Source organism: Gordoniibacillus kamchatkensis (genome assembly GCF_000829455.1).
Lineage (GTDB): Bacteria > Bacillota > Bacilli > Paenibacillales > NBRC-103111 > Gordoniibacillus > Gordoniibacillus kamchatkensis.
Window position 1 is genome coordinate 1 of the sequence record NZ_JXAK01000011.1, and the last position, 114,823, is coordinate 114,823.

Below are 114,823 nucleotides of genomic sequence, written 5' to 3' on the forward strand. Positions count from 1 at the left end.
CCCGCGGGGCCGGTGCCTCCTCGCGGAGCAGGCGCGCGAGCAGCGCCGCCCGCTCCGCCGGCCAGCGGCCGCGAGCCGCTGCGGCCGCCTCCTCGGGCGTGGCGTCCGCGCGCACGCCCAGCGCTGCTGCAGCAGCAGGCGCAGCTGCTGCCGCTGGTGCGCGAGCGCCGCAGCCGCGAAGCGGCGGCGCTCGTACCAGCCGGCGACGGCGAGCAGCGTCTCGTCGCCGCGCCGACGCACCCACGCCCGGGGCGTGTACACCGGGCCGAGCCGCTTGCCGCGCTGCCACAGCCAGAGCAGCAGCGCAAGCCCGAGCTGCGCGCAGGCGAAGACGAGCCACGCAGGGTACACCGCGAGCAGGCCGGGCTGCTCGCGCAAGCCGTGATGGTACTCGTCGATCCACAGCGCGCCTTGCGATGCGGTCAGCAGCGGCCGCACGAGCGCATAATGGTCGTACTGCAGCACAAGCCCGTTCGTCAGCCATTCCGGCTCGAGCACAACGGTGAAACTGCCGCGCCCGACCTTCGTACGGGCGGCCACAATGCCGCGCTCGTCGCGCAGCAGCGGCTCGATGCCGCTGCCAGGCTTGATACGCCAAGGCGGAGGTGACGACGCCTCGCAGCGCACCGCCGCCGGAGCCGCCTTCGCCGGGCACCCTGCCCATACCGACCGCGCTGCCTGCGTCAGGCACACTGCCCAAACCGACCGCACTGCCTGCGCCGGGCACGCCACTCACCATTATCGTGCTAGGCGCCCGGCCCACGGCAGACTTCACACCGGTTCCTTTCCAAGCGGACTGATCCCCTTTTCTCTCCAGCGACACCTGGTTCCACCCCGTCGGCTGGCTGTCGAACAGCAGCACCTCGCCTCCCTGCTCCATCCAGCGGGCGAGATCGGCGCGTTCTTTCTGCGTCGCCAGGCTCGGCTGAACAATAAGCAGCGCCTGCCCCGCCTGCCGGGGCAGCGCGTCCCAGCCCCGCCGCCACTCCTTGACGGAGCCGCCCCGGCGCTCCTTCAGCAGCTCGCGTACCGCTTTGACGCCGTCCGTGTCCGGCGAATCGGACAAATAAGCGGGCCGGTCGACCGCCTCCGGCTTCACGATCCACAAGCCTAGGGCAACAAACGCAGCGATGCTTAGCGCGAGTCCGACGTGCAGCTTATTCCATCGGCGCATGCGCATGGCGCTCCTCCTCCCGCTCCGCGAGCAGCCCCGTCACCAGCGCGTAAAACGCCGCGAACCGCTCGGCGCCTGCCGGCTCGTTGCCGTACCAGACCCGCTCGAATTCCGCCGCTCCGGCGCGAAAACGCTCCGCAAGCCGCGCGGCGTCGCCGCGCCTCAGCTCGTCGGCGTAATCCCGATTCGTTTTCCAGCGCTCGATGCGGATCCAGCCCTGCTGCTCGAAACCGCCCAGCAGCGCGAGAAAACCGGTGCGAACCGCTTCGCGCCACCGCTCGCCCGCCGCCAGCTCCTTCGCTTGCCGCAGCAGCGCTTCCGCCGACTGCCCGCGGCCTGCGCTTGCAGCTCGGACCAGGTACGCAGCCGCGCATTGCGCACAAGCTGGCGCGATATCCAGACGATCGCAAAGACGGCGGCAGCGAGCAGCAGCACGATCAAGCCGTATTCCACCGCCTTGCCGGCGCCCGGGGGCACGTCGACAGAAGGAAACAGCTTTTTCAGCTGCTTAACGATCCACTCGCTCAAATTGAACCGGTCGGCATCAGCCGCGCTACGGCGGTACACCGCATACTCGTCCTTGTCCAAAATCCGGCGCAGCCGCTCTACATCGTCCTGCACCGACGCCGCGCCGGCGTTACCGTTCGGAGTCGCCATCGTCAGGATCCCGCTCCTTGTACCGGTCAGCACCGCCGATATCGGCGCCGTCATTTCCTGCAGCCTCAGGCGGCGTCATGCCCGGTTCGTCCTTTGCCGCCCGAAACGCTTGTCCGCCATAGCCGCCGTAGCTGATTGCCCCGCTCGCCCCCTTCGGCTCGTCCACGCTCGCGTTATCGCCGGGCTCGCCGATCGTGCGCCGGATGAGCGCCTCCAGGCCGTACCCTTCGTTACGGGCCCGCAGGTCGAAGAAGCTGACCGCATACGGAAGCAAATACATTGGCATAACGACCATGCTGACAAGCGCTTGTACAAGCTTGCCTAATACCGTCATGCCGATGAGCCCGATAACGGCCATTTGCAGTACGAAACTGATCATATACAGAATAGCCGTCAAAATGAAGTACAGCAAAAAAAGCCGCCAAAAATTCCGCTTCGTCAGCCGCCAGCTGCGCCGGAAGCCGATCCCTTCTTCCTTCATGGCCACGAACGGAAGATAGTAACCCCAGCGGATCATCAGCCAGACGATGGCGCCGACAGCGACGACGATGAACAAAAACAGCAGGACGCCGAACACCGCCGCCACCCCCACGCCCGGTCCTGTCCCGCCGAAGCGCGGTGCTGCGCTGCCGGCGAACATTGCCGCCGTCAAACCGACAATACCGCCGATTGCAACCGCGTAGATCCCCAACACCATAAGTACAAACAAAAACGTGCTGCCTGCCATCGGCCCGAGGCGGCGCAGAGCGTTTTTCACGAGCTCCCATGCAGACGGCACTTCCTCCGCCTGCACATGGCGATGCACAAGCCCGACGACCGCCGCTAAAGCGACCGGGAACAGCACGAACGCCCCAATCGGCAACACGAGTACCAAATAAAGAATGCCGTATACGCCGTCAAGGCTGGCCGAATTGTGCAGCAAATATTGCGAGAAGTAATCTTCCGCCTTGCCGCCCTTGGCGATCGTCTGGAATAGCGACCCCGCCCCGCCTTGACCTTTGCGGCCTGTCATCAGCTCGCTGACGAGAAAGAACGGCCCGTACGTCATCAGCATGACGAGCATCAGCTTGCCGAAGTAAGATCGATACAACTGAAAGCCCCGGTCGATGATCCGGCCGACGCTCATCGGTTTCCACAGCGCATGCTGCATCCATTGTCCTCCTTGCGTATGCATCGTAATCCGTTGCTGCCTGTTATTATACACGATGATGTGCAAAGTTCGTATATAATGCATTTATCGGTGCTTGCTTGACGAATGAACAGTGGGAGAATGAAATGAAAGAGGAATTATTTGTAACGTAACGAAAGAAGAAAACAACTTATTTTTAGGGGAGGTTTTATTTTGAAGCCGCGAATTACGGTGCTGACGTTGGGAGTAGATGATTTGGAAAAATCGCTCCGTTTTTACCGGGATGGATTGGGATTGCCGACAGAGGGCATCGTTGGCAAAGAGTTCGAGCATGGAGCAGTCGCTTTTTTCGAATTGCAGGCAGGCTTAAAGCTCGCCATTTGGAATCGCAAGGATATCGCCTACGATACGAAGCTTCAACAGACGATGCCGAGTGCAACTGAATTTACTATTGGACACAACGTAGCCAGCAAAGAAGAGGTTGACGAAGTCATGGAACAGGCCAAGAAGGCCGGTGCTACGATAACAGTGCCGCCGCACGATACTTTTTGGGGTGGCTATTCGGGCTATTTCCAAGATCCCGATGGCCATTTATGGGAAGTGGTCTGGAACCCGCAGTGGGAAACCGCAGAATAAAGTCATCTGGCTTCGCGCTATAAGCCAGACATAAGGCGCCATTCGAGCGATAACAGCAAACCATGCTCATATTTTCCTATTCACGGTTCAAACTATGGGCAACACGCTGGGCATGAGCGAGGTGGACGGATGGACCCGGTTATCCCTTTTGAGCCGGTCGTTAGCGACACAATCCCTGCCGGATCTAACTGGAGATACGAAATCAAATGGGATGGCACGAGGATATTGACTTATCACGACAACGGCGGCACGCAGCTGTACAACCGCAAACGGCATAACCGTACCGCTCACTACCCCGAGCTGCTCGATTTTCGCTCTTACTGCAAGGCGGACTCGGCGGTGCTCGACGGCGAGGTGATCGCGCTGGCCGCGGACGGGAAGCCGTCTTTTCACGAGGTGATGCGGCGGGACATGATCAGGCGGCTCGAACGGGTGGACGAGATGCGGCGCAAAGTGCCTGTCACGTATATGGTATTTGACGTCCTGTACGTGAACGGCAGGTGGATTCACAATCGGCCGTTGTCGGAGCGGCTGGACATTTTACAGCAAATTGTCATGCCTCACGAGCACGTGCTTCAGGCTAGCTCCCATCCCGACGGTGAGGCGCTGTTTGCGGTAGTTCGGCAGCAGGGCATGGAAGGCATTGTGTGCAAAGACTTGACCAGCGCTTATGCCTTTAACGGCAAGGACGGCCGTTGGGTCAAAGTGAAAAACTACGGCGATATAACAGCGGTTGTCGGCGGATTCACGCTGGAGGGAGGGGTCGTCAACGCCGTGCTGCTCGGGCAATACGACGGCGACGGCAAGCTTTGGTACATCGGTCACGCAGGCACGGGCAAGCTTACAAAGTCGGATTGGCGGCATTTGACGGAATTGCTGAAGCCGGCGGTGATCCGGGACAGGCCGTTCGTCAACGAGCCCGCGCGGCATCGGGACGCATACTGGGTGGCGCCGAGGCTGACCGCGAAAGTGCAGTACAGCGAATGGCGCTGGAACGAGGGCCGCTCGCTCAGGCAGCCATCGATTCAAGCTTTTGTGGATGTGCCGCCGGAGGATTGCAAGCTTCCGTGGGTCGAATAAACAGACGCATTCCTCCCGCGCAGCTTGAAGAAATGGAGCAACCCGGCGGACCGATCGGTCTTGGCCGGGTTGCACGGTTTTCAGGACGATTACTTGATCGTATAGGGCAGCTTGAACGTCCAAAGCTCGGTGCCGTTCTCCGCCGATTTGCTGCCAACGCCAAAATCGTTGTCGTTGACAATAACGATCGTATTGCCGCCTACGAGCGACAAGCCTTCTACCTTCTCGTACGGATATTGGAAAGCGGCCACATCTACAATGGTGCGTTTGGAAGGCGGCATGATGCCGTTTGCTTTCAGCTCTTCGATGCTCATTTGCTCCAGCGTTTTCCCGGCGAACTTGTTATCGTCGAGAGTGCCGATAATGTTCGTCGCATCCGATAAGTCGATGCTGAAGATTCGCTTCAGTTGGGCTTTGTCTCCCGCATTTTTGTCGCGTTCGTCGATAAGCAGAGTGCTCTCGTTCACGGCGACCATATCGGAGATAACGATGTCGGATTGCTGCAAATCTGTGAATTGCTTGGCGTCTTCCGTGAGGTAAGCGAATTCGGCCATCGGCTGCAATGTCGCCAAATCGAATTTGATGATTCTCAGTTGGCGCGAGTTGTCGGTTTCCTTGCCGGGATTGCGCAGCGGACTCTGCATCGCCATGAACATATATTTGCCGTCCGGCGTAATGCTTACAGCTTCGGCGCCGCGGTTTTGGCGAAGCTTGTTGTATACGGCCGGCAGCGTTTCACGCGCAGGCACGAGCGGGGTCGATACTTGAGCCGCCCAGCCCTTCGGTACGATGCGCTCGATGAGCGTGCCGTCACGCTTCACATGTACGATGGACGGACCGTATTCCTCGGAGATCCAGTACGTATCGTCTTTCGGATTGTAGGCGATTCCTTCCGTATCGAGGCCATACGGATCATATGCGAGCTCATTTTCCCCTTTGGCATCGTAAGGGGCTTCGTCCCGGCCTTTGATGTTCGGCAGACCGGTAATGTTGGCATTTCCGGTAACGGGATCGACCCCGTTAACTTTCAGCGGAAATCGATCGAGGATTTTGATTTGACCGTCGGCAATTTCGATTTTGTAGATGGTCGGCGTGTAATTGGGGAGCGGGAACGTTTTGACGGACTTGCCTTTTACAGTGGCATCGCCGTTAGGGCCGCGGTCGGCCGTCGAATAAAATACGTTGTCCGGATCGCCCGGCAAGTGAATGAGCGAAGAACCGATGCCCATCTTGATCCCTTCGGCCAGGTCCGGTGCGGCGAGCTTGTACTTGCCGGATAGCGCCGGCTTGTCTGTGAGCGCAACGCTGCTGCGGAACTCGTCCCAATCCACATATTTGCCGGTTGCTTCGCCAAATGCGCGGATGGGCAAATACAGACTGCCGTCGATGTTTACCGCCGGAGAGGAGGGGGTGATGGCTTGTCCGTTATTCGTATACTTGACCGCCTCCGCGGAAGTTCCTTTCCATTCTGCAGCGGACACGATTCCTGCAGCCGCCGTAAACGCGAGCGCCGCCGAAGCGGCAATAAACCATTTTTTCTTCATTTGCTGCCCTGCTCCCTTCGCACCAACAAGTATCTGGTCATTTTTTGAAAATATATCAACCGATTGTTAGCGTGAGATGAAGGAATTTTAAAGGCATTGTAAATATTTGGGCGAGCATAAGAGGCAAAGGCGGCAAAAGCGGGCGCAAACAAAAAAAGTGGACCATCGCCGACGGGGCGTGGTCCTCAAGTGTTATATTAAAAAGGGGGTCTTGGCTATTATATTACACCCCTACTGTTATCGTTCCATAACAGAAATATTTCATTTGTGTAACAAAATTGTAAGCGCTGTACGTCAGACCGTCCGCACCTTTACACATTCGCGCCGGTGCAGCGGTCATAAATCCGGCAGCTGCCAATCGATCTCCTCGCTGCCGATGCTGCGCAGAAAGGCGTTCGTGCGCGAAAACGGGCGCGAGCCGAAAAAGCCGCGATGAGCGGACAGCGGACTCGGGTGCGGCGAGCGGATGATGTGGTGGCGGCTCGCGTCGATGAGCCCCGCCTTATCTTGGGCGTTGGCGCCCCAAAGCAGGAAAACGACCGGGCGCTCGCGTTCGTTCAAAGCGTCGATAACGCGGTCGGTGAACCGCTCCCAGCCTTTGCCCCGGTGCGAATTCGGCAGCCCTGCCCGCACGGTGAGTACGGCGTTAAGCAGCAGCACACCCTGCTCGGCCCAATGCACGAGGTGGCCGTGATTCGGGATGCGGCAGCCGAGGTCGTCGCGCAGCTCCTTGTACATGTTTTGCAGCGAAGGCGGCACGTCCACGCCGGGCTTGACCGAGAAGCTGAGGCCGTGCGCCTGTCCTGGACCATGGTAAGGGTCCTGGCCGAGAATGACCGCCTTCACGCCGTCGAAAGACGTCAAATGCAGCGCGTTGAAAATGTCATGCATGTCCGGGTAAATCGTCCGCGTCGAGTACTCCGTTTTCAAAAATTGCCGCAGCTCTTTGTAGTAAGGCTGCACGAACTCCGCCTCCAGCTGCGGCGCCCAACCTTCATGCAAAATAGCTCCCACTCTTCCGTACCCCCCTCTCGCCTTATTGTAAATGCATTTTCGGCAATTACAAGTCACAATTTGTCAGAAATAGGGCGAGCAGTTGCATCAAACGCGATTGCCGGCACGAAAAGGCGTAATTGCCGCTAATCTGTCTATTTTTTTGACGACCTCCCTATGTCGCTGGAGCCGGTTCATACGTCCCGCCACTGCACTTGATCCAATCCTGTTTCCAGAATATAGTCGATTTCCAAGCCGACATTGGATTTGATGCAATGAAAATCCCCATTGTGCTTTCAAGAAGGCATATTCAACATGAACTGATTGGACAATTTCCAATGCAAATCTCGTGAAGGCGACGCCTCCGTCCGGCCATTGCACATAATCCAATCCATGCTGCAACCGTTCCGAGAGCCGCAACCAACAAAAACGCAGCTGCAGCGGAGAAGTCGCCCTCCTCCGTGCAGCTGCGCATCGAGCCGTTCCATTGCCTGCGCGGCGTACCTCTCCTCGCATATGGCCGCGCCCAATCGGCGATGACGAATTGCATACCCGTGTTACCGTCTGACTTCATACACTCGAAAACCCGCCGCCAGCCTCGGCAGCCCCTTGCATACAGAGCTTCATTCCGGAGGCAGCAGCACGATTCGCCCGTCTTCGAGCGAGACGCGCACTTTTTTCGAATCCTTCAGCCCGACCGATTCCAAATACGCCGACGGAATTTGCAGCCGCCCGAACTGGTCCATGACCGCGTACTCGACGTGCGACTCCTCTTCCGCATCGCCGCCTTCCCGGCCCTCTCCCGCCGACGCTTCCAGCTCGGCAAGCTCCTCGGCGTACGACTTGCGGCGAATCATCTCCGACGACGTTTTGCCGTCGCGGATCGCCACGACCCGGTCCACTTTTTTCGCCAGCAGCGGGTCGTGCGTGACGATGACGACGGTAAGCCCATACGTCCGGTTCAGCTCGCGGAACAGGTCGAGAATCTGGTTCGCCATTTTCGTGTCGACAGATCCGGTCGGCTCGTCGGCGAGCAGCAGCTTCGGCCTGTTCGCCAGGGCGATGGCGATCGCCACGCGCTGCTGTTCGCCGCCGGACAGCTGCTGCAGCCGGTTGTGGGCGCGATGGGCGAGGCCGACCGCTTCGAGCAGCTCCATGGCGAGCATGCGGCGGCGCCGTCCTTTGAGCAGCATCGGCAGCTCGACGTTTTGCAGCGCGGTCAAGTAAGGAATCAGGTTGCGGGCGTTGTTTTGCCAGACGAAGCCGACGGTCTCGCGCTTATAGCGGACAAGGTCCAGCTCCGTGGCCTTCAGCATATCTTTGCCGTCGACGATCAGCTTGCCCGCGGAAGGGCGGTCGAGGCCGCCGAGCATGTTGAGCAGCGTCGACTTGCCGCTGCCGCTGTTGCCGATGATGGCCATCAGCTCGCCCTCCTCGACGTGCAGGTCGAGCCCTTGCAGGGCGACGACTTCGAGATCGGCGGTTTTGTATATTTTGACGAGGTTGTCGCATTGGATCATCGGCGGCTCAATCCTCCCCGAGCTTGACGGCTTGATGGATGCGGATGCGCGAGAGCAGGTAGCCGAGCAGCAGCAAGCCGAGCGTAATCATCGTGGCGACGACGGTGAACAGGCGCATCGTGTCGATCAGCTCGAACGTCACCCGGAACGGCGGCACCTGCGTCGACAAATCGAACGACAGCTGGAACATCGGCACGAACAGCCGGCTTGCGGCTTGCCCGGCGCCGGCGCCGATCGCCACCGCCGCGCCGGACGTGAGCGCCTGCTCCATGACGAGCATGCCGAGCAGCTGCGGGAACGAGATGCCCATCGCCCGCAAAATGCCGAACTGCAGCGTGCGGCCCGACAGCGACAGCAGCCAGTACAGCAAAAAGCCGACGAACGTAATGAGCATCGAAACGACGAAGCCGAGCGTCATGACGCCGTTGACAGCGAGCCGGAACGGCTCGTTTTTGGCCTGTATAAGCTCCTGCTTTGCATTGGTCAGCTTCGTAATGTTGAACTTTTGCGCCTCCATCGCATCGTAAAGCGGCTTCGCCGATGCGTCCGGCTTCAGCTTCAGCCATACGTCGTAAGGCTCCAGCGCCAAATTGGTCTGGATGTAAGACAGATGGCCGACGACGAGATTCGGCTTTTTCGGCTTCGCCTTGGCGTTTTTCGCCGTCGAGTCGGACGCGCGAACTGCGGATTCGGATTCCAGCCCGGCCAATAGTCGATAATGCCGAAGACGATGAACTGCGCCCCTTCAACGCCGCTCCAGCCTGCGCTAATATGGTCCCCGGCTTGACGCCGAACTGCTCGGCGACGGAACGGGAGACGAGCACGGCGCTCGGCTCGGTCGCCAGCAAGTTCAAATAGTCGTAAAACCCGTGATCGAGCAGCCCCCCTCGCATCCAGGCAACCTGTCCGAAATCGTCGGTATCGATGCCCATAAGCGTGGCGGACGCTGTATTTTTCGTGCCGACATAGGCGTTTTCCTTGATAAAAACTTTCGCGGCGTGCTCGACGCCGGGCAGCTGCGTAAACGGCTGGAACGGCGGCTCCGTATACTGCACTTTCTGCGGCCCGATCTGCGCGTTCGGATCGGTGCTCGCCGTGCCCGACGCCGCGTCGCCGCCCGCGCCTCCGCCCGAGCTGTCCGCACCCGGCGGCGGGGCGTCGTTCTCCCACTGCACCTGCAGCTGAATGTCCGACCCGCCGAGATAACGAATCTTGTCTTCGGTGTTGCGGTTGATCGTCCGCGCCGCGCTGGCGCTGAACAGGCCCGTCGCCACCGTCAAAATAAGGAACACCATAATGAACTGGTACTGCACGCTGGAGCGCCCGACCTGGATGATTGTCGCATACAGCGCCGGCGGCCACCAGCGGCGGCCGGCCCAATAGACGGCGCGCACGAGCCACGGATACAGGCGCAGCGCCAGCAGGCCGACGGCGAGCACGAACAGGGCCGGGACGAAAAACAGCAGCGGATCGACGCGAAAATCGGCAGAGTCGAGGCCGAACGCTTGCAGGTCCGACATCCGCCGCTGAAAGCTGAACCAGCCGTAAATGGCGACGGCGAGCAGCGCCGCATCGATGCCGAACCGGTGCCAGAACGAGCTCCTTTGGCCGCGGGACAGCTGCTGCTTGCGGCCGACGATCGAGACGCGTGTGGCGAGAAGCACCGGGATGAGCGTCATGACGAGCGAAGCCGCCACCGCGAGCAGGGCGTACTGGTACGCCTCCCGGCTCAGCGCGACATGGAGCGAGGCGCGCTGCACGAATTCGAGAAAGCCGTTCGAAGCGCCGAGCACCGTCGTAAGTCCCATGCCGAGAAGCGGCCCGATCATAAACGCAACGATGCCGAGCAAGACGCCTTCGATGGCGTAAGCGGTCACAATTTGCCAGCGGCTGGCGCCCCGGCTGCGCAGAACGGCGATTTCGTTTTTTTGCTTTTCCGTAATAAGGTTGGACACCATAAACAGGTAGAAGCCGAGCAATATGAGTACCGGCACGTTCAGCGACCAGAGCAGCAGCTGCAGCTTTTTGGCGCGGTCGCCGTACGATTCGAACGTATTCAGCGCTTGCATTTTGACTTCGGTGGAATTGAACCGCTCCTTGAAATACGTGTCGATGCGGTCGTAGGCTTGCAAATAAGGCTCCACCGAGCGCAGCTCGACTTTCTGGTAATCGAGCGTGTAGTACCAGTTACTGGACACGACTCTCAGCTTTTGCGCTTTCGTGAAATCGCGCTCGAACAATTCGAAATCGATAAAAAACGACGAGGAATACACGTCGACCCGATGCTGCCAATAGACGTCCCGGTCGTCGGCGGCGCGAATGACGCCTACCGGTTTAATATGGATGAGCTGGTCGGAGCCTTCGCGGTGCACGGTGAATTCGTTTCCGAGCACCAGCTTCAAGTTCGTGAGCACCCTCTCGGCGACAAGCGCTTCGTACACGCCGTTCACCGGCTCTTTGGCCGGCAGCCTGCCGTCGATAACCTTTACGTGGTCGAACAGGCCGGTTTTGGCGGCGATATCCCCGACCCGTTTGACGCTCGTATCGACTCGCGACGGATCGACCGGCTCCAGCGACATCGTTTCGGTCGAGCGCTCCTTCACGTACTGCACGGCCGGCAGCCCGAAAGCTCCCGCTTGCCGCGCCATGAAATCGTCGGCGAAGGCGAACCGCTGCTTGTTTTGCTCATCCGTCTCCTCCCCGTTGACGAAGGCGAACGCCTCGACGCTGCCCGGGTAAACGTCCTTGTCGGTTTGCAGCTTCTGCAAATCTTTCAGCAGCATGCGCTGCAAAATGGCGTTCGTATACATCGGCATCGAGCTGACGAGCGCCACCGAGATGGTCAGGCCGAACAGCAGGCTCAGCTCTAACCAGCGGTTATTGCGCATCTTTCTCATAATCATGACGATTAAAGCCATGGGCGCGCAGCCTCCGTAATTTCGTTAGTTGCTGAGAATGATTTTCTGCCCTTCTTTAAGCCCTTTGCGGATTTCCACCTCGGTCGAAGAGACGATGCCTTTCTCGACGTCGACTTCCCGGCGGCTGTCCCCTTCAAGCGTTTGCACATAGTCGCGGCCAAGGTAGCTGCGCAAGCCGCTGCGCGGGATGATGAGCACGTCGTCGCGCTTCTCGAGCGGAATCGTAATGTCGGCCGTATCGCCGATGCCGACACCCTCCGGGATGCCGTCGGCGCTAATGACAAGTCGTTTGGCGTTGCGCTCGGAAAGCTGCTTGTCGGAAGTAAAAGGGGCCGAAGACGGCGTCTGCACGACTTTGCCTTCCAGCGTTTTCCCCTTGAGCTTGACCTCGGCCTTCATCCCGACCTGCACCGGACTAATGTCGTTCGTCACCGATGCCTCGTATACGAGCTGCAGCTTCGTCGGATCGGAGACGGTGACGACAGGCCGGTACGCCGTAATTTCGTCGCCGGTTTGCAGCGAATCGATGTAGGTGACGACGCCGTCGATGCTGGAGACGAGCTTCGTTTTCTCGAACTGCTGCTGCAAAGAGTCGAGCTGGATGTGCGCCGCTTCCACGTCGAGCAGCTTCAGCTTGAGCGCGTCGGGATCGCCCATCGCCGTCGCCTTCGCTTGATCGAGCGCGATCTCGGCCTTCTGCACGTTCAGCTTTTGCAGACGGATGCGGATTTCCAGATCGCCGGCGTCGAGATGAGCGACGATGTCGCCGGCCTTCACCTTGTCGCCGAGCTTGACGTCGATCGATTTCAGCCGGCCGCCGGAATCGTTGAACACGAGCTGCTCCATGCTTGAGGAGACGAACGAGGCGACGGCGGTCAGCTGCCTGGAGATGCTGCCTTTTTTCACTTCGGCGGTTTCGAAGTTTTGCTGTACAGGCTTGACGAGCGGCGGCTTCAGCTCCTCCTCTTCCTGCGGCAGGAGCGAACAGCCGGGCAGCGCGAGCAGCAGCGCGGCGCCCAGTACAAGCGGGAGTTTATTGCGTAGATTCGACAATACGACCATCCTCCAGTGCGTACACCTGATCGACGAGCTCCATGATCGCAGGGTCGTGCGTCGTCAGGACGATTGTCATGCCGGTGTCTTTCACCAGCTCGCGAAACACTTTCATCACCTGCAGCCCCATCCGGCTGTCGAGCTCGGCCGTAGCTCGTCCGCAAGCAGCAGCGCCGGTTCGTGGGCGATGGCTCGGGCGATGGCGACGCGCTGCTGCTCGCCCCCCGACAACTCGAACGGGCGATGCTTCATGCGCGCCTTAAGCCCAACGTATTCGAGCGCCCGTTCGGCCCGGGCTCGAAACTCGCGCTGCGGCACGCCGGCGATGCGCAGGCCGAATTCGACGTTTTCCAGCGCGGACATGAGCGGCATTAAGGCGAACGATTGGAAAATAAGCCCCATGCGCCGTTTGCGCAGCTCGTTGCGGCTCCGTTCTGAAAGCGCAGTCAAATCATCGTTCTGGAATAAAATGCGGCCTTCCGTCGGCCGGTCGAGCGCTCCGAGCAAGTTGAGCAGCGTCGTCTTCCCGGAGCCCGACCGCCCGCGCAATGCGACGAGCCGGCCTGGCGCAATGGCGAGATTCGCCCCGCGCAGGGCGTGCACCGCGGTATCGCCGCGCCCGAACGTGCGCGATACGCCGATGGCCTGCAGCAGCGGCGCCGCCCCGTTTGCAGCCGGGCGGGGCGGGCCCGCAGAACGCATACCGTCCGTCATGTTCATGAGCCATCACTCCTTATTTCCCCATTATAAGTCCCCTGTCCCAACGTTTGCCAGAACAAGACTTCCAAAAAACATTAGAAGTTTCGTGCATCTTTGCGCTTGCACGCACCGGTAGCGTATAATGCCAACATAACGTGCATATGGGCCATTGGGGAAAAGGGGGACACGGCATGAGCGTGCCGGATTACGATTATCACCATCTGGAACATGTCAAGGAGCAGAGCAGGTCGCAGCGGACGCTGTGGATTACGCTGGTGCTGACGGTCTTCTTTACGGTCGTGGAAATTATCGGCGGCGTCGCCTCGAATTCGCTCGCGCTGCTGTCCGACTCGGCGCATATGATTTCCGACGTGCTTGCGCTCGGACTCAGCATGCTGGCGCTGTACCTGGCCCGGCGGCCGCCCAACAAGCGCTTCACGTTCGGCTACTTGCGGTTCGAAATTATCGCTTCGTTCTTGAACGGATTGGCGCTGGCCGTCATTGCGATCGGCATTTTCGTCGAAGGCATTCAGCGCTTCCTGCATCCGCAGCCGATCGAATTCACGACGATGATCACGATCGCCTCCATCGGCTTGGTCGTCAACATCGTGCTGACCGTCGTGCTGCACCGCAGCATGGAAGACGAGGAAAATTTGAACGTGCAGAGCGCGCTGTGGCATTTTATCGGCGACCTGATCTCGTCCATCGGCGTCATCGTCTCGGCGCTGTTCATCTATTGGACGGGCCAGCGCTGGTTCGACCCGCTCGTCTCCATCGTCATCGGCTGCATTCTCGTGACGGGCGGCTACAAAATTATTCGCGAATCGTATTTCATCCTGATGGAATCGGTACCGGACAAATTCGATCTGGACGAAATCCGCCGCGACCTGGCCGCCGTCGAAGGCGTTGAAGACGTGCACGAGACGCACCTGTGGGCGATTTCGACCGACCATTATTCGCTTACGGCGCACGTGTTCGTCGACCCTGCCATCCAGCCGTTCTGCATCATTTTGGCGATCAACGAGACGCTCAAGGAAAAGTACGGCATCACCCATTCCACGATCCAAATGGAGCACGCCGGCATTCACCCGCACGGGGCGTACGGCAAACAGTTTTTGCGCAGCCGCGACGAGGTGAAAGCGTAGCAACACCGAAAAAAGACGGCAGTCCCGAGCGAGAGATTCGGGCTGCCGTCTTTTTTGCGCTATTTAAGGTTTGAATTGCATCGATTGGAACGCCGCGTTCAGCCTGTCGACGTTTTGCTCCGTGCGCATCGCGTCGTTCAGGCGCATGACGACCGTATAAACGATTTTATTTTTCTCGAAAACGTATTCGGTGGACCGGAACGGCACCTTGTTCGCCGTATATTGCAGCTCGATTTTTTTGCCGGCGGCGCCGAACACGGTTTCGTCGCTCTCGGTGTATTTGTACTCGCTGTCGTCGGCGGCATTTTTCTTGTAGTAGGCTTCCCGGTCCTTGACCGTATCGCTCAGCTTGCCGCTCGTGTCGGCGCGAACCGAGAAGGTGCCGCCATGGAAACTGTATATCAGAATCGGCGAATCTTTCTCCTTGCTGTACTTCGTATTGACCGCATGCCACGATTCCGGTACGGTCAACGTGTATTTGTACTTGTCGCTCTTGTACATGACGGTTTTGGCCGGGTCGATCAGCTCCCGCACGTCCTGAATGAAGCCGAGCGCCGGATCGATGGCGGACGGGTCCAGCTCGATCGAGTCCACGACGCTTTTCACGAACGCCTCGTTGCCGTCCCCGTCCTGCGGATAGCCGATCTCGATCTCATACTTGTATTTATCCTTCATAAACAGAACCGACGTGGCGGAGCTCCAGGCGCCGCCCATTGTCCACGACGTTTCGATCGTTTTGGCGGGGATGCCGGCGACGGTTATGTCGTGCGCTTCGCCGGTTTTCCGGTAATCCGCCGCGTAGTCGCCCTCGAACGCCTTGACGCTGCGGTCCAGCCAGGCATCCAGCGTATCTCCCGGAGAAGCGGACGTGACCGTTACCGCCACATATCGCTTGTAGTCCTCGCTCGTGAAGTAGCTGCCCTGCTCCCGGTCTCCCGTATTCCAATCGGCGGGGAGCTCGAACGACAGGCCGTATTCGGTGAGCACTCGGCTGCCGCCGGACTTCACGACGGAAATGTCCTTCAACGAGCTGTCATTCTTGTCGAAAGAGAGCCGGAAGCTGTTCAGCAGGTCGATCAGGCTGTTCAGCTTGAACTTGTTGCTGTATGCCGCTTCGTCATGCACCGTGAGCGTCAGGACGTACACGTACCCCGCTTGCTGGTAAGCCCGCGACTCGTAAAACGAGCCGCTCTGCGACTTGGCTGTAACTTTGGCGTACGATGCCCCCCGGTGGCGGACGTACTGCTTCTCCAGCACCGTATCGGCAGCCGCGCCTTCCAGTTTGTCGAACAGCCCGGCGGTCGACAGCTCGCTGCCGCTTATATCCTTCACATGGATGTCCAGGGAATACTCTCCCTTGGAATCCTCGAACGTAACCTCTGCTCCGTCGCTGCTCTGCATATCTTTTATAAGTCCGGCGGGATATTTCATCGACCAGCCGAAGTGGCTGTCGCCGATAAGCGTCTTGCCGTGGTCGGCGTCGATGTTGGCGCTGCCGGCATCGCGCATCCATTCGCTGTGCACCGTCGTATCTTCGCCCAGCTTCACCTGCTTGCCGCTTTCGTTGCTGCCGGAGCGAATCGTCAACGTGACGGTGTCGTCAGGCAAATATTTTTTGAGCGCTTCGTGATACGCCGCAAGCGTATTGACGCGCGTTTCGCCGATCGCCAGCAGCTGGTCGCCTTCGGCAATGCCGGCTTTGGCCGCCGGCGATTCGGGATCGACATAAGCGACGCGCAGCCCGTTCTCGCTCGGCAAGCCGACGACCGCTTCCCAGCTCTCCTCGAGCTCGACGCCGAGATAAGGACGCTTCACTTTGCCGTATTTGGCGAAATGATCCAGCACATATTTGACGGTGTCGATCGGAATGGCGAAGCGAGGTTGTCGACGCCGTATTGCGCCAGCTTCATCGTATTGATGCCGACGACCTCGCCGCGCATGTTGACGAGCGCGCCGCCGCTGTTGCCCGGATTGATCGCCGCATCCGTCTGGATGAGCGGATACTCCGAGCTGACGGAGCGGTCGATGCCGCTGACGATGCCGACTGTGACGGAATTGCGCAGCGCGAACGAGATCGGCGTCCCGATCGCCGCCACCGTCTCGCCGACCTTCAGGTCGCCGGAAGCGGCGAGCGTCGCCGCGGGCAAATTGGCGGCGTCGATTTTGACGAGCGCGAGGTCGCTCTCCGCATCCAAATTCGTCGTCCGTCCCGGATACGACTTGCCGTCGGACGTGACGACGACGATGCTCGTCATGTCTTTCACAACGTGCGCATTGGTGACAATGACGCCGTCGGACTTCACGATGACGCCGGTGCCGTGCGCCAGACTGTATCTATCCTGCTTCCACTCTTCGCTTCCCGCTCCGCTCGGCTTGCCGATAATCGCAACGACCGACGGACTCGTCTTCTCGATCACTTTGGGCAGCGCCTCGTCAGCTTCCGCCTTGGCCGGCGGCGCTCCCCATGCGAGCAGCGCGCATGCAAGCACGAGCACCGCCACTGCTTTCCCCGTTGTCCGTAGCAGTATTTCTCTCCCCATAACTAGCTCCTTTTATATGTATGATAGATATGATCGCCAGACAAGTTGAATCTAGCATAATTGGGAGGGCATGGCAACAATCGTTCGCGAATTGCAGAAAGGATATGCGGCGCTGCTTGCAAATGTCCCCGAACCGTAAAGTTTCAGACTATGATCAGAATGTTGTAGACTGATATAAAAAACTATGCGGCTGACGGGATTGTCAAACGACCGCGTCCGAAATCGATTTTCGCCTTGGAGGCTCACATGAAATTAAAAACTCTTTTCTTTCACATACATTATTGCAATTTCAGGCAGCCCGACAAACCGGGGTCGCTCCCTATTAAAATCAACAGAACTCTTCAGCATCATGAACTCATTTTTATAGCCAAGGCAAAGGGCAGTTTTACAATCGATAACAAGACACATGAGCTCAAGGACGGCATGCTGCTCTATATTCGTCCCGACATGCCGCATGCGCTCGAAACGGATCCTGGAGCCCCTGTCAGTTGTTTTTCCGTCCATTTCAGTTACGCACGTGTGACTATTCATGAAAGCCAATGGAAGATTGCGGAAGAACCGCAAGCTCTCCCGCTCCAGGCTGCGCAAGGATTGAAAGATTATTATCAAATCGAAGACGTGTTTAAAAAGCTCGCGGAAACCTGGAACGCGAAATTGCCGGGCTATGAGTTTGCAGCCAAAACCTTGCTCCAGCAATTATTGACGGCCATTGCCCAAAACATGAAAAAAGAAAACCAAAATTTCTCTATCTCCCTCAAAGCGGAAAAAATAATTCAATACATGCATGAACATATTCAGGATAAGATTACCCTGGCGCAATTGTCAGACCTTGTCCAATTATCTCCGACTTACTTGTCCAGAGCGTTTAAGGAAATCACCGGATATTCCATTATCGAGTTCTTTAATAAGATGAAGATGGACAAAGCGAAAGAGATGATTCTGGAAGGAAACAGGAAAATCAAAGAGGTTGCCGGAGCGCTTGGGTATACGGATGAATTTTATTTTAGCCGCTTATTTAAAAAAACGGAGGGCATCAGCCCCTCGGAATATTACAGCAAAAATGTCCATGGAGTTTAATATGTTGCATGGCCGATAGCCATTCCGGCTGCTAATATGAGGGTGTTATTGTTATGTGCTTTGTACAGTCACAGTAACGGAATCTTAGCGGAAGGAAGGCTTTTTTGTATGCCCGTCTGGAAAAGAAATTTATTCGTTTGCTGGTTTGGAATGTTCGTTACCGGCATTGGCATGAGCCAGATCGCCCCGATCCTGCCTTTATATATCAAGCAGCTTGGCACGCATGATCCCGGATCGATATCCCAATTTTCCGGACTTGCTTTCGGGATTACTTTTATTGTATCCGCGATTTTCTCGCCCATATGGGGGATCGCCGCGGACAAATATGGACGGAAACCGATGCTTTTGCGGGCCAGTCTGGGAATGGCGATCGTGATAGGCTGCATGGGTTTTGCGCATAATGTTTACGTTTTAATCGGGCTCCGGCTGCTGCAGGGGGTCATCACAGGCTACAGCACAGCTTGTACGACTCTGATTGCAACCCAGACGGACAAGGAGCATTCGGGGTGGGCTTTGGGAACCCTTTCGACAGCCAACACTTCGGGTTCCTTAATCGGGCCCACAATCGGCGGTTTTATCGCCGAAAAGCTCGGGCTGCAAAGTTCATTTTTTGTAACCGGCGGACTGATGCTGATTGCCTTTCTGACAACGGCACTGTTCGTTAAAGAATCGTTTCGCCGTCAAGATAAACAAGTGCTCCGTATGAAAGAGATCTGGAACAGCGTACCTGAAAAAGGGTTAACGATGACCCTTTTCATTACCTTTTTTGTCCTGACTGCGGCGACGTATTCGATTGAACCGATCATCACCGTCTATGTCGCCCAGCTGTCCCGGAATACCAGCACGTTGCTCTGATTGCCGGAATCGCATTCTCCGCTTCGGGACTGGCCAATATTATTGCCGCTCCCAGACTGGGGAGACTGTCGGATCAAGCGGGCGCCCACAAAGTTCTTCTTGGCGCACTCATCGCGGCGGGCATCGTATTTATTCCGCAAGCTTTTGTGAGCAATCCATGGCAGTTGACGGGACTGCGTTTCTTATTTGGACTTGCGGCGGCCGGGCTTAGCCCAACCGTAAACACCCTGATAAAGAAAATCACTCCGGATTCCCTTACCGGCCGGGTGTTCGGGTTCAACATATCGGCCGTATATTTAGGCGCCTTTGGAGGCGCGGTTTTTGGCGGACAAATCGCTGCATGGCTCGGGATTCCGTATGTATTTTTCATCATGAGCGCCCTGCTATTGCTAAATGCCGTGTGGGTTTACTTCAAGGTGTATAAGAAACTTAACATAAATAAGTTGGCCTTATACAAAAATTAAATTCAGGAGAGAAGAACATGACAGACGTAAAAACAGCTGAATCTGAATGGTTAGATGCGAAGAAAACAGCGCTGGTCGTTATCGACCTGCAAAACGGTATCGCAACCCCGGGACGCCAGTTAGCCCCGAATTCGGTAGAGCAGGTCGTTGGACAGGCAAGCAAACTGGCCCAGGCTTTCACGGAGAAAGGAGCTTTCGTCGTGTTCGTCAGAGTCTCCACTTTGGACGGCAAAGATATGCCTAATCCAAAAACAGACGCCAAACCGAATGCCATGCAGAGGCCGGAAGGCTGGGACAATCTGATACCCGAACTGGCACGATTCAAAAATGCCCACGTGGTGACGAAGCGGCAGTGGGGAGCTTTCTACGGCACGGATTTGGATCTGCAGCTGCGCCGCCGCGGAATCGATACAATCGTGCTGTGCGGAATCTCCACTTCCATCGGTGTGGACACAACAGCCAGAGAAGCTTTTCAACATGGATATCATCAAGTTTTCGTGGAGGATGCGATGACAGCTTCGACGAAAGAGGAGCACGACTATGTCGTAAAGACCATGTTTCCCAAAATGGGCAAGATCCGAACTGCGGAACAAGTGGTTTCGGCAATGAAATAAAAGGTCAAAGTGAAAAGGGGCCCTTGCGGCCCCTTTTCCTCTGCCTACGGATTGCGCAGGCATCTCGTCTTGTTCTCGTACTCCTCGCCGCGCCGATGAAACCACGACGGGTGCGAAGCTCGGTCGCCACCCACCATGTTCAGCATATCATAGCTCCTCATCGCGAACACGTCCCACAGCCGGGAAGCGAACATATCGAGCGCGATAAACGCGGCCAGCACGCCAAAGACGAACAAATAAACGATCCACATCGGCAGAACCGCCTCCCGCCATTTTTATCCATTATAACGGGAAACGGGCCGGATGCGGGACATTTTTGCCGTTTCAGCGGCTCATTTACCCCAGCTTCAGCCCAATGACGCCGGCGACGATACACATAAGCAGCGCCAGCCTTTTCCAGCTGAACGGATCCCGCCATAAAAAAATACCGAGCAATACGCTGCCCGCCGATCCGATGCCAGTCCAGACCGCATACGCCGTGCCGATCGGAATCGAGCGCATCGCCTGCGACAGCGAACCGAAGCTGATGATTCCGAACAATACCGCGAGCAGCGTTGGCTTCAGCCGCTTAAAGCCTTGCGAAGCTTCATCGACATGACGCCGCCAACCTCCGCCAAGCCCGCTGCCAAGAGCAGCACCCAATCCATCACCGCTCCACTCCTTTCGTTGCCGAGCTTGCCGTGCGGCTATGCTCCACGCCGCCGGAATCCGCGTCTTCCGCCCGCTCTGCCGTCGCTTTGAGACCGATAATGCCGAACAGCAGCAGCGCCAAAAAAACGAGCCGGCTCCACGACATCGGCTCGCCGAGCCAAAGCACGCCCGCCACCGTCGTACCGACCGTGCCGATACCGGTGAAGAGCGCGTATCCGGTGCTGACCGAAAACCGCTGCAGCGTTTTGGCGAACAGCCAGAAGCTGGCCAAAATGCCGATCACCGTCAGGATGGAAGGTACGCCTCGCGTGAACCCGTAGGAAGCTTTTAGCCCAATCACCCACAATACCTCAAGTACGCAGCTCGCCATCAGCAAAAGCCAGTTCGACATCCCTTTCTCAGGCGCCGCGTTTCTCATCTCCCCCACTCCCCTTTCAATCTTTCCTAGCCGCGATGCCGTGCCAAAATACCGCCCAAACTTGCTCCAGCCTTCTCGCATACAGCTCCGCATCGTACAAATCGTGCTCCAGAAACATGCCGTCTACCTGACAAAAAAACGCCGCAAGCACAGTCTCATTGTCGAACTCGCCTATCTCTCCGCTGCGGCGTCCTTCCTCGATAAGCCTCGCCAGTTTCTCCACCAGCCGCTGCTCCACCCGCAGCACCCGCTCGCGCACGATCGGCTGCAAAGCCGCGGGCGAAAAAAACACCGCCCGCTTGTAGAAGGCGTTCTCCGCCCGCAGCGCATACGCCGAAGCGAACTCCTCGTATATGCTTTTCAGCCTCTCCCGCACGGGCTGTTCGGCGCCGCCGGCAGCGGCAGTCGCTTTGTCCAGCAAGCGGTCGTACTCGTCCAGCACCCAATCCAGCACCGCCAAATACAAATCGTCCTTCGAGGCAAAATGGGCATATATCGACGGCGTCTTGATCCCAACCGCCTTGGCGATGTCCGCAAGCGACGTCCCTTCATACCCGCAGCGCGCAAACAGCGCGAGCGCCTCACGGCGAATATCGTGCATGGCCATGGCAACATCCTCCAAAGGATAAACCTAACTAACGTTCGTTAGTTTGTGATTACAATAATAACATACTTGGAGGGTGAAATCCAAGTCTCCGCCTGAGTTCCCGAATCCGCTGCTACTCCTTGCTAGTCCGCTGCGAAAAAACAACCCGCTCCACATCGCCGTGGAGCGGGTTGTATCGCTTTCCCTATCACAATGCATTACATGCCAAGCCAGCGCTTGAACAGGTGCTTCGTCGTCGCGCGGTTCATCTCGGCGATCGACGTCGTCAGCGGTATGCCTTTCGGGCATGCGCGCACGCAGTTTTGCGAGTTGCCGCAGCCCTCGATGCCGCCGTCTTCCATGAGCGCTTCAAGCCGCTCGTGGGCGTTCATCTCGCCTGTCGGGTGCGAGTTGAACAAGCGTACTTGCGAAATCGCCGCAGGGCCGATGAACGACGTCTTGTCGTTGACGTTCGGGCACGCTTCGAGACACACTCCGCACGTCATGCAGCGCGCCAGCTCGTACGCTTCTTGGCGCTTCGCTTCCGCCATGCGCGGGCCCGGGCCGAGGTCGTACGTGCCGTCGATCGGAATCCACGCTTTCACTTTCTTCAGCGCATGGAACATGCGGCCGCGGTCGATGACGAGGTCGCGCTGCACCGGGAACGTCGACATCGGGGCGACGCGCACCGGCTGCTCCAGCTTGTCGATGAGCGCCGAGCACGCCTGGCGCGGTTTGCCGTTTATGACCATCGAGCAGGCGCCGCACACTTCCTCGAGACAGTTCGACTCCCAGCATACCGGCGTAGTGGGGCTGCCGTCCGCTTTTTTCGGGTTGCGCTGGATTTCCATCAAAGCGCTGATCACGTTCATGTTCGGGCGGTACGGAATCTCGAACTCTTCGGTGTAAGGCTTGGATTCCGGGCTATCCTGACGGGTGACGATCAGCTTCACGGTCTTTTTCGCAGCGGTTGCAGTCTCAGCCATGGCTTAATGTCCTCCCTTTTTGTCTGTCGTATAGTCGCGCTTCCGCGGCGGAATGAGCGAGACGTCGATATCCTCGTACGAGATTTGCGGGCCGTCCGGCGTCCATTTCGCTTTGGTCGTTTTCATGAAGTTCTCGTCGTCGCGCTCCGGGAATTCCGGTTTGTAGTGGGCGCCGCGGCTTTCGTTGCGGAGCAGCGCGCCGAGCGTCATCGCTTCGGCCAGCTCGAACATGTTCCACAGCTGGCGCGTGAACGGCGCCGCCTGATTGTTCCATTTGGCCGAGTCGTTGATGTTGATGCTGCCGTAACGCTGCTTCAGCTCTTTGATTTTGTCGAGCGTTTCCTGCAGCTTTTTGTTCGTGCGGACGACGGTCATGTTGTTCGTCATCCACTCGCCGAGCTCTTTATGCAGCACGTAGGCGTTCTCCGTACCGTTCATTTTCAGAATGCGGTCGTATTTCTCGCTGTGGCGCTTCACTTCCGCGTCGAATACCGTAGACGAAACGTCCTCCGCGCTCTTCTTGAGACCCTTGATGTACTCGACCGATTTCGGTCCGGCCACCATCCCGTCGAAAATCGCCGACACGAGCGAGTTCGCACCGAGACGGTTCGCGCCGTGGTGCTGGTACTCGCATTCGCCGGCGCCGAACAGGCCGGGAATGTTCGTCATCATGTTGTAGTCGACCCACATGCCGCCCATCGAGTAGTGCACGGCCGGGAAAATTTTCATCGGAATTTTGCGCGGATCGTCGCCCATGAACTTCTCGTAAATCTCGATAATGCCGCCGAGCTTGACGTCCAGCTCGTGCGGATCTTTATGCGACAAGTCGAGATATACCATGTTCTCGCCGTTAATGCCGAGCTTCATATCGACGCACACGTGGAAAATTTCGCGCGTCGCGATGTCCCGCGGCACCAGGTTGCCGTACGCCGGATATTTTTCCTCGAGGAAGTACCACGGCTTGCCGTCTTTGTACGTCCAGATGCGTCCGCCCTCGCCGCGCGCCGACTCGGACATGAGCCGCAGCTTGTCGTCGCCGGGAATCGCCGTCGGGTGAATCTGGATGAACTCGCCGTTCGCATAGTAGACGCCTTGCTGGTACACGGCGCTCGCTGCCGTACCGGTGTTGATGACCGAGTTCGTCGTTTTGCCGAAAATGATGCCGGGTCCGCCGGTCGCCAAAATGACGGCATCAGCCGGGAACGATTTGATTTCCATCGAACGCAAATCTTGCGCCACGATGCCGCGGCATACGCCTTCGTCGTCGGTGACGACGCCGAGGAACTCCCAGTGTTCGAACTTCGTCACGAGCCCCGCCGTCTCCCAGCGGCGCACTTGCTCGTCGAGCGCGTACAGCAGCTGCTGGCCGGTCGTCGCTCCGGCGAACGCGGTGCGGTGATGCTTCGTGCCGCCGAAGCGGCGGAAGTCGAGCAGGCCTTCCGGCGTGCGGTTGAACATAACGCCCATCCGGTCCATCAGGTGAATGATGCCGGGGGCCGCTTCGCACAGCGCTTTTACCGGAGGCTGGTTGGCGAGGAAGTCCCCGCCGTAGACCGTATCGTCAAAATGCTCCCACGGCGAGTCGCCCTCGCCCTTCGTGTTCACGGCGCCGTTGATGCCGCCTTGCGCGCACACGGAGTGGGAACGCTTTACAGGCACTAAAGAGAACAGCTGGACGTGAACTCCGGCTTCCGCGACTTTGATCGTCGACATGAGCCCGGCCAATCCACCGCCAACTATAATTACTTTGGAATTCGCCATCGATGCTCACTCCCCGCTTATTTGAATTTGATGTTCGATGTGTCTTGGAAGGACGGATCCGTAAACGCGGTCAAGGAAAGAATAAACATGATCGTCATGATCACGAAAACGGCCATCCACACGTAAGTGGAAACGCGCTGCGCGCGAGGTCCGACCGTTACGCCCCACGATACGAGGAACGACCACATGCCGTTGCTGAAATGGAACGTGGCGGCGATGACGCCGATGACGTACAGGGCGAAGTAAACCGGTTGCGTCGCGATTCCGTGCATGAGCGGCCCGAGCGTCGTTTCCGTCACGTGGCCGAGCGTCACCTGGAACCGCGTATTGAAGAAGTGCCATGCGACGAACAGGAACGTGATGACGCCGGTGAAGCGCTGCAGCCGGAACATCCAGTTGCGGAAATAGCCGAAGTTGCTCGTGTTGTTGCGCGCCGTGTAAGCGACGTACAAGCCGTAGACGGCATGGTAAAGCAGCGGCAGCCAAATAAAGAAAATTTCCAGGCCGAGCACGAGCGGCAAGCTATGAATCCACTGCACCTGGTCGACGAAGCCTTGCTGACCTTCCTTGAACGCAGTGTAGTTGGTCAGCAAGTGCTCGATCAGGAACAAGCCGACCGGAATTACCCCGAGCAGCGAATGCAGCTTGCGGTAGTAATACGAGTTGACGGACATAATTCGCAGGTCCCCCCTTAACAAAATAGACAACTTTCACCTTTTTTCCCCATGCGAAAACCATGTTCCATTGTACTGCCGCAGCTTGGCAGCGTCAATCTAGAACATTAGCATGCCCAATTGGCGAAAAATGTGAATAACTAATGACATATACATCCTACTCTTTTCTCGCTTATAATGGAAGTGCCGATTTTGTATAATTCGTTATAACAATTTTGTATATAGGGGCGCAAAGCGATGGAGGACCTGGACATTTTCGCAACCGTTGTCGAGCAGGAAAGCTTGAATAAAGCGTCGGCGCTGTTAAATTTGTCTCAGCCGGCGCTGTCGCGCAAAATCATGAAGCTGGAAGAGGAGCTCGGCGTGCAGCTGTTCGAGCGGCGCGGCAAACGTCTCGCGTTGACGCGGGCCGGAGAGCTGTGCTACGAGCATGCGCTCGAATTCCGCAGCCTGACGCGCAAATTTCAGCAGGCGCTGCGTGAATTCACAAAGGTCGGAAAAATCACGACGCTGACGGTGGGAGCCTCGTTGACGACTTTACAGTCGACGTTGCCCGAGCTGATCACGGCGTATACGGCCCGCTATCCGGCTACCGACCTGAAAGCGTTGACCGGTAAAACGCACGAGATCGTCACGCTCGTCAAAGAGCGCAAAGTCGATCTCGGCGTCGTGGCGTCGTCGATAGCGGTGCCGGGTCTGAAGTGCGAGCCGCTGTTCGACGACCATCTGTGCCTCGTATTGCCGCACGGCCATCCTTATCTCGATAAGCAGGAGCTGCAAGTGACCGATCTGAACGATCTGTCGATGATTTTGTTCTCGAAAGGAACGTGGTACCGGGTGCTTACGGACGAGTTGTTCCACCGCTTCGCCATTTTTCCCGACGTCAAAATGGAGATCGATTCGTTCGAGGCGATCATTCGGCTTGTGGCCACTTGCCGCACGGCGACGCTGCTGCCGAACTCGTATTTGGGCGACAGGCTGATCGGCCTTAACGAGCTGCAGGTTCGGGATATCCCGGAGCTAAAGCAGACGACGCGGACGACGTCGCTGATCTATAGCGACGACGCAGCGGTGAGCGAGGCGGCACGGGAATTCGTCGAGGTGGCGAAGCGGCAATATCGGCGCGGGCAAGACGAATAGACGCGGCAGGGCGGACATGGTATACTGTTTCCATATATAGGGTTGAAGCATGCTGCTGATCCGGGTGACGGACGGCAGCATGCGTCGTTATAAGGGGATCGATAAGGATTTTCATTATCTATAAAGGAGTGATCAGACATGGAATCGGGACAGGTTCGGAAGCTGCATGAGGGTGAGAAAGCTGCTGGGAGGGAAGATCACAAGGAGGAGCATTTTGCCGCGCCGGAGCTCATTCGCGACATCGTCATCGGAATGGCCGACGGGCTGACCGTTCCGTTCGCGCTGGCCGCCGGCTTGTCGGGCTCGCTCTCGAACACGAGCCTCGTCGTCGTAGCGGGGCTGGCGGAGATCGCCGCCGGCTCGATCGCCATGGGGCTGGGCGGCTATTTGGCGGCCCGCACCGACCGCGAGCATTACGTCGCCGAGCTGGAGCGCGAACGGCGCGAGGTTGACGAGGTGCCCGAGCGCGAGAAGGAGGAAGTGGCGGACGTGCTGCGCAGCTGGAACTTGCCGGAGCACGTCGTCGACGAAGCCGTCGAAGCGATCAGCAGCGACAAAGACGTGTGGGTCGATTTCATGATGAAGCACGAGCTCGGTCTCGAGGAGCCGGACCCGAGCCGGGCGCGCAACAGCTCGCTCACGATCGGGTTGTCGTACATCGCCGGCGGCATCGTGCCGCTGTTTCCGTACATCGTCTGGAGCTCGCCGAACACCGCCCTCGCCGTTTCCGTCGTCGTCACGCTGCTGGCGCTGTTCGTGTTCGGTCTGGTCAAGGGCCATTTCACCGGCGTCTCCCGCTGGAAAAGCGCCTGGCAAACCGTACTCGTCGGCGGACTCGCAGCGGCCGCGGCGTTCCTGCTGGCAAAATGGATTTCCTAAGCTTCGAGGCACCCCCGGCTTATGGCAAAAAGCGGAATGCAGCCTGCTTGATCGCAGCTGCATTCCGCTTTTTCGCTTCGGCGCATGCCGCGCCGTTATGCCGCGGGAAATGCGCGCATGCCGGGAAAGCTCCCTAACCGGCTATCCCTGCAAATGCAGCTCCACGGACAATTCCGGATAAGCGGCTCTGATCGCCTCCAGCTTCGCTTCGATTACAGGCGCGCTGGGCGCTTCCTGGAACAGCTCCGGATCCGGCAGCACCGTAATCGTCATCCCCGTTTCCGAAGTGACTCCGACGGTTTGCAATTCGGATTGGGGAATGCCGTGCCGGTATTCCTGCCGGCTGATGCGCCCGTCGCGCCGAATTTCCACCGTGAGCCGCTGCGCCATCGCGTTTACTACCGCGACGCTGATTCCCTTCTCTGCGCCAGGCACCCAATACGGCTCACTCAAATCGCTCCGCCCGAGTTCCGTGAGCACCGCTTGCAGCTGCGGCTTTTCACCCGCGTTCAGCGCCGCAGTCGGAATCCCCCTGCCGTTGTCCGATACGGTAAAAGAGCCGTCCGCATGCAGGAATATGTCGATCCGGCTGCCATAGCCGGCCCGATGCTCCAATACGGAGTTTTCCAGCAGCTCCCATAGCAGCGCATGCGGATCGTAACCTTGCTCCGTGCCGAAATAAGCGCCGGCCTCGCCTCTTGCTTGGGCCATATCCATATAAGCCGCCGTTTCCTTCAAATCGCCTGCCGCCGCGAGCAGCAGCAGCACGGGCAAAGCTCGATTGTCCGGGACGAAATAAGCCCCGCCGCGTTCCTCCTGACGCAGCAGATCTGCGCCCAGCAGCGCCTTCAAATGATGGTACAGCTGGCCTGTCGTTCCCATATTCAGCTTCTCGATGAGCTGCGGTCCCGTCAGCTTCTCGCGCAGCACGCACTTTAAAATGTCCAGTCGCTGCTGGTGGCCGAGCGCGGCAAGCACTTTTGCCGCTTCGCCGGTATCGCCGGCGAGAAGCTTGTCGACGCCTCGCACTTGCGGTTCCCACCGAATGCGGTTGAACTCGCCGTGAAAACGGCCGGAATAATGAAGCTCGCCGAGCTCGCCGTACGGATCGTGCCGATCGTGCGGGCCGCGCGGACCGTGTCTCTCGTCTCGCTCATGCCGGTCGTGACGGTCGTGCCGGCCGCGAGGACCGTGCGGGCGGTGCGAATCATGCTGTCCCCATGAGCCGGACGAACGGTACGGGTCGTCTGAACCATGCAGGTCACGTGCGTCTTCATCGTGTCGGCCACGCGGGCTGCCTGAGCCGCGCGGTCCATCCGGACTGCGCCGGCCGTACGAGCTATGTCGGTCGTGCTGTCTGTGCCGCTCGCGCGGGCTATGCCGCCCATCCTGACCGTCCGGGCTATGCGAGTCTTGCAGCCTCTCCTGGCCGGTCGAGTGCGGGTCGTCTCGTTCCATCGAGCCGGTTTGGCTTGCGGCTAACTGTTCCACAATCGTCTTTAACCGATCCAGCTCGGCAATAATTCGGGCCATATCCTCATTCGAGGAATGTGTCAAGGCAACCACTCCTTATCATGTATTTACGTAATTACGTAATTTCATTATAATTTAGGATGCAAAATTTGTAAATAAGCAACCGGCTGTCCGACGCAAATTAAATTCGAATGGCGCGACAAAAAAAAGAAAGCCCCGAATCGGACTTTCTTTTCCTTTGAACGATCAGTACTTTTAGCTGCTGAAGGCCTTTCAGTTCGGAAGGAACTCGCCTCTAAAGGCACTTCTTACTCCCGGCTACTCCTCGTGCCCGGCATCGCCGCGCATTTCCACGCCGAGCTTGCGGGCAACGTAGCCGGTCGTGCTGGCCTGCAGCAAAATTGTAAGCAGCACGGCCATGAACGTTACAGCCGAGATCACATCCTTGTGCCCGACACCGGCCATGCCGGCGATCATACCGCTAGCGCCGCGGGAATGACGCCCGTTTCCCGCACCCAGCACATGAACAGCAGCTCCCGCCACGTCCAGCCCGCTCTGCGGTCCGGTCCGGCGCACAAAAACACGGTCAGCGGGCGGGCGATCAGCATGAAGACGGCGATGACTCCCACACTCGCCCAGAAATGAGCGCCGATAACGCCCAGCTGCACCTGGCTGCCGAGCAAAATGAAAATGAGCATCCGCATCAGCACCGTCACGTTGTCGGTGAAATGCCCCATTTCCTGCAGCTGATCGTTCATGTTCATCTTGAACGTCTCCGCGTTGCCCCAAATGAGTCCGGCGACGAACGTTGCCATAAAGCCGCTCACGTGCAGCCAATCGCCGGCCAGGTAAGCGCCTAGCGCAGTGACAACCATGGCGATCGTCGCGTAGTCGCGCAGAAAGCCGAGCTTCAGGTGCGCCGTCGCATAGGTGAGCGCGAATCCGATCACACAGCCAACCGCCACGCCCCCGAGCGCCGTCCGCGCAAAGTCCGCCACCCCGCTCCCGAGCGAGAACGTTCCTCCGCCGACGACGAGGCCGAGCACCGAAAACGTCAAAATCGAACCCGTGGCGTCGTTGAACGCCGACTCGCTCTCCACCGTCTCCCGCACTTTGGTTCGGATGCGCACCTGCTTGAACACCGGAATCAGCGTCGCCGGATCGGTCGAAGCGATGATCGAGCCGAGCAGCGCCGCATACAGCCACGGCAGCTGCAACAGCCAATGGGCCGCGGCAGCGACGGCCGCGCACGTTATCAGCACGCCCGGCACGCTGAGCAGCGATACCGAAATCCACACTTTGCCGAGCCCGGACAGCCTAATATTGCGGCCGCCGTCGAACAAAATAATCGTCGAGCCGAGAGTCAGAATCAATTGATTCGTCATCGACCCGCTTTCCACATGAATCAGATGAAGTCCCGGCCCAAGCGCCATGCCGAGGGCGAGATACAACGCCACGTCGGGCAGCTTTAGCGCCGCAGAGAGCTTGCCTGCCAGCATCCCGAGGCCGAACACGAGGATGAGCAGAAAAAGTATGCTGTGCAGCGCTTCCGTCATTAGCGGTTAACCTCTTTCTCGAACGACTCGACCTGGCTGTTCGTACCGATCACGACCATCACGTCGCCTTCGCTCAAAATGTCGTCGGCCACCGGCGCAATAAGCACCTTCTTCTGCTTGTTGATGGCGACGACCGAGCAGCCGAAGCGGGCGCGCAGGTCGAGCTCCTTCAGCGTCTTGCCGCTCAAATGCTTAGGCACGGTGAGCTCCACCAGCGTATATTCCGGCGACAGATCGATGAAGTCGAGCAGGTTCGGCGATACGAGCTGGTGCGCGACGCGTATGCCCATATCCCGCTCCGGGTAAATGATCCGGTCGACGCCGATTTTCGCCAGCACTTTGCCGTGCAGCTCCGACATCGCCTTCGCCACGACTTGCTTCACACCCAAATCTTTGAGCAAAATCGCCGTCATAATGCTGGCCTGAATATCGTCCCCGATCGCGACGACCGCACAGTCGAAGTTGCGGATGCCGAGCGATTTTAACACGTCTTCCTCGACCGTATCGGCGACGACGGCATGCGTCAGCTTATCCGCCAATGCCTCGACCGCTTCCTCGTCCTTGTCGATGCCGAGCACTTCATAGCCGAGATTCATCAATTCCTTGGCAAGCGAACCGCCGAAGCGGCCGAGCCCGATGACTGCATATTGCGCGGCTTTCATCTGTGGTCTCTCCTATCCGATTGTGATTTTGCCTTCCGGGAACCGGTACAAATCTTTCTCAGGCTTCGGCTGCAACGCGTATGCGAGCGTCAGCGGCCCGAGCCGGCCGGCGAACATCATGAGCACGATCATGATGCGGCCGAACGTCGTCAGATCGGGCGTGAGCCCCATCGTCAGGCCGACAGTGCCGAAAGCCGACGTTGTCTCGAACAATATCATCAAAAACTGATGCGGCTCCGTCGTGGAAAGCACCATGGAGACGAAGACAACGAGCACCAGCGCAATCATGGTCATCGTAATTGCCTTCAGGATACGGTTCTGGCCGAGCCGGTGGCGGAACAGCACAATGTCCTCCTTGCCGCGGATCATCGCCACCATGGCGCCGACCAGCGTCGTGAACGTCGTCGTTTTGATGCCGCCGCCCGTCGAGCCCGGGGAAGCCCCGATGAACATCAAAATAATCGTGAAAAATTGCGTGGCCTGCCGCATTCCCCCGATATCGAGCGTATTCGCTCCGGCCGTACGCGGCGTGACCGATTGGAACAGCGCGGACAAGATTTTGGCATGCAGGGGGAGCGGTCCCATCGTGCGCGGATTCGAATATTCGAAAATAAAGATCACGAGCGCCCCAGCCACGATGAGGAAAGCCGTCATGCTCAGAACGACTTTGGAATGAAGCGAAAGTTTGCGGCATTTGGGATAATCCCGCACCTCCGCCAGCACCACGAAACCGAGTCCGCCCAGGACGATGAGCGCCATGGCGACGAAGTTCACGACGAAATCGCCGGCGTATCCGGTGAGGCTGGTGAACGGCGTGCCGGTGATCCTTCCGAACAAATCGAAGCCGGCATTATTGAAAAAGGAAATGGCGTGAAAAATGCCGTAATAGATCGCTTGCCCGACCGGCATATCGAACGACCAGCGGATCGCAAAGATCAGGGCAGCCACTCCTTCGATCGTGAGCGAATAGACGATGACTTTGCGGAACAGCCGCACGATGCCTTCCATCGAACCGTGATTCAGCGCCTCCTGCAGCAGCAGCCGCTCCTTCAAGGAAATGCGCTTTCCGGTCAGGAAGAAGATGAGCGTCGCCATGCTCATAAAGCCGAGACCGCCGACCTGGATAAGAGTAATGATGACCAGTTGTCCGAAAATGCTGTAATGCAGGCTCGTATCCACCACGACCAAACCGGTGACGCACGTAGCCGAAGTGCTCGTAAAGAGCGCGTCCACAAACGGCGTGCCGCGTCCGTCGGCCGACGCTATCGGCAACGTCAAGAGCACCGCGCCGCATAAAATAATGGCGGCAAAGCCGAGCACCAATATTTGCGGCGGCGTCAGTGAAAAGAGGCGCATTTTTTTGGGCACGTAAGATTTCCTCCTTGGGCAAATGAACCCGACTTGCGCTGCGCTTTGTCCGGCAAGTCGCAGCGCAGCGCTAACGACGGCCGGCTCCCGAAATGAGAAGAAACGGCCATGGCCGTTCTTTCCAGGCAGCCCCTCCGTTTCTCACACGGAATCAGCCTAAGTATAGGCGCAGCTTATACTTGCTAATGGAGCAAAAAAAAGGACACTGGAAGCCCCAATGCCGTCGACAGGTTCCCGTGTGCAGCCTACGAGGTTAGCTGACGGGTTCGGGCACACCGGCTGCCCTAGCCGCCTTCGCGCCGTTCGAGAATGGCTCTCGCCCGGCAATCCGGCAACATTCACCCCTACAAACATGGTTCCCCCGTTTTCCTTCGGAAATTCGGCTTTTTATGCAATTGCTTTGAATTATAGCCCCATTTTCCGTGCAGCACAAAGTCGGCCTGACGCGATTGAGTAGCGATTTGCGAGACTAGAGCCGAGGCGGGGAACCTGACACCCGAGTTTTCGTGCGAAACGGACCGTTTTCCTAGCTTTTCCTTCCATTTACACGAAAATTGAGCGGCCGGTGCGTGCGAACAATTGGCGTCCTCTCCCGGACTATGATACTTTATGGATAACGACTGGGATCGGGGGAATCGGAAGCATGAGGCTGAGCTTGAACCTTCCGCTGCTATGGCTGGCGCTGATCGGCATCACATTGTACGCGGGGGTCAACATCATCGCCGGCAAAATCGATCCGGAGGCTCACGCAGCGGCGGACGGCAGGCGGACGGCGACCAAACAAGCTGCGGCGGAAGCTGCGCTTGCTTTTGCCAAGGAGCGCTTCGGTTTGAGTCCGGCCGCCGGTACGTTTGTGACGTACGAAACGTACAAGCTGCGCAGCAGTTATCTCGAGCGATACGGACTCGCTGCGCAATACGACAAAAAGTTCGGAAAAGACTACCCGCTCGAGTATTTCACAGTGGAGCTGCGGGGAAAGCAGGAAAGCTCGGCAGCCCACTGGTTTGTCGACGTCGATATGTCAGGGCGCCGCGTGCTCGGTTGGAGCGAGGGCGCAGATGCGGCGCGGCAGCGCCCGGCCAAAGTTGACCTCGCCAAAGCGGAAGCTGCAGCCTTGCGCACGCTTCGGGACCGCGGCTACGACCCGGCCCTGTTCACCCCGGTGCGCGCGCCGCAAGATCCGGATACGAGGTTTACGTTCGAGAGCAAAACGGACCGCGTAGGGGAGGCGAAGCTGCAGCTGCAGATCGATGCGGACGAGACGAGGGCATTCGGCTTCGCCTCCGTTTTCGTTATTCCGCTGGAGCATGTCCATTGGATGGAGAACCAGGACCGACAAGCTTCGATCATGACCTGGATAAGTCTCGGCTTCATGCTTCTTATGGCAGCGGCCGGATTCATTTACGCGGTGCTGTACCGCAAGCACGTCTCATTCGGGCGGGGCGTCGTGCTGACGCTCGTTTACGCCGCATTTTACTGCCTCAACAACTTGAACATGCTGCCTGCGCTCAAAGCCGGACAGGGAAGTGGCGCCTCGACGCAGGATACGATCATTAACGTAATGTTCGTCAACTTTGTCACACTGCTCATGGCCATCGGCGTGTATATCTCCTACGTATCGGGTATGGAGCTGTGGCGGCGCGTCGGCTGGAACCCTTGGCCGCGCTGGCGCGAAGCGCGGTTCGGCGCGGACGTATGGCATTCGATGGGGCGCGGTTACTTGCTGTGCCTGTTCGTCCTCGGCGTGCAGCAGCTGCTTTTTTTCGCAGCGATGTACGGCTTCCGCGTATGGACGGTCAGCGACGCTTCCGATTCGCCGTACAATATGCTGGTGCCGGGCCTTTTTCCGCTGCTTGCCTGGTGTGCCGCCATTTCCGAAGAATCGACGTTTCGCCTGTTCGGCATCGCCTTCTTCGCCCGTATCGTGCGTTGGCGGTTCGCCGCCGTGCTGCTGCCCAGCATCGTCTGGGCCGCCATTCATACGCAATACCCGATTTATCCCGTGTACACGCGGCTGATCGAGGTAACGATACTCGGCCTCATTCTCGGCTACGCTTTTTTGAAGTACGGGTTTATGACCGTGCTGTTCGCCCATGCGTCGATGGACAGCCTGCTGATGGGCTTCGACCTGCTCTCCCTGCAAAATGCCGCGGACGCCGCCCTCGGCATCCTCTACATGGCCGCACCGCTGCTCGTCGGCACTTTGCTTGCCTGGCTGCACGGCCGCTCGCGCCGGCGCTCCGCTCCGCTTGCCGGCTGACGGTCGTTTGCGGCGGGCGGCCCGGTGCGTCGGGGTGCTGGCAGTTCCTTATTGCCGATCAGCAGGAAATAACGGAACGGCGTTCCGTTATTTCTGCTTTTGCCAAGAGTTTGCGAGACAATAACGGAACGCTGTTCCGCTAAAGTTGGTAATCAAGCCGAATTTCGCTCTGTTTGCCATCAAAACGCCTGAATAACGCACCGCTCTTCCGCTATTTTGGGGAAATACCGGGAAATACAGCGGTTAGCGGAACACAGTTCCGTTAACGCTGCAGGCGGGTTCATGCCACCGATAAAAAAGGGCAAGGCCGCTCATACGCAGCCTTGCCCTTATTGGTTGCACTCTTTTCTCGAAAGGGAGGTGTCCGCTTGGTCTCCAGCTGCATCAGTCGGCCTCATTCCAAGCGTAACCGTATGCCCCGCAGCTCTCATCTACATCTCCGGCGGCCAGCCGCATTCAGTCCATGTAGTCGTTGCTCGCCGACTCGGTTCCAGCAGCTGCATCAGTCAGCCTCATTCCAAGCGTATCCGTACGCCTGCCCCTCTCACTCACATCACCAAAAGCCGGCCGCATTCATCCCCCGTAATCGATGCCTGCCGCCTCGGTTGCATCAGCATCCGCACCCGTCTCGACACCGTCCGCATCCGCCTCGTCCGCATCCGCCTCATCCGCCTCCGGACCGCGCAGCGCTGCGAGAATGTCGCGCGCCAGCTTGTCGCCGATGCCGATGCCGCGAAAATCGTCGACCGTCGCCTCGCGCATCCGCTTGATCGAGCCGAAATGTTTCAGCACCAGCTTCCGCCGTTTCTCGCCGATGCCCGGAATGGCGTCGAGCTGCGACGCGACCATCGACTTCGCCCTCGTCTCGCGGTGGAACGTGATCGCGAACCGGTGCACCTCTTCCTGAATGCGCTGCAGCAAGTAAAATTCCTGCGAATCGCGGCGCAGCGGCACGACCTCCGGCGGATCGCCGGTCATCAGCATCGCCGTCTTATGCTTCGCGTCTTTGACGAGGCCGCATACCGGGACGAAAAGCCCAAGCTCGTTCTCCAGCACGTCGATGGCGGCGGAAATTTGCCCTTTGCCGCCGTCGACGACGATCAAGTCGGGCGGGGTCAAGCTTTCCTTGAGCACCCGCTCGTAGCGGCGGCGAATCACTTCGCGCATCGTCTCGTAGTCGTCCGGCCCTTGCACGGTACGTACCTTGTACTTGCGGTACTCTTTTTTGTCCGGCTTGCCGTCCGTGAATACAACCATCGCCGATACCGGGTCGGACCCTTGGATGTTCGAGTTGTCGAACGCCTCGATGCGCCGCACCGGCCCGATCCCGAGCCATTCGCCGAGCGCCTCGACGGCTTTCACCGTGCGTCCCTCGTCCCGCTCCAGCATGCGGAACTTCTCCTCGAGCGCGACTCTGGCGTTATCGCGTGCCATTTGCAGCATCTGCTTCTTGAGGCCGCGCTGCGGAAAATGCACCTTTACTTTCAGCCAGCTCTCCAGCGCCTGCTTCACATCGCGGTCGTCCGCGGTCTGCACCGTCTCGTCGGCTCCGCCGCCGGGTTCGGCGGCAAACGCCGCAGCGGCTTCGGCCACGATCGGTGCCGTTTCGGCCGCATCCGGCTGAGGCGCTCCCCCGGGAGCGGCCGAAATCGCACCGCCAGCGGCGGCGCCAGCAGTCCCATCGCCGGCGCTGCCTACGGCAGTATCGCTTCCAGCACCGTCCGTGCCTTTTCCGGCCGCAGCCGGATTCGCCTCGGCTGCGGAGCTCGGCAGCAGCACCTCTTTCGGCAAAGCCGGATTTTCGCTGTAATACTGCGTCACGAACGACATGAAGTCCTCATATTCGTCCCCGTAAAACGGGAACAGCGTGACGTGGCGCTCGATCATTTTGCCCGAGCGCATATACAAAATCTGTACACACATCCAGCCTTTATCGACCGCATAACCGAACACGTCGCGGTCGACGGCGTCGGTCGTGTTGATTTTCTGCTTCTCCATGACGGCGTCGATGTGCTGGATCTGGTCGCGCAGCTCTTTCGCCCGCTCGAAGTTGAGCTCCTCCGCGGCGGCCAGCATCCGCTCCTCCAACTCGTCGCGAATGTCGCCGTGCCCTCCGTTCAAAAAGCGCACGATCTCTTCGACCATCTGCTCGTTTTGCTGCTTCGTCACTTCGTACTCGCACGGCGCGAGGCATTGCCCGAGGTGGTAGTACAAGCACACTTTATCCGGCAGCGTCCTGCATTTGCGCAGCGGGTACAGCCGGTCCAGCAGCTTTTTCGTCTGCTGCGCCGCGAACGCGTTCGGATACGGCCCGAAATATTTGCCCCTGTCCTTAATGACCCGCCGCGTCACTTCGAGCCGAGGATGCTCCTCGTGCGTGATTTTGATATACGGGAACGATTTGTCGTCCTTGAGCAGCACGTTGTAGCGCGGATGATGCTGCTTGATCAAGTTGCACTCCAGAATGAGCGCTTCCATGTTGGACGCGGTCACGATATATTCGAAGTCGGCGATTTCCATGACGAGCCGCTGCGTCTTGGCGCCGTGGCTGCCCGTAAAATACGAACGGACGCGGTTTTTGAGCACTTTCGCCTTGCCGACGTAAATGATCGTGCCTTCGCGGTTTTTCATCAAATAGCAGCCGGGCTTATCCGGCAACAGCGCCAGCTTGCTGCGAATCAATTCGGAATGTTGTTTCGATGCCACCGCATTTCCCCCTCATGAAAAAACCGGAAATTGAATTTTATAAATTTTTTTAGGCCTTCCACGCAGCTTTTCCAGTTTTTTGAACGAAACTTTCGCTACTCCTTTTTCCACCAGCTGGCTCAGAATCCGGTTGGCGCTCCTGACGGTAACCCCCAGATGAAAGGCAATATCTTCGGCGGTCAGCTCGCTCGTGCCCAGCTTGGAAATGACGCCTCTGATTTTTTGGATTTGCAGCGTGGAAATCCCCGTACTTTCGTTCAGCTGCATGATGCCGGAATCGACTTCATTCGAATAGTGCAAGCAGTTGTCTTCCCCGAGAGGTCCGATGATCTGATCGTTCCGGATGATGAACGTGCCGCGGACCGCGCTTGCGGACGACTGCTGATTCGCAAATTGTCCGTTCATTCTTGCTTTGTACATCGTATCTCCAATGCCCCAGCCGATGGCAACGGAAAAAGGCAGCTGTCCATGTAAGAACTGCATAAGAGAACAACCGGTAAAGTGATTGGTAATAAGTTTCAAGTCCTTAGCCGAACAAATGATTTCAAAACTTGCCGTTAATTTTTGAATGATGAAGGGGACTTTTTTCTCGGTTGAGAACTCCAGCAGCTCTTTGTGAAGCAGCATCATCTTTAATTCCAGATCATAAATGTTCGAGGTTGCGGCGTCAGGTTTGCTGATGGATACGTGGCCGATGGCAATCTGGTTGTCGGCCAGCTTCACAGCTTCCAGTTCACCGATGACCTGCTCGAACTGCCGAATAACGGACGCTTGCGACGGAAACAAATAAATATGCGGAATACCGCATTCCGTTAGCTTGTCGACAATATTACCTACGCGGGTAATGGCAAAATCGATCTTGCCTTCGTGCCATAAGTTCAAATGATGCTGCAGCGTCTCTTCATAAAAGCGCTCACTAAAGATGACGCGCTCCATATTACGTATCGTTTGCGGAAATTGATCCTCATGCAGGACGCTTCGCAGTCCTAAAAAATCGTTGCTTTCCCACAGAAAATCAATGAACACGCGCGAGAAATCCAGGTCCCTTTTCCGGACGCTCAGCTCAAACAGGCATTTATAAAAATCGTGCTCGTCAATCCGGTAGACGTAGCTCGGGATAGGGAACGACTCCCACTCGTGCTGGAGATGATGATAGGCCAGCTCGGTCATGATAAACCCGTCAACGTCCGCCTGATGACCGGCATAGAGAGGTTTGATTTCGGAAATTTGCTTATAGGGCAATAGAAGCAGATCGCTTCTTTGTCCAAAATGCGCCTGAACCGGAGCCAGACGCTCCAAATACGCCTTCGATACAATGACTCCCAGACGGATCAAGTGAACCGCGTCCTCCCTCCTTCTCTGTACTAGCATCTATTATATCCAAATTGAGAACGCATTGAAAATTCGAATACCGTATTGTGTTTCAGCCGCAAAGTAGCTTATAATCATTTTAGGTCAACGTCCTAAATATGACCGAAAATTGCAAGACAACCGATCCGGTCTGACATTCATGCGGAAAGGAGGGACGTTTGCAGTCGCCGGGAGGCGGATTCGTTTGTCGAAGGCCATTTTTTTGAAAGCGATATCATTATATGGACGGTGGGTGTCTATGACCAATCGCATGTCCGCTAACAAGGTAAAATATGTGACACTTGGTCTGTTGTGTTTAACGTGGCTCATTAATTATTTTGACAAGGTAGCCATTAACGTGGCCATCATTCCGCTCTCCAAACAATTCGGGTTAAGCACTGCGCATGCCGGCTTGATTTTGAGCAGCTTCTTTCTGAGCTATGCCATTATGCAGCCGATCGGCGGCTATTTGTCCGATAAGCTCGGCTCGAGAAAGGTGATTCTGTTTTCCGCGGTTTTATGGTCGCTGTTTACGTTATTGACCGGCTTTGCGTGGTCGTTCGCTTCCTTGATCGCGATCCGCTTTCTGTTCGGGATCGGCGAAGGCAGCTATCCGTCGGCAAGCTCGGTAGCCGTAGCGGAATCGTTTCCGCAAAAGCAGCGGGCCAGAGCCAAATCGATACTCACCTCTTCCACGACGCTTGGCGCGATGATCGGCTCGCTTGTGGCAGCTACGTTAACGAGTTGGTTCGGATGGAAATATATGTTTGTCGCTCTCGGTGCGGTCGGGTTTGCGGTTTGCTTCGTTCTCTTCTTTTTCTTAAAGCCGGGAGGGCAAACAGATCCGAAGCCAGCAGGGGAAGCGAAGGCGAAGATGCCGCTTAAGCAGCTGGTATCCATGCCTTTCGTATGGCAGCTTACGCTCATTTACTTCGGCGCCAGCATCGTAACTTGGGGCATGCAGTCATGGATGCCTTCATATCTCGTCAAAGTCCACCATCTGGATCTCGTTTCGATGGGCGCCCTGTCCTCCATTCCGTCGCTGGTCGGCTTTATTTCCGTTCTCATCACCGGTTGGCTGCTGGACAAAAAGTTCGCGCTCGGCCGGGAAAAATATTTTGTCATCGTCGGCTCCGTCGTCACGGCTATTTGCATTTATTTGATGTTCCAGGCGCCTTCGGTCGGAATGGTCGTTTTCTATCAGTGCTTGAGCTCGCTAGGCGGCGTGCTCATCGTAACGACCGTTCTAACGATGCCGCTCAAATATTTGGATCAACAAGTGATCGGCTCCGCGAGCGGTTTCGTCTACCTCGGCGGACAAGTGGCGGGCATTATCGCCCCTTCATTGATGGGGTTTATGATCCAAAGCTTTAACGGCTCCTATCAAGCTGCGTTTTGGGTGATGATCGCTGCGATGGTCTTTCCGTTCTTCGCCGCATTGACACTGCGCAGAGGATTTGAAGCACGGATATTCGAACGGACAAATACGCACACCGGGGAGGAACCGGCATGACTGACTTGGAAAAGCTCTCCGCCATTATTGAGAAGAAGCGAAATGAATTCATCCAATTAAGCGATAAGATCTGGGAAATTGCGGAAACCCGCTTTGAGGAGTTCCGGTCCGCCGAATTGCTGTGCCAGGCGCTGGAAAAAGAAGGATTTTCCGTGCAAAAAGGCGTCGGCGGCATGGAAACGGCGTTTATCGGAAGCTGTGGCAGCGGGACACCGGTTGTCGCCATTTTGGGGGAATTCGATGCGCTTCCCGGATTGAGCCAGAAAAAAGGAGTCGCCTCTGCCAATCCGCTCGTCGAAGGCGGCAACGGCCACGGTTGCGGCCACAATCTTCTCGGAACGGGCTCGCTCGCCGCGGCGGTTGCGTTGAAAACGTACATGGAAGAGGCCGGGATTGCAGGAACCGTCCGCTACTACGGCTGTCCCGCCGAAGAAGGTGGATCGGGTAAAACGTTCATGGCGCGCGAAGGTTTGTTTGACGATGTGGATTTTGCCCTGTGCTGGCATCCGGCCCCCGCGAACGGCGTATTCTCTGCCAACTCGCTCGCCAACTACCAGGTGTACTTTAAATTTGCGGGCCGAAGCTCGCACGCTGCGGCAAGCCCGCATTTGGGACGAAGCGCCCTCGACGCCGTCGAGCTTATGAATGTGGGCGTGAACTATTTAAGAGAGCACATCATTCCGGACGCGCGGGTGCACTATGCGATTACGAATGCAGGGGGGGCGGCTCCGAATGTCGTCCAGGCCGAAGCTGAAGTTCTTTATCTGATTCGCGCCCCAAAAACCCCGCAAGTAGAGGAAATTTACCAGCGCGTCTGCAACATTGCGCGCGGAGCGGCGCTGATGACGGGAACAAAGGTGGAGATCGTCTTCGATAAAGCGTGCTCGAATTTGGTGCCGAATACCGTGCTGGAACAAGTCATGCACGAAGTATTCACGAAGCTCGGCGTTCCGGTTTTCGACGACGAAGAGCGGAAGTTCGCGCGCGAGATGAGGGCTACATTTTCGGCAGAAGATATAAACAGCATTCCAAGCAAAGCTCTTCGGGATAAAGAGCTCGCCGATTTCATTATGCCTTACGGAGAACAAAGAGGGGCTTCCGCCGGCTCAGGCTCTACCGACGTAGGCGACGTCAGCTGGATAGCCCCTACCGTTCAGTGCGTAACGGCTTGCATGGCGGTTGGAACACCGTTTCATACTTGGCAGCTGGTCGCGCAAGGAGCAACTTCAATTGCACATAAAGGCATGCTTCATGCGGGGAAAGTGATGGCGGCGACGGCGCTCGAGGCGATGCGGAATCCCGCCGTTCTGGCGGAGGCGAAGGCGGAACTTAGCCGGCAACTGGCCGAGACGGCCTACACGTGCCCGATTCCAAAAGACGTGAAGCCATCGCCCAAAAAATAAAGCCGGCAAGCGGCACGCAGCAGTCCAGGGATATTGTTCTCCGGACTGCTGCTTTTTTCAAAATCGACCGCCGTATGCCAACAAAAAAGCTCTTTTTCCGGCATAGCAGAAAAAAGAGCTTGCGTTCACGCGGCAATCGCTGCCGATTATTGATGGCGCGTAACGACGTTTTTCAGCGCGTCCTTGGACTGGAAGCCGACGATTTTGTCGACCGGTTGGCCGTCCTTGAACACGATCAGCGTCGGGATGCTCATCACGCCGAAGCGGCTTGCGGACTCCGGATTGTCGTCCACGTTCACTTTCGCGATCTTCAGGTTCGATACCTCTTTATCCAATTCTTCCAGTACCGGCGCGATCATTTTGCAAGGTCCGCACCAAGGGGCCCAGAAGTCAACGAGTACGGTGCCGGTGGATTCGACTTCGCTTTTGAAGCTTTCGTCAGATACGTTTACGATAGCCATTGTTCATTTCCTCCTATTCGGGTTGTCAACATGTAAAGTATACCACAGCACTTGCGGTTTTCAACCGGACGGCGGTGCGCCCAAGCCTGATGTGGGCCGTGCGTTGCGAAGCGCATCCGTCTGCGGGGGCGGCGGTACTGCCGGGCAGACGTTTGCTTGCGGCGGTACGGAGGATGGAATATGGGATGGAGCAGCGACTTTTGAACTCGTGTTCCTTCCTTGTTACCAATTGATAGGAACACGAGTTCAATGGAGCCGGAATCCCATATTCCAATCCGCAGTACCGCCGCCCTTCACGACCTATTGCCCGGACGCCTTGCTTTCCTGCTCCCGGCGGATGGCTTCCATCCGCTCCACGAGGTTCGACCGAATTTGTCCGAGCTGGTGCAGCTGGCGGTCGATCTCGGCAAGCTTTTGCTCGTACATCGGCAAAATTTCCTCGCAGAACGCTTCTTTGTTCTTCATGACGCAGTTCAGGAAGCCTTCGATCTCGTCCGTCGAAAACCCGAGCCGCAAGTAGAACTGGATCGTATTCACGCGCTCGATGGCGGTGGCGTTGTATATCCGGTAGCCGTTCTCTTCTCTGTCGGCAGCGAGCAGCCCTTTGACTTCGTAATAGCGCAGCGAGCGCAAGCTCACTCCCGTGACCCGGGATAATTCGCCGATTCGCACCTAATCTTCGCCTCCTTCAAGCAGCATGGTTTCGATCCGGTAATGCCATTATAAACCCTAACACTAATGTCATAGTCAACACTTTTTTATTAGCTAACGGAAAATAAGCGATGCCCCGCCGCGCCGGCACTCCTATTGTTTGCACAATTGTCACTTTCAACGCCTTTACAACTTTCGGGCAAGTTGGGTATACTAAAGCGTAGTTAGCCAGTACCGTTAGGAGGTCCCTTCATGAGCGAGCCGCAATACCATCCCGAGCTTCACGTGAACGAAGAGCCGCGCAATGATTTCATGGACGTAGCGATGGGCTTCGGCGTGTTTTTCGGCGTTCTCTTTCTGATTGCCGTCGTGGCAACCGTTGTCTCCATGTTGGTGAAATAATTTAATTTATGGCAAAAAGCCTTTCCGTCCGCGCGGACGGAAAGGCTTTTTTGGCTTTTCGGCTACAGTCCCATGCGCGTCAGCGCGCCCTCGAACGAAGCGTCCACACTGTCGTCGCCGCATAAGTACCGCCAAAACTTGGCGATGTTGATTTGATTGACGCGCGCCTCGTCGCCGCACCACGCATGGTGTCCGGCCTTGCGCAAATAATCGAGCACTTCCGCGCTGCCGCAGCCGTCGGTGTTGAACAAGCCGCGCTGCTCCTCGCCGGGACGAAGCCGCAGCTTGAACACATATCGCGTCGTGTCCGTGAAGTTCGGCTGGGCGCAGTGCCAAATGCCGTGATGCAGGAAGGCGATGGACCCGGCCTTGGAGACGAGCTGGCGCTGGCCGGCGATGTTTTTGTAACGGCCGATGCTGCCGTTGCTCACTTTGCGCAAATGCGAGCCCGGCAGCACAAGTGTCGGCCCCATCTCCCGCGGCGCATCGTGGCAAAAATAAAACGCCTGCACGTCGAAGCCGAACGGGCGCGTGTCGATGACCGAATCGGCGTGGTACGTCTGCCCTTTCAGATGCTTCGCCTTGACGACGTGCAAAAACGAGTGGTCGTACACCGGATTCGCGCCAACAAAGCTTTGCACCGCTCCCTTTACTTGCGGCAGCTCGAAAATGTCGCGTATGACCGACGACTCGAACCAATACCGGTACCCGCTGCCGGCAAATGCGCGCATTTCCTCCAGTGCCCGGCGGTTGTATTCCTCCGGCACGACCTGATCGAGCACAAGAAACCCGCCCGCCGCAAAATCCGCCATCTGCCGCGCCGACAGCAAATGTTCCTTCGCTACAGCCGCAACGCTCATTGTACCTCCACCTTTCTTTCCAGCACGTATTCATAGGGAAGATGGCCTTGCTCGTGCTCGTGTCCGCCGATAAAGACGGGCAATGCCGGCAGCTGCATCACGTTCCAGCCGTCACGCATCGCGTCGAGCACCGATTCGTACGGCGGCACGTCGCTGTCCCCGGTCTGCATTTGCAGCTCCCCTTTCGGCTTCGCTCCGTCGTACAACGCCCATGCTACCGTGCGGGACTCGAGATCCGGATCCGCCGCATGCAAAATTAAAATTTGCTGTCGCAGCACACTCATGCTCTTCGATCGCTCCTCTGCAGACTTCATTTTTTGCTTGCTTCCTAGTCCATTGTAGGGTGACGGCAGGCTGCAAAGGAATGTATGATAAACGTAGAAATTTGCACAATACTAAGCTGTTTTTGTCAGAGGGGGCGGCAGAGTGGACCCGATTCGGCAGCAAGTGCTGCGCAGCTACTTGGACAACTTGCAAGTGCAGCTGCACACGGCGCAGCTGACCAAGGTTTTGAGCGACTGGGGCGAGACGTTGGCCGCGCCGCCGGTGAGCCGGTTGTACTTTTTCCGCTCAGGCGCGGGTTGGATTCGCCATCGGGGCGTGACGCACCGGCCTGAGCCGGGGCAGCTGTTTTTGCTGCCTGCGGGGCAGCCGCTCGCGTTCGGTACGGAGCCGGGGCGGACGTTCGAGAAATATTGGTGCCATTTTTCCGCGTCCGTGGGCGACCTGGACTTGTTTGAACTGCTCGGAACGCCGACGTTTGTGCGCGTGCCGGAGCGGGAGCGGCTTGAAAGCTTGTTCCGGGAGCTGATCGGGATGTACAAAAACGAAGCGTTCAGCGCCCCGCTGCGGGTTAAAGCGCTGCTGATGGACATCCTGTATCTGTATATCGAGCTGGCTATCGGGCAGGGTCTGCCCCTCGCCGTCACGTCCACGCGCGAGTCCGGCAAAATCGACGTCGTGCTGGCTTATATCGAACAAAACTTGCAGCGGCAAATGACAGTTGAAGAGCTGGCCGCCCTTGTGCACTTCCATCCGAACTATTTCCAGTCGTATTTCAAATCGATGCTGGGCGTTCCGCCGATCGCTTTCATTAACCGCAAGCGCATCGAGCTGGCGAAGCGGCTGCTGATCGCGACCGATATGCCCGTTGCGGACATCGCCGAACGGATCGGGCTCGAGCCGTACTATTTCTCGCGCATGTTCCGCAAGCTGGCGGGCCAGGCCCCGAGCACGTACCGGCAATATGCGGCGGCGCCTGTGGTTGAGCGGAAGCTCTAGCGGCGTTGAATCCGGCGCAGAACGGCCTTCGTCAGTTGCAAAAATGGCTCGGCCATTGCGCTTTCGCAGTGGCCGAGCCATTTTCGATACAATAGTATGATTGCTTGTTACACGCCGCGCTTGTTGTAGCCGCCGACCGCGACGACGTCGACGAACGGACGGATCCGGTCCATGATCCGCAGCCCCTTGTGCTCCTCTTCCCCGTCCTTGTTCGTGAAGCTGAAATGGCGCTCCAAGCCGTCCAGGTCGTAGTTCGAGGTGAAAAACGTCGGCTTGCGGTTCATCCGGTAATTGAGAATCGCGCCGACGACATGGTCGCGCAGCCACGGGTTCAAGTTTTCCGCGCCGATGTCGTCGAACACGAGCAGGTCGGTCTCCTTCAGCAGCTCGATCGTCTCGCGCAGCTTCTGGGAGTCCTGGAACATTCCTTTCAAATCTTCGGCAAAATCCGGCATATAGACGATCGCGCCGGTCAGCCCGACTTTGGCCAGCTGGTACAGCATGTAGCACATCAGGAACGTTTTGCCCGTGCCGAATGAGCCGGTCAGAAACAATCCGCGCGGCTGCAGCCCGTTTTCGATCGTGTTCTTGATATAAAACCCGATTTGCCCGACCGCCTCTTCGCGGTCCGGATCTTTCTCCAGCACGTCCTCGAACGAATAGCCGTACTGCAGCGCCTTCTCGTCGATATGAAACGTGCGGATCCGGTTTTGGATCGCCATCTGCATCTGGTGGGCGACGTATTTTTTGCACGATACTTTTTCCTCGCGAATGTAAGGCCGTTCGTTCACGAGATCCGCGCTCAGCATCGTGTAGTGTCCCGTCATATCGTTCGGACACTTGTCCAGCCCGGGGCAATTCATGCACGTCTTGTACTCTTTCACGTACTGGTACAAGCTGTTCATGTTGATCTTCATCGTATGCTCGTCGACGAACGGATACTTTTGCCGGAATTTCACGATGAGCGGGTCGGCGAGCAGCAGCCTTGCCCGTTCTTCTGCTTGCTGCAGCACCGACGGATACGGCAACTGCTTCAAAATGCTCGATAACGACTCCACGCTCGCTCCCCCTATTCGCTGCGCTTATTTAGCACTTGATCCAGCTCTTTCGCGACGCGCCGAATTTCCTCGCGCTTCTCCTCGCTCAGCGTGCTGCCGCGCGCGCTTTGCGCCACCGGGATGTGCGGCTTCGCCTTGGCGGCTGCCGCCCCGCCGGTACGCGCGCCCCGGCCTGCACCGCGGATCGCGCCGCTGCCGCTGCGCACGACGTCTTTGCCCGCCGCCGCAACTTCTTCAGCCGCCCTCTCCTTCGCCTCCAGCTTCTGCTTCAGCTTCAGCCGCTCGCGCACGAACTGGACAGCTTGCTCGTACGTCTCGATCTGGCGCCCCAGCATATCCGAAGCGACTTGCTCGAGCGACGACTTCGACCATGAACGGCGCGATACATACGTATAATGAATGATGACATTGATGACCGTCTCGTTCAACTTATAAGTCAAATCGATCTTCTCGAAAATGTCCAGCACCCCGTCGGGCACCGGCCCTTTCGGGAAAAATTTCTGCAGCACGAACGTATAAGGCTCGTTGCGCAAAATGAAGTTGTATTGATGCTCGTTGCACTCGCCTTGCAATAGCGCCGGCACCTCGAGATAATACTGCATCTCCACATTGTGCTCCTGGCGCTCGCCGCCGACTGCCTCCCCGCCCGCTTCCCGCGCTCGGGCCAGCGAACGCTGCCGGCTCTCGTCGCGGCGTTTGCTTTGCCGATAAAACAAATTCGCCCTGTACTGCAGCAGCTCCACATCGAGCGAACCGTCTTCGCGGAACACGCCGTCCTCATCAAGCAGCCGGCATGTCTCCTGCAGCCCCAGCGCGTATTTGCGCGCGACGAAATTGACAGCGGCAAGATGCTCCGGCTCGTACTTGAAGCTTTCCACGAAGGGGCGGTTGCGCGACTCGCGCGGAAAGCGCTGAATGATGTCGGCATAGCCGAACCCTTTCGGCGCAAGCTCGGGCCTATCCGGGCCCGGACCTGACGCCGCAGTCTGTTCCACGGCCGCCTCGAACTCCGGATCTACTGCGAACGCATTGAGCCGGAACAGCTCGTAGAACGGCATCGACAAATCCTCGCTCGGTGTCCCGGCCAGCTCGTCCGGCTGCGCCGCAAGCAGCTCGTCCTTCAGCGCGAGCACCATGTACTTGCCGATTTTGTCGCGCAGCAGCAGCGTCAAATGCTGATTGCGGAAAAACTCCGCCGGGTCGAGCGGGGCAAACAGCCGGTACACGTACACATACTCTTCGCCCGCTTCTATGTAATGGCGCGACGTCTGCAGCAGCCCGACCGCCTCGAGCCGCGACGTGTGCTCGATCCAGTCGCGCGCCCGGCTTCGCCCTCCGAACCGGTCAGCAGCAAAAGCCGGCGATGCAGCTCCAGCGGCGAATAGCCGGACTGCGCCTCCGCCACTTGACGGTACAGCGTATGATACAGCCCAACCGCGGACAAGCCGACGATCGGCTGATACATGTGCGTCAGCATGCTGCTCTGCAGCGCGCTTAAAGCGAAATCGCGATACACGCTGTAGCGGTGATGCTCCGTAAAATGCAGCAAATTGGCAATGCGCACGTTCGATCCTACTCCATCCGTCCGAAAGTATCGGTATTCCATTTTACCACAAAAAGCGACAAGGATGGTGCACCAATTTTTCGCCGTTGCCTGGCGGACCGAAATCCGCCGAACACGCCCCGCAGCATGCGGCATAAAAAAATGACATTCCAACCGCCAGTCGGAATGTCACCGTCAATAGTTCGCTTTCGGTTCAAAACATTTTGAACCCTTTGAGCCGCAGCGTCTTGATGGCCGAGCCGCTCAGCACGGCGCCGACGAGGCCGCCGACAGCCGGAATGTAGTCCGCGTACGTAAATTCCGCCACGTTGCTCCAAAACGTCCCGGGCCCCAGCGACCAGTACACGATAAGTCCGATCACCAGCGCAATGTAAGCGTAGATCGGAAACCAGGTTGTTTTCATCAGCATATTGAGAATAAAGCCGATGCCGAAAAACAGCACAAACATCAGCACCGTTACGATAATGAGCTGGATCACAAGCGATCGTTCCTTCCTATTGCAAAAGCAAATTTATCGTGCTTCCCGAGAAAGTTCGGGGCTGCGCTGCGGATTGGAAATGTGGGTCTCCGGCTTCGTTGAACTCGTGTTCCCCGAATGATGAAACCAAGGTGGGAACACGAGTTCAAAAGCGCACGCTTCGCTCTCCGACCCACATTCCCATCCTCCGCTCCGCCTCATTATTCATTGTAGCGGATGGGCCGCGGCGCGTAAAGTGGACGGAATTTGAACGTTTAGCCGGCTTCGGGTACAATGAAACAAGATTTGCTACAGCGCAAGAGTAAAGGAGTGTTACATACGATGAGTGAAGCTACGCAAACGCTGGAAGGCTGGTATTCGCTGCACGATTTCCGGCTTATCGACTGGACGATGTGGAAAACCGCCGACGAAAGCACGCGCCGCGAAGCTCGCGAAGAGCTCGCCGCTTATCTCGCCAAATGGCAGGGGATCGAGGACCGCAAGGAAGGCAGCACGGCGACGTACAGCATCGTCGGCCAGAAAGCCGATTTCATGTTCATGCATTTGCGCGAGACGTTGGAGGAGCTGAACGATCTCGAGAACGATTTTAACAAATCGACGTTCGCTTCCTTCCTTATCCCGGCATATTCGTACGTATCCGTCGTCGAGCTCAGCTCGTACTTGGGCAAGCCCGGCGAAGATCCGATGCAGAACCCGGAAATTGTCGCCCGCCTGAAGCCGGCTTTGCCGAAGACGAAGCATATTTGCTTCTACCCGATGAACAAACGCCGCGAAGGAAACGACAACTGGTACATGCTCGACATGGAAGCGCGCAAAAACATGATGCGCTCGCACGGCATGATCGGCCGCAGCTACGCCGGCAAAGTGAAACAGATTATTACCGGCTCCGTCGGTCTCGACGACTGGGAATGGGGCGTGACGCTGTTCGCCGACGACGCGCTGCAGTTCAAAAAGCTCGTGTACGAAATGCGCTTCGACGAAGTAAGCGCACGGTACGGCGAATTCGGCGACTTCTACGTCGGCAATCTGCTCGATCAGGCGCTTTTTAACGACTTGCTCCGCATTTGACGGCTGCGTAAAAAAAGCCATGAACCTGACGCCTCGGTTCATGGCTTTTTTGCTCCATCAAAAAGTATATCGCCCGCGCTCTATCCTTGCCTGATTCCGTACGAGAAACGGGAGGCCGTCTGGAACGACGCCCCCCGTTTCTTCTTACCGTATTACTCGTCTTCCTCTTCTTCCAGCGCCTTCATTTGCGCTTCCATTTCCGCCTTGCGCCGCAAGTATTCCTCCGTATCGCGGTCGCGCTGGCGGCTTTTTTCCTTCAGCCGCTCGATCGCCGGAAGAATGAGAATATCGATTTCTTTCTGAACCGTCTGCACCAGATCGTATCGGTTCTGGCTTTCGAGATAATGGCCGACGTCCATCAGCGCATTATACCGGTCCAGCTCGTCCCTTGTCAGCAGTCCGCGCACTTGCACGCTGCAGTGTCTCATAACCGTCGCTCCCGCGAATATCGTTGATTAGAAACGCCCTTTGCGCAGTACGAGCGGAATGCCGCCGATAATATACAGGTAGCGAATATCGATGAGCTTTTTCACCACGGAGGCGACGTAGCCGCGGAACTTGCGCTCGCCGACGACGCCGATGCCTTGGCCGCGGCCGAGCGAAGCTACCGTACCGCGATTGATGAACTTGAATTCCTTCTGCTGATTGCCGCGGATGGCAGCGACCAGGTTATGCGCGCAGCACTCGCCTTGCTGCGTGGCGATTTGTGCGGTCGGCGGATACGGACGGCCTTCCGGATTCATGACGATCGAGCAGTCGCCGACGATGTAGACGTTGTCGAACTGCGGCGAACGCAAGTACGGGTCGACTTTCACACGGCCGCGCAACGTTTCGAAGCCGGCTTCGTCGAGCATATGGTTGCCGCGAATGCCGCCTGTCCAAACGACAGTTCCGGCTTTAATAAATTCGTCGCCGGCGATCAGTACACCTTCAGGCGTGCACTCTTTGATCGCCGTGCCGATTTTGAAAACGACGCCCTTGTCGGCGAGCACTTTCATGCCGTATTCGACAAGCTCGGGATCGAAGCCCGGCAGCGCTGTCGGGGCCGCTTCAATGTTATATATTTTCACGAGCGACGGATCTACGTCGAATTCTTTGCACAGCTCGGGAATCCGGTCGGCAAGCTCGCCGACGAATTCGATGCCGGTGAAGCCGCGCCGCCGATGACGAAGGTGAGCAGCTCTTTGCGCTCCGGCTCGCGTTTGTACTTCGCGAACTGGTACTCGATATGCTCGCGGATAAAGCGGACGCTGTTGATGGAGCGAATGTTCATGGCGTGCTCTTTGAGGCCCGGAATGCCGAACGTCTCCGGCTCGCCGCCGAGACCGACAACCAAATAATCGTAAGAGAGCGTGCCGTCTTCGAGAATGACTTTTTTCTCGTGCGGGCGAATTTGCACTACCGTAGACTTGACGAAATCGACTTTGAACTCGTCGATCAGCTTCAAAATATTGACGCGGGCTTTTTCCGGGTCGCTTGTACCGGCGGCCGGCATATGAAGATCGGTCGTAATGTAATGGTAATCATGTTTATTAACGAGCGTCACGTCAGCCTCGTTGTAGTTCAGCTCTTTTTGCAGACGAATGGCGGTTACAATGCCGCCGTAGCCTGCTCCCAGAATGACGATTCTCGGTATTCGGCTCATGTTCTCTCACATCCGTATCCTTATTCTTTAGCGGTTAATCTTACTTGTGAAAAAAGACACAAATAGTCGCTAGCAGAAGAATTCCCTGCTAGTATTTCCTCGCATCGAGTGGTTCATCCGAGGCCCGACTTCGTGTTTTCCGCAACATAATTTAACCAATTCTCAAGCAATAATATAATGATCGCACATAAAGTGCAAGCATGTTTTTGCCGAAAAATATTGGATTTGTTCACAAGGGTGTTTATAATGAGATAAGGTTTGTCACTAACGCCAGCGGAGGAGAAAATCATGTCAGTTGAGGAGAAACAAACCGGGATTGTCGATATAGCTATTATCGGTGCCGGGCCTGCCGGGATGTTTGCCGCATTTTACGCCGGCATGCGCCAGGCAAGCGCGATTATTATCGAAAGCATGCCCCAGGTTGGCGGTCAATTGGCCGCTCTGTATCCGGAAAAATACATATACGATGTAGCCGGCTTCCCGAAAGTGACAGCGCAACAGCTCGTCAACAATTTGAGCGAGCAGTTGAAGCTGTTCCCGGTGAAAACGTATCTGGAGGAAAAAGTGCTGCGGGTCGTGAAAAATGGGGAGCGCGATTTCGAGATCGTGACCGACAAAGGCGTGCACCGCAGCCGCGCCGTCATTATCGCCGGCGGTGTAGGGGCGTTCGAGCCGCGCCGCCTGGAGCTTCCCGAAGCGCTGCGTTTCGAGAAAAAGAACTTGCACTACTTCGTCAGCGATTTGAACGCCTTCGCCGGCCAACGCGTCCTCATTAGCGGCGGCGGCGACTCGGCCGTCGACTGGGCGCTTATGCTCGAGCCGATCGCCAAGGAAGTGACGCTCATTCACCGCCGCGACAAGTTCCGCGCACACGAGCACAGCGTCGAGAACTTGATGAAATCGCGGGTGAACGTGTTGACGCCGAAAGAGCTGACGCAGCTGCACGGCGAGGAACGCATCGAGAAAGTGACGCTGTCCGACGTGAAATCGGGCGAAACCGTCCAGCTGGACGTCGACGCCGTTATTGTCAACTTCGGATTCGTTTCGTCGCTCGGACCGATCGCGGAATGGGGTATGGACATCGAAGACGGGTCCATCGTCGTCGATTCCCGGATGGAAACGAGCATTCCCGGTATTTTCGCGGCGGGCGACATTACAACGTATCCGGGCAAGCTGAAGCTGATCGCTGTCGGCTTCGGCGAGGCGCCTACGGCGATCAACAACGCCAAAGTGTATATCGACCCGACCGCCAAGCTATCGCCCGGCCACAGCAGCAACATGAAGCTGTAAACTGCATAACCGGCTCCTCTAAAGGGCATCCTAACCGCCAGCAGCGCCTCCTGTCCCGGATGGCGCGCAATTCGCGACGGGGAGGGTGCCTTTATGTCTTATTGCGCCGTATGCAACGGAATCGAAGAGGTTAGCGCCCATTGTCCGCAATGCGGCAGCCTTCTGGACGATCACGGCAGGTTCAACGATTTTCTCGGCCCGTATTCGCCATACCGCCAGATCGACGATATCAGCATGACCAACGGCTATCCGGACCTCGCCCGCCACGAGTGCATGCATGTGCTGTCTTGCCCGGGATGCGCCCGTTCGTATACGATCGGCTTCGCCGAAACCGATTGAAAGTGCAATAAAGCCCGCTCCGGCGCTGCTCCGGAACGGGCTTTTCGTGTTCATCTATTAGTTTCCGGACGCTTTGGGCAAGTCGTGTCCGGCATCTATATGTAGTCGGCGCCGCTTAATTTCAGCCAGCAACAGTTGTACGAAATCTTCTTCCAGGTTCAAGTCAATTGCCTTCAAGTAAGAATCGATAAGCGTGTCGTTGTTCATCAATCTCAATCGCAATCACCGTCCTTCCCGAGATGACATTATATTACCATGCACCCAAAAATAGAACAATCGTTCTGTTATCCACATCAATCTGTTAATAACCTGTGGGCAAGCTGTTGATATATGTCACAATCTGTCCAACGGCGCGGGGGATAATGTGGATAAAGTTATGCACAAGTGGGCCGCGGTTATGCCCGATTAAAAAAATTAATCATCGCGCATGTTCTCCATACACGGACCGCATACTACGACCGAAGGAGCGTGACCCAAGTGACGACCAAACAGGAAAACAATTTCCGCCATGCGCTCGCCATAACGATCGTCATCGGCGCCTTAATCGCCCTGGTCGTAATTATTTCGATGATGGCGGTCAAGACATAGCATCAGGCAAAATGCCGCTCCGACCCGCATTGGTCGGAGCGGCATTTTTTACTGCGTCAGTAAACAGAAAATTTGCCAATACTTAGGCTGATTTCGCTGCTGGACGCTAAGCTGGAGATGTAGCGGCGAGCACCGTGCTGGGCGTCACACAGCCAGCTCTTAACGCCAAGGAGTTAAGCTGGAAGTGCAACGGCGAGCACCATGATGGACGTCACACAGCCAGCTTAACGCCGGTAAACGCGCACGTCCCGATGCACAGCTGAAGCCGGCTAGTCTTGGCGGCGCTGATTCGGTTACGTTCCGGTCGCTGCCTTAGCGTTGCTGTCGTCGATGACGTCCGGATCGTTCGTAACGGTGGCGCTGAGCAGTGTGAACGTGGCAGGCAAGTCGCCCGTAACCGAGCTGCCGGAGCCGAAGTAGCTTTTTGACGTGGACGTAGGGGCAATGATGAGAGAATCTCCGTTATTGATCGTGCCGGTGTTGCTGACTACTTTGTAGGCACCGACGAAAGAAGGCATGAGCACCAGCATCCTTTGACTTGGTGATGCTTCATCCTATGTGCTAATGCCCTCAAACGGAACCGTTACTTTGCAAAAAGCGATTTCTCGGACATGATCCCGTTCTGGTCGAACACGATGTCGACGTAATATTTCGGATCGTCCTTCAGTTGGTACTCGTACGTTTTTTTGCCTCCGGTTTGGCCGATCAGCTTGCCGCTCGAGCCGGCGATTTTCGTGACCTCGTCGAATTTGATCGCACCGACGATTTTGTCGTACTGCGCCCGCGTCATTTGCGGCAGCTGTTCCGGCTTCGCTGCGGCGCCGCCTCCCGCCGGCTGCTGCGCGGTACCGCCGCCTGCCGGCTGCTGGGCTGCCCCGCCGCCTGCCGCCCCTCCTCCCGCCGTTCCGCCGCCCGCAGTACCTCCCCCCGGCGCTACCGCGTTCGGATTGCCGGCCGTACCGGAGTTGTCGTTAGGCGCATGGGCGGGCGCAGGATTGGCCGTATTCTTTTTTGCGCACCCGGTCAAAGCGAGCGCCAGCACAAGAGTCACAAGCCATACATAACGCATTCGTGTCGGACCTCCCAAGCGAGTTTCGGATTCGCTATAGTATTCGTCCAAGTTGCGGCATTTAGTCGGTTTGTTTTTGTTCGAAAAAGCGGAGCGGTCCGCATTTGAGGCAAACAACAAATCACCCCCTGCCACAGGGTTACGCCCTGTTGGCAGGAGGTGATTTAACGGCCAGTATGCCGCGCCAGTGCGCCTCAATCCTCGCACTTCTCGGCCAGCTGCTCTTCCTCCGGCTTCGTCCGGAACGAGCTGCCGCAGCCGCACGTGGCGATGGCGTTCGGATTGTGGATGGTGAACCCTCCGCCCATGCCTGCGTCCTTGTAATCGATCTCGACGCCGTACAAATATTTGTAGCTGTCCGCATCCACGACGACTTTCAAGCCGCGGATTTCCAACACTTTGTCGTCTTCTTTCTGATCGTCGTCGAAGCCCATCCCGTAAGAGAAGCCACTGCAGCCTCCGGGCTTGACGCCAAGGCGCAAGAACAAGTCGGGGGTCTCTTGCGACGCGAGCATTTCTTTAATTTTATCTGTAGCGGTTTCGCTTATCGTCACCATATCGGTTAACCCTCCATTCAGCTTCAATGATCTAACTTCAGTATACTCCTATCGAAATAATGACTCAAGGGTTGGAGGCCTGCGACAATGAACGGTTCGGATACGCCAGCGCATAGAACCTCACTAACAACCGGTCAAGCCGATTGCTGAGGCCCTGTACTTCCGGGTGCAAAAAGCCGTACCGGATGCCGAGAGCAGCCATCTCACGGCGAAGCGTCTCGATTTCTTCGGACAGCAGGTTCAATTCTTCACTCCGTACAGACGTCGGCAAATCCATCACCTTAACTATTAATCTAGTTTTATGTATACAGCATACTAGATTTTGTACCGTTTGGAAATCATGACCGAATTTTTTCTCGTATTGCCGGGATAGTGCTCTAGGTTTATAATAAGTAGGATTGTGAATCTTTGTACAAGGCGCGGACCTGCAAACTAAAATTACCGGGAGGGAATCCGATGAACATCGCGGTCAGCAGTCCCGACAAACGAATGGCCGAAATTGCCGAGAAAGTGCAGCACGGACAGCGGCTGTCGCTGGAGGACGGTGTATTTCTGTACGAGTCCGACGATTTACCGACCATTGGTCAATTGGCCAATTTGGCCAACCAGCGTAAAAACGGCAAGCTCGTCTATTTTGTGCAAAACATGAGCCTCTATTTCACCAACGTATGCGAGGAGCATTGCGCATTTTGCCATTTCCGCCGCGACGAAGGCGAGGACGGGGCTTACACGCTAACTCCGGCACAAATGCTTGAGTACGTAGCCGAACATTACCATCCCGAGCTGCAGGAATTTCATATTAGCCAAGGCCACAACCCGCACGTGCCGTTTGACTATTACGTCGATTGCATCCGCCAGCTGAAGCAGGCGTACCCGCATGTAACGATCAAAGCGCACACCGCGGCAGAGATCGATTTCTTCTCGCGAATCAGCGGGCTCAGCTATAAAGATGTGCTGAAGACGCTTATGGAGGCAGGCTTGTCTACGCTGCCGGGGGGCGGGGCCGAAATTTTGACGGAACGGTACCGGGCGAAAATGAAAGTGGAGAAAGCGTCGTCCGAGCAGTGGCTCGACGTGCATCGCACCGCGCACCAGCTCGGCATGAAGACGCACGCCACGATGCTGTACGGCTCGATCGAGACGCTGGAGGAACGGATCCAGCATATGATGTTGCTGCGCGAGCTGCAGGACGAAACCGGCGGCTTCCTCGTCTTCATCCCGAACTCGGTGCAGCCGGCGAGCAAAAACGCGGGAATTAAGCGGCGCGTCCCGGCTTTCGACGAGCTGAAGACGATTGCGATCAGCCGCCTCATGCTGGACAATTTCCCGCACATTAAAGCGTACTTCATCAATATCGGCACGAAGCTGATGCAGCTGTCGTTCGCCTTCGGCGCTTCCGACGCGCACGGCACCATCGTCAAGGAGCGCATTTCGCATGCCGCCGGGGCCACGTCGCCGGAAGGCTTGACGAAGGATGAGCTCGTATGGCTCATACAAGGGGCCGGACGGACGCCGGTCGAACGAGACACCTTTTATAATGAAATCCGCAGATTTTAGAGATAATAACGTACAATCCTGATTTGGCGCATAGGAGTGGAGTTGGAGTTATGAAGAAGCTGGTCATCCTTGGCGGCGGTTACGGCGGTCTTACTGTCGCGCTGCACTTGCTGGAGAAAGATTTACCGCCGGATACCGTCATCGTGCTTGTCGACCGGAGCCCGTTTCAAGGGCTGAAGACGGAATATTACGCGCTGGCGGCGGGGACGATTGCCGAGACGCATATTCGGGTGCAATTCCCGGTCGACCCGCGCCTCATTATCAAGTACGGCGACGTCAGCGCGGTCGATCTCGAAAACAAGCAAGTTCTGTTCGACGGCAAAGAATCGCTTGGTTACGACTGGCTTGTGATCGGATTAGGCTGCACCGACAATTACCACGGCATTCCCGGCGCTGAGGAGTACTCTTGCAGCATCCAGAGCTTTAGCCAGACGCGGGAAACGTACGTAAGGGTAAACGAGGTCGCTCCTTACGGGCAAGTGACCGTTGTCGGCGGGGGGCTGAGCGGCGTCGAGATCGCCGCAGAGCTCAGGGAAAGCCGCCCCGACCTCAACATTCGCATTCTCGACCGCGGCGGCAGCATTTTGTCGGCGTTCCCGAGCAAGCTGCAAACGTTCGTCCGCGAATGGATGTCCGAGCACGACATCGAAATGCGTTCGCACATATGTCTTACTCGACTGGACGGCCACGACCTTTACAACGGGGATAGCGATATTATTAAGACCGACGCTACCGTCTGGACGGCAGGCATTCAGCCGAGCCCGGTCGTGCAGGCCCTCCAGTTGCCGAAAGACAAGCAAGGGCGGCTCATGTTGAACGAATACCACCAGCTTCCGGATTACAACGACGTGTACATCGTCGGCGACTGCGCCAGCTTGCCGTTCTCGCCGAGCGCGCAAGCGGCCGAGGCGCAAGGCAAGCAAATCGCCGAAGTCATTCGCGCCGTCTGGAAAAACGAAACGCCCCGGCTCGGCAAAATCAAGCTTAAGGGCGTTCTCGGCTCGCTCGGCAAAAAGACCGGCTTCGGCGTCATGGGCAAGCGGACGATTATGACCGGCTCCATCCCGCGGGCGCTGAAGAGCGGCGTGTTGTGGATGTCCAAGCAGCATTTCGGCTAAAAAAGGTTCCGGCGGCCGGCCGTTACTCGCCGCCCAGCACTTCGTACATGGCTTCGATCTCTTTGATTTTCTCGTATATTTTGATCTCCAGCTCCTCGGCATTGGCGGCTTCTACGATTTCGCCGTTGACGAGAGCATAGGGGAACATGTAGCACGTGCCGCAGTTGCCGAGGCAGCCGTATTCGACGACGTCGTAATCCGGGTTCGCTTCCAGCGCCTTCATGAGCTTTTCCGTGCCGTGGTGCATATTGGAGCTGCAAAATTCGATGATGGGTCTCATAACGCTTCTGCCTCCTTCGGATAAGTTGTTTGATAATCATTTTCATTTTACGCTAATTATCATATAATATAAGTATACGAAAAGCGAGAGGAGAGATGGTACCATGACAGAACAAACGAAGAACGAATCGATGTACGATGAAGTTCTCGAGGTGCTCGATAAATTGCGTCCGTTTCTGCAGCGCGACGGCGGCGACGTGGAGCTTGTCGATGTGGAGGACGGCGTCGTGAAGCTGAAGCTTATGGGCGCTTGCGGCTCTTGCCCGAGCTCGACGATCACGCTGAAAGCCGGCATCGAGCGCGCCCTGATTGAAGAAGTCGAGGGCATCGAAGAAGTCGTTCAAGTATTTTAAGCTAAGGTGAAGAGCCTGCCGGGTTGCGGCAGGCTCTTTCTTGTGCGCGCATATTCGCCGTCCGATTGCCGAACACTAGAGCCGATCTGATATCGACGACCAATAAAGGCGGTGTTACCCGGATGGAACCGAATTGGAGCGCCATTCACGAGCAGCTGGCGGCTATTAAAGCGCAGCTCGGCGGACTGTACGCGGACGATGCCGACGCGGAACTCAAAACGTGCCGCGCTTACGGCAATCAGCTGCTGCTGGACGGAACCGCTCTGGCAACAAGCGACACGAGTGCCGAAGAGAAGCACGGCATTACCGTCAGCATGCGGCAAGCGGTGAATAAGCTGCAGGAGCAGCTGGATGAAATTAAAACGAAAACTGCGGAGGCGTACCGCAAACATATCGGTACGGATGAGAAAGAGGCGTTTGAGCAGCTGTCGCCCGAATTGCAGCAGCAGTACAATGCCCAAGCGTACCGCAGCTTCGCCGCCTTTCACGCGGCGGACGAGCTGCTGGACAAGCTTAGCAAGCTGAACGCTGCCCTCCTGGACGCCGGCAGCGAGCTGGATCGAATGACACGCGAGGAACACACCGCCGCGGGTCGTACAACAGCCGCTGCGGACGTGGAGACGTTCGACCGCGATCCCGCACCGTCGTCGCTGTCGATGTAGTTTCCGATGCAATGGCCGTAGCTCCTGCTTAAGCAAGAAAACATGCGGAGCGGAGGGTGGAAATGAACCGGAGAGACGACTTTTAAAGCCGCGTTTCTGCCAATAAAAGAACGCGGCTTGAATGGAGGCCGGAGGTTCATTTCCATTTCGCAACGCAGCCCATTTTTCAGCAAACAAAAAGGGTATCGCAGCCGCGAGCCGGCTGGCGATACCCTTTTTGCAATGGCCGTTACCGCTCCCGTTTCTGCAGCAGCACAGGCAGCGGCTGGATCGGATCGAGGCCGCCGGAAACGTCGATAATGGCGCCGGTTACAAACCCCGATTCGGGCAGACACAAAAAATTCGATGACGCGGGCGATGTCCTCGCCTGTTCCGGGGCGGCCGACAGGGGTCTCTTTGTCCGTTTCGAAGGCAGCGTCGGCAATCGTCTTCTCCTTGTAGCCGCCGCGTATGTCGCCGGGGCCGATCAGGTTGACGGTAATGCCGTGCGGCGCCTCTTCTTCCGCAAGCGTTTTCGTAAAGGAGACGAGGCCGACCTTGGCGGCGGCGTATACGGCCCGCGTCGGCCAGGCGCGCGCTTCGGCGGCGCGGCTGAAGCCGAAATGGATAATGCGGCCCCAGCCTCTTTGCCGCATGCCCGGCAACACAAGCCGGTCGAGCTCCATGACGCTTAGCAAATTGCCGCGCATCAAATATTCGATCTCGGCGCTCGTATAGTCGATGAAATCGCGGCGCTCGCGAATGAACGGCCCGGCGTTGTTGACGAGGATGTCGACCGGCCCGAGCCGCTCCGTCGCTTCCCGGACGAGCTCGCTTAGCTCGCTCGGTATCGTGATGTCGGCACGGACGGCTGCGCTGCGCACGCCCATTGCGGCAAGGCGCTGCGCCAGCGACTCCGCTTCGTCGCGGCTCGTCGCATAGTTAACCGCGACGTTGCAGCCTTGCTCGGCGAGCCGCAGCGCCGCCATCTTGCCGAGCCCTTTGGCGCTGCCCGTGACGAGCGCCGTTCTGCCTTGCAGCCTCATCTCCGCTCCCCTGCCTTTTCGTTCATATAAGTGAACACAGCCAGCAGCGTGTCCGCGACCATGCGATACGCCTGCTCGAGTTCTCCGGTCTGGGCCCGGACGTCTTCCACCCGCAATCGGTCGCCCGGGCGGTAAGACGTTTGCTTTAAATCGTCCAGCAGCTCCGAGTTCACATAATGAATTTCCATGTTGCGCTGCTTGCGCAAGCTGGCGAGCGGCATTTTGTACTCCGTCTTCAGCTCGTACAGACGCTGCTGCAGCTGCGGGTGCGCCTGCCTGTCGCGCATGCGGCGCAGCACCGTAAAGTAGGAGAAGCGCTCCTTGACCCGTTCCGTCTCCAGAGCGAACGACTCGTTCAAAAAGTACCCCAGCTTGTCGAGCAAAGAAAAGACGCGAATGAGGGCGTTTTTGTAAAAGTATACGTAGCGTCGGTAGTCGTCCTTCTCCCGTTCGTCCATTTGTTCGACGAAGGGGCTGCGGATGTTTGCCGCGAACTTGGCAGCGCAATAGCAGCTTTGCTCCAGCTCGTCCATAGCGTCCCTAAGACCGTGCGTCCATATGGCGTATTGCGGCACCTTCTCCGCGCTTAAACCTCCGCGCACCTTGCCTGCCGCCAGCGCCGCGGCAAACCGGTCAAGCTCGCGAAAAACAAACAGCAGCTCTCCCTCGTCCTTGCGTTTCGGTTCGCCGAACAAAGCTCGCAGCATGCGTCCACCTCGTCCCTGGTAGCATTGAAAAGCCCGACTGTTCCCTGCCTTCGTCCACCGGCCCGGCTGCGGGCCAGCCTCAGCGGGGCGGGCGTTAAACTATTGTTCCCCGCCCCCCGCTCATGCTTCGCCGCCAAAATATTCCTTCCAGCGGCTGTCCACCAGCTTGACGATATCTTCGCGCGGCTCCAGCTCGTCCGGATACCCGGGCTTCATGCGGGCGTCGATGACGATCGGCAGCTCGTACCCGATATGGTGCCGCTGCACGGACGCCTCGGCGTACATATCCGCGGCCGGGTTGAAACGGGTGAACACGGTCCAGAGGAACGACGTCTGATCGTGCACGATGGAAGTATCGTCGGCGAGTATGACGAGCGGCCAGTCCCGCAGCCGGTCTCGGCTCGAATCGAGCAGCCGCTGCGCGAGCCCGGGCTCGCTGGCGTACGTGCCGCCGGCGACGACGAGACAGCCGGGTGCGTAGACGGCGATGTCGCGGATTTCCGGCAGCGGGCCGGCTTCATATTGCCCGGGCAACCGGCGGATCGGCTCGCCCGTGCCGAGCAGCACCGCTTTCGAGCCGTGGTTGAGCCGATCCCCGGTGTAATCGAGCGTGTCGTGCGACGTATGGTTGAAAATAAACACGTCGGTGCGCGGATCGAACCGTTCCAGCACCGCCGTGAGCAGCTGCGGGAAGTCGGCCAACTCGATGCCCGAACGGTCGGTCACGAGGAGGAATTTGGTCAGCGACAGCTGCCCTTCGCCGAGAATGCGGAACGCGCTGCCGAGCGCTTCCCGCTTGTAGCTCTCGCGGACGACGGCGGCCGCCAGCGGGTGGAACCCGGTCTCGGCGTACGTCCATAAATCTTTGACTCCCGGCATCGCCATCGGAAACGCCGGCGACAGCAGCCGCTGCAAAAATCGCCGAGATAATAGTCTTCCTGCTTCGGCTTGCCTACGATCGTAGCCGGGTAAATGGCATCCTTGCGGTGCCAGACACGGTCGACCTCAAAGACGGGAAAATCGTGAGTGAGCGAGTAATAGCCGTAATGATCGCCGAACGGCCCTTCCGGGCGCCGCACATGCGGCGGGACGGTGCCGCAGATGGCGAATTCGGCTTCGGCGACGAGCCTGTGCCCGCCGAACGGGTTTTCCGCGACGGGCAGCTTCTGGCCGAGAATGAGCGAAGCGAGCAGCAGCTCCGGCAGATGCTCCGGCACCGGCGCGATTGCCGAGGCGACGAGAGCCGGCGGACCGCCGAGAAAGACGGTCACGGGCAGCCGCTGGCGGCGAAGCTCCGCCTCGTGGTAATGGAAGCCGCCGCCCTTATGAATTTGCCAATGCATACCCGTCGTCCGGCTGTCGTACACTTGCATCCGGTACATGCCGAGATTGTGATGGCCCCCGTCCGGATGCTCCGTATAGACGAGCGGCAGCGTGACGAACGGGCCGCCGTCCTCCTGCCAGCACGTCAGCACAGGCAAGCCTGCGAGCGGGTCGTCCTCTTTGCAGACGGCCATGACCGGCGCTTCTGCGCGGCTGACGGTGCGCGTTCCGACCTTGGCCAGCTGCCAAAGCATATCCCTCTCATTCCAGAGCGCTTTCGGCGTCGGCGGCATCAGCGTGCTTGTCGCGCCGATCAGCCTTTCATAAGCTGCTCCGGACGCGGGCCGAAGGCGAGGTCGACGCGGCGCACGGTGCCGAACAAATTGGTGACAACGGGAAAAGGGCTTCCCTTGACGTTCGTGAACAACAAGGCAGGCCCTTCTTCGGCTATGACGCGGCGGTGAATTTCCGCCAGCTCCAAATTCGGATCGACCGGCGCGGAAATTTCGCGCAAGTCGTTTTCTTGCTTGAGCTGATTAATAAATGAGCGTAAGTTAGGGAACATCAAGCGGTGCTCCTTTGTTTGTTATAAAAGCGCTCCGGCTGCAGACGCAGCGTCGTCACGCACAAATAGCTGAGAATACCGAACAAGCCGGAAACGAGCACCGTATGAATGAGTGCAGCGAGCAGCCCCCAGCCGCTTACGCCGATCGTCCACGTGACGAAAGCGCCGGATACGATTTGCAGCACGACCAGGATGAGCGAAGCCTTTGCGGCGCCATACACGGGATGCCCTTCCGGAAAATGGCGCCTCGCCATAACGAATAGGACGATCAGGCAGACGAGCAGCACCAACGCGGCGATTCGGTGCGTAAACACGATGCCCGTCGCACCGGACAGCTCTGGAATCAGCTCGCCGTTGCAAAGCGGCCAGCCGAGGCAGCCGCCGGTCGATTTCGTATGGCGGACAAAAGCGCCCAAATAAATGACGCCGAGCGAGTACAGCGTGATCACCCATACGGCGGAACGGAACAGCGCCGGCGGGGGGACCGCAGGCTCGTCCCGGTTTGCGGCGGCATCCGCCGCCTGCGCCCGGCGCGTATACAGCATCGCCAGCAGCAGCGTACAGGCGAATGCGAGCAGCGACAGGCCGAAATGCGAAGCGAGGATCACCGGCGATTGCGGCCATATGACCGCCATGGCACCGAGCACCGCTTGCAGCAGCGTGAAGAAAATGGCGCTGCCTACGAACCATTTGGCATCGCGCCGTTTGTCGACGAGCCAGACCAGTATAGCTGTAATGAGCAGCAAAATCGTAATTAACCCGGAAACGGCCCGGTGGCTGTATTCGATTAAAGCGGAGACTGCGTGTTCGGGAATGAATTTGCCGTTGCAGAGCGGCCACTCTCGGCCGCAGCCGAGACCGGAATCGGTTTTCGTCACGAGAGCGCCCATGAGCACGACGGCAAACATAATGATGGCAGAACAATAAGCCGACCATTTTAAAGTCGATTTCAGGTTCATTATGCGAGCACCTACTTTCGTTATCATTATAACGAACGAAGGCCGGCAAAGCTATTCGGATTTGTTACAAAGTCGCTACAAAACGGCAAAAGAGCCTGTCCGCCGCTGAGCGGACAAGCTCCGATTGCCCAAGAAAGCCCTTTCGAACAGAGCTTGTCAGAACATGGTTTGCTTAGTTTACCCCGTTCTTAGCCATTAGCGGAAATTTGTTCCGTTATTGGTCTATTTCCCGGGTATTTCCCAAAATTAGCGGAACGGGAGTACGTTATCTTCTCAACTTGGGCTAGAATCGCTCTTGTTCCGAACTAATAACGGAACGACGGTCCGCTAAGCTTAATCCGCTGCTCCTTTATCCGTGCAATAGCGGAACTCCGTTCCTTTAAGGCCGAGTTACGCTCTTGCTCAATTCCCCATCCCGCTCCGGTTTTGGCGAGCGAGCCGCGGCGGCGGAGGATGGACTATGGAAGGAGCAAAGATTGATACTCGTGTTCCTTCTTCGTGATCCATTCACATGAACACGAGTTAGGCGGAGCCGGAATCCCATATTCCAATCCGCAGTGCCGTCGCCCGCGAGCCGGCGGGATACCGGTTCCTCCCAATCTCCTTACGCTTTGGGCAGCGCAGCCGCCACCTCCAGCGCACGGTCGATGAACTGTTCGATCTCGTCGCGCGTTTTGCGCAGCTTGCTGACAAAACGCACAACTTCCTGGCCTTCTACGTAGGCGATGAAGCTCGGGATGCCCATGATGCCCAGGTCCAGGCACAGGTCCGGCAGCTCGTCGCGGTCGATCTCAACGAAGGTGACGCGGCCGGCATACTTTTGCTCCACCTCGGGCATGAACGGTTCGATAAAATGGCAATCTTTGCACCAAGTAGCCTTGAATACTGCAATCGTCATTCCGCCTTTGGCAATCTGTGCGCGGAACGCTTCTTCCGTACGTAGATGTTCCATAGCAGGTCCCTCCCCTATCGATTTCCTTCACTTATAGCACTTGAAGTCTCGAAAGTCAATCCGCACGGCGCCACTTCTTTCCTGTTTACATTTTCATACAATAGTGATATCATTAAAATATCAATCCAATATCCTTTGATTGCTGAGTGATTGCCCGAGAAGTAGATCGGCGCTGCGGATTGGGAATGTAGGTATCCGGCTTCCTTGAACTCGTGTTCCCTCGAAATCTGAAATCGTGGGGGAACATAAGTTCAAAGGTGCACGCTACGCTCATAGGCCTTACATTCCATCCTCCGCTTCGCCTTTCTCAGGCACCCTGATGATCCCACTACCTCTTGTAAGGAGCTGCTGTCAATGAAAGAAACGAAAGCTTGGTCTGTCAACGGATTCGTCGCTTTGCTCGCCTTTATCGTGCTGCTGGGGCTCGCCGCCGTGTGCGCCGCCGGCGAACAATTCGGCTTGGCGATTCCTTGCTTTATCGCGGCTCTGCTGGTCGTCACCTCCATCGCCGTCGTACAGCCTAACGAGGCGCTGGTACTGACGTTTTTCGGCAAATATATGGGCACCGTCCGTCAAGCCGGATTTTGGATGGTCGTTCCGTTTACGGTGCGCAAAAAGCTGTCCCTCAAAGTCCGCAACTTCAACAGCGTCAAGCTGAAAGTGAACGACGTCGAAGGCAATCCGATCGAAATCGCCGCCGTCGTCGTGTTCAAAGCGGTCGATTCCGCCAAAGCATTGTTCGAGGTCGACAACTATGAGAAGTTCGTTGAGATCCAGAGCGAAACGGCGTTGCGCCACGTCGCTTCCAAATATCCGTACGACGCTTACGACAGCGACGCGATCTCGCTTCGCGGCCACGCCGATTTCGTGGCGGCCGAGCTGAGCCGGGAGCTGCAAACGCGGCTACAGTCGGCCGGCGTGGAAGTGCTGGAGGCGCGCCTCACCCACCTCGCCTACTCGACCGAGATCGCCAGTGCCATGCTGCAGCGGCAGCAGGCGGCTGCCATCCTCGCAGCGCGGCAAAAAAATCGTCGAGGGCGCCGTCGGCATGGTGCAGCAGGCGCTGGCCCAGCTTCAGGAGCGGGGCATCGTCGAGCTTGACGACGAACGCAAAGCGGCGATGATCAACAACCTGATGGTCGCCATCGTTTCGGACCGGGCCGCCAATCCGATCATCAACGCCGGCAGCCTGTACTAACGGCCATGGCCGCGAAAAAAAAACTTCCCGCTGCGGCTCGATCCCGCTCTGTACGAGGCGCTTGAGCGCTGGGCGGCCGACGAGCTGCGCAGCGTCAACGGGCACATCGAATTTTTGCTGCGCGAAGCGGTCCAGCGCGCAGGCCGGTTGCCCGGTCGGCCGCCGCGGCCAGCTGCGGGCCAGACGCCGGATCAAGATCCATGACGCATACGAAAAATGGCGCCGCTGCCTGCGACCGTAAGGTCGGGGCAGCGGCGCCATTTTCGCGCTATTGAGGTGCTAAGTTATTCACGTGTGATGGCGAGCAGCTTGTTGCTTGTTTTCCAGTCCAGCTTCGCGCCCAACGCTTCGGCGATAAAGCGCAGCGGTACGAACGTCGTATTGTTCTTCATGACGGCGGGACTCGGCATTTGCACCGGCTGGCCGTTCAACGTCGCATTCGTGCTGCCGATAGGATGACGATGTCGGTGCCGCTTTGTTCATCCGTCACATGCACCGATTGCGTATCGGCGTCCCACTTCACTTTGGCGCCCAATCTTTCGGCGAGGAAGCGAACCGACACCATAGCTGTGCCGCTGTCGTCGATGTATGGGTGAGTGGAGTCGTGCGCATAATGGTCGTTGCCCGAGAAAATAAGATAGATGCGTTCGCGGGTAATGTGCAAATCGTCCTTCAGGATGCGATACATGTCCGATTTCGGATCGAAATTGGCCAGCAGTGCGCGTTTGTCGGCACCGCCGAATCTGCCGAGCTCCAGCGCATCCTTCGTGTCGGGCGCCGGCTTGACCGTCACCGGCTGGTTATGATTCCAAGTCTCGCTGTCGGTAACGATACGAACGGCGGCGATCGGATCGGTCTTCGCGTCGCCCGTCGGCAAATTGAACTCTATATGCTGTTTGCGCAAGTTCAGCTTGCTGTCAAGCAGCCAGTCGATCTTCAGCGACAGCTCGTCGCTCAGCAGCCGCTTGACGTCAGCGGGAGCGCCCGCGGCATCGGCTTTGTCCAGATTAGCGATCGCTTTGTTCAGCCCTTGTTTCAAAGTCGTGTAGGCAAATTCGACGGCCAGCGTCTTATTGTCCAAATATGCCATTTGCAGTTGAGAGACCTCGTCAAGGTCGGAGCTGTCCTCTTCCGACAGCGCATTGTGCTGCTTCAAGCTTTCCTTCAATAAAGGCACGACGATGTCGTACACTTGGCCGATCAGTTCTTTCAGCCCGTCGTCGTCGGCAGCTATCGCTTTCAAGAAGCTCTGGAGCAAGCCTTTCAGTTCGCTGCCCTTGATCTCCAGCTCCACCTTGTCCATGCTCATCGTTCCGCCGCCGTGCACGCTGTCGGTCACTTGGCTGACGCTGGCGTGCGCCGGGTTCGGGGCATTGCGGACAAAGAACCGCGTCAGAACGCTTTGCAGCTGCCGCACCTTGTCGGTGTGCTGCTGCAGCTGGTCGCGGAAAAATCCGGCTGTCGAAGGGAAGGCCGGGCGCCGGACATCACCGATGACGATAGGCTTCTTGGCGCCGGCAAGCTGAATGATCAGATTGTCGCCGTCAGCGTTCACTTGGAACGGGATGGAGACGGACGAGCTGACAAACTCGCCTTCCACCGAAATATGCGAGGCATCCTGCATAAGCATATGTACGTTTTTCAATTGCGCCTTATCGAACAGACGCGCGATCGCTTCATCCTCCTGCGAATGGTAAGCGCCTTGGCCGGGGATGAACTCAATGGAGATAGTTTCGTTCGCTTCTGCCGAAGTTAATGACATTTGCTGCTCCAAAGCTTTGCCGAGATCGACGCCGCCTACGGCTTGACAGCCGCTCATGAGCGCCAGCGACGCGCTGAAAAGCGCCGCGCAAACAGTTCGTTTCCATCGAAGACCCATCTTGATTCTCCTTCTCCTTCTCTAGTAGTCTATGTTTCTACTTTCTTCCTCCAGTAAATCATAGATTTCACGATCTGAAAAGGCGAACAGCTTACTATTTATTCTGTAGCCGGCATATGGTGGGAAAGAGTAACGCTCCGTGGCCGGAGGCACACTTGTACCAGGAGCGGCCCGTATTCGTTAACGATGCGGACCGAAGCGGAGAATGGGGGTGAGCGCATTGAAGCCGGGATGGCTGAAGTGGCTGCTGTCGCTGCCGCAGCAAGCGGCTGCATTGTTGAAGGGGAAAGCGGACACGATCGCCTACTCGATTGCGGAAGCGCCGTCAGCGCTGCGGCTGTCGGTGCAAAAGGAAGCGCTACGGCGCGTAAAAGAGCAAGCCGTGCGGCTGCTCTCCGCACCCGCCGGCGAAACGCCCTCCATCAGCCCCGAGGACGAGTCGCTGATCCGCTGGCTGCGCGACGAAACGGCGCGTCGCAACCGCAACAATGTGACGCGAACGGGCGCTTACCTCGACATGTATGCGGCACATCCGGAGCTCCATTGGGCGCTTCTGGCGCACCTCGTTTCCCGCAACGGCGGCTTTACGATGACCGATCTGAAAGGCGAGCTGTTGCCGCGCTTGCTCGGGGCCGGGCAACGAGAGGCGTTGTTCCGGTTTTTGGAACGCGCGAACGGGCTTATTTTTCACGATGCGTATCCGCAGCTGCTGTTGTACCGGGAGAGCGCCCGCTCCGGCCGCAGCTTGACGCGTCTGCTGCCGCGGCTCGGCGTCTCGGCGTTTATGCGCCCGGTATGGGACGAGTTCGCGACAAGCCGGGATTCGGTGCTGCTTACGTGCGCGCTAATCGTCAACGAGCAGCAGTACATTCAGCGGCGCGTTGTCGACAATCCGTACTTCAAAAAGCATGTCCTCGACACGTTGGCTTTCAAAACGCAATCATTGCTGCAGCTCAACCAAGTCGTCTTTCCTTACGAAGTTCCCGAACGCGGCACTTCGCGGGTCCGCCTGGCGGGGCTTATACTGGAAAATTTCGCCGATCTGGCGGAGCGCATCCGCTTCGGACAGCGGCTCTACGCGATATTGTTCGGGCTTCCGGACGTTGCGGCCGGCGCCCACGCCTTTGTGCGCCGCCAGCCGCACACAGGCTCCGTTCCGATTATTGGCCGGAGCTGTTCGCCCCCGTGCGCCGCGGCACCCCCGAGCTGGCCTATCACCCGAAGCTCGCCGGCAGTTCAGGCTCGAGCCTCGTTCCCGGCGCCGCCCCCTTCTACAGCCCGCGGCTCGAACACGCTTGGCGAGACCGTCCTGTCGCCCCGCCCGAGCCAGGCGATTGGTTCCGTGACGAGTCGGCTTTGCAGCTGCTGCCGGAATCGCTCTCCCCGCCCTTTTCGTTCGACATGACCGAAGAAGCCGTATTCGCCTTGCACAAAATCGAGCTCGCCGTCCTGGCCGCCCAAGAGCTCGGGAAGCAGGAATGAGTCCGCATGAAAAGCAACACTACTCCCGACTCCGCGGGGAAGGTGTGCTTTTTGCTATGCGGAAGTAGGCTAAACCGCAACTGGCCCAGCACCGCGCTCCAGCACTAACCGGAATAAGTGCCGTTAAATCAGAGTAATGCTGCGGCACAGGGAGATTACCAGAAAAAACTCCATCTACTCCGCTAATTGCGCTCAACATTCCGAGGAAATGGCAAGATTTGCTCCAGCTTTTCCTGTTAAATGGTCGAAAACCAGAGGATTAGCAATAAAGAACGGGAGGTTTTCCGGTTGCCCGTAAAAGGCGGAGCTGAGGATGGAAATGTAGGCCTATGAGCGAAGCGAGCGCCTTTGAACTCGTGTTCGAGCCTTATTTCCTTTTTCATGGTAACACGAGTTCAACTTAGCCGGAGACCTACATTTCCAATCCGCAGCGCAGCTGTACTTTCTTAGGCAATCTGGGGTTATCCGGTAAACACGCCTCGCTTCCTGAGGTGAGCGATACCAAAAAAAAAGCGTGCCCGAGAAACTCGGACACACCTCTGCAATCTTGTATCAACCAATAGACCCTTCCATCTCGAACTTGATCAAACGGTTCATCTCGACCGCGTACTCCATCGGAAGCTCTTTCGTGAACGGCTCGATGAAGCCCATGACGATCATTTGCGTCGCTTCTTGCTCGGACAGGCCGCGGCTCATCAAATAGAACAGCTGCTCCTCCGACACTTTCGATACCGTCGCTTCGTGCTCGAGCGTGATGTTGTCGTTCATGATCTCGTTGTAGGGGATCGTGTCGGACGTCGACTTGTTGTCGAGAATGAGCGTATCGCACTTGATGTTCGCCTTCGACCCGGCCGAGTTGCGCCCGAACGAAGCGAGGCCGCGGTACGTCACCTTGCCGCCGTGCTTGGAGATCGACTTGGAGACGATCGTCGACGTCGTATCCGGCGCCAGATGCGTCATTTTCGCCCCGGCGTCCTGGTGCTGGCCTTTGCCGGCAACGGCGATCGACAATACCATGCCTTTCGCGCCGCGGCCTTTCAGCACGACTGCCGGATATTTCATCGTGAGCTTGGAACCGATGTTGCCGTCGACCCACTCCATCGTCGCCCCTTCTTCGGCAACGGCGCGCTTCGTAACGAGGTTGTAAATGTTCGGCGCCCAGTTCTGGATCGTTGTGTAGCGGGCGCGGGAGTTTTTCTTGCAAATGATTTCCACGACTGCGCTGTGCAGCGAGTTGGTCGAATAAATCGGCGCCGTGCAGCCTTCGACGTAGTGCACGAAGCTGTCTTCGTCCGTAATAATGAGCGTGCGCTCGAATTGGCCCATGTTTTCCGAGTTGATGCGGAAGTACGCCTGCAGCGGGATCTCGCACTTGACGCCTTTCGGCACGTAGATGAACGAGCCGCCCGACCATACCGCGCTGTTCAGCGCCGCGAACTTGTTGTCGCTCGGCGGAATGACCGTGCCGAAATATTCGCGGAACAGCTCTGGATATTCCCGCAATGCCGTATCGGTATCGGTGAAAATGACGCCCTGCGCCTCAAGGTCCTTCTGCATGCTGTGATACACGACCTCGGATTCGTACTGCGCCGACACGCCGGCCAGGAACTTTTGCTCCGCCTCCGGAATGCCCAGCTTGTCGAACGTCTCCTTGATTTCCTGCGGCACTTCTTCCCACGTCTTGCCTTGCTTCTCGGCAGGCTTCACATAGTACTGAATGTCGTCGAAGTCCAGGTCGTCGAGATTGCCGCCCCAGCGCGGCAGCGGCATTTTGAAAAACTGCTCCAGCGACTTCAGGCGGAATTCCAGCATCCATTCCGGCTCGCCCTTCATGCGCGAAATTTCCGCCACGATGTCGCGGGTCAGCCCTTTCCCCGTCTGGAACACGGCTTTGTGCTCGTCGCGAAAGCCATATTTATATTCTTCCAATTCCGGCATCTGCTTGGCCATCGTTCTCAACCTCCTCGATATATATTACGCTTCGCCTTGCCCTTTTGCCTGGTCGATCCCTTTGCGCAAAGCGTTCCACGCCAGGGTGGCGCATTTGATGCGCGCCGGGAACTTGCTTACGCCCGAGAGAGCCTCGATATCTTCATATTCGAATTCCGGATGCTCGCCTTTCATGAGCCCGGAGAAATTTTCCGCCATTTGCAAAGCTTCGTCGAGTGTCTTGCCCTTGACCGCGTCGGTCATCATCGATGCCGACGACATCGAGATCGAGCAGCCTTCGCCGACGAATTTGGCGGCTTCCACTTTGCCGTCCTTCACTTTCATCTGCAGCGTAATCCGGTCCCCGCACGTCGGGTTGTTCAGGTCGATCGCGACCGACTCGCCCTCACCGAATTGCCCGCGGTTGCGGGGATTTTTGTAATGATCCATAATGACGCGGCGGTACAAATCATCGAGTTGCATAGCCGAAGTACTCCTTTGTCTTCAGGATCCCTGCCGCAAGACGGTCGATGTCGGCTTCGGTGTTGTACAGGTAAAAGCTGGCGCGCGCCGTCGCCGACACGTTCAGCCAGCGCATGAGCGGCTGGCAGCAATGGTGGCCGGCCCGCACCGCGATCCTTCGGCGTCCAGCACCGTCGCCACGTCGTGAGGATGGACGTCGCCGACGTTGAACGTGACAAGCCCCGTGCGGTTCTGCAGCGGACCGTAAATGGTCACGTCCTCGATCGCCTGCAGCCGCTCCACGGCATACGCCGCGAGTTTGCGGTCGTGCTTGTCGATCTCGTCCATGCCGATGTCGTTCAGAAAATCGATCGCCGCCCCGAGACCGACAGCCCCTGCGATAATCGGCGTCCCGCCTTCGAACTTCCACGGCAGCTCTTTCCACGTCGATTCGTACAGATCGACATGGTCGATCATTTCGCCGCCGAACTCGACCGGCTCCATCTGCTCGAGCAGAGCCTTTTTCCCGTACAAGGCGCCGATGCCAGTCGGACCGCACATTTTGTGCCCGGACAGCGCGTAGAAGTCGCAATCGAGCTCCTGCACGTTCACTTTCATATGCGGCGTGCTTTGCGCTCCGTCGAGCAAAATTTTCGCACCGTGCTTGTGCGCGATAGCGGCCATTTCCTTGACCGGGTTAATGACGCCCAGCACGTTGGACACATAAGCGACAGCTACCATTTTCGTGCGGGAGGTGATTGTCTTCTCCACATCCGCGATAGCAATCGACCCGTCCGGCTGAAGCGGGATATATTTCAGCGTCGCCCCGGTCGCTTTCGCCGCTTGCTGCCACGGAATCAGGTTGCTGTGGTGTTCCATCGGCGTAATGACGATTTCGTCGCCTTCGCCGCACACCGAGCGTGCATAGCTGGACGCGACCAGGTTGATGGCGGTTGTCGTGCCGCGCGTAAATACGATTTCCTTCTCCGACTTCGCCCCGATGAACCGCGCCAGCTTGGCGCGGGCTCCTTCATAGGCATCGGTTGCGCGCGAGCCGAGCGTGTGGACGCCGCGGTGCACGTTGGCGTTATCGAATTCGTAATATGTTTTCAAAGCTTCAATGACACTGACCGGCTTCTGCGACGTGGCCGAGCTGTCCAAATAGACGAGCGGATGGCCGTTTACTTCCTGATGCAGGATCGGGAACAGTTCCCGGATAGCGGAAGTATTCATTGTCCCAGCTTCCTTTCTACAAGGTGCTGAAGCTGCTCCTCCAATCGTTCGATCGGGATTTCCGATACGACCGGCGCCAGGAAGCCGTAAATGATAAGCCGCGTCGCTTCTTCGCGGGTAATGCCGCGGGACATCATGTAGAACACTTGCTCCGCGTTCACTTGTCCGACGCTGGCCGCATGGCCCGCCTTGACGTCGTCTTCGTCGATGAGCAGAATCGGGTTGGCGTCGCCGCGCGCTTTCGGGCTCAGCATGAGCACTTTTTCCGTCTGCTGGCCGTTCGCCTTCGTTGCGCCTTTTTCAATCTTGGTGATGCCGTTGATTATCGCCGTAGCCTCGTCTCTCATGACGGCGCGGGTGATCATGTCGCTCTCCGAAGATTTGCCGATATGAATGTTGCGCGTCGTGAGGTTCAGCTTCTGCTCGTCCGTACCGACGCAAATCACTTTCACGTCGGCGTTCGAGCCGTTGCCCTTGAGCAGCGTCGTCGTATCGGACATCGTGTTGCCGGCGTTCAGCTCGCCGACGACCCACTCTATTTTCGCATCGTTCTCCAGAACGGCGCGGCGATACGTAAGGTCGGTGACGTTTTTGCCGAGGTGATGGACGGAAGCGTACCGGATCGAGGCGCCGCTTGCCGCAAACACTTCGACGACGCCGTTTTGCACGAGCGCCTCGCCGCCGTTATCCGCGGACAAGTAGTTGTCGACATAAGTGACGGACGAGTTCGCTTCGGCCACGACAAGCACGTGCGGCGAAAAGCTGGCTGCCGCATCGTCGGTCAGGAACAGCGCCTGCAGCGGGACTTCAACGGTCACGTTCTTGGGCACGTACAGGAAAACGCCGCCGCTCCACGCCGCCGCATGCAGCGCCGTAAGCAGGTTCTCGCCCATATCGACGGCTTTCATGAAATAATTTTGGACAAGAGCGCCGTGCTCGCGCACAGCTGTCTCCAAATCGGTGAAAATAACGCCTTGCTGCGCAAGCTCCGGCGCAAGGGAAGCAAATACGCGGCCCGAATTGCGCTGCACGAGCAAGTTGTCCGTATTCAGCAGCGACTTGGCCGGCTCCGGCAAATCGGCTGCGGAAGTCAAATCTTCGGGTTTCCGGTAAGTGCCGAAGGAACTCAAATTCCAGCGGTCAATCCGCGTTTTCTCCAGCTTCGGCAGCTCCAGCGTTGCCGCCAGCTCCAGCGCCTTGCTCCGCAAAGCGGTCATCCAATCCGGCTCCTGCCGGTTCTTCGCGCTCTCCACTACAGCCTGGGAGTCGATCGGAAGCGTTGCTTGTGTCATCCTCGTTCCCCTCCCCGCTTAGTATCTCGGCGCTGTCGTATTCATCGGCACCTTGAACTCATCCTCTTGGCCCACCGTTTCGTCGACGATGCCCAGCTCTTCCTTCACCCAGTCGTAGCCCTCGTTCTCGAGGCGCTGCGCCAGCTCGGGACCGCCGGACTTAACGATGCGGCCCTGCATCATAACGTGCACGAAGTCAGGAGTAATGTAGTTGAGCAGACGCTGATAGTGCGTAATGATCAGGAAGCCGCGCTCAGGGGAACGCATGGCGTTCACGCCGTTCGCCACGATGCGCAGCGCGTCGATGTCGAGACCGGAGTCGATTTCGTCGAGAATGACGAGGCGCGGCTCCAGGACGAGCATTTGCAGGATTTCGTTGCGCTTCTTCTCCCCGCCGGAAAATCCTTCGTTCAAATAGCGGTGCATGAACTCCGGATTCATCTCCAGATCTTTCATCTTGCCTTCCATCAGGCGGATGAACTTGATGAGCGAAATTTCGTTGCCTTCGCCGCGTCGGGCGTTGATCGCGCTGCGCAGGAAGTCGGCGTTCGTCACGCCGGTAATCTCGCTCGGATACTGCATCGCCAGGAACAGGCCGGCGCGGGCGCGCTCGTCCACCGCCATTTCGAGCACGTCTTCGCCGTCAAGCGTAACGGCCCCATCGGTCACTTCGTATTTCGGATGGCCCATCAGCGTCGAAGCGAGCGTCGATTTGCCGGTTCCGTTCGGACCCATGATCGCGTGCACTTCGCCGCCCTTAATTTCCAGATTGAGGCCCTTCAAAATTTCTTTGCCTTCGATCGTGGCGCGGAGACCTTCGATCGTCAATTTCGGTGCGCTGCTCATACTCCTACCTCCGTAAATATCGACTTTATCGGTAATCATTTCTAGAATGATTATCAGTGATTCTCAATTAATAATCATTATAACAAACAGCAGGGAAACTTGAAAGTCCATTCGTGCGAAAAAAGAAAAATCCGTCACCGCGGAGCGGATCGGGATCGTACCGGATTTATCCGCGCAGTGCGCTTCGAATGGCGCCGGCCTGCGCAGCAAACTCCCCATCGGTCAGCACAGGCGTCATAGTGACGTATTCAGGCGGTGTCTCCGCCAGCTCCACCCACGATTTGCAGCCGAAATAGTGCGGCTCCAGCTTCAGCTCGAACGGACGATCCAGCCGGTACACCCGGAGCAAGAGCAAGTGCAGCGGCCTTTGGCGCTTCCAATGCAATCGGTCCTCCGCAAACCGCTGCGTCCATATATGGTAAGGATACAATCGCTCCACCGAATCCAGCTCCGTCAGCTCGATGTCATGCGCGACTTCAGCGCAGCAATCGATCGTCACGGCTGCGGCGTCCGGACTCCATGTTGCTAGTGTCTCATCGACGAGACGCCGGTATTCTTCCTTCAGCAGCTCTCTTTTCTGGTGCTCGTACGCCGGCAGCAAATAGAAAGCATCTGCGCGAACTTCAAAATCCCGCGTTTCCTCGGCGATGCCTCCCTTGCGCAGCATCATCGTCTGCAGCCCGTCCCGCAGCGCGGCGACGGAGGCCGCCCATTCCTTAAGCGCGATCGGTCCAGGTCGCTTCCCCATCCGACCTCCTCCTTCAACGACTTCATTATAATAATGCTGCCAATACAATGCAAACCGCCGCCAAAAACGAAACGGCCCGAGCTCGCCGCCCGGGCCGTTTCGTTTTTTCTATTTGTAAGCGAGGTGTGGCGGCTCGGATTGCTGCATGCGCGCAAATTGCTGTTCGTTCACCTTCATCGGGTTCGGCTGCTTGACTTCCGCCGAGGCGGACGGATCGGCTTGCCAGGCTAACAGCAACAAAACGATACACGCTGCCGCGAACAACATCAGATTAAGAATTTTCATTCGTAATCCCCCCGTCTGAGCTTCTATCCTTTATTGTACGGGCCGACGTTATCCGAATATTAGCGCAAAGTTGAGAATTTGTTAATTATTCGAGGAACGAGCTCAGCATCCAGCGGTGCTTCTCCAGCGACGTATGAATCGCCAGCAGCATATCCGCCGTCGTCTCGTCGCCTGCCGACTGCGCCATCTTCATCCCGTCCTTCAGCTCGTTCACGACCGTTTCGAAATCGCGGACGAGCGCTTCGACCATTTGATTCGGGCCATAGCCGCCGGTCGCTTCTTTTATGGAAGAGAGCTCGAGATATTCCCGCATCGTCGCCGGCGGATTGCCGCGGATCGCGAGAAGCCGTTCGGCCAGCTCGTCGATATGCGCCGCGGCTTCGTTATACAGCTCTTCGAATTTAAGATGCAGCGTGAAAAATTGATTGCCCTTCACATACCAATGAAAGTTGTGCAGCTTTACGTACAAGACGCTCCAATTGGCGATTTGTTTGGCGAGCACATCGGTGACGGTTTGCGTCATTACAGGCATAACAGGATTCCTCCTCAGTCGGATGATGGACTAGCGTTAAGATGCGCAGGTTGCTTGCCGTCTATGTAGGCGCCGGCGACTTTGCCGCGATACGCTATCATTGACGCGCCTGCGCGCTTTTTCTATACTTGGTGATAAGCTGCTGGCGGCGCTTGGCCCGCCAAACAAGCGCTGCAACGGACAATTCGGAGGGATGAGGAATGAGCAAGTATCATGCGCTGACGGAAGCGGAAGCGATCGAATATGCGCGCGGCATAGCCGGCGTATTTCCTGCGGGAGCCCAGCTTCAGTCGCGGGAAATCGGCGACGGCAATCTGAATTTGGTGTTTCATATTACGGATCCGGCTTCCGGCAAAAGCCTTATTTTGAAGCAGGCGCTGCCGTACGCCAAAGTCGTCGGCGAGTCGTGGCCGCTCACCCTCGACAGGGCGCGCATCGAGAGCGAGGCGCTGCGGATCGAAGGCGAGCTGTGCCCGGACTTGACGCCGAAAGTATACGCCTACGAGCCGGACCTGGCGCTGACCGTCATGGAAGATTTGAGCGATCACATCATTATGCGGCGCGGCCTCATCGAGAAAAACCGCTATCCGCGGTTTGCCGCCGACATCGGGCGGTTCCTGGCGCGCACGCTGTTCTTCACGTCGGACCTGGCGATGAATTTGCAGCAAAAAAAGCTGCAGGTCAAATCGTTCATCAACCCGGATCTGTGCAAAATTACCGAAGATCTCATTTTCGACGATCCGTACACCGATTCGCCGAACAATAGCATCGAAGCGCATATTCGAGACGCGGCGGAGGCGATCTGGGCCGATAAGGAGCTTCACCTGGAAGTGGCGCTGCTGCGCGAGAAGTTTTTGACGAAGGCGCAAGCGCTGCTGCATGGCGACCTGCATACCGGCAGCATTTTTATCAAACCGGATTCGACGAAGGTGATCGACCCCGAGTTCGCGTATTACGGTCCGATGGGCTTCGATATCGGCGCCGTTATCGCCAACCTGCTGCTGAACTATGCCGGACAGGAAGGGTGGAGCCCGGACGCCGCGGAGCGCGCCGACTACCGCCGCTACTTGCTCGATACGGTGCAGGGCGTATGGACGGAGTTCGAGCGCAACTTCCGGGCGCTGTGGAACGAGCATGCCGCTGACCGGATGGCGCGTACGCCCGGCTATCAGGACGTCTACGTCGCCGCTCTGCTGCAAGATACAATCGGCTTCGCCGGCTGTAAAATGGTGCGGCGCGTCTACGGCCTCGCCCATGTCGCCGACATCGACCGCATCGAGGATGCGGCGGCGCGCGAGCGGGCACAGCGGCTGGCGCTGGCGATCGGCACGGCGCTCATTAAGCGGAACCGGTCGGCCCGCTCCTTCGACGAAGTGCTCGACATCGCCCTGACGGCTGCAAAATAATTGGTAGAAAGAGGCCTGACACCATGAACGATACAAAGCAACAACCAGGCGAGGAGCAAGGGTGGCTGCAATCGGTGCGCTGGAACGGCGACCGGCTCGATTTGCTCGATCAGCGCCTGCTGCCGGAACAGATCGTATACTTGCCGCTGCGCACCGTCCAGGACGTCTGGGACGCGATCCGCGAGCTCAAGGTGCGCGGCGCGCCGGCGATCGGCATCGCCGCCGCCTATGGCGTTTACCTCGGAGTTTGCGAGGAAGGAGCCGGGACATCGACATCCGAGCTTCTGGGCAAAGTCCGGCGGGATGCGGAACACCTTGCGACGTCGCGGCCTACGGCGGTTAACTTGTTCTGGGCGCTGGACCGGATGAAAGCGTGCGCGGAGGGGCTGGCCGAGTCCGGAACCGCACCGGAGCCGTTCCGGGCGGCGCTGCTGGCCGAGGCCCAGCTTATCCAGGCGGAGGACGAAGAAACGAACCGCCGCATCGGCGAACACGCGCTCTCACTGTTTCAGGACGGGATGGGCGTGCTGACGCACTGCAACGCCGGCGGCCTCGCCACGGCGCGGTACGGCACGGCGCTGGCGCCGATGTATTTGGCGCAGGAGCGCGGCATGAAGCTCAAGGTGTTCGCCGACGAGACGCGGCCGGTGCTGCAAGGCGCGCGGCTGACGGCGTTCGAGCTGCAGCAGGCGGGTGTCGATGTGACGCTCATCTGCGATAATATGGCCGGCTACGTCATGTCGAAGGGCTGGGTACAAGCCGTTATCGTCGGAACCGACCGGGTTGCCGCCAACGGCGACGTCGCCAACAAAATCGGCACGTACAGCGTGGCGGTGCTCGCCAAGGCGCACGGCATTCCGTTCTACGTCGCTTGCCCGCTGTCGACGATCGATCTGGGCACGAAGACCGGCGCCGACATCCCGATCGAAGAGCGGCATGAAGACGAGATCACGCAAGGGTTCGGCAAGCGAACGGCGCCGAAAGGCGTGAAAGTGTTCAATCCGGCGTTTGACGTGACGCCGGCCGAATATGTATCGGCGATCATCACCGAGAAAGGCGTCGTACGGGCTCCGTACGAGGAAAATTTACGCAAGCTGTTTGACTGACATACAAGGATAAGCGGCTCACACCGTCCCTAGGGGCGCGCGTTTGCCGTAGCGAAATCAGCCCGAGTATAGGCATAGCTTAAAGGCCGCTCATCGGCGCGAACAGCGCGGGATGAGCGGCCTTTTTTTTTTTGGCGTTGGCGTTTATTTCAATGCTTTATAAGCGACAGCGATTTGTCCGCCGATTTTGGCGTTATTTTTGACCAGCGCGATGTTCGTTTCCAGGCTGGCGCCCTTGGTCAGCTCTTTCACTTTGCTGAGCAAGAACGGCGTTGTTTCCTTGCCGCGAATACCCGCGCCTTGGCTTCGCGTAAAGCAGTTTCAATGGCCGACTGGATGGCCGACGCATCGATTTCGTCTGCCGCGGGCACCGGGTTGGCGATCACGACCCCGCCGTTCAGCTTCAGATCCCACTTCGTCTTGACGAGCGAGGCGACCTCTTGCGGATTGTCCAGCCGGAAGTCGACCCCGTGGCCGCTGCTGCGCGAATAGAAAGCCGGGAACTCGTCCGTTTGGTAGCCGATAACGGGAACGCCGTGCGTTTCCAAATACTCCAGCGTCTTCGGAATGTCGAGAATCGACTTGGCACCGGCGCAAATGACCGCTACGTTCGTTTGCGCCAGCTCCATCAAATCGGCGGAAATGTCCATCGTGATTTCCGCTTCGCGATGCACGCCTCCGATGCCGCCGGTGACGAAAAACTCGATGCCGGCGAGCTGCGCGCAAATCATCGTCGCGGCGACCGTCGTCGCGCCGTGTTTTTTCTTCTCGAGAATGTATGCGAAATCGCGTCGGCTCACTTTCTCGATGTCTTTGCTCGTTGCGAAAAATTCCAGTTCTTCGGCCGACAGGCCGATCTTGATTTTTCCGCCGATGATGCCGATCGTAGCCGGCACGGCCCCCTGCTCGCGGATGATTTGCTCGACAGCGCGGGCGGTCTCCATATTTTGCGGATACGGCATGCCGTGCGAGATGATCGTAGATTCGAGGGCGACGACGGGGCGGCCTTGCGCCAGCGCCTCTTTTACTTCCTCATGCAATTCGAGCCATTCGTGAACCGGCTGTGTCATTTACAATCCCTCCGTTTGATGTTGTGCCATCGTTTCATACAGAAGCTCCGCATTCAGATCTGCTACCGTACGGTTTGTTTGTACCGTGAGCGCAGCGGCAGCCGTGCCGAGACGGCAGGCAGTTGCGAAAGGCTCCCCTTGCGCCAAGCCGAAAATGACCCCGGCCATCAGCGCATCCCCGGCGCCGGTCACATCGACGACGTTCACCTTATGCGGACGAACGTACCCGTACCGCCCCGCTTCGGATGCGGGATCGGCTTCGGTATCGGCATCGTTGTCGGCTTCGGCCCAAAACAGGCCTTGTTCGCCAAGCGTGATAACGATTTTGCGCACGCCTCGAGCCGAGATGCGCTTCCAGGCGTCCTTGCAGCCGTCCTGATCTTCAACCGGAATGCCCGCGAGCGCTCCAGCCTCATGCCTGTTGCAAAAAATCATATCCACGCCGCGCAAATCTTCGGGCAGCCGCGTCGTCTTGGCCGCAGACACGGTATTGATGCAAAGAGAACGAGAGTCGTCCCTGCATCGCTCCACAAGATAGCGGATCAGTTCGGCAGGCAAGTTCGTATCGGCGACAATCCGCTCGCCTGCGGCAATGTGCGGCCATTTGGACTGCAGCATGTCGGTGCTGAAGCTGTCGTAAATTTGCATGTCGGCCACGGCGGCGATCATATCGTTCCGGTCGTCGAGAATAGCGGTGTACGTGCCCGTTCGGGCATTCGGCAGCTCGATCGCCTGGCTGACGTCGACGCCGTACGTCTTCGTCTCGGCGAGCAGCCACTTCCCTTCATTATCGTTGCCGACCAGCGTAATTAACGACACTGCCGAGCCGAGCCTTCCCAAATTCTCGGCAATGTTGCGCGCGACGCCGCCGCAGGAGTGAGCGATTGCCGCCGGGTTGGATTCGCGCAGCCGAAATGGGCCCAAACAATGGGCTTTGCGGTCTACGTTGGCTCCACCGATGCAGACGATGCTCGCTTCCTTAGGCAGGACGTAGGCTCTGCCGATTATGCTCCCCTTCCTGACCAGCGCGGAAATGTAGCCGGCTACGGCGGAGCGCGACAAGCCGAGCTGCGCGGAAAGCTCGTTTTGGGTAATAAACGGGTTCGCCTTGATAAGAGACAGTATTTGCTTCTCTTTATCCAAGACCGGATCACCTCCCCTCGAAAAGTCGAAGCGTTTCAAACATATGTCTATATTATAAACAAGTGTTTGAAAGATAAGCAAGTATCAAAAAAATGCATAATCGTATAACTGGATTCCGTGCCTAGTCGAGGAACGGAACCAGGCCCATGCGCATTTGCATGGGCCTTTAACCGGCTGTCGCATCACATTATTTGCTTTCCCGAGCCGCTGGCTGCTCCGTCTTTTTCCCTATCATGCCATTAAATATTGCGTTCCCCGTCTGCTGTCCGAGCATACGGCCGACTCTGTCCCCGAGCAAGCCTCCGACTATTGCGCCCGCAGCCGTACCGATGCCCGGAAGCATCGACGTACCGAGCAATGCCCCATACTCGACCCCGGCCATGACGCCGACTGCCCCTGTTACGTTAGTGGCCGTTTTTACCGCGTATTCGTTGCGGTCAAGGCTTCCTTGAGTGAAATTTTTGGTGTCCTGAAACTGCGACATCGCTCCCGATGCAAGCCCAGCCCATAATGAACCGCCTTGAAACATAGGAGTCTCCCCTCCTTTCGCAGTCAAATGTAAGACCCGATGCCGGGCCTTACACCAATTTTGCCCCGTTTTCTTTAAAGCTTGCTTCTCAACTCACGATGTTTGTCGGCCGACGCTTCCTCTACGATCGCCTGCAGCTGCTTTCTTGTATTCGCCGTCGCTTCTTTGGCTTGTTCCGATAAATCGAGAGCCGCTTCCGCTGCTTTGACTGCCCATTTCCGCGCTGTTTTTCTTGCTTCCGGCGATAGCGCCAGCAGCAAAGCCGCCGCGGCTAATCCCGCTCCGATCGGCGATTTGATCATGTGGAAATTCCCCCTAAGTTCGCTTGGTAACATGTAGCTTCTCCTCCCGAAGCCGATTTATGCAAATGATTGGCAGGCTTTCCGTGCATAATTTGATACCCCGCGCAGATAATACTGAATCATATGAACCGGTGAAATAGTTGCCATTCGGGGGAGATTATGAGCGTGATGTCCGCGACTGCAAGCAAGGAAAGATTTCTTCGCCTGTTGCCGGGAAGACTCCGTATCGAAGTATTCGGGCTTCTCCGGAACGAACAAATCGCAAATACGCTGGCGCAATCTTTCGCTTCCCTCAAGGGCGTTACCAAAGTGGAGCCGTGTGCCGTCACGGGCAGAATGCTTGTCGTTTATGACGAAAGAAAAGTCCCGGTCGACGAAATATTTCGCCGCATCTTGGCAGTGGAGCGTCAAGTCGCGGCAAGCGGGCAAACGGCTCAAGCTGCTGAGGGCGATTCATCCGCCAATGCGGCAGGCGATCCAGTAGACGAAGCGGGCAGCGAAATGCGCGAACAGCGCTCTGAAACGGAGATAGCTCAATCTGAAACGGAGATAGCTCAAATGGAAGCGGCTCCGGCATCCGAGTCTGAGACGCAAATGGAGGAGTCTCCGGCTGACGCCATCGTGTCCGATGAAATCGCGGAAGCGATAAGAACGATCCCGAAAGCGGTCGGACCGCCTCCATCTCCGGAGGCCAGAGTGCCTTTGCCGCTTACGCTTGCGATGGGCGGACTTGTAGCGCTGGGCGCTAAGCAGCTTCTGTTCGGGAGGTCGGCTTTAGCGCGAAGCCCGATTCCGTTCTATTTATCCGGAGCCGTGGCGGTCTTAACCGGCTATCCGTTTCTAAGGCGCGGGGTCACGGAGTTCAGCCGGCAAAAGCAAATCAATGCCGATCTCATTCTCGGCACGGGAGCTTTGGCCTTGGCGCTTGTTCGCGAAAATTTGGTCGTACTCGCCGGACTGAGCATTTTGCAATATGTCAATTGGAAACGAAGCCGGCAAGTGCCGGACGGACTTTCACCGGTCGAACTGTCTCCGGAAATTCGCGATTACAGCGAGAAGGCAGGCAAGCTCGGCATTGCGGCAGCTGCGGCGACTTGGGCTTTAACGAGAGATCCGCTTCGCGGCATCGCTGTGCTGCTGGCTGCCAATCCGCGGCCGGCGACGATTCCTGCGGAATGCGCGTGGAAGCAGGCGGAGGTCAAGCTGCAGGAACAAGGTGTGGCCGTTCCGATTCGAAGCTCCTTAGCGCAGCTGGCCCGGACGAAAACGCTGCTGCTTGAAGATACGTCGCTTCTGGTCGGCACGAAAGTTCACGAGACAGGCTGTACCTCCCGCGACGATGACCCGGATAAAGTCATTTGCACAGCCGCTTCCTTAATGGAGAAGACGGATCATCCCTGGAAGGAGCCGGTCTGGCAAAAGGCGAAAAGCACCTGCCGCACGCTGCGCACCGCATTTCGCGTCGAGGAAGAAGACGGCGGGATCAAAGGCACGATCCAAAATGCCGTCTATTCCGTCGGAACAATGGCTTATTGCCAGCGCGCCGGTATTGCTTGCGAAAGCTACTATTTAGAGGCGAAGCGTCTGCAGAAGCAAGGGTTTGATGTGCTGTTTGTAGCCAAGCATACGAATCAGGGCGCCGTTTGCCAAGGGCTCATTTACCGCGAGCAGCAAATAACGGCGGAATCCCGCCAGCTGTTGCAGCGGCTATATGACCAAGGGTTTACGGTCGCGCCTTTGCGGGATGGGGCCGAAGCGGGCATTGCCGGGATTTCCGGCCTTGGGCTGAGCAGCGACTGGCTATCCATGGAGGAAGGAGAAATTGTCGAGCGCGTCGCCTCCTTACATCAGCAAGGCGAGGATATGCTGCTGATTACCGGACAAGAGCCGAATGAGCGCAGCCGATATTTGGAAGAGGCCGGCGTACCTTCAGTCCGGTTCGGGCAGCTGGAGCCGGTTCTCGCCGCTTGCAACGGCGTTCGGCATATGGAATCGACCGTTCATGAGCACCTTCGTATTGCCAAAAGCTGGAACATATTCGGCTCCGTGCTGGCATCTTTGGGCGTCTTAAGCGCCCCGATTGTAAATTTGGCCTCTGACGCTCTTTCGCTCATGTTCATGTCGAGATCGCAAAACAGGGCGCAAACCGCTTTCGCGGATACCACCGCAACGTCGACCAACGAAGTGGCCGCCGCTGCGGAGGCGGTGAGCTGGCATGCCGCGCCATGGGAATACGCCACGGATGCGTTCGCGGTAAACGAACGTTTCGGGCTGACGCAGGAGCAAGTAAGAGTCGGGCAAAGCCGGTTCGGGCTTAACACGCTGGAACGTAAAAAGCCGACACCTTGGCTCTTCTCTTATTTAGGGCAATTTAAAGAATTCACCACGCTTGTTTTGCTGGGGACGTCGGCCCTCGCCCTTTTTACCGGCGGCGTATTCGACGGGCTCGCCATGGGCGCTGTGCTGTTAGCCAATGCGGCGATCGGCACTTATCAGGAGCGGAAAGCGGAGCAGGTGCTGCAAAACCTGAATCAGTTCCAGCCGCCCGAAACGACGGTGATCCGAAACGGCGAACAAGTGCGCATGTCTGCGGCGGAGCTCGTCCCCGGAGACATTGTCGGTTTGGAGGCGGGTGACCGGGTTCCGGCGGATCTGCGTATTATTGCATCGCAAAATTTGGAAGTGAACGAAGCCGCCCTGACCGGAGAATCCGTGCCGGTGGCGAAAACCGACGTTTCGGTTACGGAAGACTGCCCTCTGTCCGAACGGAACAACATGCTTTACATGGGGACTGACGTCACCCGCGGAAAGGCGCTTGCCGTCGTTGTGCAAACCGGCATGAACACGGAAATCGGACATTTGATGGCGCTGCTGAAGCAAGAGGAGAAAGAAGTCACGCCGCTTCAGGAGAAGGTTACCGCGATCAGCAAAAAGTTCGTGAAATGGGCGCTGATCGCCGGCGCGCTTGTATTCGTGACCGGCTTGATGAGAGGCATACCGGTCAGGGAAATGATCACCACATCCATTACGCTGGCGGCCTCGGCCATTCCGGAAGGTCTGCCGGTAACGATTACGATTGCGCTGAGCGCCGGCATTTTCCGAATGGCGAAGAAACATGTGCTGGTTCGCAAGCTTTCCGCCTTGGAAACGCTCGGCAGAACGACGGTGATCTGCTCCGATAAGACGGGCACGCTCACCAAGAACGAGATGACGGTGAGGGAGCTCGCAACCGTCGATCATCGCTGGACGGTGAGCGGAAACGGGTATGAACCTGTCGGCTCCATCGATCCGGCCGACGGCGCGGCACCCGCACATAATGCGCCGGGGCAGACGGAAACTCCCGCCGGCTTGCAGCCGGAGCTCGACCGCATCATGCAGATTGCGGTGCTCTGCAACAACAGCAAGCTGCAGCCCCAGGATGATGCGTGGACGGTACAAGGGGATCCGACCGAGGGGGCGCTTCTTTCGCTGGCGGCAAAAGCCGGCCTCCGGCCGGAGCACCTTGCGAATTGGCACCGCTGCGAGGAAATTCCGTTCGACTCGAACACCGCCACGATGAGCGTCGTATGCAAGGATACCGGTGCCGGCGATGAATGCTATCTGTTCTCCAAGGGGGCCGTGGAGAACATCCTGCGCGAGTGCAGCTCGTATCAGTCGAATGGCGAAGTGCTGCCGCTTACGGATGAAATCAGGAGCAAAATTATCGGGCAAAATGAGAAGCTGGCCGCGGAAGCTCTCCGTGTGCTCGGATTTGCCTGCCTGCCTCTGGGCGCCAACGCGGATCGTTCGCCCGGCAGCGGGGACAGTCAAATGATCTATATCGGCATGGCGGGCATGATCGACCCGCCGAAGCCGGACGTGGAAAAAAGCATCCGGGAAGCCTACGAGCTCGGCGTGAAACCGATCATGATTACGGGGGACCACCCGATTACCGCGATCGCCATCGCAAAGCAAATCGGGATCTACGACGACAGCCGCCAAGTGCTGTCGGGCCACGAGATGGACAGAATGACGGACGAGGAACTAGATCCCGTAGTCGAACAGGTTTCCATCTTTGCCAGAGTGACGCCGGAGCATAAGCTGCGCATCGTCAAAGCGCTCCAGCGCCGGGGACATATCGTCGCGATGACGGGAGACGGGGTCAACGACACCCCGGCCATCAAGCAAGCGAATGTCGGCGTCGCCATGGGCCGAACGGGCACCGACGTGACGAAGGAAACGGCCGATATGGTGCTGCAGGAAGACCATTTCGGCGCCATCGTGGAAGGTGTCAAGGAGGGGCGGACGATTATCGGCAATATCCGGAAAGCGCTCGGCTGCCTGTTGACGGGCAACCTGGCGGAAATTCTCGTCACCAGCGCCGCAGTTATGGCCGGTATGCCGATACCGCTCGTTCCGATTCAAATACTGCTCATGAATTTGCTGACCGACGCGCTGCCTGCCATGGTGCTCGCGGTCAATCCCGGCAGCAAAAGGAAAGAAACGAAACGCGCCGATATCGCGGACAAACAGCTGTATCAAAAAGTCGTTACACGCGGTGTCCTGCTCGGATTGGGCTCGCTGGGACTGTTCGCCTATACGCTCGCATCCGGCGCTCCTGTCCAAGTGGCGCAAAGCGTCGCTTTCACAACGCTTGTGGCCGGACAGCTGATGCAAACTTTCTCCTGGCGCCAGGAAGGCTCGGAGGAATCGATTCGCGATATTCGAAAAGACCGGTTTATGGCCGGAGCGCTTGGAGTGTCGTGGCTGGCTTTGCTGAGCGCCCTGTATGTTCCGCCGGTCGCCCGAATATTCCATACAGCTCCGTTGTCGCTGGGCCATTGGGCGATGGTGCTGACGGTCGGCGCATCGATCTCGCTTCTGTCGAAACCGATCCTTGCCGTGTTGTCCGCAAAAGGGCACCCGGCCGGCACCGAACCTGCGGCCATTCCTTCCTATGCTGCAGCTTGACTGCGGCATAGGACACCATATTGGAGGTGATGCATGCACGATGGAAAGGAATGCGGAAAAAATAATTGTAGGGGCAGCCCTGACTATGGCGGTTTCGGCTCTGCTGCCCATTGCCAAAACAACTTTGAAGCCGCTTGCGCAAAGCGGGATCCAAGGCGCCACGGGGCTTATAAATCGGGCAAAATATGCCCTTCAGGTCGCCCGCGACGAAGTGGAGGACATTATCGCCGAAGCGCAGTTCGAACGAATGAAGAAACAGATCGATAAAGAAATCGCTTCTCTCGAACCGGAGGCCGACGTTCTGTAAACATTTGAAAACGGTGGAGCTGATTTTGTCGTGCAAGGGCAAGGCGTCGATAACCACTTGAACCAAGCTTTAATCCATCTGGAAGCGGCATTGAATGAAAGCATACGTTCCGTATTGGAAAATCAGGATGCCAAGAAGGAAATAGCCCCCAAATGGGAGCATTTCCTCGCCCAATTTTTCGGTATGGCTAAAGAAAAAGGCAAAAAATCGCGAATTAACCTCTTAAGCTGGATATCGTTTGCAAAAATACGTTAACGCAGGCGGATGACGATTCGGAGGGAAGTCCGATGCCAAATGGCGACGGGAAAATGAGAGCTGGCCAATCCGTTATGATCCGGTGCAGCGCTACATGGCAATTGGCCAAAAAATTAGGCCGATTTTTCCTAAAAAGATGAAATCTGCTTATAAAAACGTTGCAACCCGGCCAAGATCCATCGATCCGCCGGGTTGCCCGATTTCCCTTATGACATTGAACGGAGCCGTTACTGTTGCAAATCGGCGATAGCGACCGGTGCGCCGCCTGCCGCCGCGGAGCGGTTAGACGCTTCCATCAGCTTCGTCAAATCGACTGCGATGCCGACATTTTCCGTCGCGCTTGTGCCTTGCTGAATATGGCCGACCCATTGCTTGAACGCCGATACGTTCGGGCGCGGCCGGCTGCGGACGATCCAGCCTTTTGCCTGCTCCTCCAGCTTCGCCGAACGGAGCACCAGCTGGTTGTCGCGATCGGAATACAGAATGCTGCCTTCGGTGCCGTGCACCTCGATCGTAAACGGCGAGTAATTGTTGACGAACCCGGCTTCGACGATGCCTACGGCGCCGCTCTCATAACGCAAAACGGACACGGCATTATCCTCGACTTCCTTGCCGGTGATGTAGCCGTATGTAGCGGACACCGATTGCGGCATGCCGAGGAACAGGCGTGCAAGGTACATCGGATGGCAGCCGAGATCGATCATCGCGCCGCCGCCGCACTGCTCTTTGTTGTAGAAATGCTCGGGCAGCCACCCTCTCGTGGCGCCGTTATGCGAAAGCCGGGTGCGCACGAGCGTCAGCCTGCCGAGCAGCCCTTGCGCGATCGCATCTTGAATCTCAAGCGTGTAGTCGAAATTGAGGCGGGGAAGCGACACCGTCAGCTTGACGCCGCTCTCCTCTACCGCTTTCACGATTTCGTTCACTTCCCGCAGCGTCGGAGCGATGACTTTCTCGGTAAAAATATGTTTGCCCGCTTTGGCGGCCGCAACCATCACATCGCGATGCATGTTGGTCGGAGTATCGACGACGACGGCATCGATATCCGGCGAGGCCAGCAATTCGGCCAAATCGCCGTAAAATTTTACGCCGCGCTCTTCCGCCTCTTTGCGTCCGCGTTCCGGCAGTTCGTCCCACACCGCGACGATTTCCGTATCCGGATGTTCGGTCACCTCGCGCGCGTAATCTCTCGCATGCACATGCCAAAAGCTCAGCATTGCTACACGTATCATAGCATCTTTGCCTCCATCCTTGGTCTCGTTCTTTTTCATCTTACCATTCGGAGGCCTGGCGGTGAACGGCAAGATCGTGACAAGCCAAGGTGCAAAATTGCGACATACCCGCCGCAGCATACAAAAAGAAGAAGACCTGCATGCCTCGCGCGGGCGGGCATGCAGGTCTCGCAACATGAAGCGGCCGATCGCCGGCGCGCAATTTACGTTTTGGCGCGGTCATCGTCCGCAAACAAATATTTGATGCAGTACAGCCCGCCGAGTCCGACCAGGATATAGACAACCCGGCTGAGCCACGAAGATTCGCGATGGTAGTCTCCTCCGAGCAGCGCGGTAACGACGTCCCATTCGAACAAACCGACGAGCAGCCAGTTCAGCGCTCCGATAATCGCTAGCGTTAGCGCAAGTTTACCCATACGTACCACCTTTGCAGTCAGAAGTACTTGCTATGGGTAATATGCGATGTTTTTCCAGCATTTATACTTTGCCGGCTACAACATCTTCAGAAGCGCCTCTTTGCCGATAATGCCCGGAACGACTCCCAGCGCTTCGGCGCTGTGCGTGACCGATTCCATCGGCGCATCCAGCAGCTCCTGCAGCGTCTTGACGCCGACCGCCCGGGCGGCGATGATCCCCCGGTCCTTAAGCCTTTCGTTAAGCAGGCCGATATCGAGAGCACCGCACATAATGTAGCCTTTGTCCGTCGCCACCGCCAGCAGCGTCGTCTTGGGCAGCAGCACTTCAATGCCGATGACCGTATGGCCGTTCAGTTCGATCGGAGTCATTCTCATCATGGCCCGATTTCTCCTTTATTTAGGAATACAATACGTCTAGGCTTATTATACGACAACGGCTGTCAGACGGAATAGACGGAAGCCCGTCGTTCCCGAATTTCTGCGGGCTGCAAGCCGCAACCCGGGTTGCGCTGCACGGCCCCCTCAAGAAGCTGAACGGGCAATCTTTGTTTGCTTGCGGATTCGTGATATAATAGCAGCACAATTAGCGTTATGAGGCGAGGCAAAGATGAGTTCTGGGAAATCGCAAAAGCCGGTGCAAGGCCACTGGTTTAACGTGGATATTTTCATGGATGGCGACAACAACGCACACGCATTGGAAGAGCTGAATCGCCTGCTGAACGCGGCGGGCATCAAGGAGTACCGGGTGCACAGCGGCGGCGAACCGGGCACGGCGGCGGAGGCCGGCAAGCCCGATACGAGGAAGGAGCCGGCAGCCGACAAAGCCGAAGCGCCGTCGGCGCTGGCGCTGGAAATCGAACGCTACAAAGCGAACAACACGCTGGTCCGAATGACCGTAGTTAAAGGCAAGGGCGTCAAGCTCGACTTGCCGTGCCGGATCCTTAACTATGACGCCGCTACACAGAACGTGTCGATTTACCACGTCGACGAGAAAAAAGTGTATTTGTTCCGGATCAACGAAATCGACGATCTGCATGCAGGGTAAACAGCGTACCGCAAAAAGGAAAGCAGGGCTCGGCAAGCCCTGCTTTCCTTTTTGCCGTCAATGGAGCGCACTGCCCCCTTCCGCCGCAGCTGCGGCTTGCGCTTGCTTGAGCAGCAGTTCCTCCATCCGCTCGACCGGGACGGGCGGGCTGAACCAGTATCCCTGCACCTCGTTGCAGCGATTATGGTGCAAGAACTGGAGCTGCTCGTGCGTTTCGACGCCCTCGGCGATCACCTTCATGTTCATGTGGCGCGTCATGGCAATGATCGTGGCGACGATCGCCGCATCGTTCGGATCGGTCATAATGTCGCGGACGAACGATTGGTCGATCTTGAGCCGGTCGATCGGGAACATTTTCAAATAGTAGAGCGAGCTGTAGCCGGTGCCGAAATCGTCAATGCTGACCTTCACGCCGAGCCGCTTCAAGTCGAGCAGCAGGGAGCTCGTATGCTCCACATCCATCGTCATGCTCTCGGTGATTTCCAGCTCCAGGTATTGCGCTTCCAGCCCCGTTTGCAGCAGCACGTTCCCGATGCGGTGCTTCAGGTTATGCTGAAGAAACTGCCGCGACGACAAATTGACCGATACCGGGATGCGGGGATACCCCCGATCGTGCCACTCTTTGTTTTGCCGGCAAGCTTCGTACAGCACCCATTCGCCGATCGGGCCGATGAAGCCGTTTTCCTCCGCGAACGGAATAAACTCGCTCGGCGGCACCATGCCCCGCTCCGGATGGCGCCAGCGGACGAGCGCCTCCACTCCGATCATTTTGCCGGTATCGATGTCTATCTGCGGTTGGTAATAAAGCAGGAATTGTTCGCCTGCCAGCGCTTTGCGCAGCTCGGACTCGAACGTCAGCTTTTGCAGCGACACGGATTTCATATCGGCGTTGAACAGTTGAACCGAATTTTTGCCGCGCTCCTTCGCGCGCGACAAGGCGATGCCGGCGTTTTTCATGAGCGCGTCGGCGTCTTCATCGGAAGCTGCAATGGCTATGCCGATGCTGACCGTCACGTGAAGTTCGAATTCGCCGAGCGTGAACGGCGTCTCCAGCGTCTGCTCCATTTTCTGAACGAGCTGCATCAGGTCGGCGGTGCCGGCCAATCCCGAGAAAAACACGGCGAACTCGTCGCCTTCTTTGCGCGCAAGCAAGTCCCCTTCGCCGATGCAGCGCTGAAAACGTTCGGCGACTTGGGCAATGAGCATATCTCCATAGTCGTGACCGAAGCTGTCGTTAACCAGCTTGAACCGGTCGATGTCCACGTACGCCACAGCCGTCTGCTTGCCGGCGCTGCGATCGGCGGCCATCGCGGCGTACAGACGCTCGCGGAACATGCGGCGGTTCGGAAGGCCGGTCCGCTCGTCGAAATAGGCCAAATAGCGGCTCTGCTCCTCCGCCCGTTTGCGCTCCGTAACGTCTTGGCAGATGGCGATGTATCCCTTCACCGCTTTCCCTTTGCGAATCGGAACAGCGTGCAAATGCACGTCGACGCGGGATCCTTGCTTATGCAGCAGCGTTGTGTCGAAGCTCGACGGTTCGCCTTCGGGCAGCCGCCTAACGTTGTGCCGTGTTGCGGGCAGCTGATCGTCGGCCACGAACGACAACAGCGGCATGCCGGCCAGTTCCGGGCCGTCCCGGCCAACAATGCGGCTCATCGCCCGGTTGGCGCGGACAAACTTGCCGGCGGGATCGAAAAAGGCTACGCCGTTCGGGCTGTGCTCGAACAACGAGTCGAAATGCTGCTCCGACTCCTCGAGGCTTTCCGCCATTTTCAGCTTGTCGGTCAAATCCCGTGCTTCGGTAAAAATAAGCGGCATCCCGGTTTCCGAGCCGACCAGGCGGCAGTTGATTTCCACCGGAAACAGCGCGCCGTCCTTCGCCCGCATCGTCCATATGTAGGTCGGTTTGATGTTGCGCAGCAGTTGATATAAAATTCGCCGCAATTCGCGCTCAGATACGTTATCGCCAACGATATGGCGCGGCGACAGCTTGACCAGCTCGCTTCGCTCGTAGCCGAGCAAGCGGCAGGCAATGCTGTTCGCTTCGACGATGCGGTGCGGATATTCCGCCTGGATGAGCAGCACCGGATCGGGTGCCTGCTCGAACCATTCGACAAATACTTCGTGCCGACCTGCCGCATTCGGCCGTCTCCGCTTCGTAAACCATTTGCCCACCTAATGTCCCCCCGTTGCCATGAAGTCGCTGTCGTCAGCCGCGCAGGGCGGCGATGGCCAGACAGAGCCAGCCGGCCAAAAAAGCGACGCCGCCCAGCGGCGTAATGGCCCCGAGCGTTTTCACACCGCTGAGGGAAAGAGCATACAGGCTCCCCGAAAACAATACGATGCCGGCGAAAAGCGCCCAGCCGGATGCGGCCACCAGCGATGAGGCGCCGAGCTTGTCCGCCAGAACGGCGATTAGAAGCAGTGCGAGCGCATGTATGATATGGTAATTGACGCCGGTATGGTACACGTCAAGCATGTCCGGACTGAGCCTGCTTTTGAGCGCATGCGCGCCAAATGCGCCGAGCGCCACCGCCAGGAAAGCGTTAAGACTGCCGAGGGCGATAAACGTTTTGATCATGGTGCGCTCTCCTTTTACTAGTCGTTTTTCTCACTTTGCTGCTTATTTTACCATAATAAGGATATTCAGTCTATCGGCCGCACCGCTGCCCGTTACAACGGCGAAAGCCGGTAAACTATGCCAAGCAGTTCCATTGTACGATGGAAGCGGGGGAGTGAACAAGCTCGAAATTTGTATGCGAAGAGGTGAAGTCAACATCGATAGATCTAACCGAAGTAATAGATGGCGAGCATGCTCTCTAAACCAAAAAATAACGGCGGCAGACTATGATGGAACTTTACCGCGTTCCAGTCTGCGCCGGTTCTCTTAATGTGCCAGTTTCCTATTTATTTGGCTAACGTTTCCGGTTCGGCAGCTTCCTTCGCCGAACTTCGGTTTAGCATTTCCTTCAGACGGCCCTCGCGCAGCTTCGAGACTGCGACGGACTTGCCCTCCCCGCCGCCTGCGCCCAAATGGACGGTCCCCTCTTTGACGCTGGCAATTTTGCCGGTATTCACGTAGCAGTCCCCATTCACCCGAAAAAATGCGTGATGCGACGTCATCCGCTCCAGCTCTTCGGCCGAAAGCCGTTTGCGCCAGTTGAAATTGCCCCCGTGAAAGCTGACGAGCTCGTGAGTTCCTACCCGAAAATACAAAATATCCCGCTCCAGCACAAACTCCTCGAAGGCGCGATCTTTGCCCGCAGACAGCTGCATGTCGGAACCCCTTTCATTTCAATATGATAGCGCTTACAATTTGAATTATATCATAATCCTCTTTGGTGCGGAAGGCGTACCGAGGCGAACGTCGGGTTAAAATTTTGGGTATAGGGCCGCTTGCGTTAATGCCGGATACGTCTCGTTTACATGCCGGGAAGCAGGGTTCGTACAGCAGGCGTTGAATCTATACAGGAAAAGGGGACTCGGTAGCATGAACATCCATATTCCGGAGCTGGTCAGCAAGCAAAGACAATATTTTCAAAGCGGACGGACGCTCGATGCGGAGTTCCGGCTCGCCATGCTGCGCAAGCTGCGGGAAGCGCTGCGCGGCGCCGAGCCGAAGCTGCGGCGGGCGCTGCACGCCGACCTTGGCAAAAGCGAAGCCGAGGCGTACATGTCCGAGCTCGGTCCAACGCTAGCCGAACTGTCGCATGCGATCCGCTCGCTGCCGAAATGGGCCAAGCCGCGCAAAGTGCGCACGCCCGTCGCATTAATCGGTTCAAGGGGCTTCATTATGCCGGAGCCGTACGGCTCCGCGCTCATAATCGCGCCCTGGAACTATCCGGTCTTTCTGTCGCTGCCGCCGCTGATCGGCGCCATCGCCGCCGGCAACTGCGCCGTGCTGAAGCCTTCGGAGCTCGCGCCGCATACGTCGCAGGCGCTGCGCGAGCTTATAGGCGGCACGTTCCCGGAATCGTATGTCGCCGTTGTCGAGGGCGAGGCCAACGTCAGTCAAGCGCTGCTGCGGGAGAAATTCGATTACGTCTTCTTCACTGGCAGCACGGCCATCGGAAAGAAGGTGCTGGAAGCGGCGGCAGCCCATTTGACGCCGGCAACGCTCGAGCTCGGCGGCAAAAGCCCGTGCATCGTGCACGGCGATGCCGACATCGGCTTGGCCGCCCGGCGTATAGCTTGGGGCAAGACGCTGAACGCCGGACAGACGTGCGTCGCTCCCGACTACGTGCTCGTGCAGCGCGGCATCAAGCGGCACTTCCTCGACGCGCTGCGCACCGAGGTGGAGCGGCAGTCCCGGAACGCCGCCGGGGATGCTCCGCCGCGCATCGTCAACGAGCGCCATTTGCGCCGGCTGGCCGCCTTGCTGGAAGGACAAGACCAACGGATCGTGTGCGGGGGCCGCTACGACGCGCAGCGGCTATCGTTCGAGCCGACGCTGCTCGATGAACCGGATCCGGCATCGCCGGTCATGCAGGAAGAAATTTTCGGCCCGATTATGCCTGTCCTCGCCTACGACGAGCTGGAGGACGCGCTGCGCTTTGTCCGCGAACGTCCGAAGCCGCTCGCTTTGTACGTATTTACGAGCAGCCGCGGCGTGGAACGCGAGACGCTCGGACGGCTGTCGTTCGGCGGCGGCTGCGTCAACGACACCGTCCTCCATCTGTCGTCGCCGTATTTGCCGTTCGGCGGCGTCGGCGCAAGCGGCATCGGCAGCTACCACGGGCAAGCGAGCTTCGAAACGTTCTCCCATCACAAAAGCGTGCTGCGCCAGACGACCCGCTTCGACTTGCCGTTCCGCTACGCTCCGGGCAAGCGGACGCTGCGGCTGCTCAGGCGATTGTTCAAGTAATTGGAAGCCGCTGCATAACCGAATGGAAACTGCTGCAAACATCCCGTACCGCTATCCCTGTGGTGCAGGATGTTTTTTCACATTCAGGAGATGGTTGCCTCAATTTGCAAAATATAATCCGTATCGATCCATGAAAAAATTCCCATTTTTAACCTAAATATGTTGTAATTTGTGCTAAAATCTGTTTACAACTACAATTTTACGCTGCATCCAGGTGAACGATGAACAAAACCAACTTATCCTTCATATTTGCCCTCTTCCTATCCGCATTGTTTCTGGCAGTATGCTGCTTTACGAAAGCGGAACTGATGTTCATGGCGTGCTCAATGCTGGCCGTCGGCTTCATCAACATTTTGTTTCGGCCGATGATCGGATTTGCCGCTTTGATTGCGTACGTGCTCGGCCTCGGGTTCTATAATATTGCGGCCAATTGGGGCGCAGCCGTTACCCTTTTGACGCAAAAAGACAAGCTGATCGCGCAGGCCGTGTATTCGCTAGCCGCGATCGCCGTTTGGCTGCTGATTTATCGCATCAAGCTTGCGCAGCAAAGCATCCGGGCGCTGGAGCAAGAGGCGGAAACGCTCCGAAAGCTTGAGCCTGCCACCGGCGTGCTGACTTTTGCCGAGTTTATGGAAAGAGCCAAGCTGCTGTACGTAGGCATGAGGCGCCGCAAGGAAAGCGGCTTCTATGTCGTATGCGAACTGCTCGCCAACGACGGCGAAAAACCGTATCAACAGCGTGTTATTTACGAGAAAATGATGTCCGGTTTGCTGGCATCGACGCGGCACAACTACGACCTTGTCGGTAACTACGGGGCATGCCGGGCGATTGTGTTTTTGTCGAATATCGACCGCCGGGGCGTCGACCTTGTGCTGGGTCGCTTCGAGCGAAAAGCGGCCGGGGACAGCAGCTTGTCCCGGAACCTTTTTCGCATTGCCGTACATGATCTTGCTTCTACCGAGTGGGAGCAGTTCGAACAGGCCGTCGTCCCTTTGCGCGGAGGCAAAGCGTCATGACGGTGCTAATCTCCATCGTGTCGGTCAGCTTCTGCGTGCTGCTGCTCTATTACTCGCTTCTTACCGTTGCCGGCGTTTTATTCCGGGCCAAAAAGCCGAAGCCTGTTGCTCTTATCCGTTATCCGAGCGTAGCCGTCCTGATTCCCGCCCACAACGAAGGGGTCGTTGTCGCCGATACGCTGCACGCCATGAGCAAGCTGCAGTATCCGGGGGATGTGCACGTTTATTTGCTCAACGACGGCTCGCAGGACGAAACCGGCGAGATTGCCCAATTTTACGCCGATTCGTTCGCGAACTTCCATCATATCCAGGTGCCGACCGGTACGCCCAGAGGGAAGCCGCGCGTGCTTAACTACGGCATATCGATTAGCGAATCCGAGTACATTGCCGTTTACGACGCGGATAACCAGCCCGAGCCGCAAGCGCTGAAGCTGCTCATGGAAGCTGCCGAAACTACGCCGAAAGCGGTCGGCGCCGTCGGCTACGTGAAAACGATCAACGAAAGCAAAAATGCGCTGACGCGCATGATCGCGCTCGAGTTTTCCGCCTTTCAGCTGCTCATGCAAGCAGGCCGGTGGCACTTGTTTCGCTTAGGCTCGCTGACCGGCACGAACTTGATCGTTCGCCGGGACGCACTGGAGCAAGCGGGCGGTTACGATCCTTACGCGCTTGCGGAGGATGCCGATCTGACGCTCACGTTGACCGATATGGGCGGGCTGCTGCCGATCGTGCCGGAAGCGAGAACATGGGAGCAGGAGCCGGAAACGTTCTTCATTTGGTTGCGGCAAAGAACCCGCTGGATGCAAGGAAATCTGTATCTGATCGGCAAAACGCTGCGCAATCCCCGGCTGCTCGCCGGAAGAAACTGGCTTCATTCGGTCCAGCTCCTTGCCGTTTATATTGGTTTCGTCTTTTTCCTGCTCGTGTCCGACGCTTGGTTCGTTCTCGGCCTATTCGGACGAGCCGACGCAAATTCCGCCGCCCCTTTGCTTATTGTCTGGTTCGAGTCCTGGCTGGTCTACGCCGTGCAGCTCGTCACCGCGCAAATGTCGGACAAACCGATTCGCCCTGCCGATTTGCTCGTATCGTTCTTCATGTACTTTACTTACGCCCAGCTCTGGCTATATTTATTGCTGCGGGGACTGTTCTTCCAGCTGAAACTGAAATGGTTCAAGCGGGAACCGGTGTGGGATAAGACGGAACGGTTCAAGCAGGGGAAAAATATGACGTAAAGCCGCAAAGACCGTTGCCGCCATGATGAAGGCGATCAACGGTCTTTTACGCATGCAGAAAACGATTACGCTTCACCGGCCACATGCGAGGTCGATTGCCGAATCGTCAGCTCGGGACGAAGCACGATCCGCTGCCTGATCGAATCTTTGTTCTGCAAATGGCCGAGGATCAATTTGAAGACGAGCTTGCCCATATGCTCCATCGGCTGGGCAACGGTAGTAAGCGGCGGATCCGTTACCGTAGCCAAAATCGTATCGTCGAAGCCGACGATCGACAAGTCTTCCGGCACGCGGACCCCGGCCTCCTTCGCCGCCTGGATCGCCCCGATAGCGAGCAGGTCGTTGCAGCAAAAAATCGCTGTCGGACGCTCTCCGCCGCGCTGCAGCAGCTCGAGAGCTCCCCGCTTCCCTTCCTCTACCTTGTACTCGCAAATGACGATGCTGTTATCGTCGAACGAGACGCCGACGTCGGCCAGCCCTTGCCGGAACCCGCGAATCCGCTCGCGGCTGCTGCTCACCTTAAGGTTCTCCGACAGCACCGCCAACCGTTTGTGGCCCAAGGAGACCAAATGCTCGGCAGCCAGCACCCCGCCCACAAAATCGTCTGCGACGACCGTATCGACAGCAAGCGAGGAAGCTTCCCGGGCAATCATCGCCAGCGGGACGGACCGGCTCTGCAGCTGGCTCAAGATGTCCATATTGTCGATACCCGTGCCGATAATGATCCCGTCGACGCTCTTCGACTCCAGCAAAGCGATATACCGCTCCACCCGCTCGTCCTTGTTGTCCGTGCTGCAAATGATGACGCTGTAGCCGCTCTGGTGCGCTTCGTCTTCAATGGCGCGGGCAATTTCGGCAAAAAACGGGTTCGAAATGTCCGGTATAAGCAGCCCGAGCGTGAACGTCTTCTTGCCCGTCAAAGCGGAGGCGATAACGCTCGGCTGGTACTGCAGCCGTTCCATAATCTTGAATATTTCTTCGCGTCGTTTCTTGCTGATTTTCCCTTTGCCGTTAATGGCGTTGGATACGGTGGCGATCGAAACGCCGGCTTCTTTCGCAACATCGTAAATGGTTGCTTTCATGTCCGCTCCCCTCGGGCGCACGCAATATATCCATCATTATGCCCGGATCGGGCACGGGAAGCAACTGCTGCAGCGCGATTACTCGGACTTCGGCCGGTTCATGATCCAGCTATGGTCCGGGTCGTTATGGAATTTCCACGTGCGATGCGGACCCGCCATGACGTTCAAATAGTAGACGTCGTACCCGGGCGGCGCCGCTACCGGATGATAGCCGCGCGGCACGAGAGTCGTTTCCCCGTCCTTCACCACGAGCGTTTCGTCGAGCGACCGGTCGTCCGTATAGATGCGCTGCACGGCAAAGCCCTGCTCCGGCTGCACCCGGAAATAGTACGTCTCCTCCAGCAGCGACTCGTCGGGCAGCGCATCGCGGTCGTGCTTGTGCGGCGGATAGCTCGACCAGTGGCCGTTCGGCGTAAACACCTCAACGACTAGCAGACTGTCCGCCGGCTCCTGCTCAGGCAAAATGTTATGGATTTGGCGCTCGATATTGCCATAGCCGCGCATCTCGAAGCCGACCTGTTCGGGGGCGATGAGCCGGGCCGGGTGATTGCCGCGGCCCGGCGCCTTGCACACGGCGACTTCGAGCGCGGTGAGGGCGCGGATTTCATACCGGTCGGCGTTCGGAACGTAGACGGAGTACGGCGGCGTTTTCTCGAACACGCTCATGCGCTGTCCGATCCCTTGCCACAATTCGCTCTTTGTGGCGACGTCGGCGCGGCCGCTGAGGAGAACGAGACATACTTCCCGGTCGCCGGTTTCCCGGCTGACGGTTTGTCCTTCCGTCATCCGCAGCACTTCAAATCCGACGTACGTCCAGCCCGCCGACTCCGGCGTGACGGACAGCACCGTGCCGTCCGCCCCGGGCTGCCGTTCTGAGGTTACGATATATGGCGACATGCTCTGAAACCTCCTTTACGTTAGGCTTATTGCGCCATTTGAGCGCGAAGATCATGAAGCTCGCTTATTTTTACCGGACGTCCGAGCCGAAGCGACAGCTTCGCCGCCAGCGCGATGCGCTCCGCCTGCAGGCCGTCGTAGCCGTCGACGGGAAGCGGCGTTCCGTTCGCCAGGCTGTCCAGGAACATGCGCGTTTCGTCCAAATAAGCTTCCGTGTAGCGCTCGAGGAAAAAGTGCAGCGGCTTGTCGCTGGCGATGCCGTCCGCCGTGCTGACGACCGCCGTGTTCGGGAAATCGTTGGCGACGGCGACCGAGCCTTTGGAGCCGAATACTTCCACGCGCTGATCGTAGCCGTATACCGCCTTGCGGCTGTTGTCGATAACGCCGAGCGCCCCGTTCTCGAACTTGAGCGTCGTAATCGCCGTATCGACGTCGCCGTACTCGGCGAAAGCCGAATCGACGAGGACGCTGCCCTGGGCGTACACTTCCGTCACTTCGCTGCCGGACAAATAGCGCGCCATGTCGAAGTCGTGAATCGCCATGTCCATGAACAGGCCGCCGGATACTTTGATGTACTCTTTCGGCGGCGGGCTCGGGTCGCGCGACGTAATTTTCACGATGTGGGGTTCCCCGATCGTTCCGCCGAGCACGTGCTCCCGCACCCGTTTGAAATTGTGGTCGAAGCGGCGGTTAAAGCCGATTTGCAGCTTGACGCCCGCCTTGCGGACCGCTTCGATCGCTTCCTCCGTTTGCCCGATGTCCATGCTGATCGGCTTTTCGCAAAAAATATGCTTCCCCGCTTGCGCAGCCTGCTTGATGAGCGGCACGTGCGTGTCGGTCGAGGAGCAGATATAAAGAGCGTCGATGCCCGGATGGTTCACCAGGTCGCCGCTGTCCTTCGTCAGGAGGCCGATGCCCCGCTCCGCCGCCCAAGCTTCCAGCTCGGGGCCTGCGAACAAGTCGCTGACGCCGACGATTTCCGCGTTCGCAAAGCGCCGCAAATTGTCCGCGTGAATTTTGCCGATGCGTCCGGCGCCGATAATGCCGATTCTGATTTTGCTCATTGACCGCTACCTCCCGCTTTGCCGGTACTGCCGAATAGACGTATTTTGGATTTGACCGAAGCTTTGATCGCTTCCCGCGCCGGAATCAAGTAGTTTCGCGGATCGTAGGCCTCGGGATGCTCGTTTAAATAAGTGCGTATTGCTGCCGTGCAAGCCATCTGATTGTCCGTATTCACGTTGACTTTGGCCGTGCCGAGCGCGATTGCCTGGCGGATTTCCTCGTCGGGCAGCCCGCTGCCGCCGTGCAGCACGAGCGGCAGCGCCGTCAGCCGCTGAATTTCGCCCATCCGCTCGAAACCGAGCTTCGGCTGGCCCCGGTACGGCCCGTGCACGGAGCCGAGCGCCGGAGCGAGGCAGTCGATGCCCGTCTCCCGCACGAGCCTCACGCAATCCTCGGGCACGGCGTACATCGCTTCCGCTTCGTCGACGACGAGATCGTCCTCTCTGCCCGTAATGCGGCCGAGCTCCGCCTCCACCGAGGCGCCGAGCGCGTGCGCCGCTTCCGTGACCCGCTTCGTCAGGCCGATATTCTCCTCGAGCGGATGGTGCGAGGCGTCGATCATGACCGACGTAAAGCCGGCGTGCAGCGCTTTGAGGCATACTTCGTAGCTCGAGCCGTGGTCGAGGTGAAGCGCGACCGGAACCGTCACGCCGTAATGGTCGATCAGCGCCTTCACCATCCCGGCGATGCAGGGCAGCCCGCCCATGTACGGGATATACGCTTCGCTGACGCCGAGAATGACGGGAGTCTTCTCCTCCTGGGCCGCCTGCAAAATCGCTTGCGTAAATTCCAGATTGTTCAAGTTGAACTGGCCGACGGCATAGCCGCCTTCAAGCGCACCCTGCAGCATGTTTGTCATGGAAACAAGAGCCATAGCTGTTAGCAACCTCCGATTGTCCGATTTCAGTGCGCTGCGCCTTGCTGCTTACCAGCGGACCGTCACCATTTTTTTGCGGGTGTAAAACTCTACCCCATCGGTGCCGTTGGCGTGCAGATCGCCATAGAACGACTTTTTCCAGCCGGAGAACGGGAAAAACGCCATCGGTGCCGGAACGCCGAGGTTGACGCCGAGCATGCCGGCATCGATCGTTTCGCGGAATTGGCGCATATGGGCGCCGCTCTTCGTAAACAGGCAAGCGCCGTTCGCGAACTCCGAGCGGTTGGCCAGCGCAATCGCTTCTTCCAGCGTGCCTGCCCGCACGATCGACAGCACGGGAGCGAAAATTTCGTCTTCCCAAATTTTCATCCCGCACTCCACTTGATCGAACAGCGTCGGGCCGACGAAATAGCCTTTCCCGTCGGAAGCGGCGTCCTTGCGCCCGTCGCGGATGAGCAGCGCCCCTTCCTTCTCGCCGATGTCGATGTACTTCAGCGTGCGCTCCTTATGCGGGCCGCGGATAACCGGGCCGAGGAAAACGCCTTCCTCCAGACCGTTGCCGATTGTGATTTTGTCCGCGGCTTCTTTCAATTTGCTTACGAGCGCGTCGCCGACGTCGCCGACGGCAACGACGACGGAGCACGCCATGCAGCGCTCGCCTGCCGAGCCGAAAGCGGCGTTGACGATTTCTTTCACGGCCAGGTCGAGATCGGCATCCGGCATGACGATCGAGTGGTTTTTCGCGCCGGCCAGCGCCTGCACCCGTTTGCCGTGGGCGGACGCGGTTTTGTACACGTACTCGGCGACCGGCTGCGAGCCTACGAACGATACCGCGCGAATGTCCGGATGCTCCAAAATGCCGTTCACGACGTCATGCGCGCCGTGCACGATATTGAACACGCCGTCCGGCAGCCCGGCTTCGCGGAACAGCTCGGCCAGGCGGCCGGCGAGCAGCGGCGTGCGCTCCGACGGCTTCAGCACGAACGTGTTGCCGCAGGCGATCGCCAGCGGGAACATCCAGCACGGGACCATCATCGGGAAGTTGAACGGAGTAATGCCTCCGACGACGCCGACCGGGTAGCGGTACATGCCGGATTCGAGGTTCGTCGCAATGTCCGGCAGCTGCTTGCCCATCATCAGGTTGGGGGCACCGGCCGCAAATTCGACGCACTCGATGCCGCGCTGCACTTCGCCGTATGCTTCGCTGTAGCTTTTGCCGTTTTCGATCGTGACCAGCTTGGCGAGCTCCTCCCAATTGTCGACGAGAAGCTGCTGGTATTTGAACAAAATGCGGGCCCGGCGCGGAACCGGCGTGCGGCTCCATGTCTGGAACGCTTCTTTCGCCGTTTGTACGGCCAGGCCTACGTCTTCTTTCGTCGAAAACGGCACGTAGGCGAGCACTTCCTCCGTTGCCGGATTGTATACAGGCTCCGTTTGCTGAGCTTTGGACTCGACCCACTGTCCGCCGATCCAATTTTTCAATACTTGTGTCATTGCGCGAGCTCCTTTCGTTAGTAGGCGGTTCTGTTCCGCAGCCGATGCCGGATGGTTGACCGGGAAGCCGCGGCCGCGTTAAACGGTAATTTCCCCTCTGTTGCAGCGCTCGATGTAGTCGTCGACTTGCGCCGCCGTCGGCATCGCGTCGGAGCAGCTGTGGCTGGAGATGACGATGCACGCCGCAGCGCTGCCGTATTCCATGCTCCGCTCGAGCGTCCAGCCTTCCATGACGCCGTGCAGGAAACCGGCGGCGTACGAGTCGCCGGCGCCGAACGTTTTGACGACTTTGGCCGGGAACGTCTTGGCGCGGTGCTCCGCGCCGTCTTTCGTGTAGGCGATGGAGCCGTCCTTGCCGTGCTTGATGATGACGATTTTGGCCGAGTGGTCGAACCATTTGGACGCCGTCACCCTGTCGCTGTGATCCGGATTGTGCTCGAACCGTTCCATCATATCGAACTCTTCGCGCGTGCCGAGAATGATGTCGCATTTTTCCGCGGCCAGGTTGTAGTAGACGGCGGTTTCTTCAGCAGAAGTCCACGTATAAGGGCGGTAGTCGAGATCGAACACGACGACGGTGCCGTGCTTTTTGGCATATTGCAGCGCCTGGAAAACGGCTTCGCGCGACGGGCTCTTGGCGAGCGCCGTGCCGGAAATGAGCAGCGCTTTGGAGCTCGCGACCAGCTCCTCCTGCACTTCGCCGGCTTCGAGCTTCAAATCGGCGACGTTGTCGCGGTACATGAGAATGCTGCAGTCGGTCGGGCTTTTGATTTCGGTGAACGCAAGCCCGGTCACGGCGCCGGTGCGGTCCGTCACGACGCCCCGAGTATCGATGCCGCCCGCGGTCAAATATTCCTGGATGAACCGCCCCATCTGGTCGTTCGCGATTTTGCCGATGAAAGCCGTTTTTTGCCGAGGCGGGACATGCCGATCGTGATGTTGGCGGGAGAGCCGCGACGTATTTCGTGAACGTGCGCGTCTGTTCCATCGGCCGGTTGATTTCGTTGGCGTTCAAATCGATGCACAGTCTGCCGATAGCCGTAAAATCAAAGCTTCGGTTCGCCGGAAACGCAATGTAAGACATAGCTTCATTCCCCCGCTTTCGCCGGAATCAGCGATTGTAAATGGTCGAGCGCTTTGGCCGCATATTCGTAAGCCGGATGCTCCGCCGGGTCCTGCTCGCCTTCGAGCATCGCCCAGCCGTTATAACCGCGCTGCACGAGCTCTGCAACGATCGGCTTAAAGTCGATGACGCCGTCGCCCGGAACGGTGAACACGCCTTTGCGGATGCAGGTGATGAAATCGGCCCCTTCGCGGCGAGCTTCCTCCAGCACCGGCAGGCGGACGTCCTTCAGGTGGATGTAAGCGATGCGGCCGTAATGCTTGCGCAGCACGGCGAGCGGGTCCGCGCCGCCATAGTACGCGTGCCCCGTATCGTACAGCAAATAGACGAGATTCGGGTCGGTTAGCTCCATCAGCCGGTCGATTTCCTCCGGCCGTTCGACGGCGGTACCGCCGTGGTGATGATACGTGAGCTTGAGCCCATACTGCTTGGCGATGGCGCCGGCTGCGTTCAGCCCTTCCGCCAGGCTGGCCCAGCCCGCGTCGTCAAGGCGCAGCACTTCTTTTTCGTGCGGCGTGCGGCGCGGATCGAAATGGAGCGAGCCCCCCACCTCGCACGTGCTGATGACGGATGCGCCCATTTCATGCAAAAACTCCGCGTGCTTGCGGTACGCCTCAAGCTCCGCGTCGCGGTACGACGGATCGGAGAACAGCACCGATTTCCACCACGACACAAGCTGAAGCCCCCGCTTCGCCAGCTCGCGCTTCAGCTCGGCCGGATCGGTCGGATATTTGCGGCCCATCTCGGTGCCGCCGAGGCCAAGCGCCTGCATGTCGTCCATAATCTGCTCGTACGTCGTGTCGGCGCCGTGCTCTTTCACGTCTTCCCCGACCCAGTTGATCGGGTGCGCCCCTAGCCGGAACGGCAAGTTCAACATCGGTACAACCTTCCTCTCGCGCGGTAAATTAGTACGGCCTTGCCGTTTGCAGCTTGTTTTTGAGAGCTTGGTTCGCCGCAAGCACTTTGTCGCTGACGGACACTTCAGGCACCCCGACGTTCCACCACGATTCGTAGCCGTCCGTATTCGTGCCCGGCACGACCGAAATTTCGATCAGTGTCGTGACCGACTCCCGCTTCGCCTCGCGCAGCGCCTCCCGCAGCTCCTCGGCCGTCGCCGCCTTGTAAGCTTTGGCGCCGAGACTGCGCGCATGAGCGGCAAAATCGATCGGCATGTAGCTGCCGGTCAGCCGGCCCGTCGTCTGCTCGCGGTAGCGGAACTCGTTGCCGAACCCGTCGCTGCCGTGGCCTCGCTGCAAATTGTGAATGCACTGGAAACCGTGGTTGTCGAACAGCAGCACGGTGATTTTGCGGCCTTCCTGCAAGCTCGTCACCAGATCGGAATGAAGCATCAAATAGCTGCCGTCGCCGACAACGGCGTACACGTCGCGGTGCGGATCGGCCAGCGCCGCTCCGAACGCGCCGCTCACCTCGTAGCCCATGCAGGAAAAGCCGTATTCCATATGGTACGTCTTCGGCTCCGCCGGTCTCCACAGCCGGTGCAGGTCGCCCGGCAGGCTGCCGGCCGCGCACACGACGACGTCGCTCGGAGCGAGCGACTCCTGGATGACGCCGAGCGCCCGGGTTTGCGCCAGGCCTTCCGCGCACTCCAGCCCGTACAGCCGGTCGACCTCGGCGTCCCACCGCGCTTTCAGCGCAGCGATCTCGCCGTCCGCATACCCGCTCCGGTATTGCCGCGCCGCCAGCGCCCCGCGCAGCGCCTCAAGGCCGGCCTTGGCGTCGCAAGTGAGCGCTGCGCCGCTCAGCTTCGCGGAATCGAAGCCGCTAACGTTAAGGTTCACGAAGGCGACGTCCGGGCCTGCGAAAGCCGTCTTGGAAGACGTCGTAAAGTCGGAATAGCGCGTCCCGACGCCGATGATCAGATCCGCATCCTTGGCGATCAAATTCGCGGCAAGCGCCCCCGTAACCCCGACGGCTCCGACGTTCAGCGCGTGGTTCCAGGGCAGCGAGCTTTTGCCCGCCTGCGTCTCCGCTACCGGGATGCCGAACGCTTCGGCGAATTGCCGCAGCTCCTCGGTCGCCTCGGCGTACAGCACGCCGCCTCCGGCGATCAGCAGCGGCTTCCGTTTGCCTGCGATCAGCTCCGCAGCCCGCTCCAGCGCGCTCGGCGCCGGCGGCTTGCGGTCGACGTAATGCACTCTCTTGGCGAAAAACTCCTCGGGGTAATCGTAAGCTTCGGCCTGCACGTCCTGCGGCAGAGCCAGCGTCACTGCGCCCGTCTCCGCCGGGTCCGTCAGCACGCGCATCGCTTGCAGCGCCGCAGACATGAGCTGCTCCGGCCGCACGATCCGGTCCCAATATTTGCTGACCGGCTTGAACGGATCTGTCGCCGATACGGTGTAATCGCCCGGCACTTCGAGCTGCTGCAGCACCGGGTCAGGCTGCCGGGACGCGAAGTTGTCGCCGGGCAAGAGCAGCACCGGAATGCGGTTGACCGTCGCCGTCGCCGCCGCCGTCACCATGTTCAGCGCACCAGGGCCGATGGACGTCGTGCAGGCGAAAATTTGCTTGCGATTCTTCTGTTTGGCGAAAGCGGTTGCAGCGTGGACCATGCCCTGCTCGTTTTTGCCCTGCAAATAAACGAGAGAGCCGGCACTGCGCTCCAGCGCCTCGCCGAGCCCCGTCACGTTGCCGTGACCGAAAATGCCGAAGACGCCGCGAACGAACTTCGTCTCGACTCCGTCGACGCATATGTACTGCTGATCCAAAAACTTGAGCAAAGCTTGGGCCATCGTTAAACGGATCGTACTCATCGGAATCCTCCAACAGACAGATTAAGCGCTTTACTTCAAACGTGTCATTCGCAGCTTTTTTTACAAATGTTTGTTTTTCGAGCCTATCCGACAAAATAATAAACTGTGTCTTCCGATCGGACGGCATCACATGCAACGGTATTGTGTCCGGGTTTGGGTTAAGCGCTTATCCTTATCTTACACGCTTACAATTCCAGTGGCAACACTTTTTTCGCGGGCAGAGCAAGTGCAAAACTGCCGCTCCCGCAAAAAAACAAAAGAAGCCGCCACGGCAGCCCCTTGCCAATAACTTCACATGTTAAACTATTGACCCAAAAAACGGCAACTAAGGCAGTGCAACTCGCTCATTACGAAGCATCGGCATGCGCCGCGTCCGGTTTTCGCTGAATGATTTTCCTTGACACCATGCGTCCCACAACGAATGCAATTGCAAGCAGGACTGTAATCATACCTATTACACCGCTCCAGCCATAGGCGCTCCAAAACAGCCCTCCTACCGCTCCGGCGACGCTTGAACCTGAATAGTAGAACAATAAATATAAGGACGATGCCTGAGCGCGATATGCAGGAGCCAGCTGACCAACCCAGCCGCTTGCAATGGAATGGGCGCCGAAAAAACCGAAGGTGAAGATGGCGAGACCGGCAATCTTTATAAACAGTGGAACAAACAATGTCGTCAGACAGCCGGCAAGCCCGATCGCAATCGCAATTTGCATTGCTTTTGACCGTCCGATGGAATCCGCTAGTTTCCCCATCCAGGCTGAGCTGAAGGTCCCCGCCAAATAGACGATAAAAATAAACCCGACGAGCGTCTGGCTAAGCCCATAAGGAGAACCCATAAGAAGATAGGTTACGTAGTTATACATCGTGACAAACCCGCCCACCAGCAAAAAACCAAGCGTGTAAACGCCGATAAGCGCTTTGTTGTTGAACGCCATACCCAGTCTCGCAAAAATTTCCGCAACGCCGATCTGCTTTCGTGCAAAATTCCTAGGCGGCGGCAACGAAAACCAGAACCATAAAGCAATACCCAAACTTAGCAAACCGATAATAAAGATCCCTGCCTGCCAGGAGAACACGTCCGATAGCGCGCCAATTACGATGCGCCCCATCATGCCGCCTACCGATGTACCGCTCACATAAAGCCCCATTGCGCGTCCGATCTCACGCGGATGAAACTCTTCATTTACATAAGCCATTGCAATCGAAGGAAATCCGGCAATCGTAACCCCCTGTACGATGCGTAACACAAGCAGCATTGTAAAATTGGGCGAAATCGCGATGATGATAGAAATTATCGCGGAAACAAAGAGAGATACGCTCATCAACCGCTTGCGTCCCAAGTTATCGGACACTCCCGAGATCCAAAGCAGCGATATAGCCAAAGCCGCCGTCGCAACGGAAAGCGACAAACTGGATACCGCAGGCGCCACGTGAAAATGTCTGGACAGTTCCGGCATGAGAGGCTGCGTTTCATAAAGCTCTGCAAACGTTACGAAAGCTCCCCCAAACAGCGCCATCGTAGCGCGAACGAACTCGGGTTGTCCTCGTTGAATGAAAGTCATGGTTGAGACTCCTTTACGCAGCGGATCACATCACTCCCCTATACTATAATGGACAAATCATGATGTAAAATGTATTATATTTATACTTTTGATGCATTTATGTAATAAGAACGGGGGCTTCTACATGGAGTGGCAGCAGCTTGAGTATTTTCAGACTTTGGCACGCATGCAGCACGTGACGCATGCTGCCGAGTCGCTATGCATTTCGCAGCCGGCTCTCAGCCGTTCCATTGCCCGGTTGGAAGAAGAACTGGGCGTCCCATTGTTTGACCGCCAAGGACGTTCCATTAAGCTAAACCGATATGGAGAGCTCTTTTTTAAACGCGTGGACCGCATATTGATGGAATTTAAAGTTGGAAAGCAAGAGCTTCACGACTTGGTCCATCCGGAATATGGCGAGGTGGCATTAGGCTTTCTGCACACGCTGAGCACCGGCTTGATTCCCGATTTAATCGGCGCTTTCCGGACTCAATGTCCGAAGATCGGGTTTCAACTGAGCCAAAATCACAGCTACGCACTGCTCGAGCAACTGCATGCAGGCCAGTTGGACATTTGCCTGATCGCCGAACCGGCTGAAACAAAAATTCCTATCCAATGGATCCCGCTCTGGAGCGAAGAAATTTTTGTTACCTTGCCGCTGGGGCATCGTTTGGCAGGCGCCGAAACGATTGAATTGGACGCAATTGCGGAGGAGTCGTTTATCTTTTTGAAGAAGGGGTATGCGCTCCGCGAAATGACCGACCGGTTATTCCAGCAAAAAGGAATGGATCCGAAAGTGACATTCGAAGGCGAGGAAGTCGCCACCGCCGCAGGGCTCGTCTCCGCCGGGCTAGGCGTCTCGCTGCTCCCCGAGGCCGGATTCGACAAGCGCAAAATTGTACAGATCCGCCTTCGCGAACCCAAATGCCGACGTGTCATCGGACTTGCGCTGATTGAAGGGCGGTATTTGCCGCCGGTTGCGTCGCGCTTTCAGCAGTTTGTGATCGAGCATTTTGGCAAAACGAAACCGGTTTGAGGGCTAAGGTTGTCTCCGTTTCAACGAAGCCGCCCGGTAACGCAGCGAGGCTGCCGATCGCGGCAGCCTCGTGGCGTATCGTTTGCGCGTCAAAGCGACGACTTCTCCTCGGCCCGTACATTGCCGGATAGCAACGCCATTTTTGGCGTTTTGAGCAGAAGCGCCACCAGCAGCAGCATGCAGCCGTTAACGGCAAACACAAGCGTAATGGAAAACTGAGCCGCCAAAGCGCCGCCGACGAGCGGTCCGAGCAAAAGCCCGAGCTGGTTGGCGGTCTGATTCAGGCTGAATGCGCGGCTGCGAAAGTCCGGAGCCGTATGCATGGCGATATAGGCGTTGAGCGCCGGGAACACCGCGGCGAAAAAAAGCCCGTAGCCGAACCGCAATAAGCCGAAGCCGATGACGTTATGGAACAAAATTTGCAGCAAATTGCCGAGACCGCCGCCGAGCAGGCCGATGAACAGCACCTTCTCGTAGCCGATCTTCGGGCCGATTTTCCCCCACCTCGGGGCTGCTATCAGCGTGGCGATGCCGACCGCGGAAAAAATGACGCCGGCTTTAAGCGAAGCCGAGCTCTGATCCACCCCCAGCTTCAGCACATAGATCGTGATCAGCGGCTCCAAAATCATAATCGAGGTTGACGTCACGAACACGATGAACAGCGCTGACATCAAGCTGCGGTTTGCCGCCGCCGCTTTCAAGTCCTGGACGACGGAAGAGCGCTTCGCTCCCGATTTTTGGAAGGACGGCTCTCGGACCCAGAGCAGGGCGATCACGAAGGCCACCAGCACCATCGCTCCGGCGAAGGCAAAAGTTTCGCGAGGCCCGATAAAATGGCTCACGACCCCGCCGGCTAACGGTCCGATAACGGATGCCGCAGCGTTCGACGTGGACATGATGCCTAGTGCGTAACCGACTTGTTTTTCCGGCGTGTTGGTAGCCACGATGGCGATAGCCGACGGGATATATCCCGCGAGCAGCCCCTCCAGCATTCGCGCGGCGAACAGCTCGTAAGGATTTTGGACGATAAAGTACAAAAAATAAGCGCCCGCAAGGCAAATGCCGGCGCGCAGCATCATCGGCTTCCGGCCGTACTTGTCGGCCAGCGAGCCCCAGAACGGCGCGATGAGCGAGCTGGTAAGAAAAGTTATGGCGAATATCGTTCCGGTCCACACCTCGAGATGGTCGTTCACGCCCAAGTCGTTTTGCAGAAAAATGGACATGAACGGGATGGAGACCGAATACGCCATACTCACCAAGAAGCAGCCGATCCATAGTACTACCAAATTGCGTTTCCATGAATATGCCATGTTGACAGCAGCTCCTTTACAGCACTACATCGTATCATATCACCGACCGATGCGGATTCCCGATAAAGGTTTGTTGTCAGTACAATAAATTTTTTCTTGTCTAACAGCGTCCACGGCCGCTGCCAAGCCGCGTCGCTTCAATCGAAAGCCCGTAATACCATGCTTCCGCAAAAACGAAAAGGGCTGCCGCGGCAGCCCTTTTCCGTCTCTAATGCTGTCTCAAATAGTCGATATCCGCCAAAAGAACGTTGGCGAACGACGCTTCGATTTTTTTGCCGGATTGAGCCCGGACTTCATTGTCCAGAGCGTTTAACCCGTTCAACTTTTGATTGGCGTCTCCATCATGCTGCTGGATGCTGCCGATCTTCGCCAGCAAGCTGTTCGCAATGCCCGGATTCGTTATCCATCCGTTGGCAGCGGCCAATTGCACAGCTTCATCCAGGTGCTGAATATCCATCCGAACGCTTAACACATAGTGCTGCTCCGTCACATTGCCCGCAACATCCGACGCCGTGATGGCAATATCGTGGTCGCCAAGAGCGAGCGACAACGGCGCAGCCGTTACGTTCTGGCTGGCGGCTTTCCCGTCCAATGTGACTTTTGCGTCGGCGAGGCCGCTGAGCGCGTCCGTGATGACGAACGGCACGTTCACGGCATCCGTCTGATATACCGCAATGGTTACAGTGGGAGAAAGTACCGCCGTCGTCTGGACAACGGGAGGCGTCAGATCGATTTTCACTTCGGCCGATTTCGCCTGCTCCTTGTTGCCTGCCATATCCTCGCTGTAATACTTGAGCGTATGGACGCCTTCATCCATGATTGCGACGGTACGCCCTTCAGTAAAGCTGCCGTTATCGACACTATAGTACGTGCTTTTCACACCGCTTCCGGCATCCGTTGCCGTCAACTGCACGGTTTGCCCGGTTCGTTGCCAGCCGGACTTGGCGTCATCGGTCGTAACCGGAGGCGTAGTGTCTACTTGGTAAACGCGAAGCTCGGACGCGGAAGCGAAGTTGCCTACACCCGCCGTTGCTTCCAGCTTGACGAAGGCTGCTTCGACGGGAGCGAAGTTCGCTTCTTTCCAGGCGTTGTTTCTCAGCCACGCGCCGCTGGTTACCTTCGTGTACTGAGCGCCGTCTTTGCTTACATAAACATTGTAGGCGGTTATCGTGCCGTTGCCGGAGTCCGGACGGGGCAAATAATCGAGCTTGCCGATTGTATAAGTGCCGCCCAGGTTCAGGATAATCGACTGCGGCAGCGGGTCGACGTTATACCATCTGATATGCCACCACGTATTCGGGTTGCCGTCCAGCGCCAGGCCAGGCTCGTTGCCTGCTTGATAGCTGGCCGCCGACGCCGACATTTGTTTCTGCGGGATTTGGACCAAGCCTTGTTGCCCTGCGACGTTTACATCGGCACTCGCTTTGAAGCCGCCGTCCTCCGTCGTTACGGTGATCGTTGCTGTACCTTGGCCTTTCGGCGTGACGACGCCGTTCTCGTCGACCATCGCAACGCCCGGATCGCTGCTGCTCCATCTGACGGCGGCGTTTGCCGCGTTGGCCGGGGAAACCGCAGCCTCCATCGTGACAGGCGCGCCCAGGACGTTCAAGTTCAGCGATGACGGGCTTAGCGTAACCCCCGTGACCGGCGCCGTTCCGATAATCGGCAGGCCGATCAGCCTCGCTTCGCGGATTGCCGCTTTGGCGCTTGCGTCGGGTAAGCCCGTAATCGTAATTTTGGTAAACCGGCCCTGGCTGCCGAATTCGTCCTTCAAGACGGCGCCCTTCTCCGTATTTTTCGTGCGGTCCACAACCTGAATCCAGTTCGCACTGCCCGGTTCCCGGATTTCCAGCTTGTATTGGTACGCTTGATCCGGCCGCTCGAACGAAATTTCCAGTCCCTGGACCGAATACATTCGTCCCAAATCTACGGTCCAGGCATGCCCCGAGCCTGCATCCTTGGCGGACCACATCGTATCCGCATTGCCGTCGTTCGCATTCGCAGCCGGGAATGCGGGGTCCTCGCTGTCCGCAGAGGCAGGCTTCCCCTCGGAAATGACGCCGAGGACAGGCGGCGCTTGCGGCGCCTCGTACACGTCAAGCTCGGAGGCGGAGACGAAACCGCCGACGGCAGCCGTCGCTTCCAGCTTCACATATCGAGCTTTTACAGCGGCAAATTGCACATATTTCTTCAGGTTGTTCCGCACCCAACTGCCTGTGCCTGCTTGCGTATAATTCGTTCCGTCCGCACTGACGTACAGATTGTAAGCCGTAATCGTGCCGTTTCCGGCATCGAGCCTCGGCGCATAGCGGAACTGGCTGATTTCGCGAACTTTGCCCAGATCGAGCGTGATGGATTGCGGCAGCTTATCCGAACCGTCCCATTTCGTATGCCACATGCTGTTTGGGTCGCCGTCGATCGCTTTGGCGGGCTCGTTCCCCGGTTGATAGCTTTTGGCGCTCGCCGTCATCTGGCTCTTCGGAATCGGCAGCGGAACGGGGACGGAGCCGTCGCGGTATACATTCAGTTCTGCCGCAGCCGCAAGGCCGCCGACGCCGGCGGTCGCTTCCAGCCTCACATACTGCGCTTCCGCCGTAGGGAACGTCGCTGTTTTGGCCAGCTTATCGGCGCTCCATGTGCCGCTCGCTACTTTTGTATAATTGATATTGTCCATACTCACATACACGTTGTAAGCGGTTATGATGCCGTTCGTGCTCAAATACTGGATCGGCAAATAGTTCAGCTTGTTTACGGAAAACTTGGTGCCGAGATTGAGCGTGATGGACTGCGGCAGCGGCGCTGAACCGTCCAGCTTGGTGCTCCATACCGTTTCGTTGCTGCCGTCCAGAACGTTCGCCGCAGGGGCCGAAGCATCTGCGCTAGTTGCCGATACCGCAATATCCCCTTGCGGAATTTTCGTCGGATCGTTATCCGGTTCCGGCAGCGGGATGACCGTCGCGTCGATGAGCGGCGTCGTATCCGCCGCAAAGCCGGCGACTTTCAGCTCGAAGCCTTGAGCGGTCGGGAGAGACGGCGTTTTGACATGCAAGATTCCGCCTTTATCCGCCGCATCGAAGTACCAGCCGCCGGCTGCCGCGGTCCATTCCGTTTTGCCGGCAAGCTCGGGATATGCGGTTCCGCCTACGGATACGGCAGTCGGCTTCTGATGCATATGAATCTGGAACTGGTTCACGCGCTCGGCCGGTTTGCCGGCGTAATCTCCGACGCTGGGGCCGACCGCAATCGTCAAATCGCCTGTTCCCGTTACGGGAGCAATCGAAGTAATCTTCGTTTTGGCGAATTGGCCCGTCCGGTGCTGTTTCGACACCCCGTCATCCTCGTACAGCGTGAAGCTGGACGTTTGATACGGATAAATATCGAAGGTGAGCGGATTCGGCGGCGTTTGGCCGTCATAGAGCGCTTCCGGATACATCGGAATGATCGCGCCGGCTTTGACGAGCAGCGGCAGACGATTTAGCGGAGCTACATACTCATCCAGCATTTTGGCGCCGTAATGCTCCGTTCCCGTCCAGTAATCGATCCATTTGCCCTTCGGCAAATAAATGCCGTTGCGGACGGCGGCGTCCTTGTAAACCGGAGCCACGAGGAACGACTCCCCTGACATGAACTGGTACTGTGTCAGCGTGTTTTTCGTATTCGGATCGTCCGGGAATTCGTACACCATACCTCTGACAAGCGGCGCTCCCGATTCGTAAGCTTCATGCAAATACGTGTAAAAATAAGGCGTCAAACGCTGTCTTAGCTTCAAGTAATCCCTGTTATAGCTTGTATATGGCTCGCCCCAAACCCAAGGTTGCTTATCTTTGGCAGCCCAACCGGACATATTCATCAAAATCGGCGTGAACGCCTTCCACTGCAAATCGCGGACGTACGTCTGGGCGCTGCCGCCGAAAATGCCGTCAACATCGCCGGTCGCGTAAGGCATACCGGAAAGCCCGGCCCCAATCAGCGTCGGAATGTGAAAGCGAATATACTCCCAGTTGCCGGATTGGTCGCCCGACCAAACAGCCGAATACCGCTGCGTGCCGGCCCAGCCGCCGACGGACCATACAAAGCCGCGGTCCGGCCGGAGTTGTTCTCGATCCCCGTGTACGCCTGGCGGGTCGCATCGAGCGCGAAATCGTAGCCCGGACCTACCCAGGCAACGTCCAGCTTGGCAAGCCGGGTGCCGTCGACGCCGACCTCCTGCGCCATCTGGCTGACCCCGTTTTGCGTCCACAAGCCGGTATAAAAGCCTAATTGATGCAGCTGCTGCACGGTGCTGCCAAGCTGCACGTAGCCGCATCCGTAGCCGTCGTTCGGCAGCACCCAGCTCCCGGCATGTCATAGTCGCGGTACGCCTGCGCCACCTTCAACACATCCGGCGTCGTCAGCTTGCCCGGCTTCGGATTGCCGGTGTTGCTCGTATTGTAGCAATCCGCATCCCCAAGACCCATTCCCCATCTCGGAATGAGCGCCGGTTTGCCGGTCACATCCGTGTAACCGTTCAAAATATCCTTGATCGTTTCGCCGTAAAAATAATAAGCGTCGAACCGGTTCTCGTTATGCGTCA

Annotated in this window: 104 protein-coding genes, 10 pseudogenes and 1 riboswitch (1 of these 115 cut by a window edge); of the genes and pseudogenes, 33 read left to right on the forward strand and 81 right to left on the reverse strand. The window is 57.7% G+C overall.

From position 1 onward, the window contains the following. From SD70_RS35855 to SD70_RS08030, 4 genes are all read right to left on the reverse strand, one after another. A partial coding sequence (locus SD70_RS35855; protein WP_197080963.1) for a DUF4350 domain-containing protein occupies positions 1-1,174 on the reverse strand: 1,174 nt, incomplete at its 3' end. Then, positions 1,158-1,415 carry a DUF4129 domain-containing protein gene (locus tag SD70_RS40250; protein WP_394297946.1) on the reverse strand — a complete coding sequence of 86 codons (258 nt, stop codon included), beginning with the start codon at positions 1,413-1,415 and terminating at the stop codon, positions 1,158-1,160. The genes SD70_RS40250 and SD70_RS35855, both read right to left, overlap by 17 nt. After that, positions 1,337-1,831, reverse strand: a complete 495-nt coding sequence (locus SD70_RS37740) for a hypothetical protein (protein WP_041047094.1) — start codon at positions 1,829-1,831, stop codon at positions 1,337-1,339. The genes SD70_RS40250 and SD70_RS37740 overlap by 79 nt, the downstream gene beginning before the upstream one ends. Then, positions 1,812-2,981, reverse strand: coding sequence for a hypothetical protein (locus SD70_RS08030; protein WP_041047095.1), 1,170 nt, complete (start codon positions 2,979-2,981; stop codon positions 1,812-1,814). The genes SD70_RS37740 and SD70_RS08030 overlap by 20 nt, the downstream gene beginning before the upstream one ends. Before the next feature lie 192 nt (positions 2,982-3,173). On the opposite strand from SD70_RS08030, the gene SD70_RS08035 reads away from it, so the two are divergent. Further along, a complete protein-coding gene (locus SD70_RS08035) occupies positions 3,174-3,596 on the forward strand; it encodes a VOC family protein (RefSeq protein ID WP_041047096.1) in 423 nt (140 codons plus the stop codon). A gap of 129 nt (positions 3,597-3,725) precedes the next feature. Continuing rightward, entirely contained in the window at positions 3,726-4,676 is a 951-nt protein-coding gene (locus SD70_RS08040; RefSeq protein ID WP_041047097.1) for an ATP-dependent DNA ligase, read from the forward strand. Positions 4,677-4,765: 89 nt separating this feature from the next. On the opposite strand, the gene SD70_RS08045 is transcribed toward SD70_RS08040, so the two are convergent. The 7 genes and pseudogenes from SD70_RS08045 to SD70_RS08070 all read right to left on the reverse strand — a co-directional run bounded on the left by SD70_RS08045 (position 4,766) and on the right by SD70_RS08070 (position 13,406). Further along, the gene (locus tag SD70_RS08045; protein ID WP_041047098.1) at positions 4,766-6,220 is read right to left on the reverse strand and encodes an esterase-like activity of phytase family protein; all 1,455 of its coding nucleotides are present in this window, start codon (positions 6,218-6,220) and stop codon (positions 4,766-4,768) included. Positions 6,221-6,556: 336 nt separating this feature from the next. Further along, a complete protein-coding gene (locus SD70_RS08050) occupies positions 6,557-7,234 on the reverse strand; it encodes a uracil-DNA glycosylase (RefSeq protein ID WP_041047099.1) in 678 nt (225 codons plus the stop codon). Positions 7,235-7,836: 602 nt separating this feature from the next. Beyond that, complete coding sequence (locus tag SD70_RS08055) at positions 7,837-8,733, reverse strand: ABC transporter ATP-binding protein (protein WP_041047100.1); 897 nt, start codon at positions 8,731-8,733, stop codon at positions 7,837-7,839. A 7-nt stretch (positions 8,734-8,740) separates the two neighbouring features. Further along, positions 8,741-9,250, reverse strand: a complete 510-nt coding sequence (locus SD70_RS39715; RefSeq protein WP_331436746.1) for an FtsX-like permease family protein — start codon at positions 9,248-9,250, stop codon at positions 8,741-8,743. A 1,189-nt stretch (positions 9,251-10,439) separates the two neighbouring features. After that, positions 10,440-11,651, reverse strand: a pseudogene (locus tag SD70_RS39720) (FtsX-like permease family protein); the annotation flags it as partial. Positions 11,652-11,675: 24 nt separating this feature from the next. Beyond that, on the reverse strand, positions 11,676-12,704 hold the full coding sequence (locus SD70_RS08065; protein WP_231571107.1) for an efflux RND transporter periplasmic adaptor subunit: 1,029 nt from the start codon (positions 12,702-12,704) through the stop codon (positions 11,676-11,678). Next, positions 12,685-13,406, reverse strand: a pseudogene (locus tag SD70_RS08070) (ABC transporter ATP-binding protein). The gene SD70_RS08065 and the pseudogene SD70_RS08070 overlap by 20 nt, the downstream one beginning before the upstream one ends. A gap of 188 nt (positions 13,407-13,594) precedes the next feature. Between SD70_RS08070 and SD70_RS08075 the strand changes: the two are divergent. Beyond that, a complete protein-coding gene (locus SD70_RS08075; protein ID WP_041047102.1) occupies positions 13,595-14,548 on the forward strand; it encodes a cation diffusion facilitator family transporter in 954 nt (317 codons plus the stop codon). Between the two features lie 63 nt (positions 14,549-14,611). Here SD70_RS08075 and SD70_RS08080 read toward each other — a convergent pair whose 3' ends face one another. Both SD70_RS08080 and SD70_RS37755 read right to left on the reverse strand, forming a co-directional pair. Beyond that, positions 14,612-16,393, reverse strand: a complete 1,782-nt coding sequence (locus SD70_RS08080) for a PDZ domain-containing protein (protein WP_052487175.1) — start codon at positions 16,391-16,393, stop codon at positions 14,612-14,614. Next, entirely contained in the window at positions 16,360-17,088 is a 729-nt protein-coding gene (locus SD70_RS37755; protein ID WP_052487176.1) for a S1C family serine protease, read from the reverse strand. The genes SD70_RS08080 and SD70_RS37755 overlap by 34 nt, the downstream gene beginning before the upstream one ends. A 246-nt stretch (positions 17,089-17,334) precedes the next feature. Here SD70_RS37755 and SD70_RS08085 point away from each other — a divergent pair, with 246 nt between their 5' ends. The 3 genes and pseudogenes from SD70_RS08085 (at position 17,335) to SD70_RS08095 (ending at position 20,098) form a co-directional block, all read left to right on the forward strand. Beyond that, complete coding sequence (locus SD70_RS08085) at positions 17,335-18,165, forward strand: AraC family transcriptional regulator (RefSeq protein WP_041047103.1); 831 nt, start codon at positions 17,335-17,337, stop codon at positions 18,163-18,165. Positions 18,166-18,273: 108 nt separating this feature from the next. Further along, positions 18,274-19,484 (forward strand): annotated as a pseudogene (locus tag SD70_RS08090) (multidrug efflux MFS transporter). 17 nt (positions 19,485-19,501) lie between these two features. Next, positions 19,502-20,098: an isochorismatase family protein gene (locus SD70_RS08095; protein WP_041047104.1), complete on the forward strand. Its 597-nt coding sequence runs from the start codon at positions 19,502-19,504 to the stop codon at positions 20,096-20,098. 44 nt (positions 20,099-20,142) lie between these two features. Here the strand turns inward: SD70_RS08095 and SD70_RS08100 are convergent, their stop codons facing one another. The 7 genes from SD70_RS08100 to SD70_RS08130 form a co-directional block, all read right to left on the reverse strand. Further along, a complete protein-coding gene (locus tag SD70_RS08100; protein ID WP_041047105.1) occupies positions 20,143-20,349 on the reverse strand; it encodes a hypothetical protein in 207 nt (68 codons plus the stop codon). 85 nt (positions 20,350-20,434) lie between these two features. Continuing rightward, on the reverse strand, positions 20,435-20,740 hold the full coding sequence (locus SD70_RS08105) for a DMT family transporter (protein ID WP_331436740.1): 306 nt from the start codon (positions 20,738-20,740) through the stop codon (positions 20,435-20,437). A gap of 4 nt (positions 20,741-20,744) precedes the next feature. Further along, entirely contained in the window at positions 20,745-21,167 is a 423-nt protein-coding gene (locus tag SD70_RS08110) for a DMT family transporter (RefSeq protein ID WP_231571108.1), read from the reverse strand. 16 nt (positions 21,168-21,183) lie between these two features. Continuing rightward, complete coding sequence (locus SD70_RS08115) at positions 21,184-21,774, reverse strand: TetR/AcrR family transcriptional regulator (RefSeq protein ID WP_041047106.1); 591 nt, start codon at positions 21,772-21,774, stop codon at positions 21,184-21,186. A gap of 197 nt (positions 21,775-21,971) precedes the next feature. Further along, the gene (sdhB, locus tag SD70_RS08120) at positions 21,972-22,739 is read right to left on the reverse strand and encodes a succinate dehydrogenase iron-sulfur subunit (RefSeq protein WP_041047107.1); all 768 of its coding nucleotides are present in this window, start codon (positions 22,737-22,739) and stop codon (positions 21,972-21,974) included. 3 nt (positions 22,740-22,742) lie between these two features. Further along, complete coding sequence (gene sdhA / locus SD70_RS08125) at positions 22,743-24,500, reverse strand: succinate dehydrogenase flavoprotein subunit (RefSeq protein WP_041047108.1); 1,758 nt, start codon at positions 24,498-24,500, stop codon at positions 22,743-22,745. A gap of 17 nt (positions 24,501-24,517) precedes the next feature. After that, the gene (locus tag SD70_RS08130) at positions 24,518-25,174 is read right to left on the reverse strand and encodes a succinate dehydrogenase cytochrome b558 subunit (RefSeq protein WP_041047110.1); all 657 of its coding nucleotides are present in this window, start codon (positions 25,172-25,174) and stop codon (positions 24,518-24,520) included. Positions 25,175-25,411: 237 nt separating this feature from the next. On the opposite strand from SD70_RS08130, the gene SD70_RS08135 reads away from it, so the two are divergent. Together SD70_RS08135 and SD70_RS08140 are read left to right on the forward strand one after the other, a co-directional pair. Continuing rightward, positions 25,412-26,314 (forward strand): LysR family transcriptional regulator, encoded by a 903-nt coding sequence (locus SD70_RS08135; protein ID WP_041047111.1) that lies wholly within the window; start codon positions 25,412-25,414, stop codon positions 26,312-26,314. A gap of 138 nt (positions 26,315-26,452) precedes the next feature. Continuing rightward, positions 26,453-27,193, forward strand: a complete 741-nt coding sequence (locus SD70_RS08140) for a VIT1/CCC1 transporter family protein (RefSeq protein WP_052487177.1) — start codon at positions 26,453-26,455, stop codon at positions 27,191-27,193. A 141-nt stretch (positions 27,194-27,334) separates the two neighbouring features. Here the strand turns inward: SD70_RS08140 and SD70_RS33020 are convergent, their stop codons facing one another. The 6 genes from SD70_RS33020 to SD70_RS08160 all read right to left on the reverse strand — a co-directional run bounded on the left by SD70_RS33020 (position 27,335) and on the right by SD70_RS08160 (position 32,240). Then, positions 27,335-28,222, reverse strand: coding sequence for an ATP-binding protein (locus tag SD70_RS33020; RefSeq protein WP_231571109.1), 888 nt, complete (start codon positions 28,220-28,222; stop codon positions 27,335-27,337). Then, positions 28,129-28,581: a hypothetical protein gene (locus tag SD70_RS37760; protein WP_231571110.1), complete on the reverse strand. Its 453-nt coding sequence runs from the start codon at positions 28,579-28,581 to the stop codon at positions 28,129-28,131. Before SD70_RS37760 ends, SD70_RS33020 begins: the two co-directional genes overlap by 94 nt. 403 nt (positions 28,582-28,984) lie before the next feature. After that, positions 28,985-29,143, reverse strand: coding sequence for a hypothetical protein (locus SD70_RS39725; RefSeq protein WP_331436741.1), 159 nt, complete (start codon positions 29,141-29,143; stop codon positions 28,985-28,987). After that, positions 29,140-30,222 carry a cation:proton antiporter gene (locus tag SD70_RS08150; protein WP_331436742.1) on the reverse strand — a complete coding sequence of 361 codons (1,083 nt, stop codon included), beginning with the start codon at positions 30,220-30,222 and terminating at the stop codon, positions 29,140-29,142. The genes SD70_RS39725 and SD70_RS08150 overlap by 4 nt, the downstream gene beginning before the upstream one ends. Continuing rightward, positions 30,222-30,884: a potassium channel family protein gene (locus SD70_RS08155; protein ID WP_041047112.1), complete on the reverse strand. Its 663-nt coding sequence runs from the start codon at positions 30,882-30,884 to the stop codon at positions 30,222-30,224. Before SD70_RS08155 ends, SD70_RS08150 begins: the two co-directional genes overlap by 1 nt. Before the next feature lie 12 nt (positions 30,885-30,896). Further along, complete coding sequence (locus tag SD70_RS08160) at positions 30,897-32,240, reverse strand: TrkH family potassium uptake protein (RefSeq protein ID WP_082053223.1); 1,344 nt, start codon at positions 32,238-32,240, stop codon at positions 30,897-30,899. A gap of 239 nt (positions 32,241-32,479) precedes the next feature. Next, positions 32,480-32,647, reverse strand: a riboswitch (cyclic di-AMP (ydaO/yuaA leader). Positions 32,648-32,895: 248 nt separating this feature from the next. Here SD70_RS08160 and SD70_RS08165 point away from each other — a divergent pair. After that, complete coding sequence (locus SD70_RS08165; RefSeq protein WP_041047114.1) at positions 32,896-34,512, forward strand: CPBP family intramembrane glutamic endopeptidase; 1,617 nt, start codon at positions 32,896-32,898, stop codon at positions 34,510-34,512. A gap of 573 nt (positions 34,513-35,085) precedes the next feature. On the opposite strand, the gene uvrC is transcribed toward SD70_RS08165, so the two are convergent. Both uvrC and SD70_RS08175 read right to left on the reverse strand, forming a co-directional pair. Next, positions 35,086-37,218, reverse strand: a complete 2,133-nt coding sequence (uvrC, locus tag SD70_RS08170) for an excinuclease ABC subunit UvrC (RefSeq protein WP_052487179.1) — start codon at positions 37,216-37,218, stop codon at positions 35,086-35,088. A gap of 12 nt (positions 37,219-37,230) precedes the next feature. Continuing rightward, positions 37,231-38,553 carry a helix-turn-helix domain-containing protein gene (locus SD70_RS08175; RefSeq protein ID WP_041047115.1) on the reverse strand — a complete coding sequence of 441 codons (1,323 nt, stop codon included), beginning with the start codon at positions 38,551-38,553 and terminating at the stop codon, positions 37,231-37,233. Between the two features lie 274 nt (positions 38,554-38,827). Here SD70_RS08175 and SD70_RS08180 point away from each other — a divergent pair, with 274 nt between their 5' ends. Both SD70_RS08180 and SD70_RS08185 read left to right on the forward strand, forming a co-directional pair. After that, a complete protein-coding gene (locus SD70_RS08180) occupies positions 38,828-40,081 on the forward strand; it encodes an MFS transporter (RefSeq protein ID WP_041047182.1) in 1,254 nt (417 codons plus the stop codon). After that, positions 40,078-41,484: a M20 family metallopeptidase gene (locus SD70_RS08185; RefSeq protein WP_041047116.1), complete on the forward strand. Its 1,407-nt coding sequence runs from the start codon at positions 40,078-40,080 to the stop codon at positions 41,482-41,484. The genes SD70_RS08180 and SD70_RS08185 overlap by 4 nt, the downstream gene beginning before the upstream one ends. A 146-nt stretch (positions 41,485-41,630) precedes the next feature. Here the strand turns inward: SD70_RS08185 and trxA are convergent, their stop codons facing one another. Beyond that, a complete protein-coding gene (trxA, locus tag SD70_RS08190; protein WP_041047117.1) occupies positions 41,631-41,945 on the reverse strand; it encodes a thioredoxin in 315 nt (104 codons plus the stop codon). A gap of 300 nt (positions 41,946-42,245) precedes the next feature. Beyond that, the gene (locus SD70_RS08195; RefSeq protein ID WP_041047118.1) at positions 42,246-42,617 is read right to left on the reverse strand and encodes a MerR family transcriptional regulator; all 372 of its coding nucleotides are present in this window, start codon (positions 42,615-42,617) and stop codon (positions 42,246-42,248) included. 231 nt (positions 42,618-42,848) lie between these two features. Here SD70_RS08195 and SD70_RS35860 point away from each other — a divergent pair, with 231 nt between their 5' ends. Beyond that, entirely contained in the window at positions 42,849-42,998 is a 150-nt protein-coding gene (locus SD70_RS35860) for a YqzM family protein (protein WP_156157936.1), read from the forward strand. A gap of 62 nt (positions 42,999-43,060) precedes the next feature. Here SD70_RS35860 and SD70_RS08200 read toward each other — a convergent pair whose 3' ends face one another. Beyond that, positions 43,061-43,858 carry a phytanoyl-CoA dioxygenase family protein gene (locus SD70_RS08200; RefSeq protein WP_052487180.1) on the reverse strand — a complete coding sequence of 266 codons (798 nt, stop codon included), beginning with the start codon at positions 43,856-43,858 and terminating at the stop codon, positions 43,061-43,063. Further along, entirely contained in the window at positions 43,855-44,142 is a 288-nt protein-coding gene (locus SD70_RS08205; protein WP_082053216.1) for a hypothetical protein, read from the reverse strand. Before SD70_RS08205 ends, SD70_RS08200 begins: the two co-directional genes overlap by 4 nt. A gap of 142 nt (positions 44,143-44,284) precedes the next feature. Here SD70_RS08205 and SD70_RS08210 point away from each other — a divergent pair, with 142 nt between their 5' ends. After that, positions 44,285-45,139: a helix-turn-helix domain-containing protein gene (locus SD70_RS08210; RefSeq protein WP_041047120.1), complete on the forward strand. Its 855-nt coding sequence runs from the start codon at positions 44,285-44,287 to the stop codon at positions 45,137-45,139. A gap of 107 nt (positions 45,140-45,246) precedes the next feature. Here the strand turns inward: SD70_RS08210 and SD70_RS08215 are convergent, their stop codons facing one another. The 4 genes from SD70_RS08215 to SD70_RS08225 form a co-directional block, all read right to left on the reverse strand. Continuing rightward, complete coding sequence (locus SD70_RS08215) at positions 45,247-46,197, reverse strand: ATP-binding protein (protein WP_041047121.1); 951 nt, start codon at positions 46,195-46,197, stop codon at positions 45,247-45,249. Between the two features lie 11 nt (positions 46,198-46,208). Further along, on the reverse strand, positions 46,209-47,423 hold the full coding sequence (locus SD70_RS08220) for a DnaD domain protein (RefSeq protein ID WP_231571111.1): 1,215 nt from the start codon (positions 47,421-47,423) through the stop codon (positions 46,209-46,211). Positions 47,424-47,446: 23 nt separating this feature from the next. Next, positions 47,447-47,761, reverse strand: a complete 315-nt coding sequence (locus tag SD70_RS37765; RefSeq protein ID WP_231571112.1) for a hypothetical protein — start codon at positions 47,759-47,761, stop codon at positions 47,447-47,449. A gap of 193 nt (positions 47,762-47,954) precedes the next feature. Beyond that, complete coding sequence (locus SD70_RS08225; protein ID WP_041047122.1) at positions 47,955-48,239, reverse strand: YuiB family protein; 285 nt, start codon at positions 48,237-48,239, stop codon at positions 47,955-47,957. Between the two features lie 321 nt (positions 48,240-48,560). On the opposite strand from SD70_RS08225, the gene hemQ reads away from it, so the two are divergent. Next, entirely contained in the window at positions 48,561-49,307 is a 747-nt protein-coding gene (gene hemQ / locus SD70_RS08230) for a hydrogen peroxide-dependent heme synthase (RefSeq protein ID WP_041047123.1), read from the forward strand. A gap of 152 nt (positions 49,308-49,459) precedes the next feature. On the opposite strand, the gene SD70_RS08235 is transcribed toward hemQ, so the two are convergent. Both SD70_RS08235 and SD70_RS08240 read right to left on the reverse strand, forming a co-directional pair. Continuing rightward, entirely contained in the window at positions 49,460-49,735 is a 276-nt protein-coding gene (locus tag SD70_RS08235) for a hypothetical protein (protein ID WP_041047124.1), read from the reverse strand. A gap of 27 nt (positions 49,736-49,762) precedes the next feature. Further along, positions 49,763-50,952, reverse strand: a pseudogene (locus tag SD70_RS08240) (NAD(P)/FAD-dependent oxidoreductase). A gap of 288 nt (positions 50,953-51,240) precedes the next feature. Between SD70_RS08240 and SD70_RS08245 the strand changes: the two are divergent. Together SD70_RS08245 and SD70_RS08250 are read left to right on the forward strand one after the other, a co-directional pair. Further along, a complete protein-coding gene (locus SD70_RS08245) occupies positions 51,241-52,242 on the forward strand; it encodes an NAD(P)/FAD-dependent oxidoreductase (protein ID WP_041047125.1) in 1,002 nt (333 codons plus the stop codon). Positions 52,243-52,335: 93 nt separating this feature from the next. Beyond that, the gene (locus tag SD70_RS08250; protein ID WP_041047126.1) at positions 52,336-52,581 is read left to right on the forward strand and encodes a hypothetical protein; all 246 of its coding nucleotides are present in this window, start codon (positions 52,336-52,338) and stop codon (positions 52,579-52,581) included. Positions 52,582-52,638: 57 nt separating this feature from the next. Here SD70_RS08250 and sda read toward each other — a convergent pair whose 3' ends face one another. From sda to SD70_RS08275, 5 genes are all read right to left on the reverse strand, one after another. Next, on the reverse strand, positions 52,639-52,788 hold the full coding sequence (gene sda, locus SD70_RS08255; protein ID WP_331436747.1) for a sporulation histidine kinase inhibitor Sda: 150 nt from the start codon (positions 52,786-52,788) through the stop codon (positions 52,639-52,641). 674 nt (positions 52,789-53,462) lie between these two features. Continuing rightward, a complete protein-coding gene (locus SD70_RS08260; RefSeq protein ID WP_041047185.1) occupies positions 53,463-53,687 on the reverse strand; it encodes a spore germination protein in 225 nt (74 codons plus the stop codon). A 65-nt stretch (positions 53,688-53,752) separates the two neighbouring features. Further along, the gene (locus tag SD70_RS08265) at positions 53,753-54,238 is read right to left on the reverse strand and encodes a hypothetical protein (protein ID WP_156157937.1); all 486 of its coding nucleotides are present in this window, start codon (positions 54,236-54,238) and stop codon (positions 53,753-53,755) included. Positions 54,239-54,432: 194 nt separating this feature from the next. Then, positions 54,433-54,795 (reverse strand): iron-sulfur cluster insertion protein ErpA, encoded by a 363-nt coding sequence (gene erpA, locus SD70_RS08270; protein WP_041047128.1) that lies wholly within the window; start codon positions 54,793-54,795, stop codon positions 54,433-54,435. 64 nt (positions 54,796-54,859) lie between these two features. Beyond that, positions 54,860-55,039, reverse strand: a complete 180-nt coding sequence (locus SD70_RS08275; protein WP_041047129.1) for an aspartyl-phosphate phosphatase Spo0E family protein — start codon at positions 55,037-55,039, stop codon at positions 54,860-54,862. 212 nt (positions 55,040-55,251) lie between these two features. Here SD70_RS08275 and mqnE point away from each other — a divergent pair, with 212 nt between their 5' ends. Beyond that, positions 55,252-56,352 carry an aminofutalosine synthase MqnE gene (gene mqnE, locus SD70_RS08280; protein WP_041047130.1) on the forward strand — a complete coding sequence of 367 codons (1,101 nt, stop codon included), beginning with the start codon at positions 55,252-55,254 and terminating at the stop codon, positions 56,350-56,352. 50 nt (positions 56,353-56,402) lie between these two features. Continuing rightward, positions 56,403-57,470: an NAD(P)/FAD-dependent oxidoreductase gene (locus SD70_RS08285; RefSeq protein ID WP_041047131.1), complete on the forward strand. Its 1,068-nt coding sequence runs from the start codon at positions 56,403-56,405 to the stop codon at positions 57,468-57,470. Positions 57,471-57,492: 22 nt separating this feature from the next. Here SD70_RS08285 and SD70_RS08290 read toward each other — a convergent pair whose 3' ends face one another. Further along, a complete protein-coding gene (locus tag SD70_RS08290; RefSeq protein WP_041047132.1) occupies positions 57,493-57,750 on the reverse strand; it encodes a YuzB family protein in 258 nt (85 codons plus the stop codon). Positions 57,751-57,853: 103 nt separating this feature from the next. Between SD70_RS08290 and SD70_RS08295 the strand changes: the two genes are divergently transcribed. Together SD70_RS08295 and SD70_RS08300 are read left to right on the forward strand one after the other, a co-directional pair. Then, entirely contained in the window at positions 57,854-58,102 is a 249-nt protein-coding gene (locus tag SD70_RS08295; RefSeq protein WP_041047133.1) for a NifU family protein, read from the forward strand. 122 nt (positions 58,103-58,224) lie between these two features. Next, complete coding sequence (locus SD70_RS08300) at positions 58,225-58,764, forward strand: hypothetical protein (RefSeq protein WP_041047134.1); 540 nt, start codon at positions 58,225-58,227, stop codon at positions 58,762-58,764. Positions 58,765-58,993: 229 nt separating this feature from the next. On the opposite strand, the pseudogene SD70_RS08305 reads toward SD70_RS08300, so the two are convergent. The 5 genes and pseudogenes from SD70_RS08305 to SD70_RS08325 all read right to left on the reverse strand — a co-directional run bounded on the left by SD70_RS08305 (position 58,994) and on the right by SD70_RS08325 (position 64,295). Beyond that, a pseudogene (locus SD70_RS08305) lies at positions 58,994-59,783 on the reverse strand (SDR family oxidoreductase). A 2-nt stretch (positions 59,784-59,785) separates the two neighbouring features. Further along, on the reverse strand, positions 59,786-60,496 hold the full coding sequence (locus tag SD70_RS08310) for a Cthe_2314 family HEPN domain-containing protein (RefSeq protein ID WP_041047135.1): 711 nt from the start codon (positions 60,494-60,496) through the stop codon (positions 59,786-59,788). Between the two features lie 120 nt (positions 60,497-60,616). Continuing rightward, a pseudogene (locus SD70_RS08315) lies at positions 60,617-62,387 on the reverse strand (UbiD family decarboxylase). Next, on the reverse strand, positions 62,384-63,343 hold the full coding sequence (locus SD70_RS08320) for a COX15/CtaA family protein (RefSeq protein ID WP_041047136.1): 960 nt from the start codon (positions 63,341-63,343) through the stop codon (positions 62,384-62,386). The pseudogene SD70_RS08315 and the gene SD70_RS08320 overlap by 4 nt, the downstream one beginning before the upstream one ends. Positions 63,344-63,947: 604 nt before the next feature. Next, positions 63,948-64,295, reverse strand: a complete 348-nt coding sequence (locus SD70_RS08325) for a thioredoxin family protein (protein WP_041047137.1) — start codon at positions 64,293-64,295, stop codon at positions 63,948-63,950. A gap of 354 nt (positions 64,296-64,649) precedes the next feature. Here SD70_RS08325 and SD70_RS08330 point away from each other — a divergent pair. Both SD70_RS08330 and SD70_RS35865 read left to right on the forward strand, forming a co-directional pair. Next, a pseudogene (locus SD70_RS08330) lies at positions 64,650-65,493 on the forward strand (SPFH domain-containing protein). Positions 65,494-65,523: 30 nt separating this feature from the next. Next, positions 65,524-65,697 (forward strand): ribbon-helix-helix domain-containing protein, encoded by a 174-nt coding sequence (locus SD70_RS35865; RefSeq protein WP_156157941.1) that lies wholly within the window; start codon positions 65,524-65,526, stop codon positions 65,695-65,697. Between the two features lie 80 nt (positions 65,698-65,777). Here the strand turns inward: SD70_RS35865 and SD70_RS39180 are convergent, their stop codons facing one another. Together SD70_RS39180 and SD70_RS39185 are read right to left on the reverse strand one after the other, a co-directional pair. Then, the gene (locus tag SD70_RS39180; RefSeq protein ID WP_082053217.1) at positions 65,778-65,924 is read right to left on the reverse strand and encodes a copper amine oxidase N-terminal domain-containing protein; all 147 of its coding nucleotides are present in this window, start codon (positions 65,922-65,924) and stop codon (positions 65,778-65,780) included. After that, entirely contained in the window at positions 65,921-67,372 is a 1,452-nt protein-coding gene (locus SD70_RS39185; protein ID WP_041047139.1) for a stalk domain-containing protein, read from the reverse strand. The genes SD70_RS39180 and SD70_RS39185 overlap by 4 nt, the downstream gene beginning before the upstream one ends. Positions 67,373-67,583: 211 nt before the next feature. Between SD70_RS39185 and SD70_RS08340 the strand changes: the two genes are divergently transcribed. Continuing rightward, the gene (locus SD70_RS08340; RefSeq protein WP_052487182.1) at positions 67,584-68,777 is read left to right on the forward strand and encodes a DUF2515 family protein; all 1,194 of its coding nucleotides are present in this window, start codon (positions 67,584-67,586) and stop codon (positions 68,775-68,777) included. 629 nt (positions 68,778-69,406) lie between these two features. Here SD70_RS08340 and sufB read toward each other — a convergent pair. From sufB to SD70_RS08375, 8 genes and pseudogenes are all read right to left on the reverse strand, one after another. Continuing rightward, a complete protein-coding gene (sufB, locus tag SD70_RS08345) occupies positions 69,407-70,804 on the reverse strand; it encodes a Fe-S cluster assembly protein SufB (RefSeq protein ID WP_041047140.1) in 1,398 nt (465 codons plus the stop codon). Positions 70,805-70,828: 24 nt separating this feature from the next. Beyond that, positions 70,829-71,266, reverse strand: a complete 438-nt coding sequence (sufU, locus tag SD70_RS08350) for a Fe-S cluster assembly sulfur transfer protein SufU (RefSeq protein WP_041047141.1) — start codon at positions 71,264-71,266, stop codon at positions 70,829-70,831. Then, a pseudogene (locus SD70_RS08355) lies at positions 71,253-72,478 on the reverse strand (cysteine desulfurase). The gene sufU and the pseudogene SD70_RS08355 overlap by 14 nt, the downstream one beginning before the upstream one ends. After that, entirely contained in the window at positions 72,475-73,770 is a 1,296-nt protein-coding gene (gene sufD, locus SD70_RS08360; RefSeq protein WP_041047142.1) for a Fe-S cluster assembly protein SufD, read from the reverse strand. The pseudogene SD70_RS08355 and the gene sufD overlap by 4 nt, the downstream one beginning before the upstream one ends. An 18-nt stretch (positions 73,771-73,788) precedes the next feature. Continuing rightward, positions 73,789-74,616, reverse strand: coding sequence for a Fe-S cluster assembly ATPase SufC (gene sufC / locus SD70_RS08365; RefSeq protein ID WP_041047143.1), 828 nt, complete (start codon positions 74,614-74,616; stop codon positions 73,789-73,791). A gap of 166 nt (positions 74,617-74,782) precedes the next feature. Beyond that, positions 74,783-75,364 (reverse strand): DUF1802 family protein, encoded by a 582-nt coding sequence (locus SD70_RS08370; RefSeq protein WP_041047144.1) that lies wholly within the window; start codon positions 75,362-75,364, stop codon positions 74,783-74,785. 108 nt (positions 75,365-75,472) lie between these two features. Further along, positions 75,473-75,649, reverse strand: a complete 177-nt coding sequence (locus SD70_RS35870; RefSeq protein ID WP_156157939.1) for a hypothetical protein — start codon at positions 75,647-75,649, stop codon at positions 75,473-75,475. An 85-nt stretch (positions 75,650-75,734) separates the two neighbouring features. Next, positions 75,735-76,172: a Dps family protein gene (locus SD70_RS08375; RefSeq protein WP_041047186.1), complete on the reverse strand. Its 438-nt coding sequence runs from the start codon at positions 76,170-76,172 to the stop codon at positions 75,735-75,737. 209 nt (positions 76,173-76,381) lie between these two features. On the opposite strand from SD70_RS08375, the gene mtnK reads away from it, so the two are divergent. Continuing rightward, positions 76,382-77,587 carry an S-methyl-5-thioribose kinase gene (gene mtnK / locus SD70_RS08380; RefSeq protein WP_041047145.1) on the forward strand — a complete coding sequence of 402 codons (1,206 nt, stop codon included), beginning with the start codon at positions 76,382-76,384 and terminating at the stop codon, positions 77,585-77,587. Between the two features lie 23 nt (positions 77,588-77,610). Further along, positions 77,611-78,693 (forward strand): S-methyl-5-thioribose-1-phosphate isomerase, encoded by a 1,083-nt coding sequence (gene mtnA, locus SD70_RS08385; protein ID WP_041047146.1) that lies wholly within the window; start codon positions 77,611-77,613, stop codon positions 78,691-78,693. A 144-nt stretch (positions 78,694-78,837) separates the two neighbouring features. Here the strand turns inward: mtnA and SD70_RS08390 are convergent. The 4 genes and pseudogenes from SD70_RS08390 to SD70_RS08405 form a co-directional block, all read right to left on the reverse strand. Continuing rightward, positions 78,838-79,763 (reverse strand): annotated as a pseudogene (locus SD70_RS08390) (pseudouridine-5'-phosphate glycosidase). Continuing rightward, entirely contained in the window at positions 79,764-80,906 is a 1,143-nt protein-coding gene (locus tag SD70_RS08395; protein WP_041047147.1) for a carbohydrate kinase, read from the reverse strand. It lies immediately after the preceding pseudogene. A 187-nt stretch (positions 80,907-81,093) separates the two neighbouring features. Beyond that, positions 81,094-81,435, reverse strand: coding sequence for a glycine zipper domain-containing protein (locus tag SD70_RS08400; RefSeq protein WP_041047148.1), 342 nt, complete (start codon positions 81,433-81,435; stop codon positions 81,094-81,096). A 74-nt stretch (positions 81,436-81,509) separates the two neighbouring features. Further along, entirely contained in the window at positions 81,510-81,737 is a 228-nt protein-coding gene (locus tag SD70_RS08405) for a hypothetical protein (protein ID WP_041047149.1), read from the reverse strand. Positions 81,738-81,905: 168 nt separating this feature from the next. Between SD70_RS08405 and SD70_RS08410 the strand changes: the two genes are divergently transcribed. The 3 genes from SD70_RS08410 to SD70_RS08420 all read left to right on the forward strand — a co-directional run bounded on the left by SD70_RS08410 (position 81,906) and on the right by SD70_RS08420 (position 87,249). Next, on the forward strand, positions 81,906-86,687 hold the full coding sequence (locus tag SD70_RS08410) for an HAD-IC family P-type ATPase (protein WP_041047150.1): 4,782 nt from the start codon (positions 81,906-81,908) through the stop codon (positions 86,685-86,687). An 85-nt stretch (positions 86,688-86,772) separates the two neighbouring features. Further along, positions 86,773-86,994 carry a DUF5132 domain-containing protein gene (locus SD70_RS08415; protein ID WP_231571113.1) on the forward strand — a complete coding sequence of 74 codons (222 nt, stop codon included), beginning with the start codon at positions 86,773-86,775 and terminating at the stop codon, positions 86,992-86,994. A 30-nt stretch (positions 86,995-87,024) separates the two neighbouring features. After that, positions 87,025-87,249 (forward strand): hypothetical protein, encoded by a 225-nt coding sequence (locus tag SD70_RS08420; RefSeq protein WP_041047152.1) that lies wholly within the window; start codon positions 87,025-87,027, stop codon positions 87,247-87,249. A gap of 227 nt (positions 87,250-87,476) precedes the next feature. Here SD70_RS08420 and SD70_RS08425 read toward each other — a convergent pair whose 3' ends face one another. The 3 genes from SD70_RS08425 to SD70_RS08435 form a co-directional block, all read right to left on the reverse strand. Next, the gene (locus tag SD70_RS08425) at positions 87,477-88,478 is read right to left on the reverse strand and encodes a Gfo/Idh/MocA family protein (protein ID WP_041047153.1); all 1,002 of its coding nucleotides are present in this window, start codon (positions 88,476-88,478) and stop codon (positions 87,477-87,479) included. Between the two features lie 203 nt (positions 88,479-88,681). Next, complete coding sequence (locus tag SD70_RS08430) at positions 88,682-88,894, reverse strand: DUF378 domain-containing protein (RefSeq protein WP_041047154.1); 213 nt, start codon at positions 88,892-88,894, stop codon at positions 88,682-88,684. A gap of 75 nt (positions 88,895-88,969) precedes the next feature. After that, a complete protein-coding gene (locus SD70_RS08435; protein ID WP_041047155.1) occupies positions 88,970-89,272 on the reverse strand; it encodes a YunC family protein in 303 nt (100 codons plus the stop codon). Positions 89,273-89,501: 229 nt separating this feature from the next. On the opposite strand from SD70_RS08435, the gene SD70_RS08440 reads away from it, so the two are divergent. Beyond that, positions 89,502-89,939, forward strand: a complete 438-nt coding sequence (locus SD70_RS08440; RefSeq protein ID WP_052487183.1) for a hypothetical protein — start codon at positions 89,502-89,504, stop codon at positions 89,937-89,939. Positions 89,940-89,996: 57 nt separating this feature from the next. On the opposite strand, the gene SD70_RS08445 is transcribed toward SD70_RS08440, so the two are convergent. From SD70_RS08445 to SD70_RS08455, 3 genes are all read right to left on the reverse strand, one after another. After that, the gene (locus tag SD70_RS08445) at positions 89,997-92,114 is read right to left on the reverse strand and encodes a putative bifunctional diguanylate cyclase/phosphodiesterase (RefSeq protein ID WP_197080964.1); all 2,118 of its coding nucleotides are present in this window, start codon (positions 92,112-92,114) and stop codon (positions 89,997-89,999) included. Between the two features lie 34 nt (positions 92,115-92,148). Beyond that, entirely contained in the window at positions 92,149-92,520 is a 372-nt protein-coding gene (locus SD70_RS08450) for a DUF423 domain-containing protein (protein ID WP_041047156.1), read from the reverse strand. Between the two features lie 326 nt (positions 92,521-92,846). After that, positions 92,847-93,215: a LytTR family transcriptional regulator DNA-binding domain-containing protein gene (locus tag SD70_RS08455; RefSeq protein ID WP_052487184.1), complete on the reverse strand. Its 369-nt coding sequence runs from the start codon at positions 93,213-93,215 to the stop codon at positions 92,847-92,849. A 214-nt stretch (positions 93,216-93,429) separates the two neighbouring features. Between SD70_RS08455 and SD70_RS08460 the strand changes: the two genes are divergently transcribed. From SD70_RS08460 to SD70_RS08470, 3 genes are all read left to right on the forward strand, one after another. After that, positions 93,430-94,803, forward strand: a complete 1,374-nt coding sequence (locus SD70_RS08460) for an aldehyde dehydrogenase (RefSeq protein ID WP_041047157.1) — start codon at positions 93,430-93,432, stop codon at positions 94,801-94,803. A 221-nt stretch (positions 94,804-95,024) separates the two neighbouring features. After that, positions 95,025-95,819: a hypothetical protein gene (locus SD70_RS08465; protein WP_041047158.1), complete on the forward strand. Its 795-nt coding sequence runs from the start codon at positions 95,025-95,027 to the stop codon at positions 95,817-95,819. Continuing rightward, positions 95,816-97,051 carry a glycosyltransferase family 2 protein gene (locus SD70_RS08470; protein WP_041047159.1) on the forward strand — a complete coding sequence of 412 codons (1,236 nt, stop codon included), beginning with the start codon at positions 95,816-95,818 and terminating at the stop codon, positions 97,049-97,051. The genes SD70_RS08465 and SD70_RS08470 overlap by 4 nt, the downstream gene beginning before the upstream one ends. A 65-nt stretch (positions 97,052-97,116) precedes the next feature. On the opposite strand, the gene SD70_RS08475 is transcribed toward SD70_RS08470, so the two are convergent. From SD70_RS08475 to SD70_RS08515, 9 genes and pseudogenes are all read right to left on the reverse strand, one after another. Next, positions 97,117-98,133 (reverse strand): LacI family DNA-binding transcriptional regulator, encoded by a 1,017-nt coding sequence (locus SD70_RS08475; protein ID WP_041047160.1) that lies wholly within the window; start codon positions 98,131-98,133, stop codon positions 97,117-97,119. Positions 98,134-98,211: 78 nt separating this feature from the next. Further along, a complete protein-coding gene (iolB, locus tag SD70_RS08480) occupies positions 98,212-99,030 on the reverse strand; it encodes a 5-deoxy-glucuronate isomerase (RefSeq protein ID WP_041047161.1) in 819 nt (272 codons plus the stop codon). A gap of 26 nt (positions 99,031-99,056) precedes the next feature. After that, positions 99,057-100,094, reverse strand: a complete 1,038-nt coding sequence (gene iolG, locus SD70_RS08485; RefSeq protein WP_041047162.1) for an inositol 2-dehydrogenase — start codon at positions 100,092-100,094, stop codon at positions 99,057-99,059. After that, positions 100,091-100,969 (reverse strand): class II fructose-1,6-bisphosphate aldolase, encoded by an 879-nt coding sequence (gene fba / locus SD70_RS08490; RefSeq protein WP_041047163.1) that lies wholly within the window; start codon positions 100,967-100,969, stop codon positions 100,091-100,093. The genes iolG and fba overlap by 4 nt, the downstream gene beginning before the upstream one ends. Before the next feature lie 51 nt (positions 100,970-101,020). Beyond that, positions 101,021-102,466: a CoA-acylating methylmalonate-semialdehyde dehydrogenase gene (locus SD70_RS08495; RefSeq protein WP_041047164.1), complete on the reverse strand. Its 1,446-nt coding sequence runs from the start codon at positions 102,464-102,466 to the stop codon at positions 101,021-101,023. Between the two features lie 78 nt (positions 102,467-102,544). Next, positions 102,545-103,550: pseudogene (gene iolC, locus SD70_RS08500) on the reverse strand (5-dehydro-2-deoxygluconokinase). Positions 103,551-103,554: 4 nt separating this feature from the next. Beyond that, entirely contained in the window at positions 103,555-104,466 is a 912-nt protein-coding gene (iolE, locus tag SD70_RS08505) for a myo-inosose-2 dehydratase (protein WP_041047165.1), read from the reverse strand. Between the two features lie 28 nt (positions 104,467-104,494). Beyond that, a complete protein-coding gene (gene iolD / locus SD70_RS08510) occupies positions 104,495-106,360 on the reverse strand; it encodes a 3D-(3,5/4)-trihydroxycyclohexane-1,2-dione acylhydrolase (decyclizing) (RefSeq protein ID WP_041047166.1) in 1,866 nt (621 codons plus the stop codon). Between the two features lie 347 nt (positions 106,361-106,707). After that, the gene (locus SD70_RS08515) at positions 106,708-107,925 is read right to left on the reverse strand and encodes an MFS transporter (protein WP_041047168.1); all 1,218 of its coding nucleotides are present in this window, start codon (positions 107,923-107,925) and stop codon (positions 106,708-106,710) included. Between the two features lie 124 nt (positions 107,926-108,049). Between SD70_RS08515 and SD70_RS08520 the strand changes: the two genes are divergently transcribed. Beyond that, the gene (locus SD70_RS08520; RefSeq protein WP_041047169.1) at positions 108,050-108,940 is read left to right on the forward strand and encodes a LysR family transcriptional regulator; all 891 of its coding nucleotides are present in this window, start codon (positions 108,050-108,052) and stop codon (positions 108,938-108,940) included. Positions 108,941-109,029: 89 nt separating this feature from the next. Here the strand turns inward: SD70_RS08520 and SD70_RS08525 are convergent, their stop codons facing one another. From SD70_RS08525 to SD70_RS33035, 3 genes are all read right to left on the reverse strand, one after another. Continuing rightward, positions 109,030-110,250, reverse strand: a complete 1,221-nt coding sequence (locus tag SD70_RS08525) for an MFS transporter (RefSeq protein WP_041047170.1) — start codon at positions 110,248-110,250, stop codon at positions 109,030-109,032. 208 nt (positions 110,251-110,458) lie between these two features. Then, on the reverse strand, positions 110,459-114,598 hold the full coding sequence (locus SD70_RS33025) for a discoidin domain-containing protein (protein WP_082053218.1): 4,140 nt from the start codon (positions 114,596-114,598) through the stop codon (positions 110,459-110,461). Next, positions 114,507-114,823, reverse strand: partial view of an alpha-glucosidase domain-containing protein gene (locus SD70_RS33035; protein WP_052487187.1) — the final stretch only. The gene runs 685 nt beyond the window's last position; only the last 317 of its 1,002 coding nucleotides appear in the window; the start codon falls outside the window, past its right edge; its stop codon occupies positions 114,507-114,509. Before SD70_RS33035 ends, SD70_RS33025 begins: the two co-directional genes overlap by 92 nt.

Coding starts and splice junctions, on each gene's coding strand:
- SD70_RS08405 (WP_041047149.1), bottom strand. CDS start 81,737: ATGATCAAATCGCCGATCGGAGCGGGATTAGCCGCGGCGGCTTTGCTG.
- sufD (WP_041047142.1), bottom strand. CDS start 73,770: ATGACACAAGCAACGCTTCCGATCGACTCCCAGGCTGTAGTGGAGAGC.
- iolD (WP_041047166.1), bottom strand. CDS start 106,360: ATGAGTACGATCCGTTTAACGATGGCCCAAGCTTTGCTCAAGTTTTTG.
- SD70_RS08185 (WP_041047116.1), top strand. CDS start 40,078: ATGACTGACTTGGAAAAGCTCTCCGCCATTATTGAGAAGAAGCGAAAT.
- SD70_RS08300 (WP_041047134.1), top strand. CDS start 58,225: ATGGAACCGAATTGGAGCGCCATTCACGAGCAGCTGGCGGCTATTAAA.
- SD70_RS08160 (WP_082053223.1), bottom strand. CDS start 32,240: ATGCGCCTCTTTTCACTGACGCCGCCGCAAATATTGGTGCTCGGCTTT.
- SD70_RS08455 (WP_052487184.1), bottom strand. CDS start 93,215: ATGCAGCTGTCTGCGGGCAAAGATCGCGCCTTCGAGGAGTTTGTGCTG.
- SD70_RS39725 (WP_331436741.1), bottom strand. CDS start 29,143: ATGATCGCCGGCATGGCCGGTGTCGGGCACAAGGATGTGATCTCGGCT.
- SD70_RS08135 (WP_041047111.1), top strand. CDS start 25,412: ATGGAGGACCTGGACATTTTCGCAACCGTTGTCGAGCAGGAAAGCTTG.
- SD70_RS08400 (WP_041047148.1), bottom strand. CDS start 81,435: ATGTTTCAAGGCGGTTCATTATGGGCTGGGCTTGCATCGGGAGCGATG.
- SD70_RS08100 (WP_041047105.1), bottom strand. CDS start 20,349: ATGTGGATCGTTTATTTGTTCGTCTTTGGCGTGCTGGCCGCGTTTATC.
- SD70_RS08200 (WP_052487180.1), bottom strand. CDS start 43,858: ATGAGCGTTGCGGCTGTAGCGAAGGAACATTTGCTGTCGGCGCGGCAG.
- SD70_RS08250 (WP_041047126.1), top strand. CDS start 52,336: ATGTCTTATTGCGCCGTATGCAACGGAATCGAAGAGGTTAGCGCCCAT.
- sdhB (WP_041047107.1), bottom strand. CDS start 22,739: ATGGCTGAGACTGCAACCGCTGCGAAAAAGACCGTGAAGCTGATCGTC.
- sdhA (WP_041047108.1), bottom strand. CDS start 24,500: ATGGCGAATTCCAAAGTAATTATAGTTGGCGGTGGATTGGCCGGGCTC.
- SD70_RS08415 (WP_231571113.1), top strand. CDS start 86,773: ATGGCGGTTTCGGCTCTGCTGCCCATTGCCAAAACAACTTTGAAGCCG.
- hemQ (WP_041047123.1), top strand. CDS start 48,561: ATGAGTGAAGCTACGCAAACGCTGGAAGGCTGGTATTCGCTGCACGAT.
- sufB (WP_041047140.1), bottom strand. CDS start 70,804: ATGGCCAAGCAGATGCCGGAATTGGAAGAATATAAATATGGCTTTCGC.
- iolE (WP_041047165.1), bottom strand. CDS start 104,466: ATGTTGAACTTGCCGTTCCGGCTAGGGGCGCACCCGATCAACTGGGTC.
- SD70_RS08040 (WP_041047097.1), top strand. CDS start 3,726: ATGGACCCGGTTATCCCTTTTGAGCCGGTCGTTAGCGACACAATCCCT.
- SD70_RS08285 (WP_041047131.1), top strand. CDS start 56,403: ATGAAGAAGCTGGTCATCCTTGGCGGCGGTTACGGCGGTCTTACTGTC.
- SD70_RS08155 (WP_041047112.1), bottom strand. CDS start 30,884: ATGAAAGCCGCGCAATATGCAGTCATCGGGCTCGGCCGCTTCGGCGGT.
- SD70_RS35860 (WP_156157936.1), top strand. CDS start 42,849: ATGAGCGAGCCGCAATACCATCCCGAGCTTCACGTGAACGAAGAGCCG.
- SD70_RS37760 (WP_231571110.1), bottom strand. CDS start 28,581: ATGGGCGGCATAGCCCGCGCGAGCGGCACAGACAGCACGACCGACATA.
- SD70_RS08440 (WP_052487183.1), top strand. CDS start 89,502: ATGAGTTCTGGGAAATCGCAAAAGCCGGTGCAAGGCCACTGGTTTAAC.
- sufU (WP_041047141.1), bottom strand. CDS start 71,266: ATGCAACTCGATGATTTGTACCGCCGCGTCATTATGGATCATTACAAA.
- SD70_RS08495 (WP_041047164.1), bottom strand. CDS start 102,466: ATGACACAAGTATTGAAAAATTGGATCGGCGGACAGTGGGTCGAGTCC.
- SD70_RS08425 (WP_041047153.1), bottom strand. CDS start 88,478: ATGATACGTGTAGCAATGCTGAGCTTTTGGCATGTGCATGCGAGAGAT.
- SD70_RS08110 (WP_231571108.1), bottom strand. CDS start 21,167: ATGAGAAACGCGGCGCCTGAGAAAGGGATGTCGAACTGGCTTTTGCTG.
- mtnA (WP_041047146.1), top strand. CDS start 77,611: ATGAACGATACAAAGCAACAACCAGGCGAGGAGCAAGGGTGGCTGCAA.
- SD70_RS08410 (WP_041047150.1), top strand. CDS start 81,906: ATGTCCGCGACTGCAAGCAAGGAAAGATTTCTTCGCCTGTTGCCGGGA.
- mqnE (WP_041047130.1), top strand. CDS start 55,252: ATGAACATCGCGGTCAGCAGTCCCGACAAACGAATGGCCGAAATTGCC.
- SD70_RS08515 (WP_041047168.1), bottom strand. CDS start 107,925: ATGACTTTCATTCAACGAGGACAACCCGAGTTCGTTCGCGCTACGATG.
- SD70_RS08235 (WP_041047124.1), bottom strand. CDS start 49,735: ATGAGACACTGCAGCGTGCAAGTGCGCGGACTGCTGACAAGGGACGAG.
- SD70_RS08460 (WP_041047157.1), top strand. CDS start 93,430: ATGAACATCCATATTCCGGAGCTGGTCAGCAAGCAAAGACAATATTTT.
- fba (WP_041047163.1), bottom strand. CDS start 100,969: ATGGCTCTTGTTTCCATGACAAACATGCTGCAGGGTGCGCTTGAAGGC.
- SD70_RS08095 (WP_041047104.1), top strand. CDS start 19,502: ATGACAGACGTAAAAACAGCTGAATCTGAATGGTTAGATGCGAAGAAA.
- SD70_RS08320 (WP_041047136.1), bottom strand. CDS start 63,343: ATGAACCTGAAATCGACTTTAAAATGGTCGGCTTATTGTTCTGCCATC.
- SD70_RS08265 (WP_156157937.1), bottom strand. CDS start 54,238: ATGCGTTATGTATGGCTTGTGACTCTTGTGCTGGCGCTCGCTTTGACC.
- SD70_RS08430 (WP_041047154.1), bottom strand. CDS start 88,894: ATGGGTAAACTTGCGCTAACGCTAGCGATTATCGGAGCGCTGAACTGG.
- SD70_RS33025 (WP_082053218.1), bottom strand. CDS start 114,598: ATGACATGCCGGGAGCTGGGTGCTGCCGAACGACGGCTACGGATGCGG.
- sda (WP_331436747.1), bottom strand. CDS start 52,788: ATGAACAACGACACGCTTATCGATTCTTACTTGAAGGCAATTGACTTG.
- SD70_RS08030 (WP_041047095.1), bottom strand. CDS start 2,981: ATGCAGCATGCGCTGTGGAAACCGATGAGCGTCGGCCGGATCATCGAC.
- mtnK (WP_041047145.1), top strand. CDS start 76,382: ATGAGCAAGTATCATGCGCTGACGGAAGCGGAAGCGATCGAATATGCG.
- SD70_RS08140 (WP_052487177.1), top strand. CDS start 26,453: ATGGAATCGGGACAGGTTCGGAAGCTGCATGAGGGTGAGAAAGCTGCT.
- SD70_RS08045 (WP_041047098.1), bottom strand. CDS start 6,220: ATGAAGAAAAAATGGTTTATTGCCGCTTCGGCGGCGCTCGCGTTTACG.
- SD70_RS08375 (WP_041047186.1), bottom strand. CDS start 76,172: ATGACGCAAACCGTCACCGATGTGCTCGCCAAACAAATCGCCAATTGG.
- SD70_RS08525 (WP_041047170.1), bottom strand. CDS start 110,250: ATGGCATATTCATGGAAACGCAATTTGGTAGTACTATGGATCGGCTGC.
- SD70_RS08075 (WP_041047102.1), top strand. CDS start 13,595: ATGAGCGTGCCGGATTACGATTATCACCATCTGGAACATGTCAAGGAG.
- SD70_RS08165 (WP_041047114.1), top strand. CDS start 32,896: ATGAGGCTGAGCTTGAACCTTCCGCTGCTATGGCTGGCGCTGATCGGC.
- SD70_RS08245 (WP_041047125.1), top strand. CDS start 51,241: ATGTCAGTTGAGGAGAAACAAACCGGGATTGTCGATATAGCTATTATC.
- SD70_RS08310 (WP_041047135.1), bottom strand. CDS start 60,496: ATGCTGCGAGCTTTGTTCGGCGAACCGAAACGCAAGGACGAGGGAGAG.
- trxA (WP_041047117.1), bottom strand. CDS start 41,945: ATGGCTATCGTAAACGTATCTGACGAAAGCTTCAAAAGCGAAGTCGAA.
- SD70_RS35870 (WP_156157939.1), bottom strand. CDS start 75,649: ATGAAAATTCTTAATCTGATGTTGTTCGCGGCAGCGTGTATCGTTTTG.
- SD70_RS08435 (WP_041047155.1), bottom strand. CDS start 89,272: ATGATGAGAATGACTCCGATCGAACTGAACGGCCATACGGTCATCGGC.
- SD70_RS08290 (WP_041047132.1), bottom strand. CDS start 57,750: ATGAGACCCATCATCGAATTTTGCAGCTCCAATATGCACCACGGCACG.
- SD70_RS08115 (WP_041047106.1), bottom strand. CDS start 21,774: ATGGCCATGCACGATATTCGCCGTGAGGCGCTCGCGCTGTTTGCGCGC.
- SD70_RS08470 (WP_041047159.1), top strand. CDS start 95,816: ATGACGGTGCTAATCTCCATCGTGTCGGTCAGCTTCTGCGTGCTGCTG.
- SD70_RS08085 (WP_041047103.1), top strand. CDS start 17,335: ATGAAATTAAAAACTCTTTTCTTTCACATACATTATTGCAATTTCAGG.
- SD70_RS39715 (WP_331436746.1), bottom strand. CDS start 9,250: ATGGAGGCGCAAAAGTTCAACATTACGAAGCTGACCAATGCAAAGCAG.
- SD70_RS08520 (WP_041047169.1), top strand. CDS start 108,050: ATGGAGTGGCAGCAGCTTGAGTATTTTCAGACTTTGGCACGCATGCAG.
- SD70_RS08130 (WP_041047110.1), bottom strand. CDS start 25,174: ATGTCCGTCAACTCGTATTACTACCGCAAGCTGCATTCGCTGCTCGGG.
- SD70_RS08260 (WP_041047185.1), bottom strand. CDS start 53,687: ATGCCTTCTTTCGTCGGTGCCTACAAAGTAGTCAGCAACACCGGCACG.
- SD70_RS08150 (WP_331436742.1), bottom strand. CDS start 30,222: ATGACGGAAGCGCTGCACAGCATACTTTTTCTGCTCATCCTCGTGTTC.
- SD70_RS08180 (WP_041047182.1), top strand. CDS start 38,828: ATGACCAATCGCATGTCCGCTAACAAGGTAAAATATGTGACACTTGGT.
- SD70_RS08205 (WP_082053216.1), bottom strand. CDS start 44,142: ATGAGTGTGCTGCGACAGCAAATTTTAATTTTGCATGCGGCGGATCCG.
- SD70_RS08475 (WP_041047160.1), bottom strand. CDS start 98,133: ATGAAAGCAACCATTTACGATGTTGCGAAAGAAGCCGGCGTTTCGATC.
- SD70_RS08465 (WP_041047158.1), top strand. CDS start 95,025: ATGAACAAAACCAACTTATCCTTCATATTTGCCCTCTTCCTATCCGCA.
- SD70_RS08325 (WP_041047137.1), bottom strand. CDS start 64,295: ATGGAACATCTACGTACGGAAGAAGCGTTCCGCGCACAGATTGCCAAA.
- erpA (WP_041047128.1), bottom strand. CDS start 54,795: ATGGTGACGATAAGCGAAACCGCTACAGATAAAATTAAAGAAATGCTC.
- sufC (WP_041047143.1), bottom strand. CDS start 74,616: ATGAGCAGCGCACCGAAATTGACGATCGAAGGTCTCCGCGCCACGATC.
- iolB (WP_041047161.1), bottom strand. CDS start 99,030: ATGTCGCCATATATCGTAACCTCAGAACGGCAGCCCGGGGCGGACGGC.
- SD70_RS37740 (WP_041047094.1), bottom strand. CDS start 1,831: ATGGCGACTCCGAACGGTAACGCCGGCGCGGCGTCGGTGCAGGACGAT.
- iolG (WP_041047162.1), bottom strand. CDS start 100,094: ATGAGCAAAATCAGAATCGGCATTATCGGCGCCGGACGCATCGGCAAA.
- SD70_RS08295 (WP_041047133.1), top strand. CDS start 57,854: ATGACAGAACAAACGAAGAACGAATCGATGTACGATGAAGTTCTCGAG.
- SD70_RS37755 (WP_052487176.1), bottom strand. CDS start 17,088: ATGGGGAGAGAAATACTGCTACGGACAACGGGGAAAGCAGTGGCGGTG.
- SD70_RS08450 (WP_041047156.1), bottom strand. CDS start 92,520: ATGATCAAAACGTTTATCGCCCTCGGCAGTCTTAACGCTTTCCTGGCG.
- SD70_RS39185 (WP_041047139.1), bottom strand. CDS start 67,372: ATGGGTCTTCGATGGAAACGAACTGTTTGCGCGGCGCTTTTCAGCGCG.
- SD70_RS08370 (WP_041047144.1), bottom strand. CDS start 75,364: ATGGGGAAGCGACCTGGACCGATCGCGCTTAAGGAATGGGCGGCCTCC.
- SD70_RS08055 (WP_041047100.1), bottom strand. CDS start 8,733: ATGATCCAATGCGACAACCTCGTCAAAATATACAAAACCGCCGATCTC.